106 protein-coding genes, 2 tRNA genes, 1 other RNA gene and 1 pseudogene (1 of these 110 running past the window's edge) are annotated in these 115,343 nt (G+C 58.2%); 44 read left to right on the top strand and 66 right to left on the bottom strand.

The genetic code is table 11. The features are described 5' to 3' along the window. Positions 1–2,031: the 3' portion of a TonB-dependent hemoglobin/transferrin/lactoferrin family receptor gene (locus tag Q8R10_RS12745; RefSeq protein ID WP_305654202.1), read on the top strand. It extends 171 nt beyond the left edge of the window; 2,031 of the gene's 2,202 nt are visible here — the last part of the coding sequence; the start codon falls outside the window, past its left edge; it ends in the stop codon at positions 2,029–2,031. 96 nt (positions 2,032–2,127) lie between these two features. Continuing rightward, positions 2,128–2,445 (top strand): Rieske (2Fe-2S) protein, encoded by a 318-nt coding sequence (locus tag Q8R10_RS12740; RefSeq protein WP_305654201.1) that lies wholly within the window; start codon positions 2,128–2,130, stop codon positions 2,443–2,445. Positions 2,446–2,487: 42 nt separating this feature from the next. Here the strand turns inward: Q8R10_RS12740 and sfsA are convergent, their stop codons facing one another. Both sfsA and Q8R10_RS12730 read right to left on the bottom strand, forming a co-directional pair. After that, positions 2,488–3,195, bottom strand: coding sequence for a DNA/RNA nuclease SfsA (gene sfsA, locus Q8R10_RS12735; RefSeq protein ID WP_305654200.1), 708 nt, complete (start codon positions 3,193–3,195; stop codon positions 2,488–2,490). Further along, positions 3,185–4,366 (bottom strand): pyridoxal phosphate-dependent aminotransferase, encoded by a 1,182-nt coding sequence (locus tag Q8R10_RS12730; protein WP_305654199.1) that lies wholly within the window; start codon positions 4,364–4,366, stop codon positions 3,185–3,187. Before Q8R10_RS12730 ends, sfsA begins: the two co-directional genes overlap by 11 nt. A 194-nt stretch (positions 4,367–4,560) precedes the next feature. On the opposite strand from Q8R10_RS12730, the gene dksA reads away from it, so the two are divergent. The 19 genes from dksA to Q8R10_RS12635 all read left to right on the top strand — a co-directional run bounded on the left by dksA (position 4,561) and on the right by Q8R10_RS12635 (position 28,164). After that, positions 4,561–5,043, top strand: a complete 483-nt coding sequence (dksA, locus tag Q8R10_RS12725; protein WP_305654198.1) for an RNA polymerase-binding protein DksA — start codon at positions 4,561–4,563, stop codon at positions 5,041–5,043. Positions 5,044–5,095: 52 nt separating this feature from the next. After that, positions 5,096–5,983, top strand: coding sequence for a tRNA glutamyl-Q(34) synthetase GluQRS (gene gluQRS, locus Q8R10_RS12720; RefSeq protein WP_305654197.1), 888 nt, complete (start codon positions 5,096–5,098; stop codon positions 5,981–5,983). A 325-nt stretch (positions 5,984–6,308) separates the two neighbouring features. Continuing rightward, positions 6,309–8,525 carry a sigma-54 dependent transcriptional regulator gene (locus Q8R10_RS12715; protein WP_305654196.1) on the top strand — a complete coding sequence of 739 codons (2,217 nt, stop codon included), beginning with the start codon at positions 6,309–6,311 and terminating at the stop codon, positions 8,523–8,525. Between the two features lie 34 nt (positions 8,526–8,559). After that, positions 8,560–9,780 (top strand): DUF917 domain-containing protein, encoded by a 1,221-nt coding sequence (locus Q8R10_RS12710; protein ID WP_305654195.1) that lies wholly within the window; start codon positions 8,560–8,562, stop codon positions 9,778–9,780. Next, the gene (locus Q8R10_RS12705; protein ID WP_305654194.1) at positions 9,777–10,502 is read left to right on the top strand and encodes an aspartate/glutamate racemase family protein; all 726 of its coding nucleotides are present in this window, start codon (positions 9,777–9,779) and stop codon (positions 10,500–10,502) included. Before Q8R10_RS12710 ends, Q8R10_RS12705 begins: the two co-directional genes overlap by 4 nt. Positions 10,503–10,991: 489 nt before the next feature. After that, the gene (locus Q8R10_RS12700) at positions 10,992–11,678 is read left to right on the top strand and encodes a hypothetical protein (RefSeq protein WP_305654193.1); all 687 of its coding nucleotides are present in this window, start codon (positions 10,992–10,994) and stop codon (positions 11,676–11,678) included. Between the two features lie 97 nt (positions 11,679–11,775). Further along, positions 11,776–12,213, top strand: a complete 438-nt coding sequence (locus Q8R10_RS12695; RefSeq protein WP_305654192.1) for a hypothetical protein — start codon at positions 11,776–11,778, stop codon at positions 12,211–12,213. Positions 12,214–12,453: 240 nt separating this feature from the next. Beyond that, positions 12,454–12,630, top strand: coding sequence for a hypothetical protein (locus Q8R10_RS12690; protein WP_305654191.1), 177 nt, complete (start codon positions 12,454–12,456; stop codon positions 12,628–12,630). Between the two features lie 56 nt (positions 12,631–12,686). After that, the gene (locus Q8R10_RS12685; RefSeq protein ID WP_305654190.1) at positions 12,687–15,665 is read left to right on the top strand and encodes a sensor histidine kinase; all 2,979 of its coding nucleotides are present in this window, start codon (positions 12,687–12,689) and stop codon (positions 15,663–15,665) included. Further along, the gene (locus tag Q8R10_RS12680) at positions 15,665–17,101 is read left to right on the top strand and encodes a sigma-54 dependent transcriptional regulator (RefSeq protein ID WP_305654189.1); all 1,437 of its coding nucleotides are present in this window, start codon (positions 15,665–15,667) and stop codon (positions 17,099–17,101) included. The genes Q8R10_RS12685 and Q8R10_RS12680 overlap by 1 nt, the downstream gene beginning before the upstream one ends. A 715-nt stretch (positions 17,102–17,816) precedes the next feature. Further along, on the top strand, positions 17,817–19,226 hold the full coding sequence (locus Q8R10_RS12675) for a polynucleotide adenylyltransferase PcnB (protein WP_305654188.1): 1,410 nt from the start codon (positions 17,817–17,819) through the stop codon (positions 19,224–19,226). After that, entirely contained in the window at positions 19,219–19,737 is a 519-nt protein-coding gene (folK, locus tag Q8R10_RS12670) for a 2-amino-4-hydroxy-6-hydroxymethyldihydropteridine diphosphokinase (protein ID WP_305654187.1), read from the top strand. Before Q8R10_RS12675 ends, folK begins: the two co-directional genes overlap by 8 nt. Before the next feature lie 103 nt (positions 19,738–19,840). Then, positions 19,841–20,641 carry a 3-methyl-2-oxobutanoate hydroxymethyltransferase gene (gene panB / locus Q8R10_RS12665; protein WP_305654186.1) on the top strand — a complete coding sequence of 267 codons (801 nt, stop codon included), beginning with the start codon at positions 19,841–19,843 and terminating at the stop codon, positions 20,639–20,641. Positions 20,642–20,656: 15 nt separating this feature from the next. Next, positions 20,657–21,517, top strand: a complete 861-nt coding sequence (gene panC / locus Q8R10_RS12660) for a pantoate--beta-alanine ligase (RefSeq protein WP_305654185.1) — start codon at positions 20,657–20,659, stop codon at positions 21,515–21,517. A gap of 172 nt (positions 21,518–21,689) precedes the next feature. Further along, positions 21,690–22,070 (top strand): aspartate 1-decarboxylase, encoded by a 381-nt coding sequence (panD, locus tag Q8R10_RS12655; RefSeq protein WP_305654184.1) that lies wholly within the window; start codon positions 21,690–21,692, stop codon positions 22,068–22,070. Between the two features lie 116 nt (positions 22,071–22,186). Next, positions 22,187–23,851: a glucose-6-phosphate isomerase gene (pgi, locus tag Q8R10_RS12650; protein ID WP_305654183.1), complete on the top strand. Its 1,665-nt coding sequence runs from the start codon at positions 22,187–22,189 to the stop codon at positions 23,849–23,851. A 166-nt stretch (positions 23,852–24,017) separates the two neighbouring features. Further along, the gene (acs, locus tag Q8R10_RS12645; RefSeq protein ID WP_305654182.1) at positions 24,018–25,955 is read left to right on the top strand and encodes an acetate--CoA ligase; all 1,938 of its coding nucleotides are present in this window, start codon (positions 24,018–24,020) and stop codon (positions 25,953–25,955) included. 11 nt (positions 25,956–25,966) lie between these two features. Then, positions 25,967–26,842 (top strand): oxygenase MpaB family protein, encoded by an 876-nt coding sequence (locus Q8R10_RS12640; protein WP_305654181.1) that lies wholly within the window; start codon positions 25,967–25,969, stop codon positions 26,840–26,842. 140 nt (positions 26,843–26,982) lie between these two features. Next, complete coding sequence (locus Q8R10_RS12635) at positions 26,983–28,164, top strand: acetyl-CoA C-acetyltransferase (protein ID WP_305654180.1); 1,182 nt, start codon at positions 26,983–26,985, stop codon at positions 28,162–28,164. A gap of 205 nt (positions 28,165–28,369) precedes the next feature. Here the strand turns inward: Q8R10_RS12635 and Q8R10_RS12630 are convergent, their stop codons facing one another. Next, on the bottom strand, positions 28,370–29,065 hold the full coding sequence (locus Q8R10_RS12630) for a hypothetical protein (protein ID WP_305654179.1): 696 nt from the start codon (positions 29,063–29,065) through the stop codon (positions 28,370–28,372). 248 nt (positions 29,066–29,313) lie between these two features. Between Q8R10_RS12630 and Q8R10_RS12625 the strand changes: the two genes are divergently transcribed. From Q8R10_RS12625 to Q8R10_RS12600, 6 genes are all read left to right on the top strand, one after another. After that, positions 29,314–29,643, top strand: a complete 330-nt coding sequence (locus Q8R10_RS12625) for a DHCW motif cupin fold protein (protein ID WP_305654178.1) — start codon at positions 29,314–29,316, stop codon at positions 29,641–29,643. 91 nt (positions 29,644–29,734) lie between these two features. Beyond that, positions 29,735–30,751 carry a class I SAM-dependent rRNA methyltransferase gene (locus Q8R10_RS12620; protein ID WP_305654177.1) on the top strand — a complete coding sequence of 339 codons (1,017 nt, stop codon included), beginning with the start codon at positions 29,735–29,737 and terminating at the stop codon, positions 30,749–30,751. Positions 30,752–30,821: 70 nt separating this feature from the next. Next, positions 30,822–33,698: a DUF748 domain-containing protein gene (locus Q8R10_RS12615; protein ID WP_305654176.1), complete on the top strand. Its 2,877-nt coding sequence runs from the start codon at positions 30,822–30,824 to the stop codon at positions 33,696–33,698. A gap of 121 nt (positions 33,699–33,819) precedes the next feature. Beyond that, complete coding sequence (locus Q8R10_RS12610) at positions 33,820–34,089, top strand: DUF2845 domain-containing protein (RefSeq protein ID WP_305654224.1); 270 nt, start codon at positions 33,820–33,822, stop codon at positions 34,087–34,089. A 31-nt stretch (positions 34,090–34,120) separates the two neighbouring features. Beyond that, positions 34,121–34,414 (top strand): DUF2845 domain-containing protein, encoded by a 294-nt coding sequence (locus Q8R10_RS12605; protein WP_305654175.1) that lies wholly within the window; start codon positions 34,121–34,123, stop codon positions 34,412–34,414. A gap of 30 nt (positions 34,415–34,444) precedes the next feature. Further along, complete coding sequence (locus tag Q8R10_RS12600) at positions 34,445–35,896, top strand: rhomboid family intramembrane serine protease (protein ID WP_305654174.1); 1,452 nt, start codon at positions 34,445–34,447, stop codon at positions 35,894–35,896. Positions 35,897–35,917: 21 nt separating this feature from the next. Here Q8R10_RS12600 and Q8R10_RS12595 read toward each other — a convergent pair whose 3' ends face one another. The 16 genes from Q8R10_RS12595 to rlmE form a co-directional block, all read right to left on the bottom strand. Next, positions 35,918–37,339: a hypothetical protein gene (locus tag Q8R10_RS12595; protein WP_305654173.1), complete on the bottom strand. Its 1,422-nt coding sequence runs from the start codon at positions 37,337–37,339 to the stop codon at positions 35,918–35,920. Between the two features lie 102 nt (positions 37,340–37,441). Then, positions 37,442–38,134: a 16S rRNA pseudouridine(516) synthase RsuA gene (gene rsuA / locus Q8R10_RS12590; RefSeq protein WP_305654172.1), complete on the bottom strand. Its 693-nt coding sequence runs from the start codon at positions 38,132–38,134 to the stop codon at positions 37,442–37,444. A gap of 264 nt (positions 38,135–38,398) precedes the next feature. Next, positions 38,399–40,513: a polyribonucleotide nucleotidyltransferase gene (gene pnp / locus Q8R10_RS12585; protein ID WP_305654171.1), complete on the bottom strand. Its 2,115-nt coding sequence runs from the start codon at positions 40,511–40,513 to the stop codon at positions 38,399–38,401. A 220-nt stretch (positions 40,514–40,733) separates the two neighbouring features. Next, entirely contained in the window at positions 40,734–41,003 is a 270-nt protein-coding gene (gene rpsO / locus Q8R10_RS12580; RefSeq protein WP_305654170.1) for a 30S ribosomal protein S15, read from the bottom strand. A 132-nt stretch (positions 41,004–41,135) separates the two neighbouring features. Beyond that, positions 41,136–42,053: a tRNA pseudouridine(55) synthase TruB gene (gene truB / locus Q8R10_RS12575; RefSeq protein ID WP_305654169.1), complete on the bottom strand. Its 918-nt coding sequence runs from the start codon at positions 42,051–42,053 to the stop codon at positions 41,136–41,138. Positions 42,054–42,058: 5 nt separating this feature from the next. Further along, on the bottom strand, positions 42,059–42,487 hold the full coding sequence (gene rbfA, locus Q8R10_RS12570; protein ID WP_305654168.1) for a 30S ribosome-binding factor RbfA: 429 nt from the start codon (positions 42,485–42,487) through the stop codon (positions 42,059–42,061). A 109-nt stretch (positions 42,488–42,596) separates the two neighbouring features. After that, complete coding sequence (gene infB, locus Q8R10_RS12565) at positions 42,597–45,092, bottom strand: translation initiation factor IF-2 (protein WP_305654167.1); 2,496 nt, start codon at positions 45,090–45,092, stop codon at positions 42,597–42,599. A gap of 26 nt (positions 45,093–45,118) precedes the next feature. Next, positions 45,119–46,600, bottom strand: a complete 1,482-nt coding sequence (gene nusA, locus Q8R10_RS12560; RefSeq protein ID WP_305654166.1) for a transcription termination factor NusA — start codon at positions 46,598–46,600, stop codon at positions 45,119–45,121. Between the two features lie 47 nt (positions 46,601–46,647). Continuing rightward, the gene (rimP, locus tag Q8R10_RS12555; protein WP_305654165.1) at positions 46,648–47,106 is read right to left on the bottom strand and encodes a ribosome maturation factor RimP; all 459 of its coding nucleotides are present in this window, start codon (positions 47,104–47,106) and stop codon (positions 46,648–46,650) included. Between the two features lie 297 nt (positions 47,107–47,403). After that, positions 47,404–47,489 (bottom strand) — tRNA-Leu (locus Q8R10_RS12550). A gap of 11 nt (positions 47,490–47,500) precedes the next feature. Next, on the bottom strand, positions 47,501–47,884 hold the full coding sequence (gene secG / locus Q8R10_RS12545) for a preprotein translocase subunit SecG (RefSeq protein ID WP_305654164.1): 384 nt from the start codon (positions 47,882–47,884) through the stop codon (positions 47,501–47,503). A 3-nt stretch (positions 47,885–47,887) separates the two neighbouring features. Further along, entirely contained in the window at positions 47,888–48,643 is a 756-nt protein-coding gene (tpiA, locus tag Q8R10_RS12540) for a triose-phosphate isomerase (protein WP_305654163.1), read from the bottom strand. Between the two features lie 64 nt (positions 48,644–48,707). Then, the gene (glmM, locus tag Q8R10_RS12535; RefSeq protein WP_305654162.1) at positions 48,708–50,045 is read right to left on the bottom strand and encodes a phosphoglucosamine mutase; all 1,338 of its coding nucleotides are present in this window, start codon (positions 50,043–50,045) and stop codon (positions 48,708–48,710) included. A gap of 15 nt (positions 50,046–50,060) precedes the next feature. Next, positions 50,061–50,912 carry a dihydropteroate synthase gene (gene folP, locus Q8R10_RS12530; RefSeq protein ID WP_305654161.1) on the bottom strand — a complete coding sequence of 284 codons (852 nt, stop codon included), beginning with the start codon at positions 50,910–50,912 and terminating at the stop codon, positions 50,061–50,063. A 9-nt stretch (positions 50,913–50,921) separates the two neighbouring features. Beyond that, positions 50,922–52,838 carry an ATP-dependent zinc metalloprotease FtsH gene (gene ftsH / locus Q8R10_RS12525; RefSeq protein WP_305654223.1) on the bottom strand — a complete coding sequence of 639 codons (1,917 nt, stop codon included), beginning with the start codon at positions 52,836–52,838 and terminating at the stop codon, positions 50,922–50,924. Positions 52,839–53,036: 198 nt separating this feature from the next. Next, complete coding sequence (rlmE, locus tag Q8R10_RS12520; RefSeq protein ID WP_305654160.1) at positions 53,037–53,672, bottom strand: 23S rRNA (uridine(2552)-2'-O)-methyltransferase RlmE; 636 nt, start codon at positions 53,670–53,672, stop codon at positions 53,037–53,039. A gap of 130 nt (positions 53,673–53,802) precedes the next feature. Between rlmE and yhbY the strand changes: the two genes are divergently transcribed. Next, entirely contained in the window at positions 53,803–54,111 is a 309-nt protein-coding gene (gene yhbY, locus Q8R10_RS12515; protein ID WP_305654159.1) for a ribosome assembly RNA-binding protein YhbY, read from the top strand. A 10-nt stretch (positions 54,112–54,121) separates the two neighbouring features. Here the strand turns inward: yhbY and Q8R10_RS12510 are convergent, their stop codons facing one another. The 8 genes from Q8R10_RS12510 to grpE form a co-directional block, all read right to left on the bottom strand. After that, complete coding sequence (locus tag Q8R10_RS12510; RefSeq protein WP_305654158.1) at positions 54,122–54,577, bottom strand: DUF4149 domain-containing protein; 456 nt, start codon at positions 54,575–54,577, stop codon at positions 54,122–54,124. Beyond that, complete coding sequence (gene greA, locus Q8R10_RS12505) at positions 54,555–55,031, bottom strand: transcription elongation factor GreA (RefSeq protein ID WP_305654157.1); 477 nt, start codon at positions 55,029–55,031, stop codon at positions 54,555–54,557. Before greA ends, Q8R10_RS12510 begins: the two co-directional genes overlap by 23 nt. Continuing rightward, positions 55,028–58,249 (bottom strand): carbamoyl-phosphate synthase large subunit, encoded by a 3,222-nt coding sequence (gene carB, locus Q8R10_RS12500; protein ID WP_305654156.1) that lies wholly within the window; start codon positions 58,247–58,249, stop codon positions 55,028–55,030. Before carB ends, greA begins: the two co-directional genes overlap by 4 nt. A gap of 164 nt (positions 58,250–58,413) precedes the next feature. After that, positions 58,414–59,562, bottom strand: coding sequence for a glutamine-hydrolyzing carbamoyl-phosphate synthase small subunit (gene carA, locus Q8R10_RS12495; RefSeq protein WP_305654155.1), 1,149 nt, complete (start codon positions 59,560–59,562; stop codon positions 58,414–58,416). Between the two features lie 183 nt (positions 59,563–59,745). Next, on the bottom strand, positions 59,746–60,546 hold the full coding sequence (gene dapB / locus Q8R10_RS12490; protein WP_305654154.1) for a 4-hydroxy-tetrahydrodipicolinate reductase: 801 nt from the start codon (positions 60,544–60,546) through the stop codon (positions 59,746–59,748). 301 nt (positions 60,547–60,847) lie between these two features. Further along, a complete protein-coding gene (dnaJ, locus tag Q8R10_RS12485) occupies positions 60,848–61,972 on the bottom strand; it encodes a molecular chaperone DnaJ (protein WP_305654153.1) in 1,125 nt (374 codons plus the stop codon). Between the two features lie 151 nt (positions 61,973–62,123). After that, positions 62,124–64,040 carry a molecular chaperone DnaK gene (dnaK, locus tag Q8R10_RS12480; RefSeq protein WP_305654152.1) on the bottom strand — a complete coding sequence of 639 codons (1,917 nt, stop codon included), beginning with the start codon at positions 64,038–64,040 and terminating at the stop codon, positions 62,124–62,126. Between the two features lie 121 nt (positions 64,041–64,161). Next, complete coding sequence (grpE, locus tag Q8R10_RS12475; RefSeq protein WP_305654151.1) at positions 64,162–64,731, bottom strand: nucleotide exchange factor GrpE; 570 nt, start codon at positions 64,729–64,731, stop codon at positions 64,162–64,164. Between the two features lie 165 nt (positions 64,732–64,896). On the opposite strand from grpE, the gene recN reads away from it, so the two are divergent. Continuing rightward, positions 64,897–66,570, top strand: coding sequence for a DNA repair protein RecN (recN, locus tag Q8R10_RS12470; protein WP_305654150.1), 1,674 nt, complete (start codon positions 64,897–64,899; stop codon positions 66,568–66,570). A gap of 65 nt (positions 66,571–66,635) precedes the next feature. Here the strand turns inward: recN and fur are convergent, their stop codons facing one another. Continuing rightward, entirely contained in the window at positions 66,636–67,040 is a 405-nt protein-coding gene (gene fur / locus Q8R10_RS12465) for a ferric iron uptake transcriptional regulator (protein ID WP_305654149.1), read from the bottom strand. A 97-nt stretch (positions 67,041–67,137) separates the two neighbouring features. On the opposite strand from fur, the gene Q8R10_RS12460 reads away from it, so the two are divergent. Continuing rightward, complete coding sequence (locus tag Q8R10_RS12460) at positions 67,138–67,662, top strand: outer membrane protein assembly factor BamE (RefSeq protein WP_305654148.1); 525 nt, start codon at positions 67,138–67,140, stop codon at positions 67,660–67,662. Positions 67,663–67,722: 60 nt separating this feature from the next. On the opposite strand, the gene Q8R10_RS12455 is transcribed toward Q8R10_RS12460, so the two are convergent. Both Q8R10_RS12455 and Q8R10_RS12450 read right to left on the bottom strand, forming a co-directional pair. Further along, positions 67,723–68,037 carry an RnfH family protein gene (locus Q8R10_RS12455; protein WP_305654147.1) on the bottom strand — a complete coding sequence of 105 codons (315 nt, stop codon included), beginning with the start codon at positions 68,035–68,037 and terminating at the stop codon, positions 67,723–67,725. Further along, positions 68,030–68,464 carry a type II toxin-antitoxin system RatA family toxin gene (locus tag Q8R10_RS12450; protein WP_305654146.1) on the bottom strand — a complete coding sequence of 145 codons (435 nt, stop codon included), beginning with the start codon at positions 68,462–68,464 and terminating at the stop codon, positions 68,030–68,032. Before Q8R10_RS12450 ends, Q8R10_RS12455 begins: the two co-directional genes overlap by 8 nt. Positions 68,465–68,689: 225 nt before the next feature. Between Q8R10_RS12450 and smpB the strand changes: the two genes are divergently transcribed. Then, a complete protein-coding gene (smpB, locus tag Q8R10_RS12445) occupies positions 68,690–69,172 on the top strand; it encodes an SsrA-binding protein SmpB (RefSeq protein ID WP_305654145.1) in 483 nt (160 codons plus the stop codon). Between the two features lie 40 nt (positions 69,173–69,212). Here the strand turns inward: smpB and Q8R10_RS12440 are convergent, their stop codons facing one another. Further along, positions 69,213–69,980, bottom strand: coding sequence for an FCD domain-containing protein (locus tag Q8R10_RS12440; RefSeq protein WP_305654222.1), 768 nt, complete (start codon positions 69,978–69,980; stop codon positions 69,213–69,215). 291 nt (positions 69,981–70,271) lie between these two features. Here Q8R10_RS12440 and Q8R10_RS12435 point away from each other — a divergent pair, with 291 nt between their 5' ends. The 6 genes from Q8R10_RS12435 to Q8R10_RS12410 all read left to right on the top strand — a co-directional run bounded on the left by Q8R10_RS12435 (position 70,272) and on the right by Q8R10_RS12410 (position 77,368). Then, positions 70,272–71,978, top strand: a complete 1,707-nt coding sequence (locus Q8R10_RS12435; protein ID WP_305654144.1) for a lactate permease LctP family transporter — start codon at positions 70,272–70,274, stop codon at positions 71,976–71,978. 203 nt (positions 71,979–72,181) lie between these two features. Further along, the gene (gene lldD / locus Q8R10_RS12430; RefSeq protein WP_305654143.1) at positions 72,182–73,327 is read left to right on the top strand and encodes an FMN-dependent L-lactate dehydrogenase LldD; all 1,146 of its coding nucleotides are present in this window, start codon (positions 72,182–72,184) and stop codon (positions 73,325–73,327) included. Positions 73,328–73,441: 114 nt separating this feature from the next. Next, positions 73,442–76,255: an FAD-binding and (Fe-S)-binding domain-containing protein gene (locus Q8R10_RS12425; RefSeq protein WP_305654142.1), complete on the top strand. Its 2,814-nt coding sequence runs from the start codon at positions 73,442–73,444 to the stop codon at positions 76,253–76,255. A gap of 72 nt (positions 76,256–76,327) precedes the next feature. Then, a complete protein-coding gene (locus Q8R10_RS12420; RefSeq protein WP_305654141.1) occupies positions 76,328–76,573 on the top strand; it encodes a hypothetical protein in 246 nt (81 codons plus the stop codon). 75 nt (positions 76,574–76,648) lie between these two features. Further along, positions 76,649–77,036: a transfer-messenger RNA gene (gene ssrA / locus Q8R10_RS12415) on the top strand. A 255-nt stretch (positions 77,037–77,291) separates the two neighbouring features. Continuing rightward, positions 77,292–77,368 (top strand) — tRNA-Met (locus Q8R10_RS12410). Between the two features lie 89 nt (positions 77,369–77,457). Here Q8R10_RS12410 and Q8R10_RS12405 read toward each other — a convergent pair. From Q8R10_RS12405 to Q8R10_RS12365, 9 genes are read right to left on the bottom strand one after another with little or no spacing between them, the layout of a single operon-like run. Beyond that, a complete protein-coding gene (locus Q8R10_RS12405; RefSeq protein WP_305654140.1) occupies positions 77,458–77,877 on the bottom strand; it encodes a type II toxin-antitoxin system VapC family toxin in 420 nt (139 codons plus the stop codon). Then, positions 77,874–78,119 (bottom strand): plasmid stabilization protein, encoded by a 246-nt coding sequence (locus tag Q8R10_RS12400; protein ID WP_305654139.1) that lies wholly within the window; start codon positions 78,117–78,119, stop codon positions 77,874–77,876. The genes Q8R10_RS12405 and Q8R10_RS12400 overlap by 4 nt, the downstream gene beginning before the upstream one ends. 48 nt (positions 78,120–78,167) lie before the next feature. After that, positions 78,168–79,157 carry a tyrosine-type recombinase/integrase gene (locus Q8R10_RS12395; protein ID WP_305654138.1) on the bottom strand — a complete coding sequence of 330 codons (990 nt, stop codon included), beginning with the start codon at positions 79,155–79,157 and terminating at the stop codon, positions 78,168–78,170. Further along, entirely contained in the window at positions 79,154–80,437 is a 1,284-nt protein-coding gene (locus tag Q8R10_RS12390; RefSeq protein ID WP_305654137.1) for a hypothetical protein, read from the bottom strand. Before Q8R10_RS12390 ends, Q8R10_RS12395 begins: the two co-directional genes overlap by 4 nt. Positions 80,438–80,495: 58 nt before the next feature. Next, positions 80,496–80,660: a hypothetical protein gene (locus tag Q8R10_RS12385; protein ID WP_305654136.1), complete on the bottom strand. Its 165-nt coding sequence runs from the start codon at positions 80,658–80,660 to the stop codon at positions 80,496–80,498. Between the two features lie 2 nt (positions 80,661–80,662). Continuing rightward, positions 80,663–81,826, bottom strand: a complete 1,164-nt coding sequence (locus Q8R10_RS12380; RefSeq protein WP_305654135.1) for a zonular occludens toxin domain-containing protein — start codon at positions 81,824–81,826, stop codon at positions 80,663–80,665. A gap of 10 nt (positions 81,827–81,836) precedes the next feature. Then, positions 81,837–82,145 (bottom strand): DUF2523 domain-containing protein, encoded by a 309-nt coding sequence (locus Q8R10_RS12375; protein WP_305654134.1) that lies wholly within the window; start codon positions 82,143–82,145, stop codon positions 81,837–81,839. Position 82,146: 1 nt separating this feature from the next. Beyond that, complete coding sequence (locus Q8R10_RS12370; protein WP_305654133.1) at positions 82,147–82,674, bottom strand: virulence factor TspB C-terminal domain-related protein; 528 nt, start codon at positions 82,672–82,674, stop codon at positions 82,147–82,149. Further along, complete coding sequence (locus Q8R10_RS12365; RefSeq protein WP_305654132.1) at positions 82,659–83,195, bottom strand: hypothetical protein; 537 nt, start codon at positions 83,193–83,195, stop codon at positions 82,659–82,661. The genes Q8R10_RS12370 and Q8R10_RS12365 overlap by 16 nt, the downstream gene beginning before the upstream one ends. Before the next feature lie 137 nt (positions 83,196–83,332). Here Q8R10_RS12365 and Q8R10_RS20870 point away from each other — a divergent pair. Then, positions 83,333–83,983: pseudogene (locus Q8R10_RS20870) on the top strand (protein kinase); the annotation flags it as partial. After that, positions 83,983–85,062 carry a serine/threonine-protein kinase gene (locus Q8R10_RS12360; RefSeq protein WP_305654131.1) on the top strand — a complete coding sequence of 360 codons (1,080 nt, stop codon included), beginning with the start codon at positions 83,983–83,985 and terminating at the stop codon, positions 85,060–85,062. The pseudogene Q8R10_RS20870 and the gene Q8R10_RS12360, both read left to right, overlap by 1 nt. Before the next feature lie 159 nt (positions 85,063–85,221). Here the strand turns inward: Q8R10_RS12360 and Q8R10_RS12355 are convergent, their stop codons facing one another. The 4 genes from Q8R10_RS12355 to Q8R10_RS12340 form a co-directional block, all read right to left on the bottom strand. Continuing rightward, complete coding sequence (locus Q8R10_RS12355; RefSeq protein WP_305654130.1) at positions 85,222–85,821, bottom strand: putative adenosine monophosphate-protein transferase Fic; 600 nt, start codon at positions 85,819–85,821, stop codon at positions 85,222–85,224. Next, entirely contained in the window at positions 85,821–85,991 is a 171-nt protein-coding gene (locus tag Q8R10_RS12350) for a YhfG family protein (protein ID WP_305654129.1), read from the bottom strand. The genes Q8R10_RS12355 and Q8R10_RS12350 overlap by 1 nt, the downstream gene beginning before the upstream one ends. Before the next feature lie 340 nt (positions 85,992–86,331). Continuing rightward, entirely contained in the window at positions 86,332–87,639 is a 1,308-nt protein-coding gene (locus Q8R10_RS12345) for a HipA domain-containing protein (protein ID WP_305654128.1), read from the bottom strand. Further along, positions 87,639–87,947, bottom strand: a complete 309-nt coding sequence (locus Q8R10_RS12340) for a helix-turn-helix domain-containing protein (RefSeq protein WP_305654127.1) — start codon at positions 87,945–87,947, stop codon at positions 87,639–87,641. The genes Q8R10_RS12345 and Q8R10_RS12340 overlap by 1 nt, the downstream gene beginning before the upstream one ends. Positions 87,948–88,200: 253 nt before the next feature. On the opposite strand from Q8R10_RS12340, the gene Q8R10_RS12335 reads away from it, so the two are divergent. Next, entirely contained in the window at positions 88,201–88,395 is a 195-nt protein-coding gene (locus Q8R10_RS12335; RefSeq protein WP_305654126.1) for a hypothetical protein, read from the top strand. Positions 88,396–88,444: 49 nt separating this feature from the next. On the opposite strand, the gene Q8R10_RS12330 is transcribed toward Q8R10_RS12335, so the two are convergent. The 8 genes from Q8R10_RS12330 to Q8R10_RS12295 all read right to left on the bottom strand — a co-directional run bounded on the left by Q8R10_RS12330 (position 88,445) and on the right by Q8R10_RS12295 (position 93,913). Then, on the bottom strand, positions 88,445–89,140 hold the full coding sequence (locus tag Q8R10_RS12330; protein WP_305654125.1) for a hypothetical protein: 696 nt from the start codon (positions 89,138–89,140) through the stop codon (positions 88,445–88,447). A 196-nt stretch (positions 89,141–89,336) separates the two neighbouring features. Next, positions 89,337–89,966, bottom strand: coding sequence for a hypothetical protein (locus Q8R10_RS12325; protein ID WP_305654124.1), 630 nt, complete (start codon positions 89,964–89,966; stop codon positions 89,337–89,339). Between the two features lie 115 nt (positions 89,967–90,081). Next, positions 90,082–90,918 (bottom strand): hypothetical protein, encoded by an 837-nt coding sequence (locus Q8R10_RS12320; RefSeq protein ID WP_305654123.1) that lies wholly within the window; start codon positions 90,916–90,918, stop codon positions 90,082–90,084. Positions 90,919–90,993: 75 nt separating this feature from the next. After that, positions 90,994–91,860 (bottom strand): restriction endonuclease, encoded by an 867-nt coding sequence (locus Q8R10_RS12315; protein WP_305654221.1) that lies wholly within the window; start codon positions 91,858–91,860, stop codon positions 90,994–90,996. A gap of 295 nt (positions 91,861–92,155) precedes the next feature. Continuing rightward, positions 92,156–92,404, bottom strand: coding sequence for a plasmid stabilization protein (locus Q8R10_RS12310; protein ID WP_305654122.1), 249 nt, complete (start codon positions 92,402–92,404; stop codon positions 92,156–92,158). Between the two features lie 19 nt (positions 92,405–92,423). After that, positions 92,424–92,729 (bottom strand): HigA family addiction module antitoxin, encoded by a 306-nt coding sequence (locus Q8R10_RS12305; protein ID WP_305654121.1) that lies wholly within the window; start codon positions 92,727–92,729, stop codon positions 92,424–92,426. Between the two features lie 12 nt (positions 92,730–92,741). Further along, positions 92,742–93,020, bottom strand: coding sequence for a type II toxin-antitoxin system RelE/ParE family toxin (locus Q8R10_RS12300; protein ID WP_305654120.1), 279 nt, complete (start codon positions 93,018–93,020; stop codon positions 92,742–92,744). A gap of 104 nt (positions 93,021–93,124) precedes the next feature. After that, positions 93,125–93,913 carry an ABC transporter substrate-binding protein gene (locus Q8R10_RS12295; protein ID WP_305654119.1) on the bottom strand — a complete coding sequence of 263 codons (789 nt, stop codon included), beginning with the start codon at positions 93,911–93,913 and terminating at the stop codon, positions 93,125–93,127. Between the two features lie 370 nt (positions 93,914–94,283). On the opposite strand from Q8R10_RS12295, the gene Q8R10_RS12290 reads away from it, so the two are divergent. Continuing rightward, the gene (locus Q8R10_RS12290; RefSeq protein ID WP_305654118.1) at positions 94,284–94,817 is read left to right on the top strand and encodes a DUF3087 domain-containing protein; all 534 of its coding nucleotides are present in this window, start codon (positions 94,284–94,286) and stop codon (positions 94,815–94,817) included. Positions 94,818–95,163: 346 nt separating this feature from the next. Here the strand turns inward: Q8R10_RS12290 and Q8R10_RS12285 are convergent, their stop codons facing one another. The 11 genes from Q8R10_RS12285 to Q8R10_RS12235 form a co-directional block, all read right to left on the bottom strand. Continuing rightward, positions 95,164–95,379 (bottom strand): hypothetical protein, encoded by a 216-nt coding sequence (locus Q8R10_RS12285; RefSeq protein WP_305654117.1) that lies wholly within the window; start codon positions 95,377–95,379, stop codon positions 95,164–95,166. A gap of 82 nt (positions 95,380–95,461) precedes the next feature. Continuing rightward, complete coding sequence (locus Q8R10_RS12280; protein ID WP_305654116.1) at positions 95,462–96,508, bottom strand: isocitrate/isopropylmalate dehydrogenase family protein; 1,047 nt, start codon at positions 96,506–96,508, stop codon at positions 95,462–95,464. Next, entirely contained in the window at positions 96,508–97,152 is a 645-nt protein-coding gene (can, locus tag Q8R10_RS12275) for a carbonate dehydratase (protein WP_305654115.1), read from the bottom strand. Before can ends, Q8R10_RS12280 begins: the two co-directional genes overlap by 1 nt. Before the next feature lie 115 nt (positions 97,153–97,267). Continuing rightward, a complete protein-coding gene (locus Q8R10_RS12270) occupies positions 97,268–98,092 on the bottom strand; it encodes an alpha/beta fold hydrolase (protein ID WP_305654114.1) in 825 nt (274 codons plus the stop codon). 163 nt (positions 98,093–98,255) lie between these two features. Then, entirely contained in the window at positions 98,256–98,708 is a 453-nt protein-coding gene (rimI, locus tag Q8R10_RS12265; RefSeq protein ID WP_305654113.1) for a ribosomal protein S18-alanine N-acetyltransferase, read from the bottom strand. Beyond that, positions 98,709–99,503 (bottom strand): energy transducer TonB, encoded by a 795-nt coding sequence (locus Q8R10_RS12260; protein ID WP_305654112.1) that lies wholly within the window; start codon positions 99,501–99,503, stop codon positions 98,709–98,711. Continuing rightward, positions 99,500–101,050 (bottom strand): 2-isopropylmalate synthase, encoded by a 1,551-nt coding sequence (locus tag Q8R10_RS12255; protein WP_305654111.1) that lies wholly within the window; start codon positions 101,048–101,050, stop codon positions 99,500–99,502. Before Q8R10_RS12255 ends, Q8R10_RS12260 begins: the two co-directional genes overlap by 4 nt. A 245-nt stretch (positions 101,051–101,295) precedes the next feature. Further along, positions 101,296–103,635 carry a DUF6160 family protein gene (locus Q8R10_RS12250; protein ID WP_305654110.1) on the bottom strand — a complete coding sequence of 780 codons (2,340 nt, stop codon included), beginning with the start codon at positions 103,633–103,635 and terminating at the stop codon, positions 101,296–101,298. 10 nt (positions 103,636–103,645) lie between these two features. Then, complete coding sequence (locus Q8R10_RS12245) at positions 103,646–104,251, bottom strand: DUF6160 family protein (protein ID WP_305654109.1); 606 nt, start codon at positions 104,249–104,251, stop codon at positions 103,646–103,648. After that, entirely contained in the window at positions 104,241–105,323 is a 1,083-nt protein-coding gene (locus Q8R10_RS12240) for a hypothetical protein (RefSeq protein WP_305654108.1), read from the bottom strand. The genes Q8R10_RS12245 and Q8R10_RS12240 overlap by 11 nt, the downstream gene beginning before the upstream one ends. A 2-nt stretch (positions 105,324–105,325) precedes the next feature. Continuing rightward, the gene (locus tag Q8R10_RS12235; RefSeq protein WP_305654107.1) at positions 105,326–106,372 is read right to left on the bottom strand and encodes a hypothetical protein; all 1,047 of its coding nucleotides are present in this window, start codon (positions 106,370–106,372) and stop codon (positions 105,326–105,328) included. A gap of 292 nt (positions 106,373–106,664) precedes the next feature. Between Q8R10_RS12235 and mksB the strand changes: the two genes are divergently transcribed. Genes mksB through mksF form a run of 3 tightly spaced genes read left to right on the top strand, consistent with a single transcriptional unit; the run spans position 106,665 to position 111,480 of the window. Beyond that, on the top strand, positions 106,665–107,933 hold the full coding sequence (gene mksB / locus Q8R10_RS12230) for an Mks condensin complex protein MksB (protein ID WP_305654106.1): 1,269 nt from the start codon (positions 106,665–106,667) through the stop codon (positions 107,931–107,933). Beyond that, positions 107,930–108,649 (top strand): Mks condensin complex protein MksE, encoded by a 720-nt coding sequence (gene mksE / locus Q8R10_RS12225; protein WP_305654105.1) that lies wholly within the window; start codon positions 107,930–107,932, stop codon positions 108,647–108,649. Before mksB ends, mksE begins: the two co-directional genes overlap by 4 nt. Next, on the top strand, positions 108,646–111,480 hold the full coding sequence (gene mksF / locus Q8R10_RS12220; RefSeq protein ID WP_305654104.1) for an Mks condensin complex protein MksF: 2,835 nt from the start codon (positions 108,646–108,648) through the stop codon (positions 111,478–111,480). Before mksE ends, mksF begins: the two co-directional genes overlap by 4 nt. A 75-nt stretch (positions 111,481–111,555) precedes the next feature. Here mksF and Q8R10_RS12215 read toward each other — a convergent pair whose 3' ends face one another. Genes Q8R10_RS12215 through Q8R10_RS12205 form a run of 3 tightly spaced genes read right to left on the bottom strand, consistent with a single transcriptional unit; the run spans position 111,556 to position 115,133 of the window. Next, positions 111,556–113,865 carry a PqiB family protein gene (locus Q8R10_RS12215; protein WP_305654103.1) on the bottom strand — a complete coding sequence of 770 codons (2,310 nt, stop codon included), beginning with the start codon at positions 113,863–113,865 and terminating at the stop codon, positions 111,556–111,558. After that, positions 113,858–114,481 (bottom strand): paraquat-inducible protein A, encoded by a 624-nt coding sequence (locus Q8R10_RS12210; RefSeq protein WP_305654102.1) that lies wholly within the window; start codon positions 114,479–114,481, stop codon positions 113,858–113,860. The genes Q8R10_RS12215 and Q8R10_RS12210 overlap by 8 nt, the downstream gene beginning before the upstream one ends. After that, positions 114,468–115,133 (bottom strand): paraquat-inducible protein A, encoded by a 666-nt coding sequence (locus tag Q8R10_RS12205; RefSeq protein WP_305654101.1) that lies wholly within the window; start codon positions 115,131–115,133, stop codon positions 114,468–114,470. The genes Q8R10_RS12210 and Q8R10_RS12205 overlap by 14 nt, the downstream gene beginning before the upstream one ends. Positions 115,134–115,343 lie beyond the last annotated feature (210 nt).

Raw genomic sequence — 115,343 nt, 5'->3', positions numbered from 1 at the left:
ACCGAGCGCGACATCGACCAGCAGAACGTCATGGATATCCAGCAGCTAGTGCGTTACGAGCCGGGCGTCTCGGTCGGCGGCACCGGCAGCCGCTTCGGCTTGTCCGGCTTCACCATCCGTGGCCTGGGTGGCAACCGGGTGCTGACCCAGGTGGACGGCGTGAGCATGCCCAACGCCTTCGCCTTCGGCCAGTTCCTCGGCGCCCAGCGCAATTACGTCGACCTCGATGCGATGAAGAGTGTGGAAATCATCCGTGGCCCGGCCTCCTCGCTGTACGGCAGCGATGCGATTGGCGGCGCGGTGAGCTTTCTGACCAAGGACGCCGCCGACTATCTGGAGGCCGGCGATGACCTGTACGCCCGCCTGAAAACCGGCTACGACGGCAGCGATGACACCTGGCTGAAGAGCACCACCCTTGCCGGCCGCCAGGGCGAATTTGATGGCCTGGTAAATGTCGGCCAACGCACGGGGCAGGCGCAGGACAGCCACGGCAATGTGGGCGGCATCGGCGTCAACCGCACCGAGGCCAACCCGCAGAACTACACGGCCAACAACTTGCTGGCCAAGGTCGGCTGGGACTACGCCGAAGGCCAGCGCCTGCAGCTCACCTACGACCACTATCAGGACCAGACCAACACCGACGTGCTCAGCGAATACAGCAAGACCGCGACCATTCGCACCTCGGACGCCAAGGACAACGTCGACCGCGACCGCTTCACCCTCGATCACCGCCTGCAGCTCGACAGCCCGCTGGCCGACCAGCTGAAATGGCAGCTCACCCATCAGGACAGCGAAACCCGCCAGCAGACCTATCAGGACCGCGTAGTGGCAAACAAAGCGCGCTACCGTACGCGCGACTCGCACTACAACGAGAAGCTCTGGGCCGGCAACCTGCAGCTGGACAAGCACATCGTCTCCGGCGAGGTTGAACAGCAACTGACCTACGGCATCGACATCAAGCGCCTGGAAAACTCCGACCTGCGCGAAGGCGGCGAAACCGTGCTGAGCAGCGGCGTCACCACGCCAGTCAAACCGACCAGCGACTTCCCCGACCCGACCACCTGGAACTACGCCGCCTTTGCCCAGAACAGTATCGAGCTGGGCAACTGGACCCTGCTGCCGGGCCTGCGCTATGACCACTATGAGATGACCCCGCACGTCACCCAGAATTACCTGAACAGCGCGGCGACCAACCCCAATCCGCCGACCTACAAGGACTCCGCCTGGTCACCCAAGTTTGGCGCCACCTACCAACTGAACGAGGCCATCAGCCTCTACGGCCAATACGCCGCGGGCTTTCGCGCACCCCAGGCGGTGGAAATCTTCGGCGAGTTCATCAACCCCGGCATGTACCGCACCCTGGCCAACCCGGACCTGAAGTCGGAAACCAGCAACAGCTTCGAAGTGGGCGTGCGCGGTCAAAGCGATTACGGCAGCCTCGGCGTGGCGCTGTTCTATAACCGCTACAAAGACTTTATCGAGCAAGAAACCCGCACTTCCAGCGACCCCGCCGCCTTCCCCTTCGGCGACTTCCAGTACGTCAATCTGAACAAGGTGACCATCCGTGGCGCGGAAACCAAAGGCGAGCTGTTCCTCAACCAGTTTGGCCTGCCCAACGGCAGCCACCTGACGGGTTCGGTGGCCTATGCCCATGGTAAAAACGAAGAAACCGGCCAGCCGATCAACAGCATCGACCCACTCAAGGGCGTGTTCGGCATCGGCTACAGCCAACCCAATGGCCAGTTTGGCAGCGAGCTGACCTGGACCCTGGTGGCCAACAAAGACCGCATCGACCGCAGCGCCACGCCCGACAAGTTCGCCACTCCGGGCTACGGTATTCTCGACCTCAGCGGCTGGTGGCAGATGACCGAGCAGGTCAAGGTCAACGCCGGCCTGTACAACCTCACCGACAAACACTACTGGCAATGGAACGGCAACGACCTCGGCACCCTGAGCGAAAACAGCCCAAGCCTCGATCGCTTCAGCCAACCCGGTCGCTACGCCGCCGCCAACCTGATCTGGGAAATCTAGCCCGCTAAGCAAGGCGAAATCAGCCGCGCGCTGCCATGCGGCGCTATCGCTCAGACCCTATGACCGGGATAATCCCCGGCTCATAGGGAGACACCGATGAAATTTCTCTGCGCCCCAGAGCAGCTGACCGAAGGTCAGAGCCGGGGCTTTTTACTGGGTGGCGTAAAGCTGTTTGCCGTGCGCCGTGAAGGTCAGGTGTATGCCTACCAAAACCGCTGCCCCCATCGCGGCGTGCCGCTGGAGTGGCAACCGGACCAGTTTCTCGACCACAGCAACAGCCTGATCCAGTGCGCCACCCACGGCGCGCTGTTTCTGATCGAGTCCGGTGAATGCGTGGCCGGGCCTTGCGCCGGGCAATCGCTAAAAGCCCTCGCTTGCCACGAGGATGCCGAGGGGATTTGGGTCGGGGTGTAACAGCTATGAGTGGCGGGCTACCGCTAACGCGGCGAGGCCGCCCTACAGTTGCACATCCAACCGGCGCACTAAGCGAATCTCCAACGGGCTGATCTCGACGCCATAAGCCAACACCTCCACCCCCGCCGCCACCGCCTCGCGCAAGCCCTGGGCGTAAGCCGGATCGATCTCTGCGGCCGGCCTCACCGCCTCGATACCCGAGAGGTTCACGCAATACAGCTGCACCGCGCGCACACCGTTGCGGGCCAACGTCGCCAGCTCGCGCAGGTGTTTGGCGCCGCGCTCCGTGCGCGCATCCGGGAAGGCCGCCACACTTGAGTCGGCAAAGCCTAAGGTGACGCTTTTCACCTCGACAAAGGCCGGGCCGCTTGGGTAGTCGAGGCGAAAATCGATCCGGCTGCGCTCCTCGCCATACGGCACTTCACGGCGCAGCCCAGTAAAGCCATTCAGCTCGGTAATCACCCCGACCCACAGCGCCTCCTCGACCAGGGCATTGGCCCGCCCGGTATTCACGCAGGCCAGGCGCCCTTGTGGGGTTTCGCTGAGTTCCCAGGTGCCGGGCAGCTTGCGCTTGGGATCATTGCTGCGACTGAACCAGACCGCCCCGCCCTCCTGCATGCAATTGAACATCGAACCGGTGTTCGGGCAATGGATGGTCAACAGCTCGCCGCTGGCGGTTTCGATGTCGGCGAGGAAGCGCTTGTAGCGCTTCAGCAGCCGCCCCTGCTCCAGGGTTGGCTCAAACTGCATGGGGCCGCCAGCTTTTCAGGCCACGGGCGATGCGCTCAACCGCTTGCTGCAAGCGCGGCAGGCTCTGGGTGTAAGCAAAACGCACATGCTGGCCGGCCTGATAACGGCCAAAGTCCAGCCCCGGAGTAAAGGCCACATGTTCGGTTTCCAGGAAGTGCTGGCAGAAAGCAAAGGCGTCGCCGCCGAAGGCGTTGATGTCGGCATATAGATAGAAGGCGCCCTCGGGCTCCACCGCAATGCCGAAACCCAGCTCGCGCAATGCCGGCAATAAAAAGTCGCGGCGGCGCTGAAACTCATGCCGGCGTTGTTCGAGAATCTCCAGGGTGGCCGGCTCGAAACAGGCCAGCGCCGCGTGCTGGGCGATGGTCGAGGCGCTGATATAAAGGTTCTGCGCCAGTTTTTCCAGTTCTGGCACCGCAGCCTCCGGCGCCACCAGCCAGCCGAGTCGCCAGCCAGTCATGCCGAAATATTTGGAGAAGCTGTTGAGTACGAAGGCGTCGTTATCCACCTCCAACACGCTGGCGGCGTCCACCCCATAGGTCAGGCCGTGATAAATCTCATCCACCACCAGATGACCACCGCGCTGATGCAGCGCCTGGGACAAGCCGGCCAGTTGTTCACGGCTGAGCAGCGTGCCGGTCGGATTGGCCGGCGAAGCCACCAGGGCGCCGACGCTGTCCTGATCCCAGTGCCGTGCCACCAGCTCGGGCGTCAGCTGATAACGCACCTCGGGACCGACCGGCACCAGCTGCGCCGCGCCTTCCACCAGGCGCAAAAAATGCCGATTGCACGGGTAGCCGGGATCGGCCAACAGCCAGTGCTTGCCCGGATCGACCAGCAAACTGGTGGCCAACAGCAAGGCGCCGGAGCCGCCTGGAGTGATCAAGATCCGTTGCGGGTCGATGTTTACGCCATAGCGCTGGGCATAGAAACCGCTGATGGCTTCACGCAGTTGCGGCAAACCACGGGCGGCGGTGTAACGGGTTTGCCCGTTCGCCAATGCCGCTTGACCGGCGGCAACGATAGGCGCCGCTGTAGTGAAGTCCGGCTCGCCGATCTCCAGATGGATCACATCATGACCGTCTGCCTGTAATTGATTGGCACGGGCCAGAAGTGCCATAACATGGAAAGGTTCGATGGCGCGGCTACGCGCACTGTAGAGCGGGGCCATGGGCCTTCCTTGCGCAAATAAAGGCGGCAATTCTACTCAACCATTGCCAACAACAGTAGCAAGCGCGACAACCGGGAGTGGCGTAGGCCCCAGTGTTCTGGTAAGTTCGCCCGCTTGCAGCCGCAGGGCCAGTTAAACTGGCAAAGGATAGCGTTACTGCGCAGTGGATTAGAGATAGTGAGAGGCGGTCTGCCATGCCCACCAAAGCACCAGTAAAAGCACCAACCAAAGCTAAAGCGAAAGCCCCGGCTAAAACCAGCAGTCCACTGAACCGTGGCTTCACCCCTTATAAAGAAGTTAAGGGCGACGAGTACATGAGCGCACCAATGCGCGCGCACTTCAGCGGCATTCTGCAAGCTTGGAAACTCGAGCTGATGCAGGAAGTTGATCGCACCGTGCACCACATGCAGGATGAAGCGGCTAACTTCGCCGACCCCTCCGACCGTGCCAGCCAGGAAGAAGAGTTCAGCCTGGAGCTGCGTGCCCGTGATCGCGAGCGCAAGCTGATCAAGAAAATCGACGAAACCCTGCAGCTGATCGAGAGCAACGACTACGGTTGGTGCGACTCGTGCGGCGTCGAAATCGGTATCCGCCGACTCGAAGCACGGCCGACTGCCACCCTTTGCATCGATTGCAAAACCCTGGCGGAAATCCGCGAAAAACAGATCGGTTCCTGATCCCAGTACGGGGCGCTTCGGCGCCCCGTGTTGTTTCTGGCAGCCACTATTTATGAGTAAGCCCCCTTATATAGGCCGCTTTGCGCCGACGCCCAGTGGCTATCTGCACTTCGGCTCGCTGGTGGCGGCGCTCGCCTCCTATTTGGATGCCCGCGCGGTCGGCGGCCGCTGGCTGCTGCGCATCGAAGACCTCGACCCGCCCCGCGAAGTGCCTGGCGCCCAGGCGGCGATTTTAACCACCCTGGAAAGCTACGGCTTTGAATGGGATGGCCCGGTCATGCGCCAAAGCGAGCGGCACGGCGCCTACGCCGAGGTGCTGCAACGCTGGCTCAACCAGGGCCTGGCCTATGCCTGCAGCTGTTCACGCAAGCAACTCGAACCCTATCTGGGCATTTACCCAGGCCTGTGCCGCAATGCCGGGCATCCTTGGGCGGACACGGCGATTCGCCTGCGCGTGCCCGAACTGAGCTATCAATTTACCGACCGCGTACAAGGCCCCTTTGCCCAGCACCTGGGCCGTGAGGTGGGCGATTTCGTCATCCGCCGCCGTGATGGCCTGTACGCCTATCAACTGGCGGTGGTGATTGACGACGCCGCGCAAGGCATCAACGCCATAGTCCGCGGCGCCGATCTGCTCGACTCCACCCCCCGCCAGCTCTACCTGCAAGAACTGCTCGGCGTGCCGGCACCCAGTTACCTGCATGTGCCGCTGATTACCCAGCCGGACGGCCACAAACTCGGCAAGTCTTACCGCGCACCGCCGCTGCCAATTGCGCAAGCGCGGCCCTTGCTATTGCGGGCGTTGCGCGCGCTCGGCCAAGCGGCACCGGAAGAGTTGCTGGAGCTCAGCCCCAGCGCAATCCTGCAGTGGGCGGCCCAGCACTGGCAGCCCGAGCTCATCCCGCGAGTGCTCAGCCGGCCCGAAGCGCAGCTGCTGTAAGCCCCGTCGCAAGCGCGCGGGATGCACTGTGGCAGACGTACTAAGCCGGCAAAAATCAGTAAAAAACCTTCCGTCCTTCGACGGCGCCGCCCATCTGCCTGATCTTTTGCTGTAAGACCGTTATGCGCCTTTCAATATCAGCAATCTGAGATAGAGTCAGAAGGCGATATTTTCCCGCATCAACGCCTATGCTCTGCAAGCGCTGGCATTGGCTACAAAGCTCGCACCGACCGACTTGTCTTAGTAATGGACTATCAAGACGATGCATACAGCTCATTCAGCGGATCTCAGCATTGTAAGAGAGCCAGTGCCGGTCGAGGCTCAGGTGATTGGCAATTCAAGTGCCTTTCAACATCTGCAACACCTTATCCAGCGCGTGGCCAAGACTGATCGCCCGGTTCTGATCAGCGGCCCGACGGGCTCAGGCAAAGAAGTAGCCGCGCAGATGGTGCATCGCCTGGGCTCCCAGGGCTTGCCCTTTATTGATTTGAACTGCGGGGCCATCCCAGAAAACTTGCTTGAGTCAGAGCTGTTCGGTTGCGCCAAGGGGGCATTTACCGGAGCGGCGAGCAATCGCCCCGGCCTGCTGCAGATGGTCGGGCGCGGCACCTTATTTCTCGATGAAATCGGCGAGCTTCCCCTGTCGCTGCAACCAAAATTACTGCGCGTGCTTGAAACCCGCGCATACCGGCCATTGGGTTCAAACGAAAATCAGCGGTTCGACGGACGCATCATCGCCGCCACCCACCGTGACCTAAAGCTGCTGGTGAGCCAGGAACGCTTCAGAGAAGATCTGTACTATCGACTCGCGGTCCTCGAGTTGCAATTACCCAGTCTTGAGCAGCGCCGGGAGGATATTCCCGATCTCATCGAATACTTCTGCCGCCACCAGCCCAGGCCCATCTCCTTCACCCCCGAAGCTCTGGCTCTGCTGTGTCGCCAAACGTGGCCAGGCAATGTGCGACAACTACGCAATCTTATTGATCGAATTGGCGTGCTTGCCGATACCTCACGAATAGATTTGCTGCGCTTGGAGCCTTTTCTTTCTCAAGAACAGCCTGCGCCGCAGAACCATGTCAGTCTGGCGGCGTCGCTGCTGCAACTGGACGGCGAGGACAAACTGGCCGCCACTGAGCAATTGTTGATTGATCATGCGCTGCTGGTTTGTACCGGCAATAAAAGTGCGGCAGCCCTCCTGTTGGGGGTGAATCGCAAGGTGATAGAGCGACGCTTGAAGCTGCGCGAAGACAAATACCTGGCGCTCGAACGACATCTGTCAAAAGGTCGTGCCCTGGTGGCCTGCGCCAACTTCCGTGAGGCGCTGCCGATACTGCAAAAAGGCCTGGCGCTGGCCGCTGAAGTCGGTGAGCGCAAAGACTTATGGCGCTTGCAGTTTGAACTCCATCGCTTGCTTGGCGTCAGCTTGCGCAGCATTGAGGGCTGGCTAAGCAGCGCCAGCAGTGCCAGTTATGAGGCGGCCCTGGACATCGGTCGTGACCGCTGTAACGCCGATGAATTGTCGACGATTCAGTTCGGCATCTGGACCGCTCAGCTAATGAGCCTGGACCTGGTCAAGGCGCGCGCCACGGCGCAGCAACTGCTACAGCGAGCGCAGGCCTCGGGACTCGCCAAGATGCAGACCGAGGCACATGTCGCCATGGCCAATACCCTGTTCTGGCTGGGCGACAAGGAGGAGACCCTAGCCTGCCTGTCCCGCGCCGGACTCTTAAGTGAGTTTCGCCCCGCCTGGCCGGAAGCCGAGGGCCTCGACCTGATTGGCTTGGCCTTCACCCTGGAAGGCTTGGCCGCCTTTGAATTGGGCTTTTTTCAGCGCGCCAGAAGCGCTATGGCGCAATTGATCCAGCGCGCTTCGGCCCGCCAATACAATGCTTTCAATCGCCTGGTGGCGCTGCAAGGGGCCGCCTGGCTCGCCTGCCTGTTCGAAGACTATGCGCAGCTGCGGCCCTTGGCCCTAGAGCTGGAAAGTCTGGCCGAAGAATACGAGTTCTCCTTCTATCAAGGCGTCGGCCAAGTGTTTCGCGGCTGCTATATGGGCGCTGAGGGTTTGTACGATGAGGCCGAAGAAGTCATCGTCGAGGGTTATGAAAAGCATGTATTGCGCAATGGCGGACGCTTGTTTCACTCATTCCAGGCCTGGAAACGCGGTGAAATTCTGTTACGCGCAGGCCGCCACCATGAATCCATCAGCCTGGTTTCCCAGGCCCTGGACGTGGCCCTCGACCATCAGGAGCGCGCTTATCTCAGCGAATTAATGCTGCTCAAGGCCAGTGGCTTGCTGCTTATAGGTGACCACGAAGGTGCTGAAAGCAGTCTGCAGAACGCGCTATCGACGGCGCTGGCGCTGGGCGCCGTGCCCGCCGCCATCAGCGCCGCGACCCAGCTGGCGCAACTATTGAGCCGCACTAAGCGCGGTGCGCAAGCCGTGGAGCTGCTTTCCCGGGCGGTGCGTGGCGTGGCGCCAGAAGCTTCACATGCGGGCCTGAATCGAGCATTGGATTTGCTCGATCAGCTGCGCGCTTAGTCGGAGAAACCTCGTCAACAAAGGGAGTTTTAGCATGGCTTATGAACTTGGACGCATTGATCTGGAACCGTTGTTGTTGGGCGGTTGTTTCTTCGGCAGCGGTGGCGGCGGCACGCTGCTCTCGGCACGTCATCTGGTTGCGCACTTTCGTCAGGGCGATTACTACCCCAGCGAACGCATTCGCATCGTGACTGTCGCCGAGGCGGTGAACGGTGAGAGTGTCATGTTGGCGTATATGGGCGCGCCTGAGGCCATTGCCGACTGCATGTATCCTGACGGTCCGGTTCGGGCCATCCAATTGGTGCAAGAGCGCTTGGCCCGCGAAGGGCGGGAGCTGGCTTATCTGGTGCCGCCGGAAAGTGGCGCGCTGGGCTTTGTGGTTGCCTGCCTGGTGGCCGCGCGGCTTGGTCTGGCCGTGATTGATGCTGACGGCGCCGGCCGGGCAGTGCCGTCACTGCCGATGCTGACATTCGCCGCTGCGCAGGTGACACCGCGACCGGCCTTTCTGGTCAGTCAGACCGGGCTCAGCGTGGAGCTGAACGTCACGCCGCAAGAAACCCCGGGAAAGGCGCCGGATTACGCAAACGATGCCGCCGTGATCATCGAGCAGATGATGCGCCCTATTGTTGCCGATCCTCAGTTTGGTGAGTTCGGCGGCCTGGCCATCTGGATCATGGCTCCGGGCTTGCTGGCTAAAGCCCTGCCCATCCAAGGCACCTTAGCGCGCGCCCTGACCCTGGGGCGAGCCTTGCAGCGCGGCCAAATCGCAACGGCCCAGGCCATGATCGCCTTTTTACAGCAGCAGTTTGGCTTGCAGGCTTATGCCATTTCGGGCACTGGTCACTTTGAGTCAGCCGAAGTAAGCACCGCCGGGGGCTTCGATATTGGCAAGGTGCATATCCGCGATGGCGAGACGCGCATCAGTGTGATCTACGAAAATGAATCCTTACTGGCCTGGGACAACCTGTCGCCACAACCCCTGAGCATGGCGCCAGACAGTATTGCCTACTTTGTCGAGGGTCCAGGCAACGCCGTGCTCTCCAACGGTGATGTGGTGCAAGCGGATGGCAGCATCAGCCCGGCACTGCAGCAACGCCGGGTCACCCTACTGGCCTGGCAGGCGGAACCTCAGTTGCGCGAGCCTGGCGGGCTGATTCTCTGGAGTTTCATGCAACTGTTGGAGGCGCTTGGCTATATGGGCCCCTACCGGGCGGTAGGGGCCCTCCAGGCTGAGCGCGCGGAGGTTGAATTATGAGTGCCCTGCGAATTTGTATTCTGGCTCCGGTCAACACCGACGCCTATAACCAGCAGCTGTTGGCTGCCGTGCAGCCGGTGATTCCTGCCGATGTGCTGGTTGAAGTGCGCAATATCCGCCAGGGCAACCCCTGCATCGAGAATCGACTCAATCTAACGGAGAATGCCCTGCCCGTCGTGCAGATGGCGCAGTCCATCGAGCGAGAGGGTTTCCAAGGTATCTGGCTCAGCGATTTCGATATGTGTGGCGTAGAAGCCGCCCGTGAAGTCATCGACATCCCCATTATCGGCGGTTTTCCAACCTCGGCCTTCAGCGCGCTAAGCCTGTGTCAGCGGTTTTCCATCATCACCATCATGCCCAGTACCTTGGCCATGCAGAGGGGGCATGTGGCCAATTACGGTTTGTCGGAGTCATTCGCCTCGATCTACTCGATCAATTGCCCGGTCGACCAGTTGTCGAACCTCGACATAGTGGTAGCCAAAACATTCGAAATGGCGCTGCAGGCAATCAAACAGGACGGTGCGCAATCGATTTTGTTGGGCTGTACCGGCTTCGTCGATGTGGCTGCACGGGTCGGCGAATTGCTTGAAGAGGCATTGGGCAGCTATGTGCCGGTGCTTGATCCTAACCAGTGCGGTTTCAGCTTTCTGCTGTCACTGGTGCGGATGAAATTACGGCCCAGCCGGCTCTGCTACAGCAAAGCAACGCTACCAGCCGCTTAAGCTGCGATAGGCACCCGCACTCCTCTGGGCTGCGGGTGCCTTAAGCCCTTGGCCGACTCTTTCGATTCGGCCTGCGTCAATCATCTCAGCCGCGACGTCACCCCATAGCAAGCGCTATGGGGTGACGTCGCGTGGCTCGCATTCCAACTTCTTGGGCCTAACAGCGGCCATCTCGGCACCCCAATTTAAAATCATTACCCAAGAGTTCCCGCTGCCTCACCAACAAACGCCAGCCAGCCTGAGCATTGGGCAAAACCATCCAGCCTATTTCTATTAAATGGCCGATTTCGGCCACTGGCGAACCTGAGAAAAAGCCTCTTGGTTGATATCTATGAAGTTTTCATTTGGCACAGCGATTGCTCTCTGTAAAGCGCAGAGCAATATCACTTGGAAGGGGACTGCTTATGCGATCGTGCTAAATCGTTGAGTACCTTGCTGCTTTGGATGCTGTGGCTGCACCACACTGGTTAAATTAATGGAGCAATACAGATGAGTACTTATTACGTCGACTTCAATAACAATACTGAGATGACCTGGACCATGGGTGTCTATCAAGTACTGCCCGATTCCATCGGCTTGGAAAGTGTCTCCTGGAAACAAACGACAGTTCCAACCCAGGGCTCAAGTGGCGTGGAGTGGGAGGTGGACTACAACGTCGCCATTGCCAATTACAAGCAGGTCGGCGGGGTTGGCGTATACAAGGCAAGCCAGACCCTGGTGACTGAGCTGGGCAGCGTCTGGGATTGCGTGTTCAAAGACAACGTTCAGCAATTGGTTCAGAGTTCCGGCTCGGCTCCGGCCGACTCGATCATCATCAACAACAAGTCTAACCAGCTGGGTAATCTGGGGATTGGCATGAGTGGACAAGGTGCCGTGTTCAAGAAAAACGTTGTCAGCGGCGCCTCCGCTCAGTTTCAGGTAACCCCGACCTATTATGCTGGCCTATTCAATGACTTGGTGCTCGGTGAAGTCATTTCCAGCAACGTGTCAGTCGGCCCGCAAAAAATTGTATTCCCGGACGGTCAAAACTGCGCCACCGTAACGGCCTCCATGAGTGGCGAAAGTATCAAAATGTCTGTGAGTTACTCGCAAGTCTCTCTGGTTTCTCGGCAAGTGCTGGATCGTTTGATGTCCATTCAACAAGAACGCACCGGGATTTTGTTAGAACATAACTAATCAACGACGAGCACGACTGGATCGGCAGGGCAAATTTATTTAACCCTGCCGATCCATCATATATAACCAACGATATTTTGATAACAGGAAATATGTCATGAATGCGCCTGTAAGTAGTAAAGCCATGATTCAAAGCGGCCCTCTGGATTTCGCTCAGGGAACCGCAGTTAGTGCCGCCGAAGTTAAAAAGTTCTGTCTTGCGGTTAATAATGACGCGCAAAAAGTGTCCTTGGGCATTGTTGCAGCCTTGAAAAAACAAGGGCTGCAAGCGCAGTCGAAAGAAACCAGTTCAGGGCGCTGGCAGGTGTTGGTTGGCGCAGTCAGTAGCGAGGCTGGCGAGTATCTGCATGCCGAGCCGAACATGGCGGCCAACATCACCATCACGGCCAATAGCGGCGATGTTCCAGCAACTATTACCGCCTTGAATGCATTCTTCAGCAACTGGCGAGCCGTGGTTGGGCTGATCGCAACGGGCGCGGCAATTGTGGCAGGCAACTGGCTCATGAGCGTTAATCGGCAACCTCCACAGGCTTGAATCTGGTTAGTGTTGTGGGGTGGTGCGTTGCCAAAGCATCGCCCCCTTATTTCACCGTGTATGGATGACCGCTACAGCTCTAGTGCATGACCCATGCGGTGGCGCAGATCTGCGCCGCACGGGCAGTAATACCCTCCGATCAACATCCGCGACGCCTCACCCACGCACCAAGCTTGCGCCTTATAGCTTGCCACGCCCGCCTTCCAGTACCATCGGCAGATTCCCGCGAAGAGCTGCCGCATGTATATCTATCGACTGGTCCTACTCCTAGTGGTGGGCATTTATCTCTTCTCCCCGGCCATCATGGATTGGTGGATCGACGCCAATGGTGATTGGTATCGCCCCTACCTGTTGTGGCTGATTCTGATTGTGGTGACTTTTATCCTGCAGAGCCAACGCGATGCCGATGAACTCTGACCTGCGCCGGCAAAATCCGCTGACCGCCCCTTACCTGTATTCGCAGAGCCAATCTGATGCTGACGAGCTTTAACCTCAGCCAGCTGATCCTGATCAGCGCCGGCTATCTATTAATCCTGTTTGGCGTGGCCTGGATCACCGAGCGCGGCTGGATCGCCCGCTGGGTGATTCGCCACCCCCTGACCTACACCCTGTCACTGGGGGTGTATGCCAGCGCCTGGGCCTTCTATGGCACCGTCGGCTTGGCCTACCAGTATGGCTATGGTTTTTTAGCGATTTACCTGGGGATCTCGGCGGCCTTTTTACTGGCACCGGTGCTGCTCTATCCGATTTTACGCATCACCCGCACCTATCAACTGGCCTCGCTGGCCGACCTGTTTGCCTTTCGCTTTCGCAGTACCTGGGCCGGCACCCTGACCACCATTTTCATGTTGATTGGGGTGTTGCCGCTGCTGGCGTTGCAGATTCAAGCGGTGACCGACTCCATCGGCATCCTCACCCACGAGCCAGTGCAAAACCGTGTGGCCTTGAGTTTCTGTGGGCTGATTATTCTGTTCACCATTTTGTTTGGTTCGCGCCACGTGGCGGCCCGTGGCAAACATCAAGGCCTAGTGATTGCGATTGCCTTCGAGTCACTGGTCAAGCTGGTCGCCATGGCCTGCATCGGCCTGTACGCGGTCTACGGGGTATTTGGCAGTTTCGGCGAGCTGAGCAACTGGCTGCAACAAAACCACGAAACCCTCGAGGCCCTACGCACCCCGCTGGACGAGGGCCCTTGGCGCACCCTGCTGCTAATGTTCTTCGCCTCCGCCATCGTCATGCCGCACATGTACCACATGGCTTTCAGCGAGAACCTCAACCCGCGGGCCATGGTCACCGCCAGTTGGGGTTTCCCGCTGTTTTTGCTGCTGTTCAGCCTGGCCGTGCCACCGATTCTCTGGGCCGGCCTCAAGCTCGGCACACCGACCAATCCGGAATATTTCACCCTCGGTTTAGGCATTGCCGTCAACAACGACCTGCTGACCTTAATTGCTTACATCGGTGGGCTCTCGGCGGCCAGCGGCTTGATTATTGTGATGACCCTGGCGCTCTCCGGCATGGTCCTCAACCACCTGGTGTTGCCGCTGTATCAGCCGCCGGCCGAGGGCGACATCTACCGCTGGCTGAAGTGGACGCGACGCGCGCTGATCGCCACCATCATCATGACCGCCTTCGGCTTTTACGCCTTACTCGGCGCCGAGCAAGACCTGTCCAATCTGGGCATCGCCTCCTTCGTCGCCACCCTGCAGTTTCTGCCCGGGGTGCTGGCGGTACTGTATTGGCCGACGGCTAACCGCCGTGGTTTTATCGCCGGATTACTGGCCGGCATTACCGTCTGGTTGGTCAGCACCTTGTTACCGCTGCTGTTTAACCTGCAAGAAATCCACCTGCCCGCACTGAATGTGATTTACGTGCTCAGCGACAGCAATTGGCATTTGGCTGCCATCGCCTCACTGGCGGCGAATATCCTCGCCCTCACCCTGGTGTCGCTGTTTACCGAAGCCAGCAGCGAAGAATGCAGCGCCGCCGAGGCCTGCGCCGTCGACAATGTGTCGCGCCCACAACGGCGCGAACTGTTGGTCCACTCGCCGCAGGATTTCGCCAACCAACTGGCCAAGCCGCTGGGGGCGATGGCCGCGCAAAAAGAAGTCGAACAAGCGCTGCGCGACCTGCAACTGCCCTTTGATGAACACCGCCCCTATGCCCTGCGGCGCTTGCGTGACCGCCTCGAGGCCAACCTTTCAGGGCTGATGGGCCCCGGCGTGGCGACCGAAATGGTCGAGACCTTTCTGCCCTATAAATCCGGCAATGAGAGCTACGTCAGCGAAGACATTCACTTTATTGAGAGCCGCCTAGAAGACTATCGCTCACGCCTCACCGGCCTGGCCGCCGAACTCGACACCCTGCGCCGCTATCACCGGCAAACCCTGCAAGAGCTGCCCATGGGCGTTTGCTCGCTGGCCAAGGATCAGGAAATTCTGATGTGGAACCTGGCTCTGGAAGACCTGACGCAAATCTCCGCCCAGCAGGTGATTGGCTCGCGCCTGAGTACCCTGGATGAACCCTGGAAAGGTCTGCTGGAGTGTTTCGTGCAGTTGCCGGTGGAGCACCTGCATAAACAACGGATCATGCTCGACGGTCAGGTGCGCTGGCTTAACCTGCGCAAAGCGGCGATCAGCGAGCCACTGGCGCCAGGCAATACCGGGCTGGTGATTTTGCTCGAAGACCTCACCGACACCCAGCTACTGGAAGACAAACTGGCCCACTCGGAACGCCTGGCCTCAATTGGACGCCTGGCGGCCGGGGTCGCCCACGAGATAGGCAACCCGATCACCGGGATTGCCTGCCTGGCGCAAAACCTGCGCTACGAGCGCGAAGATGACGCCGAGCTCGGCGAGATCAGCACGCAAATCTTGCAACAAACCAAACGGGTGTCGCGCATCGTCCAGTCGCTGATGAGTTTTGCCCACGCCGGCAATCACCAGCACAACGAGGAAGTGGTCTGCCTGGCGGACGTCGCCCAGGAAGCCATCAGCTTGCTGTCGCTCAATCGTGACAGCGTCGATGTGCAGTTTTTCAACCTCTGCGACCCGCAACACCTGGTCAGCGGCGACCCGCAACGCCTCGCGCAAGTGCTGATCAACCTGCTCTCCAATGCCCGCGACGCCTCCACGGCCGGCGGCGCTATTCGGGTCAAAACCGAGGCCTCGGCACAGACCGTCGAACTGCTGGTTGAAGATGAAGGCACGGGGATTCCCAAAGCCATTATCGACCGTCTGTTCGAACCGTTTTTCACCACCAAAGATCCAGGCCATGGCACCGGCCTCGGCCTTGCACTGGTCTATTCGATCGTGGAAGAGCATTATGGGCAGATCACCATTGACAGCCCAGCCGACTCCGAGCGCCAGCGAGGCACTCGCTTTCGGGTAACGCTGCCTAGGCATATAGATGCGCCATCCGCCGCCACCTCAGACCGTCGAGAGAGCTTTAATTGATGCCGCACATTCTCATCGTCGAAGACGAAACCATCATCCGCTCAGCGCTGCGTCGCCTGTTTGAGCGCAATCAATATCAGGTCAGCGAAGCCGGCTCGGTGCAAGAGGCGCAAGAGCGCTTCAGCATCGCCAGCTTTGATTTGATCGTTAGCGATCTGCGCTTGCCGGGCGCGCCTGGCACCGAAATGATCAAGCTGGCGCAAGGCGCGCCGGTGCTGATCATGACCAGCTATGCCAGCCTGCGCTCGGCCGTGGACTCAATGAAGATGGGCGCGATCGACTACATCGCCAAACCCTTCGACCACGACGAAATGCTGCAAACCGTGGCGCGTATTTTGCGTGATCGCCAAGACAGCAAAAGCACTCCGGCCGAACGCAGCGCCGCCAGCAGCAGTGGCCGCGCCAGCAGCGACAAAGCCGGCGCCAATGTCGACAGCGAGATCGGCATTATTGGCTCCTGCGCGCCGATGCAAGACCTTTACAACAAAATTCGCCGGGTCGCGCCAACCGACTCAACGGTGCTGATTCAAGGCGAATCCGGCACCGGCAAAGAACTGGTGGCCCGCGCGCTGCACAACCTGTCGCGGCGCGCCAAAGCGCCGATGATCTCGGTCAACTGCGCGGCCATTCCGGAATCCTTGATTGAATCGGAACTGTTCGGCCATGAGAAAGGCGCCTTTACCGGCGCCACCTCGGGCCGCGCGGGCCTCGTCGAAGCAGCCGATGGCGGCAGCCTGTTTCTCGATGAGATCGGTGAGTTGCCACTGGAAGCCCAGGCGCGCTTGTTGCGTGTGCTACAAGAGGGTGAGATTCGCCGGGTCGGCTCGGTGCAGTCGCAAAAGGTCGATGTGCGCTTGATCGCCGCCACCCACCGCGACCTGAAAACCCTGGCCAAAATCGGCCAGTTTCGCGAAGACCTGTATTACCGCCTGCACGTGATAGCCCTGAAGCTGCCGTCACTGCGCGAACGCGGCAGTGATGTCGGCGAAATCGCCGACGTCTTTCTCGCCCGCCAAAGCGCCAAAATGGGCCGCACCGACCTGCATTTCAGCTACGAGGCCGAGCAAGCCATCCGCCACTACACCTGGCCGGGCAACGTTCGCGAACTGGAAAATGCCATTGAGCGGGCGGTAATCCTGTGCGAAGGCACGGAAATCTCGGTAGAACTGCTCGGTATCGATATCGAGCTAGACGATCTGGAAGATGACGACTTTATCGGCATGCTGCCCCAGCAGGGTGCCAGTAGCACCACTAACGAGCCAACTGAAGACCTGTCGCTGGAGGATTACTTCCAGCATTTCGTGCTTGAGCATCAGGACCACATGACCGAAACCGAGCTCGCGCGCAAACTCGGTATCAGCCGTAAATGCCTGTGGGAACGCCGCCAACGCCTGGGGATTCCACGGCGCAAAGCCGGCGCAGTCAGCAATCCGTAACCGCCCGTCGACCGAAAGCGTGCGGCATAGTTCAAAACTCGCGTTACCCAATTCACACTCAGTAACAAAAGCCGGGGCCTAGAGTAACAAGGCCCCGGCTTTTTTATGCCTGAAGACCACCACCAAAAAACCTAACGCACTGATTTTAAACGATTTTTAAAAGCTGGCACGGGTTCTGCTATATCTCTAGTACAAGAACAATAAAAACCAGCAAAAACCATAATAAAAACAAGACGTATCGACTGCAGCACAACAAAAACAACAATGCGCAGGCGCAGCAAACTGATTCTTTTGGAACAACGCGTTGACGAAATAAGTACTTGCGGGGTTCGCCCCACAACCAGGCCGAGAACAATAAAACTGCCCAAGGCAGCGCCTGAACTGGTTGAACGTTAGATGTTTAATGACATCGGCGAGCATGGCAAGGTCAGCATCCAAAGTAATCCGTTTCTTTTCACTCCTGACTTAGGAGTATTTCCAGCGCGAAGAGCGCGAAAAACCGGGCAACCAACAAAAACAACAAGCCCGTCATAATAATAAAAACACAGCACGCATCTACTTGTGGGGGAGTCTCGGCTCCCCCAGTAGCTTTGCCCGCTAAGCACGCTTGCTACACCATCTCCCCCAGCCAATGCTAGAATCGGCGCCTATCCTGGGGCCATTGCTGATTTTGGCCGCTATCCTGTCAAAATCGCCCCGTCAAACAGTGACGCCCATGCTGAAGAAGTTCTTGCAAAAACTCCGCTCGCCCTTGCGCCGCAAGCCCCTTAAGCGCAGCAGCCCGATCGTGCTGAATAATAACCAGCATCCCTTGCGACGTGCCGACCTGAGCCGCTACGCGGTCAGTGTGGTCGACCGCCTGCAACAGGCCGGCTACCAGGCTTACCTCGTCGGCGGTTGCGTACGCGACCTGTTGCTCAATATAAATCCCAAAGATTTTGACGTTGCCACCAGCGCCACCCCAGAACAGGTGCGCGCCGAGTTCCGCAACGCTCGGGTAATTGGTCGCCGGTTCAAATTGGTGCATGTGCACTTTGGCCGCGAGATCATCGAAGTGGCGACCTTCCGCGCCAACCACGCAATCTGCGACGACGATGACGACCACGACAGCAACCAGTCTTCGCACCATGAAAGCGGTCGAATTCTGCGCGACAACGTTTACGGCACCCTGGAAGATGATGCCCAGCGCCGCGACTTCACCATCAACGCCCTTTATCTGGACGCCAGTTGCGAGCGCATTCTCGACTACGCCAACGGCGTGCACGACATTCAGAACCGCCTGGTGCGGCTGATTGGCGACCCGCAGCAGCGCTATAAAGAAGACCCTGTGCGGATGCTGCGCGCGGTGCGCTTTGCCGCCAAACTCGATTTCGACATCGAACCACACAGCGCCGCGCCCATTGCGCTGCTGGCGCCCCTGCTGCGGGAAATTCCCTCGGCCCGCTTGTTTGACGAAGTGCTTAAGTTGCTGCTGGCCGGTCAGGCCGAGCGCACCTTTGAGCTGCTGGTCGAGCATGAGTTGCTGGCCCCACTGTTCCCCGCCACGGCCCGCGCCCTCAAGCGTGACCCCGAGTACGCCGGCGAGCTGATTCGCCTGGCACTGGCCAGCACCGACGCACGCATCCAACAAGGCAAAACCGTAACTCCGGCGTTTCTGTTTGCCGCCCTGCTCTGGCCGGCGTTACCGGCACGGGTCAGCGAGTTGCAAAACGGCGGCATGCCACCGATCCCGGCCATGCACGAAGCCGCGCACCAGTTGATTGCCGAGCAGTGCCAACGCATCGCCATCCCCAAGCGCTTCAGCATTCCGATTCGCGAAATCTGGGACATGCAAGAACGTCTGCCGCGCCGCCAAGGCAAGCGCGCCGACTTGCTGCTGGAGAACCCCCGTTTCCGTGCCGGCTACGATTTCCTCCTGCTGCGCGAAGACGCCGGTGAACAGACCGGCGGCCTGGGCGACTGGTGGACCGACTACCAGGAAGTCAACGACAGCGAGCGGCGCAACATGATCCGCAACCTGGTCGCCAAGCCGGAAGACGGCGCGGCACCGGCACGAAAAAAACGCCGTGGCGGCAATCGCAAGCGCCGCGGGCCTGGCGCCGACGCACCTTCCGCGAATGACTGAAGCGGTTTATATCGGCCTGGGCAGTAACCTGGCCGAGCCACTTGAGCAACTGCGCGAGGCGCTGCTAGCCCTCGCCCAGCTGCCGCACACGCAAGTGCGCGCCGTCTCCTCGTTTTATGCCAGCGACCCGCTCGGCCCCGCCGATCAGCCCCGTTACGTCAACGCCGTGGCGTTGCTCGATTGCGCGCTAACGCCCCTCGAACTACTCGACGCCCTGCAACAGATTGAACTGAGCCAGGGCCGCGTGCGCAAAGCCGAACGCTGGGGGCCGCGCACCCTGGATCTGGACATTCTGCTGTTTGGCCAACGCCTGCTGGATCAGCCGCGCCTGCGCGTGCCCCATTACCATCTACAGGCGCGCGCCTTCGTGCTCTATCCGCTGGCCGAAATTGCCAGTCAATTGTGCCTGCCCGATGGCCGCCAACTGAGTGATTTGCTGGCCGCCTGCCCCTTCGTCGGCCTGGAGAAACTGGGCAATAGTGCCGCCCTGGATTTACCCCAAGTACGGTAACGCCAGTAACAACCCGGTAACACCTGCAATTGACTTCCCGGCGCGCCATCAGGACTATAGGCGTCCCGTTGCCCTGCGCCTGCAGCAGAAGAGGACGCTTTCCATGTCTGACGTTACCCTGAGCACCCTGCAAAGCCTCAAGCAGAGCGGTGAGAAAATCGCCATGTTGACCTGCTATGACGCCACCTTTGCCCATGCCGCCAGCCAGGCGGGCGTTGAAGTGCTGCTGGTGGGTGACTCACTCGGCATGGTCCTGCAGGGCCATGACAGCACCTTGCCGGTAACCGTTGCCGACATGGCCTACCATGTCGCTGCGGTTAAACGCGGCAATCAGGGCGCACTGATTCTGGTCGACCTGCCCTTTATGGCCTATGCCACCACCGAGCAATGCCTGCATAACTGCGCCACCTTAATGCAAGCCGGCGCGCACATGGTCAAGCTCGAAGGCGCCGGCTGGCTGGCCGACCCCATACGACTGCTGGCTGAGCGCGGCATTCCCGCCTGCGCGCACCTAGGGCTGACGCCGCAAGCGGTGAATATTCTCGGCGGTTACAAGGTGCAAGGCCGCCATGAGGCGCAAGCCCGGCAGATGCGCGCCGATGCTATCGCGCTGGAGCAAGCCGGCGCCTGCATGCTGTTGCTTGAATGCGTGCCCAGCAGCTTGGCGGAAGAAATCACCCAGGCGGTAAAAATCCCGGTAATCGGCATTGGCGCGGGCAGCGCCACCGACGGCCAGGTACTGGTACTGCACGACATGCTCGGTTTAGCCCTGAGCGGTCGCAGCCCCAAGTTTGTAAAAAACTTTATGGCTGGCCAAGACTCCATCGCCGCCGCTTTTAGCGCCTATGTGCAGGCCGTTAAAGCCGTTACCTTTCCTGCCGCCGAACACGGCTTCTCGGCATAAACACGGAATGCTTCCATGAACATAGTAAGAACGGTGCGCGAATTGCGCGCCGCAGTGGCCCACGCCCGCAGTGAAGGTAAGCGCATTGGCTTTGTACCGACCATGGGAAACCTCCATGAAGGTCACGCCGCACTGGTGGAGAAAGCCAGCCAGCGGGTTGACTTCGTGGTCGCCAGCATCTTCGTTAACCCGCTGCAGTTCGGCCCCAAGGAAGACCTGGCCAGCTACCCGCGCACCCTCGAGGCCGATAAGGAGCGCCTACTGCAAGCCGGCTGCAACCTGTTGTTTGCCCCCACCGTTGAAGAGATGTACCCCCACGGCATGGCAGGGCAAACCCGGGTCAGCGTGCCGGGCGTCTCCGACGGTCTGTGCGGCGCCAGTCGCCCTGGGCATTTTGAAGGTGTGGCGACGGTGGTCTGTAAGCTGTTCAATATGGTTCAGCCGGACCTGGCCATCTTCGGGCAAAAAGACTTCCAGCAACTGGCGGTGATTCGCACCCTGGTCAGCGACCTGAACATGCCCATTCAGATCATTGGCGAGCCCACCGTCCGTGCCGCCGATGGCTTGGCGCTGTCCTCACGCAATGGCTATCTCGATGAGCAGCAGCGCAGCATCGCGCCGGCCATCTATCGCACCCTGAGCGAGCTGGCGGCAGCCATTCAGGCCGGCGGCAACGACTTCCAGGCGCTGCTCAGCCAGGGGTTAGCCGCACTGCAAGAAGCCGGCTTGCGCCCCGACTATCTAGAAATCCGCGAGGCCAACAGCCTCAAGCCGGCGACCCCAAGCGATCAACATCTGGTGATTCTGGCAGCGGCCTTTATCGGCACTACCCGACTGATCGATAACCTGGCGTTTGAGCGCCCAGCAACGGCCTGATACCCGCGGCCCAGGCGCTTGCCCCACCGACAGCGTTCGGGCAAACTCGCCCGCCGCTGGTGGTGCCAAGCAGCCCAGTTAAGGCTCACCTTGGGCGAAGATCAGCCACTTTAAACGCAGTACCGCGCGCGTAGCCCGCAGTCGACATTCAACAGGTTCTGAGGAGATCACCATGCACGCCATCATGCTCAAGGCCAAACTGCACCGCGCCGAAGTCACCCACGCGGTACTCGATTACGAAGGTTCCTGCGCCATCGACGGCGACTGGCTGGATCTGTCGGGCATCCGCGAATACGAGCAGATTCAGATCTATAACGTCGACAACGGCGAACGTTTCACCACCTATGCGATTCGTGGCGAAGCCGGCTCGCGGATGATCTCGGTCAATGGCGCCGCCGCCCATAAAGCTAAAGTTGGCGACCGGGTAATCATCTGCGCCTACGCCCACTACAGCGAAGCCGATCTGGTTAATTTCCAGCCGCGCATGCTCTATATGGCGCCAGGCAATGAGCTCAGTCACACCACTAACGCAATCCCGGTACAAGTGGCTTAGGGCGCTAAGATTTCGCGCTATGTTCAACCCCTAAGCCGTTAGAATCAAAGCCCGGAACTCTCCGGGCTTTTTGACATTCAAAGACCGCACATCATTATTCAAGGAAGTCGGCAACCATGGCGTATTACCAAAACCCACTTGACGCCACCCTTCTGCCCGCTTGGCAGGCGCTCAGCCAACACCGCGAAACGATGCAGAATTTCAGCCTGCGCCAGGCGTTTGCCGAAAACCCGCAGCGCTTCAGTGATTTCTCGATGAGCAGCAGTAGCCTGTTTCTTGATTACTCGAAAAACCTGATCACCAGTGAAACCCGCAGCCTATTGGTTAATCTGGCCCGTGAGTGCGACCTGGAGCAAGCGATTCGCGCCCTGTTTGACGGCGAGCTGGTCAACAGCTCGGAAGGTCGCCCGGCGCTGCACACCGCCTTGCGCCGGCCGGTCGGTGATCGCCTGGAAGTAAACGGCGTTAACGTGATGCCTGAAGTGCACCGCGTACTCAATCAGATGACCGAACTGGTCAGCCGCATTCACAATGGCCTGTGGCGCGGTTACAGCGAAAAGCCGATCACCGACATCGTCAATATCGGCATTGGCGGCTCCTTCCTCGGCCCGCAACTGGTCTCGGAGGCGTTGCTGCCCTTTGCGCAAAAAGGCGTCACTTGCCACTACCTGGCCAATATCGACGGCAGTGAGTTCTTTGAACTGGCCGGCAAACTGCGGGCAGAAACCACGCTATTTATCGTCTCGTCAAAAACCTTCGGCACCCTCGAAACCCTGAAAAACGCCCAAGCTTCGCGCGCCTGGTACCTGGCCCAGGGCGGTTCGGAAGAGGCGCTGCACCGGCATTTTATTGCCGTGTCGAGCAACCGCGAAGCGGCGCTGGCGTTTGGTATTCGCGCCGAGAACATCTTCCCGATGTGGGACTGGGTTGGCGGGCGTTACTCGCTGTGGTCGGCGATCGGTTTGCCGATTGCCCTGGCGATTGGCATGTCCAATTTCAAAGAATTGCTGGCCGGCGCCTACAGCATGGATCAGCATTTCCAGAGCGCCCCACTGGAGCGCAACATGCCGGTGCTGCTGGCCATGTTGGGAGTTTGGTATGGCAACTTCTGGGGCGCGCAAAGCCACGCGATCCTGCCGTACGACCACTACCTGCGCAACATCACCAAGCACTTGCAGCAGCTGGACATGGAGTCCAATGGCAAAAGTGTACGGCATGACGGCAGCCCGGTAAGCACCGCTACCGGCCCGGTGATCTGGGGTGGCGTCGGTTGTAACGGTCAGCACGCCTATCACCAGTTACTGCACCAGGGCACCCAGCTGATTCCAGCCGACTTTATCGTACCGGTGGTCAGCTACAACCCGGTGGCCGACCACCACCAGTGGCTGTACGCCAACTGCTTGTCCCAGAGCCAAGCCCTGATGCTGGGTAAAACCCACGGTGAAGCCGAGGCCGAGTTGCGTGCCAAAGGTTTGCCGGAAGGCGAAGTGCAACGCCTGGCGCCGCACAAAGTGATCCCCGGCAACCGACCAAGTAACACCTTGGTGCTCGAACGCATCAGCCCACGCCGCCTCGGCGCCTTGGTGGCGCTGTACGAGCACAAGGTATTCGTGCAGAGCGTGATCTGGGGCATCAACGCCTTCGACCAATGGGGTGTGGAGCTGGGCAAGGAGATGGGCAAGAACGTCTATCAGCGCATGACCAGCTGGGAGCCGGAGCCAGCCGAAGACAGCTCAACCCAAGGGCTGATCGACTACTTCCGCGGCCGTCACCGCGGCTAATTTTCAAGTAAATCCCAAGCCGGCCTGAGGCCCACTTCACGCCGGCTTTTTACTGCCCGGCAACTACCCGACAACACTTGAACCCGGCAACGGCCTGGGTCACTCTTATCAATCGGTAGCGCGCCGCTGCAATCGCCCACGCGCAGACAATAATAAGGACCCGAGCATGTTCGAGATCACTGCCCACCCCGTTGCCGAGCATGTGCGCCAGCGCGCCCTGCTGAATAACGACGACTACCTGCGCCTGTATCAGCAATCCATCGAGCAGCCAGAGACCTTTTGGGCCGAGCAGGCCAAGGCCTTTCTGGACTGGAGCAAGCCCTGGGATCAGGTACTGGTCAGCGATATGCACAGCGGCCTGGCGCAGTGGTTCAAGGGCGGCCAACTGAACGTCAGCGTCAACTGCATCGACCGCCATCTGGCCGAGCGCGGCGAGCAGATCGCGATTATCTGGGAAGGCGACAACCCCAGCGAGTCGGCGCAAATCACCTACCGCGAGCTGCACGATAAAGTCTGCCGACTGGCCAATGTGCTAAAAAGCCGTGGCGTACAAAAAGGCGACCGTGTCTGCATCTACATGCCGATGATCCCCGAAGCGGCCTACGCCATGCTCGCCTGTTCGCGCATCGGTGCGGTGCACTCGGTGGTGTTCGGCGGCTTCTCCCCGGACGCCCTGCGCGACCGGATTCTGGATGCCGATTGCCGCACCGTGATTACCGCCGATGAAGGCGTGCGCGCCGGCAAATATGTGCCACTGAAAAACAACGTCGATAAGGCCCTGCTGAGTTGTCCGACAGTCTCCACAGTAGTGGTGGTCGAGCGTAGCCAGGGCGAAATCAACTGGGTCGAAGGCCGTGACCTCTGGTATCACCAGGCCCTAAAAGACGTCAGTGACGACTGCCCGGCCGAACCGATGGACGCCGAAGACCCGCTGTTTATCCTCTACACCTCAGGCTCCACCGGCAAACCCAAGGGCGTGCTGCACACCACCGGCGGCTATCTGCTGCAGGCGGCCATGAGCCACAAGTACGTGTTCGACTACCACGCCGGCGACATCTACTGGTGCACCGCCGATGTCGGCTGGGTCACCGGCCACAGCTACATCGTCTACGGTCCGCTGGCCAACGGCGCCACTACCCTGATCTTCGAGGGCGTGCCGAATTACCCGGACAGCTCGCGCTTCTGGCAGGTGATCGACAAGCACCAGGTGAATATTTTCTACACGGCGCCGACGGCCCTGCGCGCCTTGATGCGCGAGGGCGACGGCCCGGTGCAAAAGACCTCGCGGTCGAGCCTGCGCTTGCTCGGCAGCGTCGGCGAGCCGATCAACCCGGAAGCCTGGGAATGGTATTACCACGTGGTCGGCGAAACCCGCTGCCCGATAGTTGATACCTGGTGGCAGACCGAAACCGGCGGCATCATGATCTGCCCGCTGCCCGGCGCCACCCTGCTCAAACCAGGCTCGGCGACCCGGCCGTTCTTCGGCGTGCAACCGGCCCTGCTGGACGAAAAAGGCCTGGAGATTGAGGGTGCCGGCAGCGGCGTGTTGGCGATCAAAGCCAGCTGGCCTGGGCAGATCCGCAGCATCTATGGCGATCACCAGCGGATGATCGACACCTACTTCAAACCCTTCCCCGGCTACTACTTCACCGGCGACGGCGCCCGTCGCGACGAGGACGGTTACTACTGGATCACCGGCCGGGTGGATGACGTGATCAACGTCTCCGGCCACCGCATCGGCACCGCTGAAGTGGAAAGCGCCCTGGTGCTGCACGACGCCGTCGCCGAAGCCGCAGTGGTCGGCTACCCCCACGACATCAAGGGCCAGGGCATCTACGCCTTCGTCACCCTGATGAATGGCATCGAGCCAAACCAAGCCCTACAGCAAGAGTTAGTCGCCTTAGTGGCCAAGGAAATCGGCAGCTTCGCCAAGCCGGAGCTGATGCAATGGGCGCCGGGCCTGCCGAAAACCCGCTCGGGCAAGATCATGCGCCGCATCCTGCGCAAGATCGCCTGCAATGAGCTCGACACCTTGGGCGACACCTCGACCCTGGCCGACCCGAGCGTGGTCGACGGCCTGATCGACCAACGCCTGAACCGCTGAATTTGAAGCCTATGGAAGCCCTGCGCCGGCGTATCGAAAGGCGGGTATTCAGCCTCAGCGGCCTGACTCTGGGGCAGGTCGACTATGAAAACCCCAAGGGCGATCCGGGACTGTTCGGCCCCGACTCCATGCCCTGGGAAGTGCACCGCGACTTCACCAGCATGCTGGTCGGTGGCATCGCCTCTCTGTTGCTGCAGATGCTCCATCCGCTGGCTCTGGCCGGCGTCTGGGACCACTCCAACTTCCGCCAGGACATGCTCGGCCGTCTGCGCCGCACCGGCCAGTTTATCGCCGGCACCAGCTTCGCCCCCACCGCCTCGGCCGACGAACTGCTTGCACGGGTGCGCAGCATCCATCTACAGGTCAGCGGCACCGCGCCGGATGGCCGCACCTACGCCGCCAGCGACCCGGAGCTGCTGACCTGGGTGCATGTGGCGGAAGTTTCCTGCTTTCTGGCCGGCTACCTGCGTTACTTCAACCCACAGTTACCGGCGGCCGAGCAGGACCGCTACTACGCCGAAATAGCCATAGTCGCCGAGCGCCTCGGCGCCCGCGACGTGCCCAAATCCCGCGCGGCAGTGGCCGATTACCTCACGGCCATGCGCCCGCAGTTGGTCTGCGATGAACGGACCCGGGAGATCTGCCGAGTACTGCTCAATGCACCGGCACCGAGCCGCGCCGCCGCCCCAGTGTCGCGACTGTTTATGCAGGCCGGCATCGACCTGTTACCCGACTGGACGCGCCAGCAGCTCGGCCTGCAGCAAGCCGCCTGGCAGCGCCCGCTGATCCGCGCCGGCGTGCACAGCCTGGCGTTCCTGCTGCGCTGGGCGGTGCGCAACGGCGCCATCCACCGTGCCCGCCGGCGCATGGGCTTGCCGTCACGTTAAGCGCTGCCGCCGTAGCGAGCGAGCCGCACTTACGTCAGAGCCTAGCTAGGCGCAATTGGCCGGCGACCGCTCGGTGTGCGACCATTACGGCCATTCGGGTCAGTCACTGACCGCACTCAGCCGCCATGAGGAACTGCACCATGCAAGAAGTCGTTATCGTCGCCGCCACCCGCACCGCCGTCGGCAGCTTTCAAGGTTCACTGGCGAATATTTCGGCCGTCGATCTGGGCGCGGCGGTGATCCGCCAGTTGTTGGCGCAGACCGGCCTGGATGGCGCACTGGTGGATGAAGTGATTTTCGGCCAGGTGCTCACCGCCGGCGCCGGCCAGAACCCGGCCCGGCAGACCGCGATCAAAGCCGGCCTGCCCCATGCCGTGCCGGCCCTGACCCTGAACAAGGTCTGCGGCTCGGGCCTCAAAGCCCTGCACCTGGGCGCCCAGGCCATTCGTTGCGGCGACGCCGAAGTGATCATCGCCGGCGGCCAAGAGAACATGAGCCTGTCCAACTACGTGATGCCAGGCGCGCGCACCGGCCTGCGCATGGGTCACGCCAAAGTCATCGATACCATGATCTGCGATGGCCTGTGGGATGCCTTCAACGACTACCACATGGGCATCACCGCCGAGAACCTGGTGGACAAATACGGCATCAGCCGAGCAGCCCAGGACGCCTTCGCGGCTGCCTCGCAGCAAAAAGCCGTAGCGGCCATCGAAGCCGGCCGCTTCGTTGACGAAATCACCCCAATCCTGGTGCCTTCACGCAAAGGTGAGCCGGTGGCCTTCGCCATCGACGAACAACCGCGCGCCGGCACCACTGCCGAGTCCCTGGGCAAACTAAAGCCGGCGTTCAAGAAAGACGGTTCGGTCACCGCCGGCAACGCCTCCAGCCTGAATGACGGCGCCGCCGCCGTGCTGCTGATGAGCGCCGCCAAGGCCGAGGCCCTCGGCCTGCCGGTATTGGCGCGGATCAAAGCCTACGCCAACGCCGGGGTTGATCCAGCCATCATGGGCATCGGCCCGGTGTCCGCCACCCAACGCTGCCTGGCCAAAGCCGGCTGGCAGGTGAGCGATCTGGACCTGATCGAAGCCAACGAAGCCTTCGCCGCCCAGTCTCTGGCCGTCGGCCAAGAGCTGCAGTGGGACACCAGCAAGGTCAACGTCAACGGCGGCGCCATTGCTCTGGGCCACCCAATCGGTGCATCGGGCTGCCGCATCTTGGTCAGCCTGCTGCACGAGATGCTCAAGCGCGACGCCAAGAAAGGCCTGGCCACCCTGTGCATCGGCGGCGGTCAGGGCGTAGCCCTGGCGCTTGAGCGCGATTAACCCCTTGCTACGCGTTACGCTTTTGTAGCCTTTGTAGGGTGGGTTAGCGGCGCAAGACCAGATCCATACAACAGCACAAAGCTTGGCGCGCCGCGTAACCCACCATCGGCGCAACGCGGAATATCGCTTGGTGGGTTACGCGGCGCGCCACAATCACCGTTGGCTCAACGGCCGCTGTAATGCGCCGCTAACCCACCCTACGGCCCTAGGGCTCTTGCAGATACTCGGCGAAGAAGCGGTCGAGTTCGCCGTGGTACTTATCGAGGCTGTACAAGGTATCGGCGGCCAGCAGGTCGAGCAGAATCAGGCCATTGACGCTCGAGTCCCGTTCGGCGGCGGTGCGTAGACGCTGAGCCATGCCCAGATTGACCTGACGCAGATTGCGGTAGACCTCACGTAACCCGGCCAAGTCCCAGTCCGCCGCCAGGCCGTGCTGAGTGCGCAGAAACTGGCCCAACAGGTAACTGCCCATCACCCGGAACAAGGTTTCGTCGCTACCGCTGAAAGGTTGGTGAAACCAGGCCATGGCCTTAAGCAGACGCGTATGCGGACAACCGCTGGCCGCCCCTACGGCCCCCAGCAACGAACCTGCCGCTCGCTGCAAAGTGGTGTGCTGGTGGATTTCCCGGTCACGCCAGCGCACCCGCACATCCACCGACTCGAAGGAGGAGCGCGTGGCCAGCATGTTCACCGGTTGCTGCAAGGCCGCCGCAAAAGGGCAAAGTTGCACCTCGTTGACCGACAGCGGGCAATGCGGGCATTGCTGGAAATCCAGGCGCGTCCAGGCGGCCGCCTCAGGCAAGCCGGCGTCGTCCTCCAGGGCCACGCCATGCTCGACCGACTGCCCATCGGCGAAAGTGAAGCGGTAGGTGATGAGTGTGTCAGTCTGATCAGGCGGCATGGTCTAACCTCATGCGTTCACGGGAAGCTGCATGCAGTGGTACTTGGCCATAGACAGCACAATAATGGCGTCTTGATTCTGGCAGCCCTGGGTGATTTGACTAAGGTTTTTCGGGGATCAGATCTTATATCTTGCATGCAGCAAAATAACTACGCCATGGCAGATGTAAGACCTGACCCCGACACTTGCCGCTCGATGCTCTGCTGCGACTAACTAAGCCTTACAGCAAACAACTCACGGAGACAGCAATGGAGATCAGCGGCATTCCTTTCGGCACCACCGACTGGTCCAGCATCACGCCCAGTGAACACCCTGGCGAAACCGGCACGGCTTACTGGCGCACCTGTCAGTTTGGCAGCGTGCGGGTGCGCATGGTCGAGTACAGCGCAGGCTACCTGGCCGACCATTGGTGCTCGAAAGGCCATATCCTGCTATGCCTCGAAGGTGAACTGCACACCGAGCTGCAAGACGGTCGGCACTTTATCCTCACGCCTGGCATGAGCTATCAGGTGGCCGACCAGGCCGAAGCGCATCGTTCCTCAACCCCGAGCGGCGCCAAACTGTTTGTGGTTGATTGACCGCTCAGCAACACGGCAACGACGCCGGCCATGGGTCGGCGTTTTTAGTGGTGAACTGATAAACTGCCGGCCCCATTTCGAGGCGCTGCGCATGTCCACTCTGAATCAGGCGCTGCGCGCCGCCCTGCTCAATCGCCAAGCCTTGTTGAGTGAGCTGCACAGCCAGGGAAGCGACTGTTACCGGCTGTTCCACGGCAGCCAGGAAGGCGCCGGCGGTCTGTGCATCGACAGGTACGGCCCGCAATTGCTGGTGCAAAGCTTCCATGCGCAATTGCCCCGCGAGGCCTTGCTGGAGCTGCATGAAATCGTCTGCGCCACACTGGATCAGCCACTGCTGTTGGTCTACAACGACCGCAGCCAGGGCAATTCGCGCATCGATCGCAGCGATCCGATCTACTCGGCCGAACCGGCGGCATTGGCAGACCTGATCGGCCACGAATGGGGCCTGAATTATCGGGTGCGCGGCCGGCATGTCGGCCAGGACCCGCTGCTGTTTCTCGACCTGCGCAATGCCCGTGGCTGGGTCAAGCAGCACAGCCAGGGCAAATCGGTACTCAACCTGTTCGCCTATACCTGCGGTGTCGGCCTGGCTGCCGCAGCTGGTGGCGCCAGCGCGGTGTGCAACCTCGACTTTGCCGAGAGCAACCTGGCGGTGGGTAAAGAAAACGCCCTGCTCAACCCGCAACTGCCGGCGATGGAGTTTTTGCAGGCCGACTACTTTGCCGCCATCCGCCAACTGGCTGGCCTACCGATACTGCCGCGCCGGCGGCAAACGTTGCCGAACTACCCACGCCTGCAACCGCGCCAATTCGACCTGGTGTTTCTCGACCCGCCGGCCTGGGCCAAGAGCGCTTTCGGCACCGTCGACTTGCTGCGCGACTACCAAAGCCTGCTGAAACCGGCGCTGCTGACCACCGCCGAGGGTGGCGTGCTGATCTGCTGTAACAACCTGGCCAAGGTGGCGCTGACCGACTGGCGCGAGCAGGTGCTGCGCTGCGCGGAAAAACTCGGCCGCCCGGTGCGCGACTGCCAGGTGCTCACCCCAGCGGCGGACTTCCCCTCGCAAGACGGCCAGCCACCACTGAAAACCCTGATCCTGCAGCTCTGACAGGGGTCAAATTCGCGGTGCGCATGCCATACTCCCAAGCATCTTTAGCTGCCATAGATGATGCCACGCCATGCCCAAGGGACTGAAACGCACCGCTGCCGCCGCACTCATTGGCGTAATCTTGTACAGCCTGCTGGGGTTTTTAATCATCCCCGGCATTGCCCTGCGGCTGATCAACCAACAGTTGGCCAGTTTCAGCAACGTGCCGGCCAAGCTTGAGCGCCTGCAGCTCAACCCCTTTAGCCTTGAGCTAACACTGTGGGGCCTGCACCTGGGGGAGGCCCCAGCCGAGCAGCTGGGGTTTGCCAAGTTACAGGCCGACCTGCAATGGGACAGCTTCTGGAGCGGCGCGCTGCACCTGGCCGATGTTCGCCTGGAGCAAGCCAAGGTCGAACTGCTGTTCGCTAAAGATGGCCGCCTCAATCTAAGCCAATTATTCAAGCTGCCCGCCAGCCCCGAGCCCCAGGAAGTCGAGGCGCCGAGCGAACCCTTCCCGCTGCGCATCGAGCGAGTGGCCCTGGCCGGCGGCCAGCTGCACTTTCAAGACTTACGTACCAGCGAGCCGATTGAATTCGTCTACGACGCCTTGGATTTGAGCCTGAACAACCTCAGCACCCTGGCCGGCGATAGCGCCGAAATGAGCTTGGTTGCCACCGGCCCCCACGGTGGGCGGATTGACTGGCAAGGGCAAGTGGCGCTCAACCCGATCAGCTCCAACGGTCGACTCAAGCTCAGCGATGGTCAACTCAAAAGCATCTGGCCCCGTGTGCGCGACGTGCTGCCACTGGCCCTGCAAGAGGGCGTGATTAATTTTGCCAGCGATTATCGACTGAGCCTGGCCGGCGGTACCCAGTTACAACTGAGCAACCTCGACATCCGCCTGGCACCCCTGGCCATCAACCGCCCAGGCGGCCAGCCACTGCTTAAACTGGCCAGCCTGCACATCAGCGAAACCAGCCTAGATCTGGCCAAGCAGCAAGTGCTGATCGGCAAAATTCGCAGCCAAGGCTTGAAAACCTGGGCGGCCCGGGAAGCCGATGGCCAGCTTGACTGGCAAAAGCTGTTTGCCGAAAAAACCGCGCCAACCACACCCGCCAGCCCGGCCCCAGCCGGTAAGCCCTGGCAGGTGCTGCTCAGCGATATGCAGTTGCGCGACTATCAAATTCACCTGGCCGATCGTGGGGCAACGCCTGAGGTTAAGCTCGAGCTCGGCCCACTGAACCTGGACCTGAATAATTTCGACAGCCTCAACCAATCACCTTTTACCCTGAGCCTGGATACCGGCGTGGGTAAGCACGGCAAATTCAAAGCCGCCGGCCAGGTGGCGCTCAGCCCAGTCAGCGCCAAGCTCAAGCTCGACACAGAAAATATCGACCTGCGTATCGCCCAAGCCTACCTCGCGCCCTTTGTGCGCATCGAACTGCGCAGCGGCATGCTCGACAGCGCCCTGGCCGTTGACCTGCAGAGCACCGAACCGCTGGCCTTCAGCATCGACGGTGGCGTGCAGGTCAAACAGCTGCACACCCTCGACACCGTCAAACGCCGCGACTTTATCAAGTGGCAGCAGCTTGACCTGCAGGGTTTCAGTTACCGCCATGGCGAGAGCCTGAGCATCAACAAAATCAACTTCAACCAGCCCTACGCGCGCTTTACCATCAATGAAGACCGCAGCACCAACCTGACTGATTTGCTCATCCCACAACCGGCCAGCAAGGCCGCACCGGCGGCCGCGCAGAGCAAACCGCTGGTCATTGTCCTGGGCGAAATCAGCCTGAAAAATGGTTCGGCCAACTTTGCCGACCTCAGCCTGAAACCCGACTTTGCCACCGCCATTCAGCAGCTGGAAGGCCACATCGGCCGCATCGACAGCAGCCAACCCAAGCCGGCTGCGGTGTCGATCAAGGGCAAGGTCGACCGTTATGCGCCGGTGAGCATCGTCGGCAACCTCAACCCCTTCAATCCGCTGGCCAGCCTGGACATGGCGGTGAGCTTCAAACAGGTCGAGCTGACCACCCTCACGCCCTATTCGGGCAAATTCGCCGGTTACCGCATCCTCAAGGGTCGGCTGAACCTCGACCTGCTCTACAAGATCAACCAGGGCAAACTCAACGCCGAAAACAAACTGGTGCTCGAGCAACTTGAGCTTGGCGAGCAAGTCGACAGCCCGGACGCCGTCGACCTGCCGGTGCGGCTGGCGATTGCCTTGCTGAAAGACAGCGACGGCAAAATCGAGATCGAACTGCCGGTCAGTGGCGACCTCAATAATCCCCAGTTCAGTGTGATGCCGATCATCTGGCAAACCCTGCGCAATCTGGTGGTACGCGCCGCGTCAGCGCCGTTCAAATTTATTGCCGGGCTGGTCAGCGGCGCCGATGAGGTCAATCTCGACCGCGTGCAATTCAGCCCAGGCGCCACCGAGTTAGACCCACAAGCCCAGGGCGTGCTCAACACCCTGGCTGCCGCCCTCAAACAACGGCCGGTGCTGCGCTTGGAAGTGCAAGGCGTCAGCGCCCAGGCGGCGGATGGCCCACTGCTGGCCGAGCAACGCCTGCAGCGCGAATACCAAAACAGCTACTACAAAGCGCTGCAACGTGACGGCGATACCGTTCCTGCCGATGCCAGCGCGCTGGAAGTACCCGAGGATGAAAAAGCCGACTTGCTCGAAGGCATCTACCGCGTTCAGCTCAAACAAAAAATCCCGGCCGATTGGGACAAGCTCGACAGCGAGCAGCGCACCAACAAGCTGCATGAAGCGGTCATCAACCACTGGGCCGGCAACCAAGGCTTGCTGCGCAAATTGGGCCAGGCGCGGGCGGCCAGTATCAAACAGTACCTGGTTGACCGCGGCAGCCTGGAAGACCAACGCATCTACCTGCTGGATGTCAGCGTGGCTCCGGCCGAGGCTGATGGCCGGGTCGCCAGCGTCCTGCAACTGGGCAGCCAATAAACGCCGGCAGCGGCCCGGCGCTGACAGACGTCGGGCGCCGGTGTAGGCTGAAATAAGCCAATCATTTGGAGCTTGTGTGAAAAACTTGCCGCTACTTACCGGCCTGCTGCTGAGCGGCCTAATGCTGGCTCCGCTGGCTCAGGCGACCTCAACCCTGCGCTGCCAAAGCAGCTTGATCAGCCTGCAGGATCGCACCAGCGAAGTGCTGGCCAAATGTGGCGAACCTGCGACCAAGGAGTTTCTCGGTTATCGCGAGGTGGTCGACTACTATGGCGGCGTCAGCCAGGTGGGCATCGACGAGTGGAGCTACGGCCCGCGCAACGGCATGTATTACTACCTGCGTTTCGAAGCCAATCGGCTGGTTAGAATCCAAAGCAAACGCGGTCAATAAACTCACTCCCGCCCATCGTGGAACAGCTCAAATGAAACGCGCCCTATACCTGCTTGCACTGCCGCTGCTGGTCATGAGTTACGACGCCAACGCCACCTTTCGCTGCGGACAAAAACTGGTCAATGAGGGTGATCGCAGCAGCGAAGTGCTGCGCAAGTGCGGGCAGCCCGCCAGCCGCGACCTGCTCGGCTACACCGACACCATCAATGGCAACCTTGGCCTGCAAATCGAGGAATGGTCCTACGGCCCCAACAATGGCATGTATTACTACCTGACTTTCGAAGGCGGTCGCTTGCGCCAAATTGAAAGCAAACGCGGCCAGTAACAGCTCGATACGCCAACACGGACGTTCCTCATGATCATTCTGCCCGCCGAACACCCGCTGGATTTTAAGCGTCCGCCCGTCATCACCCTGCTGCTGATTGTGCTCAATTGCCTGATCTACTTCGGTTATCAGGGCGGCGACAGCGCGCGTGAAGAGCGGGCGGTGAAAACCTACCTCGACGCCGGCCTGCTCAGCCGCGAGAAGGCCAGTTTTATTGCCGCCTTCAGCCAAGAGCACAAGCTCAATGCCGAGCAACAAAAAGGCTTCAGTGAACTGCGCAGTAAAGACCTGGCCGGCATGCTGCTCACCGATCTGGAGTTCGAAAACCAACTGCACCAGAGCCCGGCCTACCTGGCCGACCCGCAGTGGCAGGCCGCTCGCCAGCCGGCCGAAGCGGCCCGCGACCAACTCAGCAATTATCGCTTTGGCTTTGTCCCGGCCAAATTCACCGTGCAAGGCTTGTTCGGCGCGATGTTCTTGCATGGCAGCGTCGATCACCTGCTGGGCAATATGCTGTTTTTGTTTATCTTCGGCTTCGCCCTGGAAATCGCCCTGGGCCGCTGGATGTTTCTCGGTCTTTACCTCGTTAGCGGGCTGGCCTCCCATCTGTTCTGGTGGCTGTTCGAACCCTCATGGTTAACCGGCATAGGCGCATCCGGTGCGGTGTCCGGGCTGATGGGCATGTACCTGGGCGTATACGGGCTGCGCAAGATCAACTTCTTCTACTGGCTGGGGCCGCTGTTTGGTTACTTTCGCGCACCGGCGCTGTGGATCTTGCCGCTGTGGATGGGCAAGGAATTGCTCGGCATGCTGGCCAACGATCACGTCAATCGCTACGCCCACCTGGGCGGCTTGGCCGCGGGTTTTTTGTTGGTATGGTTGCCCAAGCAGTTTGGCCAACTGAAAGTGGATGAGAGCTTCCTGCTCAAAGTCGACCCGGATGCCCAGTACAAACGTGAAGTGGCGGCGCTGGCCGAGCTGATCAGCCGCTTCGCCCTCGACCAGGCCGCCAGCCGTGGCCTGGATTTACTCGGCCGCTACCCAGGCCGTCTGGCCCTGCTGGAACAACTCTACCCGGTGGCCAAGAGCCGCCAGGACAAGGCCCTGCTCGGCGCGCTGCTCAAGCAACTGTTTGCCCTGCCCACCGCCAGCGGTCAGTTGCCGCTGCTACAAAAACTGGCCCTCGACATGGGCGATCCACAGCAACGCCTGCTTGAGCATCCGGCCATCCAACTGCACCTGCTGCAACAGTTGCTCAAGGCCGGCGATGAGCGCCATGCGCTGTACCCCTGGCGCAAACTGGCCTGTCGCGTGCAACCACCGGCGGCCATGCTCGGCCTCAGCCTGCACTTAGGCAAGCTGCTCGGCCAGCGCCAAGACCGTCACAGCGTGGCCGAGGTTTCGGCCTTTATGCGCCAACACTTCCCGGATGCCGAGCAAACCCAGCTGCTGGGCCAGCATCAGCAAAACCGCGTCAGTTAAGCCCTGCTGCCCGCCAAGCGATCAGCCGACTTTGACCTGGGCCAACTTGGCGATAATGGCCTGCAGACTGGCCACCTCCCCCAACAAAGGCGAGCTCGGATAACGGGCGCGGATAAAGCCCAGCAGCTGTTGCGCCGGCTCCAGTTGCCCCAGCCCTTCGGCAAAACCCCGGGCCGCCAACAGATAGGCGCGCGGGATATGCGGGTAGTCCGGGAAGCGCTGGTGCAGATTACGCAGCAGACTCAGGGCTTCGCGGTTTTTATGTCGGGCCAGCAAGGCGCCGGCCAGTTGCTCGCAGAGCAAGGCATCGGCGGGCAGAAAATCCGCCTGCAGTTGCCGCACATTCAGCAATGCCGTGACCGCCAGTGCCGGATTAAGCCGGACCACCAGCGGCAGGTAATGCTGCAGATGGCGCAGGCAGCGGTCGCGGTCATTCAGCCCGAAGAGCAGCTGATGAAAACGCTCATTGAGTTTGAGGTCGTTCGGGCTGCGTTCCAGAGCCTGGGTGAGGATTTCCAAGGCCTGGGCGCTCTGCCCCTCCTTCAGGCGAATCTCTGCCTCGGCCAAGGCTTTACGGCGTTGATACTCGGCCACCGGAAAGTGATTTTGCTGGGTTTCATCGGCAATCACATAACCCAGGGCGCCCTGATACTGGAACACCACATAGCCCATCATGGCGCACATGACCACGGCAAAGTAGGCGAACAGCGCCGCCGCAATCGGCATCAGCACCACCCGTGGCAAGCCGCTGGAGAGCATGTAAGTCACGTAGCTGGGCGATTGCCAGAGGATAAACAGAAAGGCCCAGAGAATCAGATAACGCCAGCCCATGGCTTTGATCACCTGGCCGACCAGCTCTGGACTGAGCGCCGCCGCCAGCTCTTTCTCCAGCGCCAGGCGGATGATGCTGGCCGGCAGCACCAGCATGATCAACAGGTTGACCACCCAGTACAGCGCCTCACTGTCAAAATCGGCGGCTAACCACAGTACTGCTGCGGCGATGACAAACACCGCCAGCTGCCGGAAGAACAGGGCGAAGCCTTCGCCGACAAAAGCGCTCCGCAGACTCGGCGCCTCCTGCTGCGCCTGACTGCTGGCTTCGATCACGCTGTGCAGGTACTTGGTGGCGACGCTGAGCAGCACCAGCCAGAGGATTTTCGAGCTGGGCATAAACAGACTGGCCAGCGCCAACAAAGCGGCGAACGCCAAAGGCCCAGCCTGAAAGGCATACAGAAAGAATTTGGGAATTCGCAACCAAAAAGGTTGCGCACTATTGGCCGCGCCGAGAAAACTTAGCTTGCTGCGACACAGCGGGCAAAGGGCCACCGCATCCTGGTCATCGGCATTCAGCGGCAGGCAACAATCGCCGTAATCGCGCGGACAACTGGCGCAGTGCCAGGTGGCCGGTTGCGCCAGGTGATAGTGACAGTGGGTCTTGTCCATCCAGTACTTCCTTGTTTACTACGGTAATAGCGGCATTGTTCGGGCAAAAAAAGCCTCGCAGGGAGCGGCGTCTCTTGTTGGCCCTTATCAGCTTTTTAGAGGTTACTGAATGCTTTGGATTTCTGCTTCGGTCAACGGACGATACTCACCCACGGCCAGTGAGTCATCCAAGGTGATAGCGCCAATGCGCTCGCGGTGTAGCGCCACAACCCGATTGTCGAGTGCGGCAAACATTCTTTTTACTTGATGGTATTTGCCCTCGCTAATGGTCAGCCGCACTTCGTTGCTGGATAGACGCTCCAGTGTGGCGGGCTTGGTCAGCTGTTTTTCACTGTTGAGCAATAGACCTGCCTGTAACTTTTGTTCTGCATCGCTGATTAGAGCGTTGGCCAGTGTGGCGCGATAGGTTTTTTGGCATTCATGGCGCGGCGAGGTTACGCGATGGTTCCACGGACCATCGTCGGTAATCAATACCAGCCCCGTGGTGTCGATATCGAGGCGTCCGGCAATATGCAGTATTTTTTTGTTCGGCTCGTCGAGTAAATCGAGCACCGTGGGGTGGTCGTTATCGATGGTGGCGCAGATGTAACCGAGCGGTTTGTGCAGCATAAAATAACGCGGGCCGACTGGGCGCAGAGCTGCACCGTCAAGCTGGACAATATCGGTCGGGCTTATCTGTAAGCTGGCGTCTTTAATTTGCTCGCCATTGACCATCACACGCTTACTTCTTAAAGCTATCTTCACCAAAGCCCGCGAAAGGTCGGTCGTGTCGGCAATATATTTATCGAGGCGCATGGATTAACAGTTCTCGGTGTTGTCTGTGTGCGGCAGGGCCTGCAGCCATGAAAAAGGCTATGCCTGCGTTAGTGGTTGAAAGCGCTTTGGCTTCGTAGGGTGTGGTTAGCCGCAGGCGTAACCCACCATTTTTTGCAATGATTAGCCGTATCCGTTGGTGCGTTACGCAGCGATGCGGCTAACACACCCTACACAAGCGAAGCCAACCACTAACGAGTACATGAAAAAGGGCCCCGCAGGGCCCTTTTTCAGTCGCTAGCGCTATTAGGCGCTGGCAGTTTCCGCAGCTTCGGCAGCAGCCACGTCTTTGATCGACAGCTTGATGCGGCCACGGTTGTCGACGTCGAGGACCAGAACCTTAACTTCCTGGCCTTCTTTCAACACGTCGGTAACCTTCTCAATGCGCTGATCGCTGAGCATCGAGATGTGCACCAGACCGTCTTTACCCGGCAGGATGTTAACGAAGGCGCCGAAGTCGACGATCCGCTCAACCTTACCGATGTAGATCTTGCCGATTTCAGCTTCCGCGGTGATGCCCAGTACGCGCTGACGCGCGGCCTCGGCAGCTTCCTTGGTTTCGCCGAAGATCTTGATGGTGCCATCGTCTTCGATATCGATCGAAGCTTTGGTCTCTTCACAGATGGCACGAATGGTCGCGCCGCCTTTGCCGATCACATCGCGGATCTTGTCGGTGTCGATCTTCATCGCGATCATGGTTGGGGCGTTAGCCGACAACTCGGTGCGCGAGGTAGCCAGGATCTGGTTCATCTGACCGAGGATATTCAGGCGCGCTTCCAGGGCTTGGCCCAGAGCGATTTCCATGATTTCTTCGGTGATGCCGTTGATCTTGATGTCCATCTGCAGCGCGGTAACACCTTTGGCGGTACCGGCTACCTTGAAGTCCATGTCGCCGAGGTGATCTTCGTCGCCGAGGATGTCGGTGAGGATGGCGAACTTCTCGCCTTCTTTAACCAGACCCATGGCGATACCGGCAACCGGAGCCTTCAGCGGAACGCCAGCGTCCATCAAGGCCAGGGATGCACCGCACACCGAAGCCATGGAGCTGGAACCGTTCGACTCGGTAATTTCCGACACCACGCGAATGGTGTACGGAAATACGTCAGCAGCTGGCAGCATGGCCGCGATGCTGCGACGGGCCAAACGGCCGTGACCGATTTCGCGGCGACCCACGCCACCCATGCGACCACATTCGCCTACCGAGTACGGCGGGAAGTTGTAGTGCAGCATGAACGGGTCTTTGCGCTCGCCTTCCAGGGTGTCGAGCAACTGCGCGTCACGGGCAGTACCCAGAGTGGCAACCACCAGCGCCTGAGTTTCGCCACGGGTGAACAGAGCCGAACCGTGGGTCTTGGCCAGAACGCCGACTTCGATGGCCAACGGACGTACGGTGCGGGTGTCGCGGCCGTCGATGCGTGGCTTGCCGTTAACGATGTTCTCGCGCACGGTGCGGTATTCGATTTCGCCGAACACATCTTTAACTTCGCCAGCCGAGGCTTGGCCTTCGGCGCCGGAGAACTTGGCCACTACCTGGTTACGCAGCTCGCCGAGACGGGCATAACGCTCGTGCTTAACGATGATGGCGTAAGCCTGGGAGATCGCCGCGCCGAACTCGGCGCGGATTGCGTCGATCAGTACGTCGTTCTTGGCTGGAGCAGTCCAGTCCCAAGTCGGCTTGCCAGCTTCGGCGGCCAATTCGGTAACGGCTTTGATCACTACCTGGAATTCGTCGTGGGCGAACAACACCGCGCCCAACATCTGGTCTTCGGTCAGCTCTTTGGCTTCCGATTCAACCATCAACACGGCGTCTTTAGTGCCGGCTACGACCATGTCCAGGCTCGAAGCCTTGAGTTGCTCGTAAGTTGGGTTAAGCAGGTAGCCGGTGCTTTCGTGGAAAGCCACGCGAGCGGCGCCAAACGGAGCCTCGAACGGGATACCGGAAATGGCCAGGGCGGCCGAGGTGCCGATCATGGCGGCTACGTCTGGATCGGTCTTTTTGCTGGTCGACATTACGGTGCAGATAACCTGCACTTCGTTCATGAAGCCTTCTGGGAACAGCGGGCGGATCGGACGGTCGATCAGGCGCGAGGTCAGCGTCTCTTTCTCGGACGGACGGGCTTCACGCTTGAAGAAACCGCCGGGGATCTTGCCGGCTGCGTAGGTTTTTTCTTGGTAGTGCACGGAGAGCGGGAAGAAGCCCTTGCTTGGATCGGCGTGCTTGGCGCCAACCACTGTTACCAATACGGCAACGTCGTCATCGACAGTGACCAGCACGGCGCCGGAGGCTTGACGGGCAACGCGGCCAGTCTCGAGGGTGATGGTCGATTGACCATATTGAAACTTCTTAATTACCGGGTTCACGGTGTGGTTACCTTCTCTTTTTTGCCTTGGGGAAATCTGCTTGTTGCAAAACTAGCCATTACAAAATCCGGTGCTGCAAAATTTGTGGGCAACTGCGGGAATCGGACCCGAGCGCTACCCAGATAAAACTTGAGGCTGGTGGCCTGCCGTAGATTGCCGGCTTGCCCCTAAGGACCAGCACGACAACCAGCGACAGACCACCAACCTCAACAACGTCGTATTAGCGACGCAGACCCAAGCGAGCAATCAGGCTGGTGTAACGGGTAACGTCTTTGCCCTTCAGGTAATCCAGCAACTTACGACGCTGGTTAACCATACGGATCAGACCACGACGCGAGTGGTGATCTTTACCGTTGATTTTGAAGTGACCTTGCAGCTTGTTGATGTTGGCGGTCAGCAGTGCAACTTGCACTTCTGGCGAACCAGTATCACCAACAGCTTGCTGGTATTCAGTTACGATTTGGGCTTTATCTTCAACGCTAAGTGCCATGATGGGCTCCTTTAGGTAACAGGCCAGGGACTACTCCCCGTATTTTTTAAATGAGATGTGACCGCGCCTATTAACAGCCACCCTCGTGCTAAAGCTGCCACAAATCTTACGATTTACAACAGCCCGCTTCGGTCACTGCGACCGAATCAATCGACGCGGCGCAATCCGCCCGTCTTCGCTCACTTCACCGATACCGATAAAGCGACCGTTGTGATCTTGTACCCGGACCATACCGAACTGCGGCGCTTCTGGGGCGCGTACCGGCTGGCCATTGAGCCAGTAAAAACTGCTGTGCTCGGAAAACTGCACTATTGGCCAATGCTGCAAACCGCTGTCGGAGGGTAACAGAAAGCGGTCAACGGCCTCATTACCACCCTCGGCATGCACCTGCTCAAGCTCTTCCAGCGTGACCGTTTGCGCCAAGGCAAAAGGACCGGCTTGAGTGCGACGCAGTTGCGCCACATAAGCCCCGCAGCCCAATTGCTCGCCAATGTCCTCGACCAAGGTGCGGATATACGTGCCCTTGGTGCAACTCACCGACAAGCGCGCCTGGGCCTGCTCGAAGTCGAGCAATTGCAGGCCATTGATAGTAACAGAACGCGCTTCGCGCTCCACCACCACCCCGGCGCGGGCCAGTTTGTAGAGTGGCTGACCATCGCGCTTCAGGGCCGAGTACATCGGCGGAATCTGGCTGATGGGGCCACGAAAGGCCGGCAACACTGCTTCTATATCGGCGCGACTACAGGTCACCTCACGCTGCAACAGCACCTCACCCTCGGCATCGCCGGTGGCGGTGGTTTGCCCCAACTGCATGAGCGTCTCGTAGCCTTTGTCGGCGTCCAGCAGGTACTGGGAAAACTTGGTCGCCTCACCGAAACACAGCGGCAACACGCCGGTGGCCAACGGATCGAGACTGCCGGTATGCCCGGCTTTTTCCGCATTGAGCAGCCAGCGAACCTTCTGCAACGCCGCATTTGAGGTAAAGCCGAGGGGTTTATCCAACAGGATAATCCCGCTGACATCGCGGCGAATACGCTTAACCTGAGCCACGCCCCTCACTCCTTATCCGCCTCGCCAGCCTCGTCAACCTTGCTATCTGCTTCGGCGGCTGCGGCAGGGTGCTGGCTGTCTTCGGCCACGGCACGCTCGATCAGCGCCGACAAATGGGCGCCGCGCGACACGCTTGAGTCAAAGTGAAAGTGCAACTGCGGCACATTGCGCAATTGCATGGAGCGGCCCAACTGCATGCGCAGAAAGCCGGAGGCGTCGTTCAGCACCTTGAGGTTCTGGGCGATATCTTCAGCGCTGTCCTGGCCCATCACGGTGATAAAAATCTTCGCGTGACTGACATCACGACTCACTTCGACGGCGGTGATGGTCACCAGGCCGACGCGCGGGTCTTTAATTTCGCGGCGGATCAACTGTGCCAGCTCGCGCTGCATCTGATCGCCAATACGTTGGGTGCGGCTATATTCTTTTGCCATGGTTTATTACCTGTCACTCACCACCCGGATAAAACCCGAGCGGTCTGAAAGCGCCAAACGCCCGGCCAGACGAGAGCCTGACCGGGCGTTGCGTGGTACAGCTCGCGGCTTAGAGGCTGCGGGCCACTTGGACCTTCTCGAACACTTCGATCTTGTCGCCAGCTTTAACGTCGTTGTAGCTCTTAACGCCAATACCGCATTCCATGCCGGCACGCACTTCGGACATGTCGTCCTTGAAGCGACGCAGAGATTCCAACTCGCCTTCGAAGATAACCACGTCTTCACGCAGTACACGAATCGGACGGTTACGGTGCACAACACCTTCCAACACCATACAGCCGGCAATAGCGCCGAACTTAGGTGAACGGAACACATCGCGAACTTCAGCAATACCGAGGATGTTCTCGCGAACATCGCTGCCAAGCATGCCGGTAAGGGCCTTTTTGACGTCATCGATAATGTCGTAGATCACGTTGTAATAACGCATATCCAGACCTTCCTGCTCGACAATCTTGCGCGCACCGGCATCGGCACGCACGTTGAAGCCGAAGATCACCGCGCTCGAAGCCAGTGCCAGGTTAGCGTCGCTCTCGGTGATACCACCGACACCGCCACCAATTACCCGAACCTGAACTTCGTCATTGCCCAGGCCGCCCAAGGCGCCTTGCAATGCTTCGAGGGAACCACGCACGTCAGATTTGAGGACGATGTTAAGCGTCTTCTTCTCGGCCTGGCCCATGTTCTCGAAGATGTTCTCCAGCTTGCCGGCATGCGCACGAGCCAGTTTGACTTCGCGGAACTTGCCTTGACGGAACAAGGCGATTTCGCGGGCCTTCTTCTCGTCAGCCAGCACGATCATCTCGTCGCCCGCTTCCGGGGTGCCATCCAGGCCGAGAATCTCAACCGGAATCGCCGGACCAGCCTCTTTGATCGGCTTGCCGTTCTCATCGAGCATGGCGCGGATACGACCGAAGTTCGAGCCGACCAGAATCATGTCGCCTTGACGCAGCGTACCGTCTTGTACCAATACGGTAGCCACCGGGCCACGGCCCTTGTCCAGGCGTGATTCAACCACAACGCCACGGCCAGGAGCCGTTGGAGTGGCTTTCAATTCCAGTACTTCAGCTTGCAACAGCACGGCTTCGAGCAGCTCGTCGACGCCAGTACCGACTTTCGCCGAGACCGAAACGAACGGCGTGTCGCCACCCCATTCTTCCGAGGTAACCCCGTGAACCGACAGTTCAGCGCGGATGCGATCGAGATCGGCGCCCGGCTTGTCGATTTTATTCACGGCAACCACCAGCGGTACGCCGGCAGCCTTGGCATGCTGAACGGCTTCGATGGTCTGCGGCATCACGCCGTCGTCCGCCGCAACCACCAGAATCACAATGTCGGTAGCCTTGGCACCACGGGCACGCATCGAGGTAAACGCGGCGTGACCCGGGGTATCGAGGAAAGTCACCATGCCACGGTCAGTTTCAACGTGGTAAGCACCGATGTGCTGGGTGATACCACCGGCTTCACCGGCAGCCACCTTGGCGCGACGGATATAGTCGAGCAGCGAGGTCTTACCATGGTCAACGTGACCCATAACCGTTACCACTGGGGCGCGGGTACTGGTAACACCGTCAAACTTGATCGACTCAGCCAACTGCTCTTCGAGCGCGTTGTCGCTCACCAGGGTCACTTTGTGGCCGAGTTCTTCAGCGATCAGCTGCGCAGTTTCCTGATCAAGGATTTGGTTGATGGTCACCGGAGTGCCCATCTTGAACATGAACTTGATCACTTCCGCGGCTTTAACCGACATCTGCTGCGACAAGTCGCCAACAGTGATGGTTTCACCGATCGAAACTTCGCGGATTACCGGGCCGGTTGGGCTCTGGAAACCGTGCTGGTTACGCTTCTTCAGCTTGGTCTTGCCGCGACCACCACGACGGAAGCTGTCGCTTTCTTCGTCGGTAGTACGGGGCGCAACGCGAGGGGCCGGAGCCTTCTCTTTTTCTTTAACCGATGGACGATGGGCCGTAGTTTTACGGTCGCCACGGCGGTCGGCATCTTCGTTACGCGGCTTATCAGGGCGGCGCAACTCGTCTTTCTTGCGTTCTTCAACCGGCGCAGCAGCCACTACCGGCGCAGGTGCAGCGGCGGCAACAGGTGCAGCAGCCACTGGCGCAGCAGCAGATGCATCGCCTTGCGCAGCCGACTGAGCGGCAGCGCTAGCGAGGCGACGAGCCTCGTTATCGGCCTGACGCTTAGCATTTTCAGCCGCGAGCTTGTCTTCCATATCGCGCTTTTTCTCGGCGGCAATTTCTTCCGCGCTGCGCTCAACGAAGACTTTCTTCTTACGAACTTCAACGCTAATGGTTTTGCTACCAGCAACCCGCAGGGTGCTAGTAGTTTTGCGCTGCAAAGTAATCTTGCGCGGCTGTTCAACCTTAGCGCCGTGACTGCTTTTGAGGTGGGCTAACAGCGCCTGCTTCTCATTGTCGGTCACAACTTGTTCGGCGGTAGTGTGCGGCAAACCTGCCTCACGCATCTGCAGCAGCAGGCGCTCCACCGGTGTGTCGACCACTTGGGCCAGTTCTTTCACCGTGACTTGCGTCATGCATCTCTCTCCTCAGGCCGCGGGTATTACTCAAACCAATGGGCGCGGGCGGCCATGATCAGCTTGCCGGCACGATCTGAGTCGATGCCGTCGATGTCGAGCAGGTCGTCAATCGACTGCTCGGCCAGGTCTTCGCGGGTAATCACACCACGCACTGCCAGTTCGCACGCCAAGTCGTGATCCATACCCTCAAGTGAGAGCAGGTCATCGGCCGGATGGGCGTCAGCCAGTTTTTCTTCAGTAGCAATAGCGCGCGTCAGCAACCGGTCTTTGGCACGAGCACGCAGCTCATTAACGATTTCTTCGTCAAAGCCATCAATGCTGAGCATTTCTTCGATCGGCACATAGGCGATGTCTTCAAGACTGGTGAAACCTTCTTCAACCAGAACCTGAGCCAACTCCTCGTCAACTTCCAACTCGTCGATCAGACGCTGCAGGATGTCGCCGCTTTCAGCTTGTTGCTTGCCTTGCAGGTCTTCCTCGGTCATCACGTTCAGGGTCCAGCCAGTCAATTGACTAGCAAGACGCACGTTTTGACCGCCACGACCAATGGCTTGCGCCAAGTTGTCGGCACCAACGGCGATATCCATCGAGTGGGTATCTTCGTCAACCACGATGGCCACCACTTCAGCCGGCGACATGGCGTTGATCACGAACTGCGCAGGATTGTCATCCCACAACACGATGTCCACTCGCTCACCGGCCAATTCGCCGGAAACCGCCTGCACACGCGAACCGCGCATACCGATGCAAGCACCTTGCGGATCAATCCGCTTGTCCTTGGAACGCACGGCAATTTTGGCCCGTGAGCCAGGATCGCGTGCGGCTTCCATGACTTCGATCAGCTCTTCAGCGATCTCCGGCACTTCAATGCGAAACAGTTCAATCAGCATCTGCGGCGCGGTGCGCGAGAGAATCAATTGCGGACCACGGTTTTCGCTGCGGATTTCTTTCAGCAATGCCCGCAGACGCGCGCCAACCCGAAAGTTTTCCCGCGCGATGATGTCTTCGCGAGCCAACAGCGCCTCGGCGTTGTTACCCAGGTCAACGATGACGTTATCGCGAGTCACTTTTTTAACGGTGCCGGAGATGATCTCGCCAACCCGATCCCGGTAAGCGTCAACCACCTGAGCGCGCTCAGCCTCGCGCACTTTCTGCACTATGACTTGCTTGGCCGCTTGCGCTGCGATCCGACCGAACTCAATCGACTCGATCTTCTCTTCAATCAGGTCGCCAATTTTAGCGTCAGGCTTTTGCTCCTGCGCCTCATCCAGCGTCAACTCAGAGGCCAAATTAATCAGCATCTGGTCTTCAACAACTGTCCAGCAACGATAAGTATCGTAGTTACCGGTGTGGCGATTAATCTCCACCCGCAACTCAACCTCAACGTCAAAACGTTTTTTGGTCGCCGTGGCCAGTGCCAACTCCAGCGCTTCAAAAATTACGCCTGGCGGTACACCCTTTTCGTTAGATACCGACTCAACAACCAGCAGAATTTCTTTGCTCATCGTACGCCTCGCCTTTCGCAATCCATTGGATCCGCGGGATCCGCGTCTCAATCAAACCGGGGAATTATATTGGCCTTATCGATCAAATCGATCGGCAACAAGAACTCGTGGTCATCAACCAGCACCACCACGTCTTGCTCCTCCACCCCACGGAGAAGGCCCTGAAAGTTGCGTCGCCCGTCAAAGGGTGAGCGCAATTTGATCTTCACTTGCTCACCGGCATGCAGCGCAAACTGCTCAATGGTAAACAGCGGCCGATCCATACCTGGCGAGGAAACCTCTAGGGTATATTCAGCTGCAATCGGGTCCTCAACATCGAGAACACCGCTAATTTGGCGGCTGACCGCTTCGCAGTCTTCCACCAAAATGCCATTGGCATGATCGACATACACTCGCAACAGCGAGTGTCGACCTTGCGACAGGAACTCGATACCCCAGCATTGGTAGCCCAGGGATTCGACCACTGGAGCCAGCAAGGCCTGCAACTCTTCTAGCTTGCTCGACACATGAACTCCTCGCGCATGCCGTACAAATAAAAAATGGGCGAAGCGCCCATTCATTTACGCCGCCTGAAACTCTGACGACAAGAATCATCCATCTAGCAAAAAGCCCCTAAAAAGGGGCTCCACACTACTGCGCAGGAGCGTCAAACAAATTGAAAACCAGTGAACAACAAGCTCAACCAGCTTCCAACTAGCGCAACCCTGCTTTAAAGCTGGGCCGAAGTATACGACTGAACCCATATCTGGGTCAATCCAAGCTTCAGCAACAAGAAGGCCCGCAATCTGCGGGCCTTCTTGATTTGGTACCGAGGAGGGGACTCGAACCCCTACAGCCAAAGGCCACTACCACCTCAAGGTAGCGTGTCTACCAATTCCACCACCACGGCAAAAACCTGTATTACTTTTGCTCTACCGCTTTTGGCACATCAACCGGATCGGCTGCTGGCTTCTGCGCGTCAAGCACCGGCACATCATCAGTAGCCGGTTTTTCTTGCGGCACTTCCATCACTGCCGGAGCCGGCAGACCAACATCACCCGCAGTAATAGATTTTTCTTTAGCAAAAAAACCTAAACCCAAGCTAGTTACGAAAAAAGCGGCCGCTAGTATAGCAGTAACTCGACTAAGAAAGGTAGCAGAACCTTGACTACCGAATACGGTACCCGAAGCCCCAGCACCAAACGAGGCGCCAGCATCCGCACCCTTACCATGCTGCAGCAACACCAAAGCAATAACGCCAAGCGCGCCCAACAAGTGAATTACAACTACGACTGTTTCCAGCATTTCTCAGTTTCCTGCGGCGCGACAGATCGCCCCGAACTCATCTGCATTCAGGGAGGCACCACCAATCAGCCCCCCATCGATATCCGGCATGCCGAACAACTCAACCGCATTTACCGCTTTCACACTACCGCCATAGAGAATTCGCACCCCGCCGGCAATTTCGGCATTTTCCGCCGCCAACTGTCCGCGTATTGCCGCATGCACCTCTTGCGCTTGCTGCGCAGAAGCCGTCAACCCCGTACCAATAGCCCAAACAGGCTCGTACGCGATCACCGCATTAGCAAAAGCACCAACCCCCAACTCTTCAAGCACGCCACTCAACTGACGAGCGACCACTTCAAGCGTCTGACCAGCCTCGCGCTGCGCCAATGTCTCACCAAGGCAAAGCACCGGCAGCAAACCACAAGCCTGAGCCGCGGCAAACTTTCGTACCACCACTTCATCGCTATCACCCAGCAACAGGCGACGCTCAGAGTGGCCAACCAAAACCAAGCTACAACCGGCGTCTAGCAACTGACTAGCAGCCACTTCACCGGTTAATGCACCCGGCATTGACTCAACCGCACAATTTTGCGCACCGACAGCGATCACACCACCCTCAAGGCCGGCGACCACTTGCCCCACATGTAGGCAGGTCGGAAATACTGCAACATCAACATCACCCGGCAAAACCTGATGACGCAGACCTTCGATCAGCTCAGCGACGCTGGCGCGGGTACCGTGCATTTTCCAGTTACCAGCAACCAAGGGGCGACGCATGCTCAAGCTCATCGATCAAATTGGCCGCAGATGGTACCCAACAGCCGGCAAACTGGCAAGCGAATCAGGCACATACCTGCGTGACAACACTCGCCAACAGTTCGGCATAGGCACGTACCTGCGCGCCATCCTCGCCCTCAACCATCACCCGCAGTAATGGCTCAGTACCGGATTTACGCAACAGCACCCGCCCACGCCCCGCCATTCGCTCAGTCACATCGGCGCAAGCGGCCTTTACCTGCGGATGTTCAAGCGGATCGATACCGCCCGCAAAGCGCACATTAATTAACACCTGCGGACATTTCTGCACGCTACCACGCGCCTCGGCCAGACTGAGACCCGCACGTTTGAGCGCCATCAACACCTGCAGCGCGGCAATAATGGCGTCCCCGGTGGTGGTGTGCTGGAAGCAGACGATATGACCAGAATTCTCGCCACCCAGCTGCCAGTTGCGCTCCTGCAACTCAGCTATCACGTACCTATCACCGACCCCGGCCCGCACAAAGGGAATTTCAAGCTCAGCCAAGGCCAACTCAAGGCCCAGGTTACTCATTAGGGTGCCGACCACGCCGCCCTGCAGGCGACCACGCTCCTGCAAGTCGCGAGCGATGATAAACAGCAGCTCATCACCATCAACAATGGCGCCCATATGGTCGACCATCAACACCCGATCAGCATCACCATCGAAGGCAATACCCAAGTCAGCCCGCTCTGCTACTACCGCAGCTTGCAAAGCCTGCAAATGAGTGGAACCGCATTGATCATTGATATTTAGGCCATTAGGCTGCGCCGACAATACCGACACCTGCGCGCCCAACTCACGAAATACACTAGGCGCCACCTTATAGGCCGCACCGTTAGCGCAGTCGAGCACCAGCTTGAGACCGGCAAAGTCGGTACTGCTAGGCACGCTGCTTTTACAAAATTCGATATAGCGACCGGCCGCGTCGTTAATTCGCGAAACCTTACCCAGCTGCGCCGACTCAACCACCTCCATAGGCGCATCGAGTAATTGCTCAATCAGCAACTCGATCTCATCCGGCAGCTTAGTGCCCGCACCGGAGAAAAATTTAATGCCATTGTCGTAGTGCGGATTGTGCGAGGCACTGATCACAATGCCCGCCTGCGCATGAAAGGTGCGCGTCAAATAGGCAATCGCCGGCGTTGGCATCGGCCCCAACAACATCACATCGGCGCCAGCAGCCGACAACCCAGCCTCCAGCGCCGACTCAAACATATAGCCAGAGATCCGCGTATCTTTGCCGACCAGCACCTTGCAAATACCATGCTGACGAAACGCCATACCAGCGGCCCAACCGAGCTTAAGCATAAAATCCGGAGTGATCGGATAAACACCAACCCGGCCACGAATGCCATCGGTACCAAAATACTTCCTACTCATCTGCTTTTGCCCTTCTTATTCCGCCGCTTCAACCGCAGCAAGCATGCGTACTAAATCAACCGTTTCAAGCACATCATGCACTCGCAAAATTTTCGCGCCCTTGGCCAGCGCCAGGGCCGCCAAAGCCAAACCACCGGCCAGACGCTGATCAACATCACGCCCTAAAGTCTGGCCAATCATGCTTTTGCGCGACACCCCAACGAGCAACGGCAAACCGAACTCATGCAGCCTCTCAAGATGCTTGAATAGGCTCAAGTTGTGTTGCAAATCTTTCGCAAACCCAAAACCCGGATCAAGCACCAGCCGCCCTGCAGGGATGCCAGCAGCCGCACAGGCCGCCAGGCGCTCAACAAAGAAACCGTGAACCTCGCCAAGCAAATCCTGGTACAGCGGGTTTTGCTGCATGTTGCCCGGCTCGCCCTGCATATGCATCAAGCACACCGGCAAACCCGTGGCCGCCGCCGCCGCCAGCGCGCCCTCGCGGCGTAACGCACGCACATCATTTATTAAGCCGGCACCCAAGCGCGCAGCCTCGAACATGACCGCAGGTGTCGAAGTGTCTACGGAAATGATCACATCCAACTCTGCGGCGATCGCCTCAACAATCGGCGCCACACGCTGTAACTCCTGCTCAGCAGACACCGGCAGCGCACCAGGACGCGTCGACTCACCACCAATATCGATCAGACTGGCGCCAGCCGCCAGCATGGCTTCAGCATGCCGCAAAGCGGCATCGCGCAAATGAAAGCGCCCGCCATCGGAGAAAGAATCTGGGGTGACATTGAGAATACCCATCACCTGCGGACGGGTTAAATCAAGAACCCGATTGCCGCAAGGCAATCGGGTTGGGCACTGCAACGCGGTCATGGAAAAACCTTAATGCTCGCCAGCCGGGCCACCGATAGGCGTATCGGTTCGCTCAGCCACCTCGACAACAACTGGCGTACCCGACGAGGTGCCCGAACCATCCGACCAGTCTTTTGGCTCACGCACAACTCGCCCGGTCATGATGTCTTCGATTTGCTCGGCATCGATGGTTTCATACTTCATCAAGGCTTCAGCCATGACATTCAGCTTGTCGCGGTTATCGGCCAAAATTTGCTTGGCGGTTGCATAGCAATGGTCGATAAGACTGCGGATTTCCGAGTCGATCAGCTTGGCGGTATCCGCCGACACACTGCTTTGCTGGCTGCCCATGCTACGCCCAAGGAACACCTCGCCATCTTCCTCGGCATACATCAACGGCCCGAGCTTTTCCGACAAGCCCCACTTGGTCACCATGTTCCGCGCCAGCTGCGTGGCACGCATGATGTCGTTGGAGGCACCAGTGGTGACGCCATCAAAACCCAGGGTCATTTCTTCGGCAATTCGCCCACCAAACAACGAACAAATCTGACTGGTCAGCGCTCGCTTGGACAGACTGTAACGATCTTCCTCAGGCAGGAACATGGTCACGCCCAGCGCCCGGCCACGCGGAATGATCGAGACTTTATAAACCGGATCATGCTCAGGGACGATGCGCCCAACGATGGCGTGCCCGGCCTCATGATAGGCAGTATTGAGCTTTTCTTTTTCCGACATCACCATCGACTTGCGCTCGGCGCCCATCATGATTTTGTCTTTAGCCAACTCAAACTCTTTCATCTCAACGGTGCGCTTACCGGCGCGCGCAGCAAACAGTGCAGCCTCGTTGACCAGGTTGGCCAAATCGGCACCAGAGAAACCCGGGGTACCGCGAGCAATCACTTCAGGCTTCACATCTTCGCCAATCGGCACCTTGCGTACGTGCACCTGCAAAATTTGCTCACGACCGCGAATATCCGGCAGACCAACCACCACCTGCCGGTCGAAACGACCTGGGCGCAGCAGTGCCGGATCGAGCACGTCTGGGCGGTTTGTGGCGGCAATCACGATAATGCCGTCATTCATTTCAAAGCCGTCCATCTCCACCAGTAACTGGTTGAGGGTCTGCTCACGCTCGTCGTGACCGCCGCCCATGCCAGCACCACGATGGCGACCAACCGCATCGATCTCGTCGATAAAAATAATGCAGGGGGCGTGTTTCTTCGCCTGCTCGAACATGTCGCGCACACGACTAGCGCCCACGCCGACAAACATCTCGACAAAATCCGAACCGGAAATGGTGAAGAACGGCACTTTGGCTTCGCCAGCCACGGCTTTGGCCAGCAGGGTTTTACCAGTACCAGGCGAGCCAACCATCAGCACACCACGGGGAATACGACCACCCAAGCGCTGGAACTTGCCCGGATCACGCAAAAACTCAACCAGCTCACCGACTTCTTCTTTGGCCTCATCGCAACCGGCGACGTCAGCAAAAGTGGTCTTGACCTGATCTTCCGAGAGCAAGCGCGCCTTGCTCTTGCCGAAACTCATCGGCCCGCCTTTACCACCTGCGCCGCCTTGCATCTGGCGCATCAGGAACATAAATACGGCAATCATCACCAGAATCGGGAAGCTCGCCACCAGCAACTGCATCCAAATGCTTTGCTGTTCAGGCTGCTCGCCAACGATGGCGACATTGTTATCCATCAGGTCTTTAATGAGGCCGTTATCGGCAATCGCCGGGCGGACAATTTCAAAGGAGCCGCCATCAGTACTCTTGGCTTTGATCAGGTAGCCGTTGACGGTCACCTCTTTAACCTTGCCTTCCTGAACTTGCTGAATGAAGTCGGAATAATTGAGCTTATGACTCTCCGGCTGGCCGGAGAAATTGCTCATTACCGTCACCAGGACAGCAGCGATAATCACCCAAAGGATCAGGTTTTTTGCCATATCGTTCAATTAACTACCCTCTGTAGCAGGCCGCGCGCTGGGACCGTGCTTCGCATGACGGCTGGTTGATTTACCGGCCTAACTTACTACACAACCCCCACCACTGGCAGGCGCCGTCTGTAACCCTTTATGAATCCGTCGCCTCAGCCGCACTGACCAGCAACCATATTGGCTAATCAGTCACAGGCCAAAGTGCGCTTACTCCGCACTTGCGCCACCGCGAAATCCGCGTGCCAGCAGGTACTGCTCACGCGAGCGATCCCTCGAGGAAAGCGGCTTGCGCATCTGCACTTTCTCGAACATTTGCCGCACCTGCTTGTGGTACTGATCAAAGCCTTCACCTTGGAAAATCTTGATCAGAAAATCACCACCGGGGCGTAACACTTGCCCAGCCAGATCCAGCGCCAACTCGCACAGATACATTGCGCGCGCCTGATCGGCCATCCTTACTCCACTCATATTGGGGGCCATATCAGAAATCACAAGGTCAACCGGCTGATTGCCGACGGCCGCCAGGATCTGCGCCAGCACCGCCTCTTCGGTAAAGTCGCCCTGAATAAAGGTCACATCCTCGATGCTGTCCATCTCCAGAATGTCCGAGGCAATCAAGCGGCCCTTATCGCCCAGCACCCGACTGGTGACTTGCGACCAGCCGCCAGGGGCCGCGCCCAGATCGATAACGACATTACCGGGGCGCAAAATCCGATCCTTCTCCTGGATCTCCAGCAGCTTGTAGCTGGCACGCGAACGGTAGCCGTCCTTTTGCGCCATCTTCACGAAGGGGTCGTTGAAATGCTCTCTAAGCCAGTTCTGGCTAGTCTTGGAACGGGCCACTTGGCACCTCAAAAATAACGAATCGTGAATAGCTTGCTGCATTAGCGTTCTATGAATAAGCGGGCGGGCCACGAGTGGCTCGGGTAAACTGAACGCCGCTTTTTACCAGATCAGACGCAGGAATCAGATTATGCCGCTCACCCAGGAGCAGAAGAAACAGTACAAATCCATCGGCCACCATTTAAAGCCGGTAGTCACTATTGCCGACAATGGCTTGACCGAAGGTGTCACCGCCGAGTTGGAGCGTGCGCTCAGCGACCACGAACTGATTAAAATCCAGTTGCGTATCACCGTGCGCGAAGACCGTTTGGCAGTGATTGCCGAGCTGTGCAAAACGGCCAAAAGTGAATTGGTACAGGTCATCGGCAAAATGGCGCTGATCTATCGCAAGAACCCGCAAGCCAACAAGCAACTGTCCAACGTTAGCCGGCACGTCTAATCCTCGGCCTTCAGTGGCGCGCTCGACGCGCCCTGATTGCCGCGCTTGACGGCACCGCCTGCAACACCAGCAATAAGCCGCAAAATGCCAACAGCAGGTAACTGAACTGCAGCCACCACGCCGCCAGCGGCAACCACTGCAGCAGCGCGAAATACACCCCCGCCAACACCAGCACCGCCATTAGCAGCTGCCCACGAAAATCTCGCCAGCCACTCGCAACGCCCTCGGCCTGCACCAACACCAACAGCTGCAACGCAGCGCCGACCAGCGCAAAGCCGACCAGCACAGGCTTAAGTCGAGCACTGAGATCGTCGACCAGCAGGCCCGCCAAGCCGATTTCACGCAAGCCTGGCAACACCACAAAATGCAGTAGCCACAAACCGCCAACCCAAAACGTCTGGGCCAGCTGCCAAGTAACGGCGCCGGCCCGATACGGCTCGCGCCTAAAGATGGCGGACTTCGACAATTTCGTACTCGACCACACCACTCGGCGTTCTGACCACCACCACATCGCCCTCTTCCTTGGCGATCAAGGCGCGAGCAATAGGTGAGCCGACTGAGATCTTGCCGGACTTAATGTCCGCTTCGTCTTCGCCGACGATCTGGTAGGTCACCCGATCATCAGTTTCGACGTTAGCGATTTCCACCGTGGTGCCGAAAATCACCTTGCCGGTGCGCGGGATCGCCGCCACATCAATCACCTGAGCATTTTGCAGACGGCCTTCGATATCGCGAATCCGCGCCTCGACCATGCCTTGCTGCTCGCGAGCAGCGTGATACTCGGCGTTCTCTTTCAAGTCCCCCAGCTCACGGGCGGTGCCGATGTCCTGGCTGAGTTTGGGCCGCACAACCTTGGTCAGGTGCTGCAGTTCGTCTTCCAAGGCGCGAGCGCCCTGGAGTGTCATTGGGTATTTAGTCATGCCTTGAGTCCTGCATGCAGATCCTGCAAGCGGCGCACGGTCTTCTCTGGACCAAACTTCAACGCCTCACAGATTGCCTCGCCCGCCGCCAAGGTGGTGGTGCAGCAAATCCGGTGTTGCAGAGCATTACGACGAATGGAATAGGAGTCAGCAATCGACTGACGCCCTTCGGTGGTGTTGATGATCAGGGTGACTTCGTCATTTTTGATCATGTCGACAACGTGCGGACGACCTTCGGTAACCTTGTTGACGCGGCGCACCGGCAAACCGACCGCCTCGATCATCTTGGCGGTGCCCGAGGTGGCAACCACCTCAAAGCCCAGTTCAATCAGGCTGCGCGCCAACTCGGCCACCAACGGCTTGTCGTCATCGCGCACGCTGATAAAGGCGCAACCGCTGTTGGGCAGGATCTCACTGGCGCCCAATTGGGCCTTGGCAAAGGCCTCACCGAAGGTGTCGCCAACGCCCATCACTTCACCGGTCGACTTCATTTCTGGGCCGAGGATCGGGTCAACGCCGGGGAACTTGGCGAACGGGAATACCGCTTCCTTGACGCTGTAGAAGTTCGGAATGATTTCTTTGGTGAAACCCACTTCAGCCAGGGTCTTGCCGGCCATTACTCGTGCGGCGATCATCGCCAGCGAGATGCCGATGCACTTGGACACGAACGGTACGGTACGCGAAGCGCGCGGATTAACTTCGATAACGAAGATATCCTCGCCCTGCACCGCCATCTGCACGTTCATCAAACCGACCACGCCGAGTTCGATGGCCATTTTCTTGACCTGATCGCGGATCTCATCCTGGATATGCGCGGGCAGCGAGTACGGCGGCAAGGAGCACGCCGAGTCGCCGGAGTGCACACCGGCCTGCTCGATGTGCTGCATGATCGCGCCGATCACCACTTGCTCACCATCGCAGACCGCATCGATATCCACTTCAATCGCGCAATTCAGGAAGTGATCGAGCAGCACCGGGCTGTCGTTGGAAACCTTCACCGCTTCGCGCATATAGCGACGCAGCTCTTCTTCTTCGTAGACGATTTCCATCGCCCGCCCGCCCAACACATAGGACGGCCGCACCACCAAGGGATAACCGATAGTCTTGGATGCCGCCAGCGCTTCGTCTTCGCTGCGCGCAGTGAGGTTGGCGGGCTGGCGCAGATTCAAGCGCTGGACCATCTGCTGGAAACGCTCGCGGTCTTCGGCGCGGTCGATTGCATCCGGCGAGGTGCCGATAATCGGCACGCCAGCCTCTTCCAGGGCGCGGGCGAGCTTCAGCGGAGTCTGGCCGCCGTACTGCACGATGACGCCTTTCGGTTGCTCGATACGGACGATTTCCAGCACGTCTTCCAGGGTTACCGGCTCAAAATACAAACGGTCCGAGGTGTCGTAGTCGGTGGACACAGTTTCTGGGTTGCAGTTGACCATGATGGTTTCATAACCATCGGCCCGCAGCGCCAAGGCGGCGTGCACACAGCAGTAGTCGAACTCGATACCCTGGCCGATACGGTTCGGACCACCGCCCAGGATCATGATCTTGTCACGGCCGGTCGGCTTGGCTTCGCACTCTTCCTCGTAGGTCGAGTAAAGATAGGCGGTGTCGGTGGCGAACTCGGCGGCGCAGGTGTCGACGCGCTTGTACACCGGCAACACCTTCAGCTTGTGCCGATGGTTGCGCAGGTTCTTCTCGGTCACACCGAGCAGCTTGGCCAGGCGCGCATCGGAGAAACCTTTGCGTTTGAGCTTGAGCATCAGCCCATGATCAATCGAGGCCAGACCCAAGGTCTGTACATGGGCCTCGTCTTTGATCAGGTCTTCGATCTGCACCAGGAACCAATGGTCGATCTTGGTCAGGGCGTAGATATCGTCGCAGCTCATGCCGGCGCGGAAGGCGTCGGCCACATACCAGATGCGCTCGGCGCCTGGCACGGTCAATTCGCGGCGCAGAATGCTGGCGGCTTCCGGGTTGCTCGGATCGACCATAGGGTCGAAGCCGTTAACCCCGACTTCCAGGCCGCGCAGGGCTTTTTGCATCGATTCCTGGAAGGTCCGGCCGATGGCCATGACCTCGCCCACCGACTTCATCTGAGTGGTCAGACGGGCATCGGCCTTGGGGAATTTCTCGAAGGCAAAGCGCGGCAGTTTGGTCACTACATAGTCGATGGACGGCTCAAACGAAGCAGGGGTGCGGCCGCCAGTGATGTCGTTCTGCAACTCGTCGAGGGTGTAACCGACGGCCAATTTGGCGGCAATTTTCGCAATCGGGAAGCCGGTGGCTTTCGAGGCCAGCGCCGAGGAACGAGATACCCGCGGGTTCATCTCGATCACTACCATACGGCCGGTGTCCGGACAGATACCGAACTGCACGTTGGAGCCGCCGGTTTCCACGCCGATCTCGCGCAATACCGCCAGGGAGGCGTTACGCAGGATCTGGTATTCCTTGTCGGTCAGGGTTTGCGCCGGAGCTACGGTGATTGAGTCGCCGGTGTGCACGCCCATCGGGTCGAAGTTTTCGATGGTGCAGACGATGATGCAGTTGTCGTTCTTATCGCGAACAACCTCCATCTCGTACTCTTTCCAGCCGATCAGGGATTCGTCGATCAGCAATTCGCTGGTTGGCGACAAGTCGATACCGCGAGCACAAATCTCCTCAAATTCCTCTCGGTTATAGGCGATGCCACCACCGGTGCCGCCCATGGTGAAAGACGGCCGAATGATGCACGGAAAGCCGACTTTTTCGAGGACCACGTAGGCCTCGTCCATGCTGTGGGCAATGCCGGAAACCGGGCACGCCAGGCCGATGTCTTTCATCGCCTTGTCGAAACGCGAGCGGTTTTCCGCCTTGTCGATGGTGTCGGCGTTAGCGCCGATCATCTCAACGCCAAACTTCTTCAGAACACCGTGCATTTCCAGATCGAGGGCGCAGTTCAGCGCCGTCTGGCCGCCCATGGTTGGCAGCAAGGCGTCCGGGCGCTCTTTTTCGATGATCTTGGCCACAGTCGACCATTTGATCGGCTCGATGTAGGTGGCGTCCGCCATGTCCGGATCGGTCATGATGGTGGCTGGGTTGGAGTTCACCAGAATGACCCGATAACCCTCTTCGCGCAGCGCCTTACAGGCCTGGGCGCCAGAGTAGTCAAATTCGCAGGCTTGGCCGATCACAATGGGGCCGGCGCCGAGAATCAGGATGCTTTTAATGTCTGTACGTTTTGGCATGGTCTTCTCTCGAATCCTTTGGTCAGCTGGCTCACTGGGTTAACCGCCGCGCGGTGGTGTTGCGGCAAGCGGGGGTTAAAGCCTGGCGCGCTGCATGTACGTTTGGGTCTTGCTGCTGCGGGCGCCTTGCCTAGACGCCCGCAACACAATGCTGCTGTAACTGCCTAGCGCTGCTTGGCCATCGACTCGATAAAGCGATCAAACAATGGCGCTACATCGGTCGGGCCTGGGCTGGCTTCCGGGTGCCCTTGAAAGCTGAAGGCGACCTTATCGGTGCGCTCAACGCCTTGCAGGGTGCCGTCAAACAGCGACTTGTGGGTCGCCCGCAAATTAGCCGGCAAGCTCACCTCATCCACAGCAAAACCGTGGTTCTGACTGGTGATCATCACCACGCCGGTTTTCAGGTCTTGCACCGGGTGGTTGGCACCATGGTGGCCGTTAACCATTTTCACGGTCTTGGCACCACAGGCCAGAGCCAGCAGTTGATGGCCAAGACAGATGCCGAATAGCGGAATTTCGGTTTGCAGCAGTTCTTGAATCGCCTTGATCGCGTAGTCGCACGGCTCAGGATCGCCTGGGCCGTTGGACAACAGCACGCCATCCGGCTTGAGCGCCAGAACCTCGGCCGCCGGGGTTTGCGCCGGCACCACGGTCAGGCGGCAACCGCGCTCAACCAGCATGCGCAAGATGTTCTGCTTAACGCCAAAGTCATACACCACCACATGGTAGGGCAGTTGACTGGCGGCGATTTCCGCATGTTCGTTGCTGGCCAGATCCCAGACACTGGAACGCCACTCGTAGCGTTCAGTGGCGCAAACCACCTTGGCCAGGTCCATACCCTTGATACCGGGGAAGCTGCGCGCCAATTCGAGCGCCCGCTCTTCGGTGGCATCGGCGCCGACCAAGATACAGCCGTTCTGAGCGCCTTTCTCACGCAAGATGCGGGTCAGGCGGCGGGTATCGATACCGGCAATGGCCACGACACCATGCTCTTTCAGGTACTCAGGCAGCGTCTGGGTGTGGCGCCAGTTGCTGGCCACCAGCGGCAGATCACGAATCACCAAACCTGCCGACCAGACGCGCGTGGACTCGGCATCCCCCGGATTAGTGCCGGTATTGCCGATGTGCGGATAGGTCAGGGTAACGATTTGCTGGGCGTAGGAAGGATCGGTGAGGATTTCCTGATAACCGGTCATGGCAGTGTTAAAAACCACCTCACCAACGGTCTGACCGTCGGCTCCAATGGCATCACCGCGAAAAATGCTGCCATCAGCAAGGGCTAAAATGGCAGGTTTAAGGGCTGACTTAGTCAAGAAGACCTCCGGTAAAGCAAAGCTTGAAGCAAACGCAAATTGTAAAAAAGCGGGATGACGTGTTGACCGTCACCCCGCTTTTTTATCTGATTCATTTTGCGCAACTTTTAGTGGACACACTAAAGCTGTAGCTTATAGAAAAACGCCTTTTTGGTCTACCGCTATCAACGCCTGCCGGCCAGATTAGCGCAGATCCAGCACATCCTGCATGTCGTAGAGCCCGGCTACGCGCCCCTCGAGCCACAATGCTGCGCGCACTGCACCCTTGGCGAAAGTCATCCGACTGGAGGCTTTATGGGTGATTTCTACGCGCTCGCCATCACTGGCAAACAAGACCGTGTGATCACCGACCACATCGCCTGCGCGCACGGTGGCAAAGCCAATGGTCTGCCGCTCGCGAGCGCCGGTTTGACCTTCGCGACCATACACGGCCACTTCAGCTAAATCGCGACCCAAGGCCTGCGCCACCACCTCGCCCATGCGTAGCGCCGTACCCGAAGGTGCGTCGACCTTGTGCCGGTGATGGGCTTCGATGATCTCGATATCAACCTCATCACCCAGCACTCTTGCGGCGGTATCCAGCAGCTTCAGGCAAAGATTAACGCCGACGCTGAAGTTGGCAGCAAAGACGATTGGAATCTCTTTACCAGCCTCGGCCAGCAGCTGCTTTTCTTCCAGGCTAAAACCGGTAGTACCGATAACCATGGCCTTGCCAGCCTGCCGACAGAGCGCCAAGTTACGCAAGGTCACCGAGGGATGAGTGAAGTCGATCAGCACATCGAACTGCTCCAGCACCGCCGCCAAATCGGCCGACAGCGGCACACCCAACTTACCCAGCGCCGCCAACTCACCGGCATCGGCGCCAATCAAGCTGCTATCCGGGCGATCAACCGCTGCGGTCAAACGCGCATCCGTCTGGCCGACGGCCTCGATCAGGGTCTTGCCCATGCGCCCGGCGGCGCCCACTACGGCTATACGTCGCATATATCCAGCTCCCAACTGTTCAGCCAAAGCCGCAAACCGCACAGCGGCGACTTACTGCTGATTATTTAAAACCTTTTTAGATCGTCGCGAGCGCAGGTCAGGCAAGGCGCAACACAGTAACAGCCGAAGGCTGGCCCGCAGGGTGAGCGAAGCGAATCAAACAGGCGAGGACAGCACCGTAAATGAGCAGTACTCGTTTCACTCACCCTCCGGGCCGCGCTAAAGCACGTTAGCGCCAAGGCGCTTTCCGAGCCTGTTTTCAACGAAGCATCACCAAGCGCAGCAGATATTAAAAAGGCTTTTACACGTCGCCGAAGAAACGCTTCACCCCTTCAAACCAGCCATTGGCTTTCGGCGAGTGCGCCGTATCACCGAGCAACGATCCGCGAAACTCTTCGAGCAATTCGCGCTGACGCTTATTCAGCTGCACCGGCGTTTCGACCGTTACCTTGCACATCAAATCGCCAGCACCACCGCCGCGCACCGGCGCCACACCTTTGCCGCGTAAACGAAACATCTTGCCGGTCTGAGTGCCATCGGGAATTTTCAACTTAACCCGACCGTCCAGCGTCGGCACTTCCAGTTCACCACCGAGAGCTGCATCGGCAAAGCTGATCGGTACTTCGCAGTACAGGTGCTTGCCGTCACGCTGGAAGATCGCGTGTTCACGCACATTCACCACCACATACAGATCGCCAGTCGGACCGCCCAGACTGCCTGCCTCACCTTCACCGGTCAGACGAATACGATCACCGGTATCAACTCCAGCCGGGACTTTCACCGACAGGGTTTTGTGCTCTTCAACGCGACCCTGACCATGGCAACTGGTACATGGATCGGCAATCATCTTGCCATTGCCATGACAACGCGGGCAGGTTTGCTGCACCGAGAAGAAGCCCTGCTGCATGCGCACCTGACCGATACCGCCACAGGTGGTGCAGGTGATCGGGCTGGTGCCTTTTTTCGCCCCAGAACCATCGCACGGCTTGCAGCTGACCAGGGTTGGCACGCGAATGGTCACGGTAGTGCCACGCACCGCCTCTTCCAGATCCAGCTCCAGGGTGTAGCGCAAATCGCTGCCACGCTGGGCGCCGCCACGGGAACCGCCGCGAGCGCCACCGAAGAAATCACTGAACACATCGCCGAAAATATCGGAGAAGTTGCCATTACCGCCACCACCGCCGCCGCCACCCATCTGCGGGTCAACACCGGCATGGCCGTACTGATCGTAAGCCGCGCGCTTGCTGGCATCGGAGAGAATTTCGTAGGCGGCATTGGCCTCCTTGAATTTCTCTTCGGCCGACTTATCGTCCGGATTGCGATCCGGGTGGTGCTTCATGGCTAGCCGCCGGTAAGCTTTTTTCAGCTCTGCCTCGCTAGCGCCACGTTCAACACCGAGTGTTTCGTAATAATCACGCTTGGCCATAACCTTCCTGCTCTCTCAAATCAGCTACCGCAAATCAACTGCTGCAAATCGCCACCACCAGACACGCCAACGCGGGAGCAAGCTCCCGCGCGGCGTATTCTGCCCATTACGACCGCAGTCGCAACAGGCTAGAGCGAAAGTTAGCGGATGCTTATTTGTGCTCTTTAACCTCTTCAAACTCAGCATCGACCACATCATCCGCGCCCGCTGCGGCCTCAGCACCCGGAGCTGCCGCGTCGGCTGCCTGGGGTTGCTCGGCGTACATTTTTTGCGCCAGCGGCGTGGTGGCTTCCGACAGAGCGTTCATCTTGGCCTCAATGGCTTCTTTGTCGTCGCCTTTGATCGCCACTTCGAGCTCGGCAGAAGCCTTCTCGATTGCGACTTTCTCGTCAGCAGTCACTTTGTCAGCGGCTTCAACCAGCATCTTGCGCGTGGCGTGAACCAATTGGTCGCCCTGATTACGCGCCGCTGCCAGCTCTTCGAACTTGCGATCTTCTTCGGCGTTAGTCTCGGCATCGCGCACCATCTGGGCAATTTCTTCCTCAGACAGACCCGAGTTAGCCTTGATGATCACCGACTGCTGCTTGCCAGTGGCTTTGTCTTTGGCCGATACGTGCAGGATGCCGTTGGCATCGATATCGAAAGTCACTTCGATCTGCGGCACGCCACGTGGCGCCGGCGGAATCTCGGCCAGGTCAAACTTGCCCAGCGACTTGTTGCTGGCGGCTTGCTTACGCTCGCCCTGCAGCACGTGAATGGTCACGGCGCCCTGGTTGTCATCGGCGGTGGAGAACACTTGCGACTTCTTGGTCGGAATAGTGGTGTTCTTCTCAATCAGCGCAGTCATCACGCCACCCATGGTTTCGATACCTAGGGTCAGCGGGCTAACGTCGAGCAACAACACGTCCTTAACATCACCAGACAATACCGCGGCTTGAATAGCTGCGCCCATGGCCACAGCTTCATCCGGGTTAACGTCTTTACGGGCTTCTTTACCGAAGAACTCGGTCACCAGCTTCTGCACCAACGGCATACGGGTCTGGCCACCGACCAGAATCACGTCGTCGATCTTGCCAATGTCGATACCGGAGTCCTTCAAAGCGATACGGCAAGGCTCGATGGTGCGTTGAACCAGATCCTCGACCAGCGCTTCGAGCTTGGCGCGGGAGATTTTCACGTTCAAGTGCTTAGGGCCGGTGGCGTCTGCGGTGATGTACGGCAGGTTCACGTCGGTCTGTAGGCTCGAAGACAGCTCGATTTTGGCTTTTTCAGCGGCTTCTTTCAGGCGCTGCATGGCCAACGGATCACCCTTAAGGTTCATGCCGCTGTCTTTCTTGAATTCGTCAACCAGATAGTCGATCAGGCGTATATCGAAGTCTTCACCGCCCAAGAAGGTGTCACCGTTAGTGGCCAACACTTCGAACTGATGCTCGCCATCGACTTCGGCGATTTCGATCACGGAAACGTCGAACGTACCGCCACCCAAGTCATAAACGATCACGGTATGATCGCCCTTGGCCTTGTCCATGCCGTACGCCAGAGCGGCTGCGGTTGGTTCGTTGATGATCCGCTTAACATCCAGACCGGCGATCCGACCGGCGTCTTTGGTCGCCTGACGCTGACTGTCGTTGAAATACGCAGGAACTGTGATCACCGCCTCGGTTACTGACTCGCCAAGATAGTCTTCGGCGGTCTTCTTCATTTTTTTCAGAATTTCAGCCGAGATTTGTGGCGGCGACATTTTCTGGCCGTTCACTTCAACCCAAGCATCGCCGTTGTCTGCCTTGGCAATCTTGTAAGGCACCATCTTAATGTCTTTCTGAACCACTTCCTCTTCGAAGCGACGACCGATCAAACGCTTCACCGCGTACAGGGTGTTGTGCGGATTGGTCACCGCCTGGCGCTTAGCCGACTGACCGACCAAGATCTCGCCATCCGCCGCGTAGGCAATGATCGACGGCGTGGTACGGGTGCCTTCGGCGTTCTCGATAACTTTAACGACACCGTTTTCCATGACCGAAACGCAGGAGTTAGTAGTCCCAAGGTCGATACCGATAATTCTGCCCATCTTCACTCTCCAAAATTCTGTAGTAATTTTTTTTGACTGTTTCGTGGCCGCCCAGCTGCCACAAAAGCGCCTTGGTATACATTCAGGCCTTAGCCAATAGATGGGGCCTGAGGACTAAATTTCAAGCCTGCTCGTCGATGGACGGCGGCGCCTCACTCGGCGCCTTACTGACCACTACCATCGCCGGACGCAACAGACGACCATTGAGCAAATAGCCCTTCTGGAACACCTTGAGCACGCTGTTGGGCTCTGCATGGGTGCTTTCCTGCATGGCCATGGCCTGGTGATGCTCGGCGTTAAACGGCGCGCCGTGGGGATCCAGCGTTTCCAACTGATAGCGCTTGAGAGTGTCCTGGAACAACTTCAGGGTCAGCTCCAGACCTTCACGGACAGGCTTGATCGCTTCATCGTCCGGGTTCGACAGCTCAAGGCCACGTTCAAGACTATCAACCACCGGCAGCAAGTCGCTGGCAAACCGCTCCAAGGCAAACTTGTGGGCTTTTTCAACATCCTGCTCGGCGCGGCGGCGCACGTTTTGCAAATCAGCCGCAACCCGCAAAGCCTGATCGTGGGCACTCGCCAACTGCTCTTCAAGCGCCTGCACGCGAACCACTAGATCGTCGCTCGATCCGCCATCAGCCGTCGAATTCGCTTCGAAGGCTTGCGCATCAAGGTTCTGTTCGTCAGCCATGCGTCTCTCCTCTCATATAACAATGCCGTAACAATGCCGAGCCTCAACCCGCATTTCAGCCCTAAATATGGGGACAAATTCTTCAGCTTCAAGGGCCAACAAGGATTGTCAGCAGCAAACAAAACACTGTATAAATAACCAGACAAAGCCTTGGGAGCTGCCGCCATGCTGGTGCATCTTGCTGTACACAACTACGCCATAGTCGAGCACCTCGACCTCGAACTGCACGCCGGCATGTCGGTGATTACCGGCGAAACCGGCGCCGGTAAATCGATCATGCTCGACGCCCTCGGCCTCGCCCTGGGGGATCGCGCCGACAGCGGCGTGGTGCGCCCCGGCGCCGATAAGGCCGATATTCTGGCCAGCTTTGATCTCACTAACATTGCCGACGCCCGCGCTTGGTTGGCCGAACGCGACCTCGATCACGACGGCCCCTGCATCCTACGGCGGGTGATCACCGCCGAGGGCCGCTCGCGCAGCTACATCAATGGCTCGCCCTGCCCACAGGGCGACCTCAAGGCCCTCGGCGAGTTGCTGATTGATATTCACAACCAGCACGAACACCAGTCCCTACTCAAACCCGACACCCATCGCCGCCTGCTGGACGAATACGCCGGCAGCCAGGAACTGGCCCGCCAGGTGCAACTGGCGGCGCAGCGCTGGCGACAAACCCGCAGCGAACTGGAGCGCCTATCCAGCGCCAGCGACGAGCAACGCGCTCGCCATCAACTGCTCAGCTACCAGCTTGAAGAGCTGGACAACCTCGCCCTCGGCGACAGCGAATTGAACCAACTGGAGCAGGACTACAAAGCCCTGACCAATGCCGAAAGCCTGCTCAGCGCCTGCCGACTGGTACTTGAACACTGCAGCGAACACGACAGCGGCAATGTGCTCTCGACCCTGACCTCCAGCCTGCAGCGCCTCGCGCCTTTTAACAGCAGCGCCGGCGCTATTGGCGAGGCCGTCAACCTGCTGGCCAGCGCACAGATTCAGGTCGAAGAGGCGGTCGGCGAGCTCAACCGCTTTCTCGATCACTTCGACGCCGACCCGGCCCGCCAGCAACTGCTGGAAGAACGCCTCGACATCATCTACACCCTGGCGCGCAAACACCGGATTCAACCGAGCGAACTGAGCGCACTGCAGCAGCAATTGTTTGATGAACTCGAAGGCCTGAATGCCGACGATCAAGCCACCGAACGCTTGGCCGAGGAGCTGGCCGCTTACGCCCGCCACTACCAGGAAAAAGCCAGCGAGCTAAGCCAACTACGACAGAACGCTGCCAGCTCTCTGGCCGCCGCCGTGGAAGCCGAAATCCAGCGCCTAGGCATGCCCGGCGGGCGCTTCAATATTGAGTTACGCAGTACCAGCGGTGCCGAGCCGCACCCCCAGGGTCTTGAGCAGGTGGAATTACTGGTCAGCGCCAACCCTGGCCTGCCGCTCAAAGCGCTGGCCAAAGTCGCCTCCGGCGGCGAACTGTCACGTATCAGCCTGGCGATTCAGGTGATCACCGCCCAAACCTCGCGGGTGCCCACCCTGGTCTTCGATGAAGTGGACGTCGGCATCGGCGGCCCCACCGCCGAGGTGGTCGGGCAACTGCTGCGCCGCCTCGGCGAACGCGGCCAGGTGCTCACCGTCACCCACCTACCCCAGGTCGCCGCCCAAGGCCATCACCATCTGTTTGTGCACAAGGCCCGCGACAGCGATGCCACCCACACCGCCGTCGCGCACTTGGCTTGCGAACAGCGCGTGGAAGAAATCGCCCGCATGCTCGGCGGCGTCGACCTCACCAAGGAGTCACTGGCACACGCGAGAAAAATGGTCAGTACCGCGCAAAGCTGAATTTCAGCAACGCCAGAATGCACAAAGGCGACCCATGGGTCGCCTTTGCTGCTTTACCGCGACGCTTACTTTTTCTTGCGTACGTAGAGCACCAGGTTGTGATCGACCAACTCAAAACCGTGCTCACTGACGATCTCTTTTTGGCGCTTTTCAATCTCAGCGTCAATGAATTCGATCACCTCACCGCTCTCAACACAGACCATATGGTCGTGATGCCCACCGTCAGCCAATTCGAATACTGCGTGACCACCATCGAAGTTGTGGCGCACCACTAACCCGGCAGACTCAAACTGGGTCAGAACGCGATAAACCGTGGCCAAGCCAACGTCTTCACCGGACTCCATCAGCGCCTTGTAAACCTCTTCCGCACTCATATGTCGGCGCTCGGCCGAGTCGAGCATCTGCAGAATTTTGACCCGTGGCAGGGTCACTTTCAGACCAACTTTGCGTAGCTCGCTATTTTCAACCATGGTCAGCTTTCTCACGGAAGCGGCTTCGCAGCTTCCTTTAATGCAGGTATGATCGGGGTTTCGTTTGCCCAGCCAAGATAGTGGAAGTCGCCCACCGATGCAAAACACCAAGCTCCTGCTGACCAGCCTGACCCTTGCAGGGTTGTTCGCACTCGCCGGCTGTTCGTTCCCCGGTGTTTATAAACTCGACATTCAACAAGGTAACGTCGTTACGCAGGACATGATAGACCAGTTGAAGCCTGGAATGACCAGACGACAAGTGCGGTTTATTATGGGCAACGCCTTGATCAGCGACACCTTCCACCCCAACCGCCTGGATTACCTCTACACCTTGCAGCCCGGTGGCGGTCAGCGCCAGCAAGAACACGCCAGCATTCTATTCAATGACAATGACCAGCTGATCGGCCTAGCTGGTGACTTCATGCCCGGCGTCAGCCGCGATGAAGCCATTCTTGGTCAGGAAGCCGGCAGCACCCCGAGCAGCCAACCTAAGCAGCCGACCGAAACCAAAGAAGCGCCACCGGCACCCGGCTCATTGCTGGAGAAGATCCAAGGCGAAGTCGACAACGTCGAGACCACCCCTATGCCTAGCCCTGAACCCCTGGAAAGCGCACCGCAGTGAGCCTCGCAACACTAAAAAGCCCGGAGATCCGGGCTTTTTTATGCGCGCAACAACCCCCCGCTAACCGCCCAAGGCTTTGGCTTTCGCGGCCTTTTCGGCACGCTGCTTACGCACCTCTTTGGGGTCGGCCAACAGCGGCCGATAAATCTCGACGCGCTCCCCGCCAAGCAACACCCGCTCCTGCGGCTGACTCAGCGCCTTGCCAAAAATCCCCAGCGGGCAGCCGGATAAATCCAACCCGGGAAAATACGCATCCATGCCCGACGCCAGCGCAGCCTGTCGCGCAGTGGTGCCACAGGGCACCTGCAGACGCAGGAGTTTTTGCCGATCCGCCAGGGCGTAAGCCACTTCAATACCGATACTCGGCTTATCCATAGAGCTGTTTTACCCGCTGACAGAACGCGTCGACCAGAGTGTTGGAGGCCTGATTAAACAAGGGCCCCAGGGTTGCCCGCACCAAAGGCCCGGCATAGTCAAAAGACAGATCCAGACTGATTTTGCAGGCCTTGTCGCCCAGCGCCTTAAACTCCCAGACCCCGTGCAGCTGACTAAAAGGCCCCTCCTCAAGATTCATCTCAATGCGCTGGCCGCCAAGCAGCTGATTGCGCGTGACAAAGCGCTGGCTCAAGCCGCCCTTGGCAACCACCAGCCGCGCAAGCATCTGCACCTCACTGACCTCTAACACCTCAGTCGCCGAGCACCAAGGCAAAAACTCCGGATAGCGGGCAACGTCGTTAACGAGGTCATACAGGGTCTGCGCCGGATAGGGCAACAAAGCGGAGCGCAGAATACGAGTGGTCATGCCGGTCTCACTTACACAATGAGGTAACAAATACGCCGACGAGGGCAACAAAGCCCTCGCCAACAAAATAAAAACGCCAACCTGGCGCCCAGTGCAACAACGCCACAGCCATGCAGATCTAGCAACGACATTATGGCGCGCGCATTGTCCGGGTTTCCGCCCACCCTCTCAAGCAGCCACCTTCGCCGTAGCCGTGCCGGTCACGACTGCTTATAATGCGCCGCTATGGCCAAGCAAAAGAAACAGTCTCAGGGCAGCATTGCCCAAAATAAGAAAGCCCGTCACGACTACTTCATCGAACATAAATTCGAAGCAGGTTTGGTGTTGTCAGGCTGGGAAGTCAAAAGCCTGCGCGCCGGTAAAGCCCAACTGGTCGACAGTTATGTGCTGCTAAAAAATGGCGAGGCCTGGTTGATCGGCTGCCATATCGCGCCACTGACCGCCGCCTGCACCCACGTGATTGCCGACCCGCTGCGCACCCGCAAGTTACTGCTGAACAAGCGCGAACTGGAAAAACTGATCAACGCTGTGCAGCAAAAAGGCTACGCCTGCGTCGCCCTGGCGATCTACTGGAAAGCCCACCTGATCAAGTGCGAAATCGGCCTTGGTAAAGGTAAAAAAGAGTACGACAAGCGCAACACCGAGAAAGAACGTGACTCCGATCGCGAACTGCATCGGGCCGTGCGCAACAAGGGCAAGGAAGACTGATACGGCCGCGCACCCAGCGCAGCCGCTCTACTTCAAGCTGCTACAAGCCCTGCCGCCGCTGCGCCCGCGCGGTGCGCTGGGCCTCCTGGCCGACTTCCGCCAACACCTCCTGCACATAGTCGATATGCCGGTTCGACACCTGCCGCGCCAACTCCGCCTGCCCACTCATAATCGCCGCGTATAGTTCGCCGTGCTGCTGCATCAGCATCTCGCGGGTTTCGCTGCGCTGGGCGTACATGCCACCAATATTGGTCAGCACATTGCGCTTGAGCAGATCAAACAGCGCACGGATGGTGTGCAGCAGCACGGCGTTATGACTGGCCTCGGCAATCGCCAGATGAAAGCGTGCATCCGCCGCGCCCTCCTGCGCCCTGGTGACCTTATCGACCGCGGCATAGCACTGCTGTAACTCCTCGAAGGCTTCGCGCAAGCGCTCACGGTCCAGCTCGGTGGCACGCTGCGCGGCATAGAAGGCGCAACTGCCTTCCAGGGTATGGCGAAACTCCAGCAGGTCGCGCTGCGCTTCGGGGCTGCTTTCCAGCAAATGCAGCAAGGGATCGCTAAAGGTCGCGCCCAACCCCTCGGCCACGTAATTGCCACCACCCTGACGACTGACCAGCAAGCCTTTGGCGACCAATTTCTGAATCGCCTCACGCAGCGACGGCCGCGACACGCCGAAGCGCTCCGCCAATACCCGCTCCGCTGGCAAGCGCTCACCGGTCTGCAGCGAGCCCTCAAGAATCAGCGCTTCGAGCTGACTGACGATGTCATCCGACAAACGGCGCGGCTGCACCTGACCAAAGCCCATAAATCCTCCTAGCTGCATGGCACCGCGTTTAGCTCGCGCTTACGCGGTGTTTCTCATCAATGCCGCCCAGCCTAACCAGCCGGCAAAAGCCTCACAAGGACGGCGCGTCACGCCCACCTTAGACCAAAGTCGTAGTGCGACAAATTGACAGACAACAGCCGTCCTTTTACTCTGGCCCAGTAGTTTTGTAAATTGGTATTACCAATTTATTCCGGTAAGCGTCACAAGGCCTGCCAATCGCCTTAGCGTTTACACCCAGGCACTCCAACAACAATTAGGGGCCACCCCATCATGCAAACCTGGCAACAGTTCTACACCCCACTCGGCAGCCTCGGCAGCCTCGGCAGCCTCGGCTGGTCGGCGATGGCGGCATTGATTCCGATCGTATTCTTCTTCCTGGCCTTGGCCGTGTTCCGCATGAAGGGCCACGTCGCCGGCAGCATCACCCTGGCACTGTCGATTACCGTGGCGATCTTCGCGTTCCAGATGCCCGCCGACATGGCCTTTGCTGCCGCCGGCTATGGCTTTGCCTACGGCTTGTGGCCGATTGCCTGGATCATCGTTGCGGCGGTATTTCTCTACAAACTCACGGTCAAGAGCGGCCAGTTCGAGGTGATCCGCAGCTCGGTATTGTCGATCACCGACGACCAGCGCCTGCAGGTGCTGCTGATCGGTTTCGCCTTTGGCGCCTTCCTCGAAGGTGCGGCCGGTTTCGGCGCTCCGGTGGCGATCACCGCCGCCTTGCTGGTGGGCCTGGGCTTCAACCCGCTGTACGCCGCCGGTCTGTGCCTGATTGCCAACACCGCGCCGGTGGCCTTCGGCGCCCTGGGTATTCCAATCACGGTGGCGGGCCAGGTAACCGGCATCGACCCGTTCAAGATCGGCGCCATGGCCGGTCGTCAGCTGCCTTTCCTGGCGGTGCTGGTGCCCTTCTGGCTGGTAGCGATGATGGATGGCTGGCGCGGCATCAAAGAAACCTGGCCGGCGGCGCTGGTAGCTGGTGTCAGTTTCTCCATCACCCAATACCTCACCTCCAACTTTATCGGCCCGGAGCTGCCGGACATCACCTCGGCGCTGGTCAGCCTGGTCTCGCTGACGCTGTTCCTTCAGGTCTGGCAACCGGCGCGCGCCGCCAAGGCCGCAGTGGCCGGCGTTAGCTCTGCAGTAGTGGCATTCGGCGGCGGCTTCGGCGGCACTCGTAGCACCACACCGACGCCATACAGCTTCGGGCAGATCCTCAAGGCCTGGTCACCCTTCCTGATCCTCACCGTACTGGTGACCATCTGGACCCTGAAACCCTTCAAGGCCATGTTCGCCGTCGGCGGCGTACTGGAAAACTGGGTGCTGTACTTCGCCATCCCGCATCTGGACCAACTGGTGATCAAGGTCGCGCCGATAGTCGCCAACCCAACCGCCATTGCCGCCGTCTACAAATTCGACCCGGTGTCAGCCACCGGCACGGCGATTTTCTTCGCGGCGCTGATCTCGATGCTGGTATTGCGGGTCAACTTGAAAACAGGTCTGACCTCTCTGCGTGACACCCTGGTCGAGTTGAAACTGCCGATTCTGTCAATCGGCATGGTGCTGGCTTTCGCCTTCGTCACCAACTACTCCGGCATGTCTTCGACCCTGGCGCTGGTACTGGCCGGCACCGGCGTGGCTTTCCCGTTCTTCTCGCCCTTCCTCGGCTGGCTCGGGGTGTTTCTGACCGGCTCGGACACCTCGTCCAACGCCTTGTTCAGCTCGCTGCAAGCCACCACCGCACACCAGATCGGGGTAGACCCGACCTTGCTGGTGGCCGCTAACACCAGCGGCGGGGTGACCGGCAAGATGATCTCGCCACAATCGATCGCCGTCGCTTGCGCCGCCACCGGACTGGTCGGCAGGGAATCTGATCTGTTCCGCTTCACCCTCAAACACAGCCTGATCTTCGCCGCCTTTGTCGGCCTGATCACCCTGCTGCAGGCCTATGTGTTCACCGGAATGCTGGTGCATTAAGAACCTGCCTACGATCTCTTGATCGTCGGCCATGCTGCGTTGAAATTGGGCTCGGGCTGCTCATTTACAGCTCGTAAACTCCGCGCCCTCACCCAATTTCGCCTTGCCTGGCTCTAGCTCAAAAGATCGTAAACAGGCTCTAAGAGCCCCCCTCTGTCGACTGCGGCAGAGGGCAATAACAAGTTTTCCCTGGTGAGAACCCCATGATCATTTCTGCCTCCACCGACTACCGCGCCGCCGCCCAACGCAAGTTGCCGCCGTTCCTGTTCCACTACATCGACGGCGGCGCCAACGCCGAACACACGCTACGCCGTAACGTCAGCGATCTAGCCGACATCGCCCTGCGCCAGCGGGTGCTGCGCGACATGTCGCAACTGAGCCTGGAAACCCAACTGCTGGGCGAAACCCTGGCCATGCCGGTGGCCCTCGCCCCGGTCGGTCTGACCGGCATGTACGCGCGCCGTGGCGAAGTGCAGGCCGCCAAAGCCGCCGCCGCCAAAGGCATCCCCTTTACCCTGTCCACCGTTTCGGTGTGCCCGATCGAAGAAGTGGCGCCGGTCATCAGCCGCCCGATGTGGTTCCAGCTCTATGTGCTGAAAGATCGCGGCTTTATGAAAAACGCCCTGGAGCGCGCCAAAGCTGCCGGCGTCACCACCCTGGTGTTCACCGTCGACATGCCGGTGCCCGGCGCCCGTTACCGCGACGCGCATTCGGGCATGAGCGGGCCGAACGCGCCGCTGCGCCGTATGCTGCAGGCCGTGATGCACCCAAGCTGGGCCGTGGATGTGGGCCTGCTGGGCCGCCCCCACGACCTGGGCAATATCTCCGCCTACCGTGGCGACCCCACGGGTCTGGCCGACTATATCGGCTGGCTGGGCAACAACTTCGACCCGTCGATCTCCTGGCAAGACCTGCAATGGATTCGTGATTTCTGGGACGGCCCCATGATCATCAAGGGCATCCTCGACCCCGAAGACGCCAAGGACGCGGTGCGCTTCGGCGCCGACGGCATAGTCGTCTCCAACCACGGCGGGCGCCAACTCGACGGCGTGCTGTCCAGCGCCCGCGCCCTGCCGGCCATCGCCGATGCGGTGAAAGGCGAGCTGGCGATCCTCGCCGACTCAGGGGTTCGTACCGGCCTGGACGTGGTGCGCATGCTCGCCCTCGGCGCCGACAGCGTGATGCTCGGCCGCGCCTATATCTATGCCCTGGCCGCCGCCGGTGGCGCCGGAGTAAGCAACCTGCTGGAGCTGATCGAGAAAGAGATGCGCGTGGCCATGGTGCTGACCGGTGCCAAATCGATCCGCGACATCAGCGCCGGCTCGCTGGTACGCGAACTGGGCCGCTGAGCGCAGCACGGCACCTGTAGGAGCGGCTTCAGCCGCGATGCTTTCAAGGCAAACGGCATCGCGGATAAATCTGCGGCCACAAAAAGCCACGCCTAACAATAATCCGGAGCACCCATGAGCCTGCCCGTCGCCTTTCTTGCCGCCGTCGAACACCTGATCCCCCATAACCGGCGCTTCGACGACCCGCTGTCGACCCTGGCCTTCGGCACCGATGCCAGCTTCTACCGGCTGACTCCAAAGCTGGTGCTGCGGGTCGAGAGCGAAGCCGAAGTGATAGCGTTGCTGCAACTGGCCAGCACTCATCGGGTGCCGGTGACCTTCCGCGCCGCCGGCACCAGCCTGTCGGGCCAGGCCATCAGCGACTCGGTATTGATAGTGCTGGGCGATCACTGGAACGGTCGCGAAGTACGCGGTCAGGGCACGCAGATTCGTCTGCAACCGGGGGTGATTGGTGCTCAGGCCAATGCCGCACTGGCCCCCTTCCAACGCAAGATTGGCCCCGACCCGGCCTCGATCAACGCCTGCAAAATCGGCGGCATAGTCGCCAACAACGCCAGCGGCATGTGCTGCGGCACGGCGCAAAACAGCTACCACACCCTGGCCGGAATCCGTCTGATTCTGGCCGACGGCAGCCTGCTGGACAGCGAAGACCCGCTCAGCGTGGCGCGTTTCCAGGCCAGCCACGGTTCACTGCTTGAACAGCTGGCCGAACTGGGCCGCCAGACTCGCAGCAACCCCGAACTGGCGGCCAAGATCCGCCATAAATACCGGCTAAAAAACACCACCGGTCTGTCACTGAATGCCCTGATCGATTACCAGCAGCCGCTGGATATCCTCAGCCACCTGATGGTCGGATCCGAAGGCACCCTCGGTTTTATCAGCTCGGTCACCTACCACACGGTGCCGGACTACCCGCACAAAGCCAGCGCACTGATGGTGTTTCCCGACGTGCACAGCTGCTGCCTGGCCGTCACCGTACTGAAGAGCCAGCCGGTGTCGGCGGTGGAATTACTCGACCGCCGCAGCCTGCGCTCGGTGGAAAACAAGGCCGGCATGCCGCTCTGGGTCAAGCAGCTCTCCGCTGGCGCCTGCGCCTTGCTGATCGAATCCCGCGCGGCCAGCCAAGCGTTGCTGCACGAGCAGCTGGCGCAGATCATGGCCTCCATCGCTCATTTTCCGCTGGAGAAACAGGTCGATTTCAGCTCGGACCCGCAGGTCTACGAGCAGCTGTGGAAGATCCGCAAGGACACCTTCCCGGCAGTCGGCGCCGTGCGGCAGACCGGCACCACGGTAATCATCGAAGACGTGACCTTCCCGGTCGAACAACTGGCCGCCGGGGTCAATCGCCTGCTGGCACTGTTCGATATACACGGCTACGACGAGGCGATCATTTTCGGCCACGCCCTGGAAGGCAACCTGCACTTCGTCTTCACCCAGGCCTTCGACACGCCGGAGCAAGTGGCACGCTACTCGGCCTTTATGGACGAGGTGACGCAACTGGTCGCGGTCGAGTTTGGCGGTTCACTGAAGGCCGAGCACGGCACCGGGCGCAATATGGCGCCCTTCGTCGAACTGGAATGGGGCAGCGATGCCTATCAGTTGATGTGGACGATCAAGCGCCTGCTCGACCCGCTGGGCATTCTCAATCCCGACGTGGTGCTGTCGAGCGACCCGCAGATTCATTTGAAACACCTGAAACCCTTGCCGGCCGCCGACGAAATCATCGACAAGTGTATCGAGTGCGGCTTCTGCGAGCCGGTTTGTCCATCCAAAGACCTGACCCTCAGCCCGCGCCAGCGCATCGTGATCTGGCGCGACATCCAAGCCAAACAACGCGCTGGTATAGACACCCGCGAGCTGGAGCAAGCCTATCAATACCAGGGCCTGGACACCTGCGCCGCCACCGGCCTATGTGCCCAGCGCTGCCCGGTGGGTATCAACACCGGCGACCTGGTGCGCAAACTGCGCAGCCGTGACGCTCAGCACACTGGCACCGCCAACTGGCTGGCCGAACACTTTGCCGGCACGGTCAAAGGTGCGCGCCTGACCCTGATGGCCGCCAACGGCGCGCGCAAATTGCTCGGCGCGCCGCTACTGGCCAAGACTTCGACGGCGCTGCGCAGCCTCTCCGGCAACCGTCTGCCACTGTGGACCGCCGCCATGCCACAAGCCGCGCAGCCGATCCGGCTCACGCCTGCGCTCAGCGACCAACGCCCGCGAGTGGTTTATCTGGCCGCCTGCGTATCCCGCGCCATGGGCCCGGCATTCGGCGATGCCGAGCAAATGCCGCTGTTCGACAAGACCCGCGCCCTGCTGGAGAAAGGCGGCTTTCAGGTGGTGCTGCCAGACAACCTGGACAACCTCTGCTGCGGTCAGCCATTCGCCTCCAAAGGCTATGCCGAACAAGCCGACAACAAACGTCAGGAGCTGATCGCGGCGCTGCTGCACGCCAGCCGCGGCGGCCTCGACCCGATCTACTGCGACACCAGCCCCTGCACCCTGCGCCTGCTGCAAGACGGCCTCGACCCACGGCTAACACTGCACGACCCGGTGAAATTTATTCGCACGCACCTGCTGGATCGGCTGACGTTCAGCCCGCAAGAGCAACCCGTCGCCGTCCACGTCACCTGCAGCACCCAGCATCTGGGCGAAGCTCAAGGCCTGATCGATATCGTTCGTCGCTGCACCCAACAACTGGTCATCCCCGAGGGCATCCACTGCTGCGGCTTTGCCGGCGACAAAGGCTTCACCACCCCAGAGCTAAATGCCCACGCCTTGCGCAGCCTGAAAGACGCCGTACAGATGTGTGATGAGGGCATTTCCACCAGCCGCACCTGCGAAATAGGCCTGTCGCAGCATGCCGGCATCGACTACCACAACCTGGTGTATCTGCTGGACCGCGTCACTCAAGCCAAAAGCCCGGCCTAGCCCGACGCGACCGACGGGCATCAAACGCGGCGCGAGCTTTCTATACTCAAAGCCCGCCCATGGAGAATGCTTATGCGCCGCCTCAGCCTATTTATCTGCAGCCTGCTGCTCAGCACCCCACTCTGGGCCATGCACTGCCCGGCAGACATGGCCAAGATCGACGAAATCCTCAAGACCGACCCGCCACGCGATCTGACCCTACTCACCGAAGTGCGCAAGCTGCGCGCCGAAGGCGAAGCGCTGCACAAGGCCGGCAAGCATGCCGATTCGGTCAAAGTGCTAGGCCAAGCGCTCGATCTACTGGAGGCCGGCAGCTGATCCAGCACGCTCGAGTGTCGACGCTCAGGAACCTTTGCCGTACACTGCGAGTCAGAGTTGTGTCACCACAACTTTGGGGCCGATTAGGATTCGACGCCGGTCGCGAAACTTTAGGGGCATGCCGAGTAGGTAACAGGACTCGTAAATCCACTGTTGCAAAAATCCATAATTGCCAATGACGACAATTACGGTGCGCAACTAGCTGCGTAAGCAGCCAAGTGCCACTTCTGGTAGCTTCGGCTCCAGCAATCATCAGGGGATGTCTGTAAACCCAAAATGATTGTCATATAGAACAGAATCGCCGTGCAGTACGTTGTGGACGAAGCGGCTAAAACTTACACAACTCGCCCAAAGCACCCTGCCCGTCGGGCGGCCAAGGGTTAACTCAGTAGACACGGCTAAGCATGTAGAACCGACAGCGGAGTACTGGCGGACGGGGGTTCAAATCCCCCCGGCTCCACCAAATGCACCACCCTAAACCCCTGATTTTCCTAGTGAATTTCAGGGGTTTTGGCTTTCTAGGGTAGTAGGTGTCGAAGAAGTGTCGCACGCTGCTGCAAAGGCCAAATAGTGCCAAGAACAGAATCCTTCCGGATTGGATAGATACCTTTCCGGTCCAATCAAAGCAAAATTCGCACGACAGGGTAAGTATTTGATCAAAAAGTGAAACTGAGGTTTGACAGATAAAACTCAGATACGGATAATGCGCGCCACAAATAGCAACGTAGCTCAGTTGGTTAGAGCACGGCATTCATAATGCTGGGGTCGGTGGTTCAAGTCCACTCGTTGCTACCATACAAAACAAAGGCTTACCTTCGGGTAGGCCTTTGTCGTTTCTGGGGTATGGACTACAAACAGACTACATCCCGACTACTGACAAATTCTCAACCCTTCCAAGGGTTGATGATCAAGATCCCAAACCGATCAAAGTCCCGAACATTACGCGTAGCAAGCTGCGCACCGTGGACACGGCAAATAGCCGCAATTTGCGCATCCGCCATACCAGCAGCCCGACCCGATGCCTCACTCTCGGAAACAAGCTCGGCGTAAAACTCAGCAGCCTCTAAGTCAAAGGGCAACACATTGCCCGCGAAATCCTCTTCAAACATAGCGACCGCTAAAGCGTGCAAGGTTTGCTTGCGCTTTCCATCGCTCATGCGCGCAATGCCGTAGAGGATCTCAGCCACAGTAATCGACGTAACCATCAGGCCATTAGCCGCCTGAGCATCAACCCACGCCAAGACCTGCTGATTTGGCTCAGAGCGCATTAGCTCTGAAAGAACATTCGTATCAAGAACGATCATTCATCAAAGTCCGCAGCTCGTGGTTTGTCCTTACGCGCTGGAATTTCAAGATCCGCGCCACCTACCTGCGCAAAACGGGCATGAATACGGCTACCAATCCCACCACGCGAGTCTGATTTCTCGATGGCGCGACGAATAATCAGTCGTGCCTCTTCCTCCATTGAATGACCATGGCTAGCGGCCTCAATGCGCAGGCGTGCCTTAAGGTTGTCGTCGAGATTACGAATAGTAATGCTAGCCATGATGCCTCCAAGTGCAATCAATGAGATCACTGATAGCATAACATTGACTTAGGAAATGACATACCCACTCTGGACCAGCGGAGAAAGCCGCAAAGCCGACTCCAAGTGATCCGGCGACATATGCGCATAGCGCATGGTCATCGTGATGGAGGCATGCCCGAGGATGCGTTGCAGGCCGAGGATGTCACCACCGCCCATCATGTAATGACTGGCAAAGGTGTGCCGCAGGATGTGGGTTAGTTGACCTGGGGTACTGATCTTGGATCGCTCATAAGCGCCACGGAATGCCGCTCGACACGACATAAATAATCGACCATTTCCGGGCATGCCCAGCTTTAGCGCCAACGCTTCCACCCCGGGAGGAATGGGCACCGAACGCGACTGGCGATTTTTGGTGCGATGAAAGTGGGCTTTGCCGCTATACATCGCTTTACGCTCAAGCGATTCCGCCTCATCCCAACGACAACCCGTGGCGAGGCACATCAGCGCAACCGGGTAGGTGTGCGTATTGGACGACTTGCGGCACTGCCCCAGCAATTCATGGATCTGTGGCAAGGTCAGAAATGACAGCTCGGTCTGGTCGGTTTTGATTTGGCGGATATTGGCCAGCGGATTAACGCCATGCCATGCGCCCAACCGAATCAACTCAGAGAAGACAGCGGACAAATAGCGCTGCTCATGGTTGATGGTTTGCGCGGATACCGTTTTTAACCGTGACTGCCGGTAACGTGCCCAAGCCAACGAATCGAACTCAGACGCATACGGATTACCCATGCGCTCAACCAGAGCCAAGGTGCGCGACAGCCTGTATTTGTTGTCTTTAAGCGTGCAGCCGTGCAGTTCCTGCCAGACGTTCACCAGATCCGCCAAGCGATCATCCAGCGGCCTGCCGGTATTGTTCAAGCTGGCGAAGAAATCGGATTCATAGCGCTGTGCAGCCGATTTAGTCAGAAAACCATATTTACGGATACGCCGACCGCTACGACCATCCTCGTAGAAATCCGCTGTCCACGTTTTGCCATCTTTACGAGTGGTCATACCGCCCTGCCCCACCTGATCGACCGTTCTGTCAGCAGGTCGCGGATGTGCTCATAAATCTGATTTTCAGTCTTGCCCTTGGCTTCGTAGTGATCGCGGATCACTGGCCAGCAATCCCATTCCTTGAGGCTGGCGAACGCCTTTTTTGCGCCGACACGCTCCCGTGCTAACAGGCTCACGAAGTTTCCCACGAACAGCTCAACATTCTTACCCGAGAAGCCTTTGGCGGTTTTGTAATGACGCTTGTAAGCCGTGTGGTCAACCAATGACACCACCGGCACAGAGACACGCACATCCTGCCGCATCAGCGTCCAGAACGCGTCATACAGACCTGTACAAGCCTGATAACGGAACGACGCAAGACCGTATTGAAAAAGGCCGTCTAGGTGTGGCGCAAGGTGCTGGTAATTGGTGGTGCCAATCACTGCGCCGGTGTGCGCATCGCAGGAGCCGTCTGCAAACTGCTGCACGATGGAGTGATGAAAGCGCAGCTCCACACGCCAGACCGTTTCGTCTGGGTTGTAGTTGAGCGGGCAAGCAGCATCAAACGGGTTATCCAGCGTGCGCCAGACCGATTCCCAGTAGTCGAGTTTGTCAGCCGATTTGGCCTGCAGGGATTTGTTGTAAATGGCCAGTTGCATGCCAGAGGCAGAGCCGAACAAAAACGATTGAGCGCAGCCGTAAGTCACCGACTCCCCGGCGTGATGGATCTCCTTAATGCCCGAAATATCCCGACGTGAACGCGCACGACACTGCATTTCACTGGTCAAATCGGCAGGGGGTGTCCAACCCTGAAAGTCTAATGCCAGATGCGCCGCGCACTGACTGACTTCAACATGCTCAAGCGCTTCATGGGCGAAGCGATCCATCCATTCTTGCAGCACTTCAGGCGAGCACGATTGAATGGCGTGAGGACTGACCTCGATTTTCATGTGTGAACCCACCACGTCCACTTTGACGTTGAAGTTTTTCAGCAGCAACACAAAGCCAAGGTCGGCGTTTTGCAGCTTGTACTGATAACCCGAGTCACGGCCAATACGTCCAGCGTGCCATGTGTGCCCGGCAAAACTGACCATGCCACCCTGCTCCACCAGACAGAGCAATTCAGGGCGCGGTAAGCCTTTGTAATGTTGGCGCACCGTGTCGACACGACAGCCAAGCAGGCGAACGCCTGTCAGGTCAGTCAACGCTGTTGTCTTGGGGTTTAGGAACAAACGACCGAACGGCGATTCCTCAGCTGTTAGCAAATCGAGACGAATTTGATCAGTTGCTTTGTTCACTGTGTTTCTCCGATTACTCAGGTCTAGTGAGGTTCTTAAAAGCTATCTATCTGACGTGCTACAGGGACGTCACCGGGCGGGCTTCGCAGGCGCTCGCGGGCTCGCGCACTTGCGAAGGACCCGCACCAAAGCCGCCCCATTGATCGAGCCACCAGCAATCAGTGATGAACATCCCCAGCAGAAAGCCCAACGCGAACGCTGCGCAGAACAGGTTTTTAATCATGGTTATTGGCTCGCGGTGCGGGATGAGTCGGGAATGATCGTGAGGCGCATTTGCGGCGGTTCTGGTGGCGCTTCAGGGGCTGCCGCAATGGGCGCGCGCTCGGTGCTTGTGCCGTCGAGGCTTAGCGAGGTGCGGTCGGCAATCGCAGCATCGAAACTGCCGTACTCAACCGAGTTCTGGCAGAAGGCAAAGGTGGTTTTGTGCCAGGTGCCTTGCTGGGTGAAGCACTCGCAGATGTAAGATTTTTCGCCGGCCGCGACCACCCGGTAACGCTTAGCGTTGCGGTCGATGTAGCTGGGGTCGCTGGAAATCATGCACGACAGGCGCGGGTAGGTTTTCGGCTTGGTCAGGCTGTCGTAAATCGGCGCGGAGCTGGGTAGGTCAGGAATGCGCGGCTTTCTGATTTCAACGTATTCGGCCGCGGTGAGTGTTTTGCTTTTAGTGCCGCCCTCAGCGGGAGGAACGACGCTGGGCAGCATGCCGGCCGCACCACCCGCAGCACCGGCCACAACGCCTTCTGCTGCCTTGGCCGCATCCTTGCCGTTGAAGCTGTCGAAGGCGCGGTAGAGCATGAAGGCGATGAACAGAATCAGCACCGGGATAATCAGCAGCTTGCCGGGCGGGCGAAATTTGAAGTGGTGCTCTACCGCCGAGTCATAGACCCCGAAGAATTTTGAGTCGAGCTTTACGAAGCTGTGCGAGGCATCTTTCAGCGCGGTTTGTTTTTCAACATCGATGTATTTTTCAGCTTCGTAACGCGAGAGCTTTTTGCCGCCGAAGATACGCAGCACATAGATGTGTTTGTTGCAGAGCTTGCGAATGTGGGCATCGAGAAAAGAGGCGTGCTGAGTAACCAGATGCACCTCAAGACCATCGTGCCGCATGGTCTCAAACTCTGAGCAGTAATCCGGCACGGCCTTGCGCGGATCACGCACACCAAAAAAACGCTGGGCCTCATCGATCAGGACGATGGAGTTATCCGGCAGCTCAAACCATTTATGCGGATCGTCGAATTGATACCACTGGGCCTTGAGTTTTTCCGGCTTGAGGCCGTTGACGTTGTGGTAGTAGACCGGCCGACCCTCGGCCTTGGCTTTGGCATCCAGCTCTTTGATGGCGTTGAGGGTTTTGCCGTGGCCTTGCAGGCCGGTGCGAAAGGCGAGCATCAGTCAGCCCCTACGCCCGGAACACGGTTTGATATTTCTTGCGACCGTCGGCCACCTTGTCGATGCCGGCCAAGATCAGCCGCATGCCGACCGCGCTCAACAGGATGTTTACCGCCACATCGACTTTCATCAGGCCGAGGATGTGTTGCACCAACGGCGGCGCGGTAATGAAGTTGGCCAAGATGTAATCCTTGGCCTCGCTGACGACAAAATTAACGCCGTAATAGGTCACAGCACCGATGGACAGATAACGCATGCCGGTGGTGACCAGCCGGCCAACAATGTCGAATAGCATCAGGGCGAAATAGGCGTAATACATTTTATGAATTCCCGAACGATTGGCCGATGTACATAGCGGCCGTCAGGCTGGCCATGGCCACCACCAGCCATGACATGGAGGTCGCAAAGTTGCAGAACAGATCATTTTTGAAGGCGTATTGGCGGCCGAAGACCGTAAAACTTTGCGCCGGCGGGCAAGTGCTCGGGAGAAAGCGGGTGTGGCCGGAAAAGAGCGATTCGAGGTGAACTTCGCTTTCTTCTAGGTCGCCATCGGGATCTTGCAGCGCTTCGCCGATGGTGGTTTTGCCTGCGCCGTTGTAGTCGCTGTTACGCACGCCATTACACATCTGGATTTTTTCCAGCTCGGCCGTGACACAGGCGATTGAGTCGCCCGAGCAGACGAACACATCGCCACAGGCCAAACCGCCAGCAGAGCCGGGGGTCGGTTGTGAGCCTGTGCCCGGCCCGGTGCCTGTGCCGGGAGTCGTGCCGTCACCGGGATCAGTACCACCACCCGGACAGCCCGCCCCCGATGGATTGGCAACACAGGGATCTACGGGGGCGTGCAACCGGGGCCGCTCGGGTTGGCAACGCACGGATCGACTGGCGGGGTACAACCGGGGCCGGCAGGGTTATCAATGCAGGGATCAGGTGGCGGATCAGCAACGCAACTGCTGCCGGAAAGCACCGTTCCGGGCGGGCATTTGCTGGTATCGGGTTTGGGGGCAGTGTCGGCCGTTGAACAGGTTTCGCCGGTTTTTTTGACGTTGTAATCACAGTGCATAAACGTCGGCACTTGGTCATTGATGGCGTAGCAGCTATCAACCGAAACCTTAGCGACCTTGCAACCAGCCGTGCACACCGGAAACGGCGGGACGGTGGCCGTGGCGGGATTTACGTTGTTTGGAAAGGAGGTATCACGCGGCCCCAGCGGCCAAGTGATCGATGCAGGCTCATCCGCTTGGCAGGTGTATTGATTAATTAAGGCCGGCACGTTGCCGGTCATATTGAAGCCGCCAGAACCCGTAGTGCCGTTTGAGTTAATGGTGTAGGTGAAAACACAGCCGTTATAGGTACTGGCATGAGACACGCCAGTGATGGTGATGCCGGTGGTGTTGATTAGATCGGGAATAACTGAGGTGCAAACCTCAATGGCGGTCTCAAAAAAAACATCAGGCTTTGACCTTAAATAATAACCATCAGTAGCCGCAGCTAGACCCAGAAGGGGTCATAAAAATATATGACTTTGGACTAGCAAGAAAAACAGGATTCAATGCCGAAACAGTTGGCTTCATTGGAACTCACGGCTTTGCGGCGCCAGAGCTATACACTGACAATCCGAGTTTCACAACAGCCATAGACGTATATTCATTCGGAGCAACAGCATTATTCCTTGCTTCTGGAACACTACCAAACGAATTAATATACTCAAACGGCCGCCCAGTTGCCCCGCATCACTTTAATCTAACACCAATATCGCTGGACGCTGAAGTTATAGAAATCCTAAATCTATGCTTGCAACACAACCCTGCAAACCGCCCGAGCATTACGGCCCTGCGCGACACACTTGCAAAACACATACTTATTAACCAGCATCAGGCCTTAGTAGTGCATCGCGGCACAGCCACTTATTTAAACACCAAAAACAGAGGCATTGCACTAGAACTAATAGGCATAGGAAAAATAGTAATTGAATACAACGGAACAGATTTCATAGCCACGAATATAGTTAGTGAAGTCTACATAAATAACAGATTAGTCTCAACAAATGCCGAACTTCCCGGCAGCTGTGTTGTTGCGCTTGGCTCCCCCCAACGACGCGCAAACGATCGCGAATTCATTATATTCGACATATCGAATCCGGAGATACTCCTTTAATGACACAGCATGCAGCCGGAAATATAATAGGTAATCGATACACAATTCATGGCCAAATTGGCGAAGGGGGCATGCAATATGTTTACAAAGCGCACGATCAATTACTGGACAGATTTGTTGCTTTAAAAACCCCGAAAAACAGCTCAGCCACCAAACGTTTTAAACGTAGCGCAATAGTAGCCGCAAAAGTAAACCATCATAACGTAGCCAAAACACTTGATTATGTTAGAGAGGGCGACAATAGATATTTAATTGAAGAACTAATTGAAGGAAAAGATCTACAAGAAGCACTACTTGTAAAATCAAAATTCTTAGACCCATACCTTGCAGCCAGAGTATTCAATCAACTAGCTAAAGGGTTAGCTGCCGCGCACCATGCAGGAGTAATACACAGAGATCTAAAACCTTCAAATGTAATGGTAAGTGGCGAATACTCTCTTACCTCACTAAAGATAACTGATTTTGGCATTGCCAAAATGGCTGGGGAAGAGCTCACTGATGCAGCTATGGGCGGCCCCTCAACGATATCGATGTCACAAACTGCAGTTGGTGCTTTACCTTATATGGCACCAGAAGCGATAGAAACGCCTCATGAAGTTGGACCACCCGCCGATGTATGGTCCATTGGCGCAATGTATTATCAATTAATCACTGGACTTTTACCTTTCGGAAACGGACTTAAAGCAGTTCAAAAAATACTAAATGTAGACATTGAACCTGCACCAAACTTCCTGCTCCGCAATCCACAATTCAGCCCTCTTGCCAAAGAATTACTTTCTATCGCACTCTCCTGTTTAAAAAAATCCCCGAATGAAAGACCAACAGCGGATGAACTAGTAAGCAAATGCTGTCAGTTATGCTACGCAGTAGCACCTAGACACGAAGGCACTATAAACAATTTCCTACATAACTCCTGGGGATTTATTTCACAAGAGGATGGCAACGTTTTCTTTCACAAAGAAAGTGTCTACGGCCCAAATTCTATTAAAAAAGGTGCATCAGTAAATTTTTCAAAGTATGACGGAGGCGGTGCATTTCGCGCACACCCGGTGCTTATTTATGACGATGAGAAAGAGTAACTACATCTGCCCATTTTTCTGGATGATTATTTTTTAGTGAGGACTGGGCACCGCTGAAAACCTCATTCTGCGGGCTTCTCCGGTACAGCGAGGACACATTAGGGCTATTCATAATCACATGCTTGGCCCTCATCGAAAACGCCCTGGGTCATAGGGCGTCTAGGCTGTGATCTGGCTGCCAATACATCTATCAAAAATGCCGATCAGGGCCGTGTAATCGCAAACCACCGCACCAATGTTGGCTTGAATCCACTCGCCTTCGCCGACCACCCACCAGTCAATTTCATAGCCAGCGTTGACGATGATGTGCTCGAACAAGATGCGCTGAGCCCGACCATTGCCCTCACGAAAGGGATGAATAACGTTGAGGTCGCCAAAAAGCTCAGCCACAGCGACAACCAAGGTCGAGCGCTCAAGCCCTTCAAGCCAGTTGGCTTTTGATAGCGCCAAAAACAGCTTGTTGGCCTCAGGCTCAATACGATTGACGTTGCAGAAGCGGGTATCCGCTTTGGAAATATCGACAGTACGAATCTCGCCAGCCCAATCGTATACATCCCTGAACAAATACCGATGGATTTGCTGCAGATACGCAAGGTTGTAGGGCGGGAGTTCAAAATCGATTTCGCTAGCGGCAATCTGCGTTAGATCATGCTCAGCCTGACCGAGCAGATCATCATCCATAAGCCCAAGGCGATTGATCAGAACGCTTGTACTAGGATAACAATAGGAGTCTTGCCCAACTCCGTATTTGTCCAACACTAGGCCTGTTTGCAGCCGTATGCGCTCAACACGGCATCGCGAGTTGGCAGCGGTTTTTGCGCATCAGCGAGTGAGCTATTGAAACCTTCAAGCCGAAGGCTAGCCGCATAATTAGACCGACGAGTTTTTGCGCAATAAGCCTTCTTGGCTTGCAACGTTAGGGTAGTCATAGGGGGCGGTCTCCAGTGTTTTTGCTTGTCTAGTATAGCTTAAACGGGCTTGATACCCCTTGCAGAATCCGCCACGCATGCGTCGAAACGAGGTGACTACATCAGGCCTTTTTTCTGTAAAGCTCTGTTTTAGCGAGGTTAGATCAACACTAAAAGCCCCTTTTTATGGGACTCTCAGGCTCAACAGGGGCGGACTAGAGCGATTCATAATGCTGGGGTCGGTGGTTCAAGTCCACTCGTTGCTACCATACAAAACAAAGGCTTACCTTCGGGTAGGCCTTTGTCGTTTCTGGGTTGCGCATAGAATGTGCCTAAGCTGCGCCCAGTGCAGGTAACCAGGCTATTCATCAGCAAGCTGACGGGACATCTCGGCGATCACGATACTGACGATTGCCCGCAGCAGCCTCAACTCCCCGCCCAAGGTCGCCCGAATGCCGGCATTGCTTTGCGCGAGCAGCTGATTCTCCCTCTCGGTTTCGGCCAAAAGCTTCTGCGCATGATCCTGAACGGCGGCAACCAGCTTCTTAATCGCGTTTCTGGCGGTCGCCGACTTGATTCCCAGCGCCTCACCGGCGGCGAGTAACACCGGCAAGTTAATCTGTTGCAGCCGCCGCACACCCAGGATCGGCCAAGCCATCTCCGCCTGCTGAGGCCAACTATCTTGACCAAAAGCCCGCGTGCCGTAGACCGCAGTGCATAACAAGTCATAGAACGGCGCCAACATCACCGCCTTGCCCGTCAGCATAAAACTGAGGTTCTTCAGATGAGCATCCTCATTGCCAACCAACACATTGAACACCAGCCATTGAAACAGCGCCAAGCGCACCTTGGCTGCAGGCGTGCACAGGGCGTTTATGTCTCGCAGGCGGTCAATACTACCCTCGATGTATTTGTAACTCCGATCAAGGCCCAGCAACTGACAGGCATCTATGCAGTGCAAGCGCTCCCAACCCTGTACGCCAATGCGGCGATCAAATCGTTCAATTAGATAGACCGGCTCAGGCACATAGCGCCGATGCACTGCAGGCACATTCAAGCCAACCTTTGCTGCCAGCGTCATGACAAACCACTCATTAATAACCGAGTGCGCCCAAGCCTCGCCGGGGTGATCAGGCTTGAGGATATGCGTTGACGGAGCACTGCCTGTTGGTTCGAACAATTGGCCCTGGTCATAGACAATCGCCACCTTGTGCTGAGCGCCGGCCAGCGACATACGCTTAGCGGAGCGTTCCGCCAGCGGGATCTGCGGCATTTCCCGAATGCGCCGCGATAGCTCCTCATAGGGCAACAATTGCAGGCCACCCTCCGCTGGCACCTGATCGGCAGGCAGCAGCGTGATTGAGCCGGCCGATTCCGCCCCGAAGTGCGACAACAGACCAAAAGCGTCCGCCTCAGACACCCGAGCGGCATTGGCAATCAGCCTGCGCTGCCCCTCCTCCGGCAGCAGGTTGTCGAAATACCACTGCACCGGACGAACAGAGGCACCGTCAATATGCGCCTCGGCCTGCAGCGGCAAACCAGGGCACAGCGGATAGGCGTCAGGGCTACTCAGCCATGCCTGGCTATAGCCGAACGTCCATAAACCGTTCTGCTCCTGCAGCGCACCGATTCGGGCGTGGTTGATCCACACGTATAATTCGCGAGCCATTACTCAGCCTCACGCGGGGCAGCGCTCTTGCTGCTGTGCGTCGATCTGTTGCGGATGTGCTGCAGGTGGTTCTGCGTCAGCACCGAAAATTCTTCCGGCACCTCAACGGTCACGATAAGACCTAACTCCTTCATTACCTGGAAGAGCTTGCCCCACTGCACCGTCTCACCGCCGCGCTCCACCTTGCCGAGGAAATTCTCGCTGACACCGATGCTACCGGCCGCATCATCCTGGCGAAGCCCCATGGCTTTACGGCTTGCACGGATCACAGTGCCGAGCTTTGCCGGAGAATCGATTTCGAACTTCATCTGTAAATCCTTCTGATCATGAGGAATGTGTGCGGAGTCGAACCACCTGACACAAAATCCTTTAGCTCTTGAGGAATACCACCCGCGACAAGGCAGGGATAGATAAATCCTCACTATCATGAGGATTGTAGCAACCATGGCTCAACTCACAAGAAAAACCACATGATCGTGCGGATTTAATCACGACCGGCATCACTGCGAGGAGGCGACAACCCCATACGCAGAAGCCTTCGGGGAGACCGTAAACAGAACCATGATGGAGCTTATGGCCGGCGGAAAAGGCCCGCTGGCCGAAGGCGCCCGCAGCAATCTGCAAATGCAGGATCAGCGCGAACGCGAAGCCAACCGAGGCACACGCAAAAGCATGAAAGAGTGCATCAAGCCGGGAAACGTCATCGACGATGACGTAAAGGAATGTACCGAAGGGCTGCGCGATAAAACTTGGTAGCGTTTGCGCGACTACCAAGAATCAAGGGGAAAACAAATCAGTCCATTTTTCAGGCTTCTGCATACATTAGCGAATCTTCAGCAATGGGAATCAGACTGAACTTCTGAGTTTCCTGCTCTCTCTGAACGCGGAAAACCTGGCCTTCTCCACCGGGGCCCAGCGCCCAAAAGTAACGAGGCCAAGAAACTCTGATGCCCTGAACCTTGCGATAAGCATTGCGCTCCTTGGGGTCTGAAGGCTCCTCCGCATGAGGAGCCAAGGCACAGTGCAAATGCATGTAATGCAAAAGCTGAGCTATTTCTTTGCTGTGCTTCTTAACCTCACAACAGATCAGCTCGACATCGGACGACGCGCCATAACACACCAAATCAAACTCCCAAGTTTTGGATTGGGCGCCCAGATTGGCGGCGGGCCAACCAAATTGCTGGCTGAGTCTAGCGAGGGCGCCGATCGTGATGACCGGCTCCAGCCACAAGGTGATAGGCCGTGGACTCTGGGCTTTGGCACCCTGCCAAAATATCTGCTCCTTCGCCTTGCTGCGAGGCGCCAGGAAAAACCCATCCGACTGAGAAACCAGCCGCGCATCAACCGCCTGCATAAACCAGTGCGCATCAAACTCAGTTAGCTTATGGATGGACTCATCCCTAAAGCCTGCGGACGTATAGTTGCGGTGTGGCGCGTCGCAGAATGAAGGCAACCATTCGCCATGCAAACGACGCGTAAATCCCGCAAGTAATTCAGGCATAAAATATATCAACCGTAGAGTCAAACGTTGGCTTGAAGTGCGACGACCAGCAAGCGCCAGCGAAAAGAGGCGCCAACTTTATTCGTTAATAAGTCAGCGAAGTGGGCAGACTTATTTAATTGGGCACCCAGTTACCTTTCAGAAAATAAATCTATCCCCTTTTTCACTCCACCATTACCACCCCCAAAAGAAAAACTCAATACACACTAGCGCTGAGACCTACCTCAACTAGAACAGCGCAGAACTCCTCATTAGTTTTTAAATATTGCACTGAGGGATAATCCAGATATTTTGCACTCATCATAATTAAAGACAACAATGAAAAATCCGTAAAATTTATAAGCGTTAAATAATGCGAATTCCGATCTTCTAGATCAAAGCCATTGGAACCGCTAAGCTTTTCTGAAATTATCCGCACCATATTGCAAAACATTCTCGCATGTCCATAAATTCGATCAGCCGGATCGTAATCCTCTATGAGCGCAGCAATAATACTATTATCGTTACAATCCGCCTTCAACCGTTGAACTTCCAGCTCAAGTCTAATTACCGCCTCTGCACCATACAGTATCACACGCTCATCAACATCAACATCAACATCAGCCGAAACACTAACCCTAAATGACTCAAATGCAGCCCTTTGAGAATCAATCATATTAAACAGCTGAATTTCAAATGAGCGTAATTTTTCAGTTTTTCTAGTTATTTTTATTTCGTCTCTCAGGTCCGCATTGGCCTCATTCTGCAACGCAAGCGACTTTATGAGCAAGACAAGAGATATGAAGGTTAAGAGCGGATTTAGCAGCCCGCCGACATAGTCACCCAACTGCCCCCATACCTCCGGACTATCAGAAACCTTGTATCCTAGCTCGTAATAAAAATGAAAGGCGTACGACAAAAAAACGAACGCAATGAGTACCACTGCACTCCATACATACCTATTAGTCATCATGAAACCCTTTTACGACATACTTTATAATTTTCTCATCAGGAAGCCTGATGGGGGAGGCGATAATCTCGACATACCTCCATCTCTCGATATTTATTCCGTTATTATAATCGAGATTTTCTGAGAATTTCTTTTTCGTGGCAAACACAACATCCCTATATAGAGTTGAAAAACCAAATGCAACTGTCTCATCCCCTCCTTCCAACTGCAGCCGCCCATTGCCAGTATTAGTATTAAACCTCCTAATAGCAGCAACGATACTTAGCTTTTCATCAGTTCTTTTTGCCTTTATAGCTAGCCCTGTGGCTCTATCGAATTTGGCAAGCGGCACTCTTTCCGTAAGGCTTTTCCTGTAGTTAATAACAACATCATGATCAAATTTAGTGGATATCTCATGAATATCCACCATAGCAGACATTCTTAATTGCTTAATCAAAAGCTCAACAGAATTTTCGATTTTTAAAATCACTCGCTGAGCCTTTTCTGACAACTCATCAGTCTCTAAATACAAGGCTTCTTTCATAAAGTAGGACATCAACTCCGAAAAAGCTGAGGCTCCAATTTTTCTGTATTCTTTTTTTAGCTCATCATCTGATATATCAAGGCTAAAAATATGACCATAAGAACCTTTAAAACTTCTCTTCAACGTCGTCCTTACATCACTTTTATAAGTTTTCCTCTGCGGAACCTTCCCAGTCACCAATGTCTCAGCGATAATTCGAGTAGCATCAGACACGCCTTGCAGCGTATCCAACCCAGCCTTCATATCCACTTCATATACCGGCGTATTAATTACAACTTCAAAATTTACTGTCATAATTTCACCCATTTAAAATACGCTAGAAAAAACAATGCTTTAACGACCAAAGTTTGAAGAGCTTTATTTATGCTCTACCGGCAACAGTCAGATTTGAACAACGCCACGACATTTTGGATATTGCGAACACCCCCAAAACTCATTCCCAACATTCGCCCCACGCTTTGCTGTGCGCTTTTGCATTCCCGAATGACACACAGGGCAGCTAGGCACAGACAGCTGCTGTAGCGGCACTGGATTTATTTGAGTCTGGGTTCTAACGGGTGGCGTGCTTTGCGTACCGCGAGATGCAGTTATCCAGCGATTGAGTTCGGCACCCTCAACAAGACGAATATTGCGACCGCTAGCAAAGGCTTTAGCCTCCGCAGTAAAGGCCCCCGAGGTCACGACAAAGCCACCGACAGCCCCTTCGGCCGCAATCACACCAAAGAACTCACGAATGACCGTGACGCCGACTTTAAGTGAGCGCCACTGTTTGCATTGCACGAGGTATTTTTCGCGATCTTTGTGCAGGATCAGGTCAATGCCGCCATCCGGGCCATTGCCGCCGGTTTCAGTAACGGTAAAACCCTGACGACGAAATGCTTCGCCCGTTAGCTGCTCAAATTGCTGCCAGCTAATCCCCTCAATGGTTTTACCGGGCTTGGTTGCGCTGGCGACATCGACGATTAATGTGCGCCGTTTTGCACCGGCAAGCACAGAGCCGATTGCACCAAGTACAAACGCGGCGGGAAGCACAAACTGAAGAACCATCGCGAAGCTGCGAAAAGCACTGCCGACCATTAACTGGCTAATTTGCTTAGGATCAGCAGTAACAACCGGAGGCGGGCTGGTCGCGTAGGAATGCAGCCAGAACCAAGTTGCGAAAGCGATCAGCAGGCTCAGCCACCAAGGCAGGCGGCTGGCTATATGGATCAAATCATCAAAAGCCGATGTTTTACGACGCCTAGCCATCCCTGCTGCTTCCCTGTGCCGTTCGTCGGCAAAAAAATAGCCGACGGCGCAAGTTACAGTGAGCAATAGGTCACGTAAAGACCGTAGTGACTACATGGACAGCTTTTTCAGGAAAGGAGAGTGTTAGCGAGGCTTATACATGACTGAAAGGCTCACTCTAGGGCTTTCACTGGCCCTGCGAGGTTCGCCTCAGGCGACGCATAATGCTGGGGTCGGTGGTTCAAGTCCACTCGTTGCGACCCTACCAAACAAAGGCTTACCTTCGGCTAGGCCTTTGTCGTTTCTGGAGTAGTGATTACCGAGTGACTGCCCGACTACCGGCGAGATCCGTAGAGCGAAGCGCCTGCGGATCAAGCTCAACACCGCCCACCCGCGCAAAGCGAGTGTGGATACAACTACCAAGCCCGCATGGCTCAGACCGAGTCAACGCACGACAGATGATCACTCGCGCCTCCTCCTCAATTGAACGACCATGACTAGCCGCCTGAGTTCGTAGACGCTCTTTAAGGCTTTTATCGAGCTTGCGGATAGTGATACTTGCCATAACTCCTCCACGGATTTAATCAGCCGCAAGCCGCCAGCGGTTGAATCTCGTGCTCGATCTCTTCGCCACTGCTAGCCAGCGTGATGGCGAGGGAATATTCCATTTGCAGGTTCATCCAAAATTGCGCCGAGGTGTCGAAGTAGCGCGCAAGGCGGATAGCCACATCAGCCGTAACCCCCCGCCGCTCACGGACAATATCGTTGATGGTCGGTGCCGACACATTCAGGGCACGGGCAAGCGCAGCCGGAGTAATCCCCAGCGGCTCTAAGAACTCTTCGCGCAGCACTTCGCCCGGATGGATTGGGCGCATACCGTTAGTCATCATGGTGCAGCCTCCTTAGTGGTAATCGACAATTTCAACATCAGTGGGGCCGGCTTGCGTCCATACAAAGCAGATCCGCCATTGATCGTTAATCCTGATGCTGCACTGGCCGACTCGGCTGCCCTGCAATTGTTCCAGCCGGTTGCCCGGTGGTGATCGCAAGTCGCGTAGCTCGACAGCAGCGTGCAGCATCAACAGCTTTCTTGTAGCCACCCTTAAAACGCCATTCCAGCGCCGGGAATCGCCAGCCTCAAACAGAGACCTTGTTTCATCACATTTAAAGCTGATGATCACTTTTTAATCCTTAACGTTAAGCGTTAACGCTGCTTAATCATAACCTAGACAGCGATGCCGTCAACCGGCATCCGTATCTACCAGGAGAAGGCGGCACCGATGCGCTAGCGAAAATAACCCGTGATGATTGCTTCAACTTCCCCGCTGTTTTTCATCTCAGTTAAGACGGCGTCCATTTTATTGATGAAATCAAACTTGTACGGCGGGCTGGCCTTGGCGCTGTAGCCGATAAAGGTATCTTCATTGGACAACACTGCGGCCTCGTGCAACTCCAGGTTGAAGCCGCTTTCGGTACTGCGCAGTTGCTTTGCCGAGTAAAGCGCGGCGCCTCGATCACTGACGTAACAGTCGATCCGGCCCAGGGCGAGTTTCTTTAGGTTTGAGTCGTTGTCCTTGGCTTCTTCGAGTTTGACGATACCGCGCTGCGCGGCTTGCATCAGGCGATCCGACAATAGAAAGCCATTGTTGATGCCCATCACCAGCCCGGCAAAGTCTGCGGGGAACTGTTGAGGATTGCTCCGCATCACCTTGTCGGTGCAAAACACCACCACCGTCTCGCGGTACAGCGGCACTGAGTACTGCTGGATATAGCCCCGCTCCTTCTTGAGGCCCGGCGGAAACAGGCCAAAGCCCGAGCCCCGCTCGACGTATAGCAAGCCGCGCTTCCAGGGGGCTGGCAGCAAGTCGATCACATACTCGGGTTTCATCCGCTCGGCAGCTTTGGTCAAGATATCCACGTAGATGCCTTTGAACTCGCCGTTCTCGACAAAGCTGTAAGGTCGATAGCTTTCATCGCCGTATAAAACCACGCGCTCTGCCGCTTGCGCGGTGGGCGCGGCGCAACTACCGAGGCAAAACCAACCAGCCCAGAGCCGATGACGAGTCGAGTTCATAGCGTTTCTCAGCGAGAGCAAACCTCTCGCGCAGGATAAATAGCTCAACCATCTCTCAGGGCGGCAAACGCCAGCAGCGCGCTGTCGCCAGTACTGCACGGTGAACCTAGCATGCCCGCACCGAGGCAAAGCTGAAAGCCTAAGCGCCGCCGCCCAATGATCAGGCGCCAGCTGCACCTGGCCCATGCACATCATGATCGCTACATGCCCAAGACTGCGTTGCGCTGCGTCTCGCCACCGAGCAGCGCCGCACGGCAAAGCCAGGACTGCCCCTTGGCGCAGGTGAAGTTAAGCCTGTCTGCGCGGATTGCTCCGGGTGATAATACGCCGCACGCCTGCTACCTACTTAACCACGGAGTCCTGCGCTGTGATGTTCGAGATCAAGCCGTTGAATCCTGAAACCTACCGCCAGCAAACCCGCCGCAGCACGCTGATCATCGCCCTGAGCTTCGCGCTGCTGGCCATGCTGCTGTCGACCCTTGCGGTGCTGCTGTTCGGCGAACCGGGTGGCGATAATTTTCGCTTAAATCTGGCCGGGGTTATTGTCGCGCTGCTGCTGAGCGTGGCGCTGGTGCGGTTTAAATTCTGGTCGCAGCCTTGGATGGCCAGCGCCGTCTACGGCTGGCAACTCAAGCGCAGCCTGATGAGCATTACCAACGTGATGCACCACGTCAGCGCCGGCGTGCTGGCCCGCGACCCGGCGGCCATGCAGCTGCTGCGTTTTTATCATCTGGGGCTGACGCAGATGCACCAGCTGGACGGCAACTCCAGCGCCCTCAATCAGGTCGTGCGCGAAAGCGAGCAACACAAGGAGTGCATGACGGCGCTGGCAATGAATACCGAGCAGTACCGGCTGAACCCCGATTGGCTGGCGGCGGTGAAGAAGGCCGGCGCGGCGAAGTAAAGCTTTAGCGAGCGCCGCTACCGGTGGCGCCAAGGGTTAAAAGCTATGTCCCAGTTATTGGTTGCAAAGCACAAGTCCCGTAATTTCTAGTTTGTGACCCGGATAAATGCAGGAAAGAGAACGGTTGTGACCCTGCCGGATTGCAGGTGCCACGCTTGTTTCGCGGATAAATCCGTTCCTACACAAACCCGGCACCTGCAACAACTTCATCGACTGCCCCCCTCCTGTAGGAGCGGATTTATCCGCGATTGGTCGGTGCAGATCGCACAAGTACCAAGGCTAATCCCCTCTCGAGAAAGATTTTCGGCCTTCAACGCGTAACGGGTACAGAGCCTTAGCTAAAGGCTTACTGACTCAAGCGCTCCAGCTCACGCCTGACCATTTGCGCAAAGGGCGCCGGGCTCAGCGCGTAAAGCTCGCTGGCAACCCAGGCCAGCCAACGCCCACCCAATCGCTGCTTGGCGGCCAGCAAACGCTGCGCTTCGGCCTCGGCGCGGGCTTGGTGTTGCTGATGGAATGCCGCACGGGATGGTTTGGCGGGCGGATTTGTAAGCTCGGTCACAGGAATTCTCGCGGTAACGTCATAAGGAATGCTACCTAAGCACTGGCAACGCCAAACGCGTGCATAGCCCGATTGGCAGAGATTAAAGCCGGGTCAGTATGCCCTGGCCGATAACGCGAGTGGTCTCGCAGCCGAAGTCTATCCGCCCCTCTTGTTCGAGAAAGTCGCTCACGGCCTGTTCGATGCGTTCGGCCAACAGCGGTTGCTGCCAGTGGTAGCGCAGCAGCAAGACCACGCTGAGGATGGCGGCCAATGGATTGGCGCGCCCGCTGCCGGCGATGTCTGGCGCGCTGCCGTGCACCGGTTCGGCCAGGGCCAAGCCCGAGCCCCAATTCAGCGAGGGCGCCAAGCCGAGGCCGCCACTCCAGTGGCAGGCCAAATCGGAAAGGATGTCGCCGAACAGGTTGCTGGTGACTATCAGGTCGAACGCCTGCGGGCTTTGCACCAGTTGCAAGGCGGCCACGTCGACCAGGCGCTCATCAAGCACGGCGGCGTAACCGGCGGCCTCCAGCACTGCGCGGCAACTGTCGCGAAACAACCCGCAGGTGAGGGGCAGCACATTGGCTTTGTGGACTAGGGTGATTCGGCGGCTGTTACGCGCGGCGGCGATCTGCACCGCGCAGGCGGCCAGGCGTTCGCAGGCTTGGCGACTGATGACCCGCTCGGCGATGGCCACACCGTCGCTTTCCCAGTGCTCGCGGCCGCTGTAGAGGCCTTCGCTGTTCTCGCGCAGGATCAGCATATCGACCCCGGCCTGCGGCGATACACACGGCCAACTGCGCACCGGGCGCAGATTGACGTTAAGCCCCAGGCTCTGCCGCAAGGTCAGAATGGCGCTGCGATATCCCGCTACCGAGCGGCTGGGTGAAGACACCGCACCGAACAGGCCGGCGCCGCAGGCACCCATGCTCGCCAGTGTGGCCGCCGGTACCGCGCAGCCGTGGCGCTGAAAACAATCCCAACCGGCCTCGGCTTCAGTCACTTGCAGCGCTGGTAGTAGCTTGGCCAGCACCTCGACGGCGACCGGCACTACTTCAGGGCCGATGCCGTCGCCGGCGATTACGCAGAGTCTCGGCGGCGCGGCGGACGGCTCAGCATGCCCGGCGGCCGCCCCCGTAGCCGGCGGCATCAGCTCAAACCGAGCGGACGCAGGCGGTAGTGCGGCGGCAGTTGCTCGAGACCACTGACGCTGACGTTGAGGTTTTTCCAGCGGCCATCTTTGATGCCGTAGATGCAGCCATGCACCGACAGTGGCTGTCCGCGATGCCAAGCGTTCTGCACGATGGTGGTGTGGCTGACGTTGGCGACCTGATGAATCACGTTCAACTCGCAGAGGCGGTCGACCCGCTCCTCTTCATCGGTGAATTGCGCCAAGTGCTCGCGCTGCTCGTAATAGAGGTCACGAATGGTCCGCAGCCAGCCGTCGATCAATCCGAACTGGGTGTCCTGCATGGCCGCCCGTACACCACCGCAACCGTAGTGGCCGGTGACCAGAATGTGCTTAACCTTGAGCACGTCTACCGCGTACTGGATCACCGACAGGCAGTTGAGGTCGGTGTGTAGCACCACGTTGGCGACGTTGCGGTGGACGAACAAATCGCCCGGCAACAAGCCGACAATTTCATTGGCTGGCACCCGCGCATCGGAGCAACCGATCCACAAATATTCCGGCACTTGCTGCTGCGCGAGCTTTTCGAAAAAAGTCGGATCTTCTTCTTTAATCGCCTCGGCCCAGCGCTCGTTATTCTCGAACAGGTGTTGTAAATCGTTCATCGCACATGCTCCCTAGAACTCGCTGCGCACCATACGGACAGTGCAAGGGCTTTGACAAGGTCGACTTGGCCGAGGTCACAGCCGAGCCCGGACAGCCGCCGTTGCGCGGCCACGATCAGTTACGACAACTGGCCGCCAGCTGCTGGCACAGCGGCTGCGCGGCATCCAGCAGGCAACTGTAGTGCGAGCGCCCGGCCAGCCAATGCAATTGGATTTGCGGGCCAAACTGAGCAAGCAGCGCCTGGGCCATGCTGACCGGCGCCCAGTTGTCTTGATCGCCGTGCCATAGCTGCACTGGCCCCTGCACCTGCGCCAAACTCGTGGCCCAAGGTTCGACATAACACTGCACATCGCGCACATAGGCGCCGGCACCGCGCGCGAAACACTGACGCTGAACCTCCATCAGCTGTTCACGCAGCGGCGTTTGCGTCAGCAGCTGGGCATCCACTCCGCGTGCGCCCTGAAACAAGCTGCGCAACAGCAGGCCGGTAAAATGCCGGGCCAGCCAGCCTTGATAAACCGACAGCAGCTTAAACAGCCGAGGGTAGTTTTGCGCCAAGGCGAAGGTGTAGCGCCCCGCCCCCATGCCTTGCCAAGAATCCGGCCACTCCAAGGGCGCGGCGGCCGACACCAGCCAAATACCGGCGGCAGGCTTGGGCAGCTGTGCGGCCACGCGCAAGGCCAGACTGGCGCCAATCGAAAAACCCAACAGGTGCACGGGCTGCTCGCCGGCCAGGCGCACCACAGCGGCCGCTAGCTCGGCCAGATAGGCTTCGCCCTGCAAGCTCGGGGCGAGGCTGTCGCGCTCAAGTGCCACGATGCGTAAACCATTGGCCTGCGCCGCAGCCGCCAGCCAAGCGGCCTCGGCGGGAGCGCCTGGGATGCCGTGAAAATAAAACACTGGCCGCCCATCAGGATCGCCATAAGTTTGATAGTGCATCCGTGGCACTCCAAGTTAAGTAAGGCGCTGTACCCGTTAAGTGTTGAACGCAAAGCGTAGGGTGGGCTTTAGCCCACCAAGCCCTTTACCAAGCAACGGTGGGCTAAAGCCCACCCTACAAAATCAATCTTAAGTAAGCCTAATGCGCCGGGTAAAAAACCTTTTAATCAAACAAGGTGCAGGCCATCACCAGCGCGTCTTCATTGCCACCGACGGCCGGGTAGTAATCGCGGCGGCGGCCGATTTCGTTGAAGCCGTAGCGCTCGTACAGGCGGTAGGCGGTCTGATTGCTGGCGCGCACTTCCAGAAAGCACTCGCCGGCCTTGAGTTCCAGCGAGCGCTGCATCAAGCGCTCCAACAACAAATAGCCAAAACCCTGGCCCTGGCTTTGCGGTTTGATGGTGAGGTTGAGCAAATGGGCTTCATCGATGATCAGGTTGATCACACCGTGGCCAACCTGCTGGGTGCCGTCAAACATCAACCAGCATTCATAGGAGTTGAGGCTGTCGGTAAAGATGCCCCGTGTCCAAGGGTGGCTGTAGGCGGCAAACTCGATTTCCAGCACTGCATCCAGATCATTCAGGGTCATGCGGCGAAAGCTAATAGCATCAGTCATTCAATGGTTTTCCACGGCAGCAGTGTGCCAGCGCGGCATTAGCCGGCGCATGCTCTGCCAGAGTTCGGCTTTACGTTGCGGTTCATCCATCAGCAGCTCCAGCCCAGGCAAAGCCCAGGCCGCGCCCAGCCCGTCAATTTGTAGCTCACGGTTATAGGCCGCCTCATCCGCCTCGCCGGCATAACGCACGGCGGGCAAACCCAGCAGCCACAAACAGGCGCAACGCTCTTGCTGCTCGAGCTGTGCGGCGACATAACTTTGCACATATTCCAGCGCCGCGTGCGGGCCTTGATCCAGGCTGCCGCGCGCCAGCAGCGGCCAGCGCACCGGCTCACCTATTACTTGCGGCGCGTCCGGCAGGCCGGCGGCACGCAGTAAATCCTTCAGCAGCAAGTAGGCCGGATCGCGCCGAGTAAAGGCCTCGCCGGTGGGCAACTCGACCAGCAGCGCGCAGCTGCCGGCGCGCAGTAGTTGCAGACTAAAACGCGGTGGCGGCAGGGCTTTGGGCGCAGGTTCTGCCGCTTCGCTTGGCGCCGGCTCGGCCACGCTGGCTGCTCGTGGCGTGGCTTGTGGCCGTGGCACTTCGACCCGTGGCCGCGGCGCCTCAATCGGCGCCGCCGCTGCGGGAGTCGACTGTGCTACGGGGCGCGTCTGTGGCTCGGGCGCCAGCTCGACCGGCGCCGGCGGCAACCACTCGGGCCGGGCCGGCGCGGCAAAGGGCAAGACCTGCCGTGGCAGCCAGCTGACCACCTGCATGGCGCTGAGATAGGCGCGCCGACGAAGTTCGTCGATCAAAGCTCCGCTACCTGCGGGTGCGCCTTGGCAGCACTGGCCTGCATCAGATTGAGCGCATTGATATAGGCCTTGGCCGAGGCGACTAAGATGTCGGTATCGGCACCGTTGCCATTAACGATGCGCCCGCCCTTCTCCAGCCGCACCGTCACCTCACCTTGCGAGTCGGTGCCCTGGGTGATGGCATTCACCGAGTAGAGCTGCAAGATGGCCTGCGACTCGGCGATGGACTCGATGGCCTTGAAGGTCGCGTCCACCGGACCCGAGCCGGTCGCTTCGGCGTTTTGCTCGCCGCCGTCAACACTGAGCACCACCTTGGCCTGGGGCACTTCGCCGGTTTTCGACGCCACTTCCAGGCACACCAGTTTGAAGTGCTCTGGTGCCTCGATGGCGAGGGTATCGGACACCAGCGCTTGCAAGTCTTCGTCGAAGATCTCGTGCTTCTTGTCGGCCAGGTCTTTGAAGCGCGCAAAGGCGGCGTTCAATTCGCTCTCACCGGCCAGCACTATGCCCAGTTCATCCAGCTTGGAACGAAAGGCGGCGCGCCCCGAGTGCTTGCCCATGACCATTTTGTTGGCATTCCAACCGACCGATTCGGCGGACATGATTTCGTAGGTTTCGCGATGCTTGAGCACGCCGTCCTGATGGATGCCCGACTCATGGGCGAAGGCATTGATGCCGACTATGGCCTTGTTCGGCTGCACCGGGAAACCGGTGATCCCGGAGACCATCCGCGAAGTACTGAGAATATGCGGGGTGTCGATATTGGTATAAACCCCCAACAGGTCTTGGCGGGTTTTGATCGCCATCACCACCTCTTCCAGCGCGGCGTTGCCGGCACGCTCACCCAAGCCATTGATGGTGCATTCCACCTGGCGCGCACCGGCGACCACCGCCGCCAGTGAGTTGGCCACCGCCAAGCCGAGATCGTTATGGCAATGCACTGAGAACACCGCTTTGTCGGCATTCGGGATGCGAGTGAGCAACTGCCGGAAGGTTTCGGCGAACTGGTGCGGAATGGCGTAACCGACCGTATCGGGGATGTTGATGGTGCGCGCGCCCGCATCGATGGCGGCTTCAATGATGCGGCAGAGAAAGTCGAGCTCCGAGCGACCGGCATCCTCGCAAGAGAACTCCACATCGCCGCACAGGTTGCGCGCGTGCTTGACCGCATGCACCGCCTGCTCGATCACCTGCTCGGGCTGCATGCGCAACTTGTACTGCATATGGATCGGGCTGGTGGCGATAAAGGTGTGAATCCGCCCGGCATTGGCGCCCTTGAGGGCCTCGGCGGCGCGCTCGATATCGCCATCCAGGGCGCGCGACAAGCTGCAGACCACGCTGTCTTTGATGGTGTCAGCGATCACTTTGACCGCCTCAAAATCACCCTGGCTGGCAATCGCAAAACCGGCTTCGATCACGTCCACGCGCATCCGCTCAAGAGCCTTGGCGATGCGCAGTTTTTCTTCCTTGGTCATCGAGGCGCCGGGGCTCTGCTCGCCATCGCGCAAGGTGGTGTCGAAAATAATGACGCGATCATTGCTGCTCATAACCAACTCCTGACGGGCCCGCCGCCGCGGCAATCAACCTACAAACCGAGGGCTGCGCGCCGGATACAGAGCACGCACCAAATAGAGGGGTTAATTGTGGCTTGAATCGCGACAGGCGCAAAGGCCCGCGAAGGTGCAGAGCTGCGCTACGGCGAGGAAACAGCGAAATATCGGCGTTTAGCGGCCCCGCACGGGTGAATCCAAGCTCAACAGCGCTTGGATTCACCCACACCGGCGGATAAGCGCTAGTTGATCGGTGTGGCGGTCAGGTTGGCGCGAATATCGGCGTTCTGCGCCTTGATGCCGTACATCGCAGTGACCGCGCCGCCAGTTGGATGGACGTTCTGCAGGCGCTCGACGTTAATTTCCTTGAAGTGAATGCGCCCATTCACCGCAAAGCCCAGCGGGTCTGGAGTTACATAAGTGCCCGCATTGGCGCCGGTCTTGAGCTTCACTCGGGTTGGCGCAACGTCCAGGTTGAGGTCGGCATTCACGCCGTAGGTGTTGGCGTCCGGATTGCTCGGGTTACCATCAGAGGTATAAAAATTATCCAGCACCAGCTGGCTGCCCGTGCCGTTAATGGCTTTGCCGTTGGCATCCGTGCTGCGATCAGTTTCAACGATCAGCTGATTGCGCTTCTCGTTGCTCGACACCTGGTTATTGGCCACTGTGCTGGTGTCTTTGACAAACACGTTCTTCAACTTGACCGTCACCCCTTCATTGCCGCGATCTTCCCAGCGGCCACCGGCAGCGCTACAGACACTCGAGCTGGCGCCACTGGCACCGACGCAAAGCGCACCGGCACCACCCGAGCTGAGCGTCAAGGTTGAGCCTTGCTCGTAACGCTTGAGCACTATGCGGCCCAGGCTGACACCGGCAGTGCGATCACCCCAGCGCACATCGGAGACATCCAGCTTCGACCAATAGGTGCCTTTGCGCAGCTCGATGCCGTTATTGCTGACATCCAGCGAGCCGTCGCGAAAATGCATGTCGTAACTGGTGCCCGACAACCACAGGCCTTTGCCATTTTCGTCCACCGTCAGCGCCGCGTTGCCCTCGGTCACCAAGAAGTCAGCGTTATAGCGCAGCCCGTCGCCGACACTGCCGCCCGGCCGAATGGTCAGCTGACCATTGAGGGTGAAGTCGTACGCCGGGAAGACCTCCATCAGCACCAGCAGCTCGGTGCCTCCCTGCAGTGGCGAGGCTGCACTGCCGACCCGCAAGCCGTCGAAGCTGTAGCTGCCTTTGACGTTATTCAGGCCAAAGCGCAGGCCATCGAAGTGACCGTTGTAGTTGCCTTTACTCATGTCGCTCTGGCTGCCGGCGTAACAGCTGGTGCTAACGCCTGCGGCGCAACTCTTGGTCAAGTCGAAACTGAACTGCCCCGTGCCGTTGGTGCGCAAACCACTGAAGTAAATGCTGCTGCCGTTATCGGTCAGCGATACCGAGCTGTTGGCCAGGTTCCAACTCAGATCGGTAGTGACGCCCTTGAGACCTGAGTTTGGATCGCCACCGGCACGTAATTTGAGCCAGTTTTGCTTGGCGCCCTGGTCGATAAAATTTAAATCAAACGCCAGGCTGCCGAGTTTTTGATTGGTCGGATTACCAATAATCAAGCCGCCCAGCGTGGCGTTAATCTTGAGGTCTTGAAAAGCCACCTTGGCGTAGCTACCGACGCCATCCTGCTCCAAATCGATGCTCAAACCCGAGGTACTGCTGAGCGTGCCGGCGAAGTTCTCGGCGCGCAGCACACCCTCATCCTGATACTGAAACAGGCTGTTAGCGATGCTGATATTCGGCGTGATGCGCAAGCCTTCGCCACTGGCGCCACCGCTGCCGATACTGATGCTGCCGCCCAGGCGCAGGTCCATATTGAGCTTGCCGAAGCTGCGACTGGCATTGGCATCGCGCGTGTCTGGCGCACCGGGCGTCGCCAGCACCCCAGGCACTGGGTCACCGTGGGCAAGGTCCAGGCCGATGCCGGCAATGTTGGCCACCAGGCGCGAAGTGCCTAGATCCAACTTAACTGCGTTAGCGCTGCCGCCGCCCACAATGTCGATGTAAGCATTATTCAAATAGGTGTCAAAGGAGGCACCCTTAACGATCAAGTCGAAGCCATTGTCGCGGTAGTAGAAGGTCACATCGGTGAGCGACAGCTTGCTGTCACCGACCGCAAAACCACTGACGCCGCTGGCTCCACCGCCTTTTAATTTCAGGCTGGCGCCCAAGGTATAGAAGGCCCGAAAGCTGCCGAAGCTTTTGCCACTGCCGGCCATTTCGATGTTCTCGACACTGAATACCGAGGGGCTGGCACTGTGCTCAATCTGTAGCTGATCACCGACTACGTCGATGCTGGTGGTGGAAACCGAGGCGCCGCTTTGTGGCCGGCTGCTGACTCCTTTGACACTCAGGGTCTGACCATCCTGGCTGTAATTGACGCTGGCCGCCGACCAACCACCACCAGTGGTTTCCATGCTGATGCCGTTTTGGCCAGACACTCCCGCCAACGACACGTCATCCAACACCTGCATCGCTTGCGCCAAGGGGCTCAGAACCAGGGGCAACCACAGCCAGTAACTACGCATCAGCCAGCCCTCAATTGGTTGGAAACACCAGAACATTGCCCTGCATGCGGATGGTGCCGTCGATCTTGGCCGAGAACAGATTGGTCTGCTGGAAGGTAGCGTCGCGGCTTGCCGCTCCAACGGCATTGTTGCGCCACTCGCCCTTGCTCGCGACCGCGACCGCGAAACTGGCCTGCTTAAACTTGACCTCATTAGGCAGCCCGAACTCCAGCACATCCTGATTAAAACCGACGCCATCTCCGGCAAAACCACTGTTAATCACCCGCGTGCGCAGGGTCAGCCCCTCGAAGCTGAAGATACCTTTGATGTTATCCAGCACATACCAACCACCATTTTGCTCGGAGCGAATCGCCACCCGCAGGCCGCAGCTTTCCGGCGTGCTCGAACCCTTGGTGGCGCAACTGCGCTCACCCACAGTCCAGCTCGCGGCATTGGTGGTGGCAGGCGTACTCCAGAGCGGCCCACCATCCTTGTTAATACTGAACTCACCGGACAAATACACCCCGCCCTGACCGCTCACATCACTCAGCGAGGCGTCCGCCAGTGGCTGCAGTTCGGCCTGGGCAGAGCCTGCCAACAGGGCCAAAAAACCCAACACAAGACGCTTACAGATCATGGCTGGTGGCCTTTAAGTAGTTGAAGCTGAGGCCGCGAATTTCATTGCTGCCAAAGTCGTAACCGCCCGTTGGGGCCTGACCGGCACCCGGACGAGTACCGCCAAAGTTGAGGCTATCCACCACGATATTGGTGCGCGGGGCATTGGCGTAAAAATCCTCGGCGCGGGTCTTGCCGACGCCACTGCGGGTATCAACCGCACCCGCCCCAGGACTCAGTGGGTTCACCCCAGCAGCCAGAACCGGGTTAGACAGTTCAAGCACAAACTGGCCATTACTGATGACATCCAGCAGCAAGGGTTGGGTTTTGCCATAGCCCAGCGAAACGTTGGCGTAGGCATTGGTCAGGTAAATACTGCGCGCCGCCTGTTCGGCGGCCGAGGTGCAATTAGTAGTACCGGCAGCGCAGGACATGATGTCGATAGTTTTGGCAAAGATATTCAGCCGCGCTTCACCAACCAACTGAGCCCGCGCACCATCCCCCCACATGCGCAGGTAGGAACCATCCATCGCCAGCTCGGTGATATCCACATTGATAATGTCGGTGCGCCCACCCGGCACCACGTTAAAATCGAACCGCACGCCCATATCGACTTTTTCTGCGGCGCGACTCGAACAGTTGCTGCCTGCCGCAGCAAAACCTGAAATACAGGCATTGCCACCCGTGGCCAAGCGCTCGGGAAAGGCAAACTCAAGTACCGCCAAATTGCTCGGAGTGGTCTGCACGAACTGGCCGTCATCACGCAAACTGCGCAACTCTTCGCCTTTGGCCAAATTGAGCGTGAAGGGGTGATTGAGGCGTCCAATGGTGACCGGATTGAGAATCGCACCTTTATTACTGCCGGTCGCGCCGAGATAAAACTCTTTGACCGAGATCGGCACGTTCTGGCCACTGGCATTGGTGATGTCGTTGATGGTGATGGTGGCTTGGCTGGCATCCATCAGCACTTGCTCCAGCACTATGCCGATACCGGCACCTTGCACCGCAGACAGTTCGCCGTCTTCCATGGCCACCATCTCGGCCTGCACGCTGGCGATACCGAGCAACCCTAATAACGGCAATAATTTACCCATAACTAGCACCCCCGATCCGGCGTACCCAGGCAGGTATCAACCCGCGGAATGCCACCAAAGGCCTGATCAAAGTCGATAGTGATAGGCGCCACCAAATTGCCGTTGGCATCTTTGAACTTGGGAATATTCAGATAAGCGCCGGCCAGGGCGGTCTTGTAGGTGTTGCTGTCTAGATCTTTCCACGCTACCGCCTGGGTTTGCATGGAGATAAAGAAGCCTTTAGCCGCCCCCTCGATAGTCGCGGTGCCTGGGTTATCCACAATGGCCGAATTGCCAACCGGCAAGGACTGGAAATTGGTCAAAGGAAAGCAGGTATTAACCCCCGAAACGGCGCAGTTCTGCGAGGTAAACAGGCCCAAAAGTGCATTGGTCAAACCACCCAAACAGCCGCTGGTGCAATTGAGTTTGCTGCCATTTGGCATGCCTGACATAGTGGCTCGCACAGGATCTAGATTACCCGAACCATTCACCAACTCGGCATCGGCCTCCATGAGGCTGGAGGGATACACCCCGGCCAGCCCCAACAAAGCATCGGTATACCAGGGCGCTGCGTCATAAATCGGTTGTGCCGTGCCCTTAATGTGAACCGGCACGCTCCCCGTCAGGTTCTTGATATCCCCCGACAAGGTGCCCTTGGACTCGGCAAAGCCAACCCGCAGCCCGACAATTTTATTGCCCGAATAGGCCATTTCGATAAAGGGGTCATTAATCATGAATGGATTAATTGTCCCAGTTGCATCATTCACGCTACCCAAGGCAAAGTTATTGATCAATATGTCAGCGGAATTTGCCGCCTCGCCCGCACGCGGGTAAAGCCCAAGCTGCAGCTTGTTCATATTCATCTGGGTTTCGACCTTCAAGCCCAGATTGATCCGGGTGTAATCGATCCCAGCATTGCTCTCGGCATTTAGGTTAAGAAAGCCCTGGCCGGACACCGCCGCCAACTCGCCATCATTCATCGGTTCCATGCGCGCTTGCGCCGCGCCGGCCAGCACGCCGGCAGCCAGCAGGGTCAAAGCGCGAAAACATAACCGCGAAGATGCACGCATAAGAAATTCCTTAAAGGATCGCGAGCCGGAAAGTGACGACTCCTCGCATGTAGCCACTATAGGGACCGCCGCGCCAGAAACGCCCAACCCATAGTCGAGAAAACCAAGGCTCCCGGCCTTCGCCTCACAAACAATTGCGCGCAGGCGTTACCCATCACCCCAGCGGCGTAACACCTGTGTCACCCAGCCCGCCAAGGCGACAAAGCCCGGCCGGCAACTGCTGAATTTAGCGGCCCATACAGTACAATCAGCGCCTTTGTGTGTTTCAGCCCTCTGCGAGACCGTTTTAGCGATGATCGACCCCAAGCGCGTGTTACGTGCCCTTGCCGAACACTGGAGCCTGCTTGAACCGCTGTGTGAGCGCTTCGATCAGGGCACGCTGAGCCTCAGCGATTTGCGCAAGCAGCTTGGCAATCAGCTGGTCGAGGGCTCAGCGACCGATATCACCGCCCTGCTCGACCAGTGGATTCGCCTGGACATCTTGGTGCCGGTGGCCAAGAGCCCGAATCGCTTCGAGCTGAATGCGCAGATCCATGACTTTCTCGCCTACCTGCGCCGCGAGCACCGCCTCGGCCTGTGCCTGGAGATCGAGGCCTATCTGCGCCATCTCGAGCGGCTGGCCAGTTACATCCAGGACGCCTTCGAAAACCGCGACAGTCATGACCTAGCCCGCCAGCTGCGCCTGCTCGATATGCGCGTGCGGGATGTTTTAAAGAAACTCACCAATGACGAACAGGCGCTGGTCGGCGTCGCCGAGCGGGCCAAGACCAGTGACCGGCAAATCCCGCTGCGTCAGCGTTATGCCGAGGTGCTGGCGACCTGGGACGAATACGTCGAACCGATGATCCAACTGGTGGCCGCCGACGGCGCCTTCGAGCAAGGCGTGCAGCGGGTCGAGCAGGTGCTCCTGCGCCTGCTCAGCGAGCAACAACGCCTCGGCCAGTTGGTGGATGACGACCTGCTGCTGCGCACCCATGCGCGCATCCTCGAGATGCAGACCAGCGCCCAGCTGACCTTGCGCCGCGCCCGCGTGTTGCTGTTGCCGCTGCGCGAAGAGGCGCGCCGGCACAACGCCGTGACCCGTGGCGCGGCCCTGGCGCTGGCCGCCATCCGCCGCAAGGGGCTGGACGCCGTGCCGCAAGCCTCGCTGCCGTTGTTTACTCGGCCACAAAGCGCCTTCCTCGGCACTGCCTCGCAGGTTGAGGCCTATGTCTACGCGCTGGCCCGTTTCGAGCCAAAACCGGCGCAGTTCCCCAAATCCAGCGGCCCGCGCGGCGGCAAACCCACACAAGCCCCGCACACCGCCCGCGAGATGCTCGAGCGCTGCGCCAATGCCCTGCCGATGCCCGACCTGATGCTCTGGTTGCTGGAGCAAGAACCTGAGGGCGCCACCGATGAGCTGCTCTATTGGTTCTCGCGGCTATCCCGCGACAGCCGCTTCCAGCGTGAACGCCTGAGCCGGCGCGACTACCTGACCAGCGAACATCAAGTCAGCCTGAGCTCTTACGCCCTGTCCAAAAGCCACAGCACGCCTACACCTGCAGGAATAATTACCCGATGAATCTTGACCTTTCTGAGCTGAGCCTGCTGGCGCCGATCTTTCGCGAGCTGTTCAAGGGCTACCATGTCAGCCGCCGCGATGCCGAGCTGTACAGTCAACTGTCGAACCTGCAAGACGCTTACCGCGCACTGTTCAAAGCCCTGGGTTTCGAGCTGGTATGCGACCCTCGCGGCTTCTATTACTTCGTCCCCGAGCAAATCGGCGCCCAGGTCAACAAGACCGCGCAACGCCTGGCGCTGTTCACCTTTATCATCGTCGAGCACCTGGCCGACCAAGGCCGCGATCCGCTGGCGGTGCTCGACGGTGGCAGCCTCGGCAGGGATGAGTTACCGCCGCTGCTGGAGAAATACCGCGAGCTGTTTCTGCAAGCCGAAGTGCAAACCCAAGACGAGCTGGAAGAGAAAGTCATGCGGCGTATGACCCAGCTCGGTTTTGCCAGTGAAGACAACGGCGTCTACCGCTTTCTGCCGCCGATGCACCGCTTCCTCGATGTCTGCCTGTCGGTACAACAAGACCGCGACCTAGCCGCCAGCCTGCACAGCGCCCTGCCGCTCGCAAGTATCGAGCTGCCCAGTCCGCACTTGCTGGATGACGACAGCGGCGAGGAGATTATCGAGATCGACACTCTCGATGAAACTGGCACCGACACCGCAGCAGAAACGGAACAGCAAGCCATGGCCCGCGCCATCGCCGAAGAGCAGGAGCTTGACGCATGACTCAGCAACGCTACGGCATCCGCCGCTTCGCCCTCCTGAATACCGCCGGTTACAGCCTCGGCCTATTCCCGCTGGAACACCCGCTGTCGGTGTATGGCGCCAACAACCTGGGCAAGAGCGCGGCGATCAACGCGCTGCAGTTCCCGATTTTGGCGCGCATGTCGGACATGAGTTTTGGCAAGTACAGCCTGGAACAGTCGCGCAAGTTCTACTTCGCCAGCGATACCAGCTACATCCTGGTGGAAGTGGCACTGCCCCACGGCCCCCACGTGATCGGAGTGGCCGGGCGCGGGCCGGGCGGCGGTTTTGGTCACCAGTTTTTCGTCTATGCCGGCGAGCTGGACCTGGCCCACTACCAGAAAAACGGCACCTGCCTGCGCCAGCGTGAACTGTTCGCCAACCTTGAGCGCGAGCAGATCAAGGCCTACGAAGTGAAGCCCGACGAACTGCGGCGCCTGCTGGTCGGCGGTCACACCTCGATCCCACTGGACCTGACGCTGATTCCGTTGCGCTCCACCAATGAGCAAAGCCTGAAAACCTTCCGTGCCTTGTTTATCAACCTGCTGCACATGCGCGAAATCACCGCGGCCAAACTCAAGCAATTGTTCATTGATGCCTTCGAGCACAGCCTGCGCTCGGGCAGCGTCGACTACATTGCCGCCTGCGAAGAGGCCTTCCGCGATGTGCGGCGCATGGAGCAGGACTACCAGGCCCTGGTCGCCGCCGGCCCGTTAATCCAGGCCTTGACTGCCGGCGTGGCGCAGCGCGAACTGCTGCGCGGCAAGCTACATCGACTCTCGCCATTACTGGATAACCTGCTCGGCGCCTGGCAAGACTACAGCGGTGCGCGCCGCGAAGAATTGATCATCCAGCATGAGCATTACCGCGCCCAGCAGGACGGCCTGCAACATGAACAACGCGCCGGCACCAATGAGCTGATGCGTCTGGAACGCGAGATCAGCGAGCTGCAACGCTGGCTGGGCGAATTGGCGGTGCTTAATAATCGCTTTGCCCTACTCAGCGACGCCCACCCGCTTGAGCAGCAATTGCTGGCCGTCAAAGATGCTCACGACGAGCTGGCCGGCGCCCTGGCGCAATCACGCCAATTCAGCAGCGAGGACCTCGACCAGCGCTTGCACGAGCTGGAGAAGCGCCTTAAATCGGTAAAACAACAGCTCGAACATGCCGACAACAACAGCTACGCCCGGCTGCGCGAAGAGTTTACCCAGCAAGACGTAGAGCGCCTGATGCGGCTGTTCAATGGTGCGTTGTTCAGCCTGCCGCTGGGCGAAAAAGGCATTCAGCTGGATGACGGCGACGCCTGGGTACAATCCCTCAGCCAGGTGCTGGATGGCTTTAAAGGCGAGCAGTTTGTCGCCCCCGGCCTGTCGATCGACCTCTCGCACATCGAGCCACCAGCGCTGCAAGCCTTGGCCGACCGAGCCGCGCTGCGCGATCAAAAACAGCGCCTGGACAAAGAACTCAAACAGCTCAAGATCCAACAAGCGGTGGCCGCCGACCGCACCACCAGCAAGGTGCAAGCCGAGCAGTTTTATCAGGACGTATTACAGGCGCAGAAGAATCTCGAAGACTATCGTCGCAGCCAGACCCTGAGCGTCGAGGAGGCAGACAAACTCGAACAACTGGCACTGCTGGAGGCGGCCCAGGATCAGCTCAAGCGCAGCAGCGATGCCTTCACCGAGCGCGTGCAACAACTGTCGGCCAAACTGCAACTGGTCGGCCGACAACTCGCCGACCTCGAAGCCAAGGAACGCACCCTGGAAGACGCGCTGCGTCGTCGCCAGTTGCTGCCCACCAATCTGCCCTTCGGCGCGCCCTTTCTCGACCCGGTCGACGATTCCCTCGACAACCTGCTGCCGCTGCTGAACGACTATCAGGACAGCTGGCAAGGCCTGCAACGCATAGACGGCCAAATCGAAGCGCTGTACGCCCAGGTACGCTTAAAAGGCGTGGCCAAATTCGACAACGAAGACGATGTCGAACGGCGCCTGCAACTGCTGATCAACGCCTACGCCCATTGCCAGGACGAAGCCATTACCCTGGCCAAGGCCCGCCGTGCTGCGGTCACTGACATCGCCCGCACCCTGCGCAATATCCGCAGCGACTACGACAATCTCGAACACCAACTGGCGCTGTTCAACCGCGAGATCAACAAGCGTCAGGTCTCCAACCTGGCAAGCTTTCGCATCGTATTGGCGCCGAACAAGGACGCCCTCAAGCATATCGACCAGATCATCCACAGCGCCGGTCAGTACGAAGAAGGAGAAACCCTCTCGGTGTTCGATCTGACCCAATCGGTCGAACAGGACTCGCGCAACGAAGAGGCCAAGGAATATCTGGCCCGTCTAGTAGCCGCCAATCACAACCAACTAGGGCTTAAAGATTTGTTCGAGCTAGCCTTCGAGATTACTAAGGTCGGCGGCGCGCCTGTGGTGCACACCGACATCGACGGCGCGGCCTCCAACGGCACCACCATGACCATCAAGGCACTGACCAACATGTACCTGTTGCTGCACCTGATGGACCGCGAACGCGCCGGACAGATTCGCCTGCCTTACTACCTCGACGAGGCGGCAGACATCGACGAGCGCAATCAACAAGCGCTGCTGGAAACCAGCCTGCAACTGGGCTTCGTGCCGATCCTGGCCAGCGTTAAACCGCAGGTCTCCGCCCATGTGGCGATTGACTTGGAGGCTGGCAGCGGACCGCAGGGAATCTATCTGGATGAAGCGGACTGGAAATATATCCGCCAGCGCGAGCAAGCCAGCAGCGCGCCTAGCGCAACTGCGGCGGACGCCACTCCGGCCTGAGAGTGCAGCGGACCGATTATTCAACCGCCATAAACAACTAAGGCCGCATTCGCGGCCTTAGTTGTTTAAGTGGCGCTACTTACCCAGCGCAATCTTCGGTGACCACTGCAGCCACTCATCCTTAGGCTCGGCGTTAAGCATAAAGGTTTGCCCAGGGCGCGCAGGATTTCCCATCAGCGGAACATCCGGGGTGGCGAAGGAAATGCCGCCTTCAAGCATCGACTCCAGCGAATCGGTGCGCAGCTTTACCCCTTTGAACAAACCTGCATCGACGCTGACCCCACTGGTATTCCAAAACTTCGTACCGCTGTGCACTAAGGCGGCATAACGCGGGTCAATCAATACATGCAACAAGACCAAATCGGAAGTGGGTCCAAGCTCGTAATCCAATACTTTACCCACCGGAATTTCACGATAACTGATCAACACGCCGGGCTTGATCGAGCCGCGGGTCGGCGTGCTCAACACCAGCTTCAAGCCCTGCTGCGAAGGGCTACTGGCTGTGGTGGGGGCTTGCGATTGCGCGATAAAGCTTGTTTGCGCGGCGGCTCCAACCGGAGCGGGCTGCACATCCAGGTACTGGCCAGTTACCAAGGTGTCCAGATTAGCCAAACGGACCAAACTCACCTCGGGCTTGACCACCCAGAACTGACTGCCCTTGCGTGCAATGCGATCAGCAGCTTTAAATATGCGCGCATGCAAGATGACCGACTTGAGATCATCGGTCAGTTCAACCTCATCAACTTTGCCGACATCAATGCCTTTAAAGCGAATTGGCGTACCCACATTCAAGCCATCACCGCTGCCGACCTGAATAGTTACTTCAACACCTTTTTCCAAGGCCTTATCACGATCCGCAAATAGATTGAATTGCGGTAAACGACCCTTAGGTGAAGCTGCTTTAGCATCTGGTGTTTCAAAGGTTATGCCGCCAACCAGTAAGCTCTGCAACGACTCACTCTTAACTTCGATACCTGACAAACCGCCCGTTAAGGTGACACCGCTGGCATTCCAAAAGCGCGTGGAACTGTTTATCAGCCCGGAAAACTCAGGGTCAATATGCACGCCCAGCAGCACTTGTTTACTATCGGCCGAGAGCCGATAACTTTGCACTGCGCCAACTTTCATTTGTCGAAACAATACCGGACTGCCCACCGACAGCGAGGCAAGTTTGCTACTGATTAAAACCAAGTGCAGGCCTGGCGCGTTTAAGTCCATGGCGGGAGGCTTGGCCAATGCAATGAACTCACGCTTGCTGCGAGCGATTTTTGCACCTGGACGGATGGCAATGTAATTGCCCTTAACCAGCGCCTCGATACCGGAGATACCGCCGAGCGAGATCGATGGCTTAACCAGCCAAAATTCAGCCCCCTCGGTCATATAATCTTCAGCCAGCGGATCCATTAATAATTCGGTGTTAGCACTAACCAGATCATCACTAACCTTAAGCTTTTTTAACAATCCAACTTGCACACCATTAAACATAACCGGCGTGCTACCGGCGCTTAACCCGTCATAGCTTGGAAAATTAACCACCACTTTGAAACCGGACTGCGCCTCCTCGAAGTCGTTATACAAGCGAAACGGCAGACTCGGATCGGTCGGCGGGCTGTCCCCACGATTCTCGGGTGTGGCAAAAGAAATCCCGCCGGCGACGATACTAGCCAACGATTCAGTGCGCACTTTAATACCGCTAAGCGAGGCATCGACAGTCACCCCACTCGAATTCCAAAAGCGCGTATGTTTACGAACTAACGCAGCATATTCCGGCTCGATAAAAACTTTAATATTTACGTTTTTACTATCCTCGGCCAGCGCATAACTGCGAACCCGACCGACTTGAATCTGCTTATAAAAAACTGGACTATCGCGATTAAGCGAGCCAAGGCGCTCCGACTTAAGCGTAATGTGCAAACCTGGAGTACTTTCGGCTAGGGGGGGTACATCATTGAGCGCAACAAATTCACGCGTCGGCTCACCATCACCTGGGCTTGCGGTTATGTAATTTCCAGAAACCAAAGTTTCCAAACCGGTGATACCTGCCAGACTGACACTGGGTTTTACCAACCAAAAACGTGTATGCGTACGCAGATACGGCTCAACACGCTTGTCCACTTCAAGCGTGGCTATCACGCCCTTGTCTTTGCCATCCATAGCAAAGTCCATGGAGATGACCTTGCCGATAGTCATGCCCTTATATGAAAATTCAGTTTTACCCACCTGAATGCCATCAGCAGTAGAAAACGCTATTTTTATTTCGATACCCGCCTTTTGATACGCCTGCCAACCAAGCCAAGCGCCGATCAATAAGGCCACCAACGGCAGCACCCAAATTGCCGACCAGTTAGACGCAGGGCGAGTCTTAGCCATAGGTATATCACTCATGATCGCTGTCGGACTCCGTGTTATCCCAAATTAATCGAGGGTCAAATGTTACAGCGGCCAGCATAGTCAACACCACCACACTGCAAAATGCCACGGCACCAAACCCAGCCTCAATGCTGGCAAGACTGCCAAAATTAACCAATGTCACTAAAATTGTAATAACGAAAATATCCAGCATTGACCAGCGGCCGATCCACTCAATAAAACGATACATCCAACCGCGCTGGCGCGCCGACAAGGGTTGATGTCGCTCCACTGAATAGAGCAACAAAGTTAGACCTACCAATTTAAAAGTCGGCACCAAGATACTGGCCACGAAAACTATCAGAGCAATGGGCACCATATCGTAATGGATAAGTTCAATAACCCCCGACATGATGGTGTCCGGCTGCCCTTTACCCAGCGAGTACACCGTCATAATCGGTAAAAAGTTAGCCGGGATATACATCAGCGCAGCAGTCACCAGTAATGCCCAAGTTCGCCGCAGGCTGTCGGTGCGTCTGGCGTGCACACGCGCACCACAGCGCGTACAGTCCTGGCCAACGCTATCCGGTATTTGCCGATTTAACTGATGGCACTCCACGCAGATCAAGATCCCCGCATCAATGGCCCGCATGCGAGTCCTTCCCAGACAGGGCTTCCCAAATTTGATGCGGCTCCATAGTCACCTCCAACCACACCTGCACTAATAACAAAGCGACAAAGCACGCCAATCCAAAATCTAGGGTCGGCGAAGCAATATCAATAAGTTTAACAATGGAAACTAAAATCCCCATCAAATAAACCTCAAGCATGCCCCACTCCCGCAGATGGTGATACATGCGATATAACAACAACCCACAACCACGACCAACATTCAGGCAGATACTTAACAGCACCAGAAACTGGATTAATAGCTTAATCAGCGGAATAACCATACTGCAAAGAAATACCACCAGCGCAATGCTTTTAAGCAGACCGCCAGCATCATACAAACTCAGCACGCCGCTCCAGATTGTATCTTCGGAGCTTTGCCCAAGAACATTGATCTGCATAATTGGTAAGAAATTTGCCGGCACATACAGCAACAAGGCGGCAAGAACTAGCGCAAGACTGCGACGGATAACCTTATGATTATGGCTATACAGCACAAAGCCACAGCGCGGACATTCAGCCCGATCACCCGCGGCCAGCTGCGGCTTACGTAACAGCATGTCGCATTCATGGCAGCCCACCAACTCCTCGAGCGGCAGATCCGCTACTTGCTGTAGTCCCACTGAATCAGCCATCAGATAACACTCAAAAAAGCCGTAAGGTGTGGGCGCACATTCTGCCTGCGGAAAATGAAATTTAGTAATTTTTCTGCGCGCAAAGACAAACCCCCGACCATCTTACGATGATCAGGGGTTTGGTGTTTAAGCTTGACGATGACCTACTCTCACATGGGGAAACCCCACACTACCATCGGCGATGAATCGTTTCACTACTGAGTTCGGGAT

The organism is Pseudomonas sp. (assembly GCF_030698175.1).
Lineage (GTDB): Bacteria > Pseudomonadota > Gammaproteobacteria > Pseudomonadales > Pseudomonadaceae > Aquipseudomonas.
This window is presented reverse-complemented; position numbering and strand designations above follow the sequence as displayed.

What these genes read in the sequence shown, in the direction of transcription:
- greA (WP_305654157.1), bottom strand. Translation starts at nt 55,031, where the DNA reads ATGACTAAATACCCAATGACACTCCAGGGCGCTCGCGCCTTGGAAGAC.
- Q8R10_RS12270 (WP_305654114.1), bottom strand. Translation starts at nt 98,092, where the DNA reads ATGCACTATCAAACTTATGGCGATCCTGATGGGCGGCCAGTGTTTTAT.
- Q8R10_RS12250 (WP_305654110.1), bottom strand. Translation starts at nt 103,635, where the DNA reads ATGCGTAGTTACTGGCTGTGGTTGCCCCTGGTTCTGAGCCCCTTGGCG.
- Q8R10_RS12400 (WP_305654139.1), bottom strand. Translation starts at nt 78,119, where the DNA reads ATGGCTAGCATTACTATTCGTAATCTCGACGACAACCTTAAGGCACGC.
- Q8R10_RS12625 (WP_305654178.1), top strand. Translation starts at nt 29,314, where the DNA reads ATGGAGATCAGCGGCATTCCTTTCGGCACCACCGACTGGTCCAGCATC.
- Q8R10_RS12210 (WP_305654102.1), bottom strand. Translation starts at nt 114,481, where the DNA reads ATGCGGGCCATTGATGCGGGGATCTTGATCTGCGTGGAGTGCCATCAG.
- Q8R10_RS12335 (WP_305654126.1), top strand. Translation starts at nt 88,201, where the DNA reads ATGATGGAGCTTATGGCCGGCGGAAAAGGCCCGCTGGCCGAAGGCGCC.
- fur (WP_305654149.1), bottom strand. Translation starts at nt 67,040, where the DNA reads ATGGTTGAAAATAGCGAGCTACGCAAAGTTGGTCTGAAAGTGACCCTG.
- Q8R10_RS12380 (WP_305654135.1), bottom strand. Translation starts at nt 81,826, where the DNA reads ATGCTCGCCTTTCGCACCGGCCTGCAAGGCCACGGCAAAACCCTCAAC.
- dksA (WP_305654198.1), top strand. Translation starts at nt 4,561, where the DNA reads ATGCCCACCAAAGCACCAGTAAAAGCACCAACCAAAGCTAAAGCGAAA.
- Q8R10_RS12385 (WP_305654136.1), bottom strand. Translation starts at nt 80,660, where the DNA reads ATGATTAAAAACCTGTTCTGCGCAGCGTTCGCGTTGGGCTTTCTGCTG.
- Q8R10_RS12360 (WP_305654131.1), top strand. Translation starts at nt 83,983, where the DNA reads ATGACACAGCATGCAGCCGGAAATATAATAGGTAATCGATACACAATT.
- tpiA (WP_305654163.1), bottom strand. Translation starts at nt 48,643, where the DNA reads ATGCGTCGCCCCTTGGTTGCTGGTAACTGGAAAATGCACGGTACCCGC.
- Q8R10_RS12305 (WP_305654121.1), bottom strand. Translation starts at nt 92,729, where the DNA reads ATGATGACTAACGGTATGCGCCCAATCCATCCGGGCGAAGTGCTGCGC.
- mksB (WP_305654106.1), top strand. Translation starts at nt 106,665, where the DNA reads ATGATCGACCCCAAGCGCGTGTTACGTGCCCTTGCCGAACACTGGAGC.
- Q8R10_RS12420 (WP_305654141.1), top strand. Translation starts at nt 76,328, where the DNA reads ATGCGCCGCCTCAGCCTATTTATCTGCAGCCTGCTGCTCAGCACCCCA.
- glmM (WP_305654162.1), bottom strand. Translation starts at nt 50,045, where the DNA reads ATGAGTAGGAAGTATTTTGGTACCGATGGCATTCGTGGCCGGGTTGGT.
- Q8R10_RS12215 (WP_305654103.1), bottom strand. Translation starts at nt 113,865, where the DNA reads ATGAGTGATATACCTATGGCTAAGACTCGCCCTGCGTCTAACTGGTCG.
- Q8R10_RS12695 (WP_305654192.1), top strand. Translation starts at nt 11,776, where the DNA reads ATGAATGCGCCTGTAAGTAGTAAAGCCATGATTCAAAGCGGCCCTCTG.
- Q8R10_RS12460 (WP_305654148.1), top strand. Translation starts at nt 67,138, where the DNA reads ATGCAAAACACCAAGCTCCTGCTGACCAGCCTGACCCTTGCAGGGTTG.
- Q8R10_RS12455 (WP_305654147.1), bottom strand. Translation starts at nt 68,037, where the DNA reads ATGGATAAGCCGAGTATCGGTATTGAAGTGGCTTACGCCCTGGCGGAT.
- Q8R10_RS12635 (WP_305654180.1), top strand. Translation starts at nt 26,983, where the DNA reads ATGCAAGAAGTCGTTATCGTCGCCGCCACCCGCACCGCCGTCGGCAGC.
- Q8R10_RS12330 (WP_305654125.1), bottom strand. Translation starts at nt 89,140, where the DNA reads ATGCCTGAATTACTTGCGGGATTTACGCGTCGTTTGCATGGCGAATGG.
- nusA (WP_305654166.1), bottom strand. Translation starts at nt 46,600, where the DNA reads ATGAGCAAAGAAATTCTGCTGGTTGTTGAGTCGGTATCTAACGAAAAG.
- Q8R10_RS12610 (WP_305654224.1), top strand. Translation starts at nt 33,820, where the DNA reads ATGCTGGCTCCGCTGGCTCAGGCGACCTCAACCCTGCGCTGCCAAAGC.
- Q8R10_RS12605 (WP_305654175.1), top strand. Translation starts at nt 34,121, where the DNA reads ATGAAACGCGCCCTATACCTGCTTGCACTGCCGCTGCTGGTCATGAGT.
- Q8R10_RS12435 (WP_305654144.1), top strand. Translation starts at nt 70,272, where the DNA reads ATGCAAACCTGGCAACAGTTCTACACCCCACTCGGCAGCCTCGGCAGC.
- rbfA (WP_305654168.1), bottom strand. Translation starts at nt 42,487, where the DNA reads ATGGCAAAAGAATATAGCCGCACCCAACGTATTGGCGATCAGATGCAG.
- rimI (WP_305654113.1), bottom strand. Translation starts at nt 98,708, where the DNA reads ATGACTGATGCTATTAGCTTTCGCCGCATGACCCTGAATGATCTGGAT.
- Q8R10_RS12280 (WP_305654116.1), bottom strand. Translation starts at nt 96,508, where the DNA reads ATGCCGCCGGCTACGGGGGCGGCCGCCGGGCATGCTGAGCCGTCCGCC.
- smpB (WP_305654145.1), top strand. Translation starts at nt 68,690, where the DNA reads ATGGCCAAGCAAAAGAAACAGTCTCAGGGCAGCATTGCCCAAAATAAG.
- mksE (WP_305654105.1), top strand. Translation starts at nt 107,930, where the DNA reads ATGAATCTTGACCTTTCTGAGCTGAGCCTGCTGGCGCCGATCTTTCGC.
- Q8R10_RS12320 (WP_305654123.1), bottom strand. Translation starts at nt 90,918, where the DNA reads ATGGGTGAAATTATGACAGTAAATTTTGAAGTTGTAATTAATACGCCG.
- rpsO (WP_305654170.1), bottom strand. Translation starts at nt 41,003, where the DNA reads ATGGCACTTAGCGTTGAAGATAAAGCCCAAATCGTAACTGAATACCAG.
- infB (WP_305654167.1), bottom strand. Translation starts at nt 45,092, where the DNA reads ATGACGCAAGTCACGGTGAAAGAACTGGCCCAAGTGGTCGACACACCG.
- Q8R10_RS12345 (WP_305654128.1), bottom strand. Translation starts at nt 87,639, where the DNA reads ATGGCTCGCGAATTATACGTGTGGATCAACCACGCCCGAATCGGTGCG.
- pgi (WP_305654183.1), top strand. Translation starts at nt 22,187, where the DNA reads ATGGCGTATTACCAAAACCCACTTGACGCCACCCTTCTGCCCGCTTGG.
- Q8R10_RS12310 (WP_305654122.1), bottom strand. Translation starts at nt 92,404, where the DNA reads ATGGCAAGTATCACTATCCGCAAGCTCGATAAAAGCCTTAAAGAGCGT.
- Q8R10_RS12205 (WP_305654101.1), bottom strand. Translation starts at nt 115,133, where the DNA reads ATGGCTGATTCAGTGGGACTACAGCAAGTAGCGGATCTGCCGCTCGAG.
- Q8R10_RS12740 (WP_305654201.1), top strand. Translation starts at nt 2,128, where the DNA reads ATGAAATTTCTCTGCGCCCCAGAGCAGCTGACCGAAGGTCAGAGCCGG.
- Q8R10_RS12240 (WP_305654108.1), bottom strand. Translation starts at nt 105,323, where the DNA reads ATGGGTAAATTATTGCCGTTATTAGGGTTGCTCGGTATCGCCAGCGTG.
- Q8R10_RS12685 (WP_305654190.1), top strand. Translation starts at nt 12,687, where the DNA reads ATGCTGACGAGCTTTAACCTCAGCCAGCTGATCCTGATCAGCGCCGGC.
- lldD (WP_305654143.1), top strand. Translation starts at nt 72,182, where the DNA reads ATGATCATTTCTGCCTCCACCGACTACCGCGCCGCCGCCCAACGCAAG.
- yhbY (WP_305654159.1), top strand. Translation starts at nt 53,803, where the DNA reads ATGCCGCTCACCCAGGAGCAGAAGAAACAGTACAAATCCATCGGCCAC.
- Q8R10_RS12640 (WP_305654181.1), top strand. Translation starts at nt 25,967, where the DNA reads ATGGAAGCCCTGCGCCGGCGTATCGAAAGGCGGGTATTCAGCCTCAGC.
- Q8R10_RS12290 (WP_305654118.1), top strand. Translation starts at nt 94,284, where the DNA reads ATGTTCGAGATCAAGCCGTTGAATCCTGAAACCTACCGCCAGCAAACC.
- dnaK (WP_305654152.1), bottom strand. Translation starts at nt 64,040, where the DNA reads ATGGGCAGAATTATCGGTATCGACCTTGGGACTACTAACTCCTGCGTT.
- rsuA (WP_305654172.1), bottom strand. Translation starts at nt 38,134, where the DNA reads ATGCGCCTCGATAAATATATTGCCGACACGACCGACCTTTCGCGGGCT.
- Q8R10_RS12450 (WP_305654146.1), bottom strand. Translation starts at nt 68,464, where the DNA reads ATGACCACTCGTATTCTGCGCTCCGCTTTGTTGCCCTATCCGGCGCAG.
- Q8R10_RS12620 (WP_305654177.1), top strand. Translation starts at nt 29,735, where the DNA reads ATGTCCACTCTGAATCAGGCGCTGCGCGCCGCCCTGCTCAATCGCCAA.
- panD (WP_305654184.1), top strand. Translation starts at nt 21,690, where the DNA reads ATGCACGCCATCATGCTCAAGGCCAAACTGCACCGCGCCGAAGTCACC.
- Q8R10_RS12630 (WP_305654179.1), bottom strand. Translation starts at nt 29,065, where the DNA reads ATGCCGCCTGATCAGACTGACACACTCATCACCTACCGCTTCACTTTC.
- Q8R10_RS12615 (WP_305654176.1), top strand. Translation starts at nt 30,822, where the DNA reads ATGCCCAAGGGACTGAAACGCACCGCTGCCGCCGCACTCATTGGCGTA.
- ftsH (WP_305654223.1), bottom strand. Translation starts at nt 52,838, where the DNA reads ATGGCAAAAAACCTGATCCTTTGGGTGATTATCGCTGCTGTCCTGGTG.
- grpE (WP_305654151.1), bottom strand. Translation starts at nt 64,731, where the DNA reads ATGGCTGACGAACAGAACCTTGATGCGCAAGCCTTCGAAGCGAATTCG.
- mksF (WP_305654104.1), top strand. Translation starts at nt 108,646, where the DNA reads ATGACTCAGCAACGCTACGGCATCCGCCGCTTCGCCCTCCTGAATACC.
- Q8R10_RS12295 (WP_305654119.1), bottom strand. Translation starts at nt 93,913, where the DNA reads ATGAACTCGACTCGTCATCGGCTCTGGGCTGGTTGGTTTTGCCTCGGT.
- Q8R10_RS12255 (WP_305654111.1), bottom strand. Translation starts at nt 101,050, where the DNA reads ATGAGCAGCAATGATCGCGTCATTATTTTCGACACCACCTTGCGCGAT.
- dapB (WP_305654154.1), bottom strand. Translation starts at nt 60,546, where the DNA reads ATGCGACGTATAGCCGTAGTGGGCGCCGCCGGGCGCATGGGCAAGACC.
- Q8R10_RS12315 (WP_305654221.1), bottom strand. Translation starts at nt 91,860, where the DNA reads ATGGCTAGGCGTCGTAAAACATCGGCTTTTGATGATTTGATCCATATA.
- Q8R10_RS12675 (WP_305654188.1), top strand. Translation starts at nt 17,817, where the DNA reads ATGCTGAAGAAGTTCTTGCAAAAACTCCGCTCGCCCTTGCGCCGCAAG.
- sfsA (WP_305654200.1), bottom strand. Translation starts at nt 3,195, where the DNA reads ATGCAGTTTGAGCCAACCCTGGAGCAGGGGCGGCTGCTGAAGCGCTAC.
- folP (WP_305654161.1), bottom strand. Translation starts at nt 50,912, where the DNA reads ATGACCGCGTTGCAGTGCCCAACCCGATTGCCTTGCGGCAATCGGGTT.
- dnaJ (WP_305654153.1), bottom strand. Translation starts at nt 61,972, where the DNA reads ATGGCCAAGCGTGATTATTACGAAACACTCGGTGTTGAACGTGGCGCT.
- Q8R10_RS12425 (WP_305654142.1), top strand. Translation starts at nt 73,442, where the DNA reads ATGAGCCTGCCCGTCGCCTTTCTTGCCGCCGTCGAACACCTGATCCCC.
- Q8R10_RS12730 (WP_305654199.1), bottom strand. Translation starts at nt 4,366, where the DNA reads ATGGCCCCGCTCTACAGTGCGCGTAGCCGCGCCATCGAACCTTTCCAT.
- secG (WP_305654164.1), bottom strand. Translation starts at nt 47,884, where the DNA reads ATGCTGGAAACAGTCGTAGTTGTAATTCACTTGTTGGGCGCGCTTGGC.
- Q8R10_RS12690 (WP_305654191.1), top strand. Translation starts at nt 12,454, where the DNA reads ATGTATATCTATCGACTGGTCCTACTCCTAGTGGTGGGCATTTATCTC.
- Q8R10_RS12600 (WP_305654174.1), top strand. Translation starts at nt 34,445, where the DNA reads ATGATCATTCTGCCCGCCGAACACCCGCTGGATTTTAAGCGTCCGCCC.
- folK (WP_305654187.1), top strand. Translation starts at nt 19,219, where the DNA reads ATGACTGAAGCGGTTTATATCGGCCTGGGCAGTAACCTGGCCGAGCCA.
- can (WP_305654115.1), bottom strand. Translation starts at nt 97,152, where the DNA reads ATGAACGATTTACAACACCTGTTCGAGAATAACGAGCGCTGGGCCGAG.
- Q8R10_RS12705 (WP_305654194.1), top strand. Translation starts at nt 9,777, where the DNA reads ATGAGTGCCCTGCGAATTTGTATTCTGGCTCCGGTCAACACCGACGCC.
- Q8R10_RS12350 (WP_305654129.1), bottom strand. Translation starts at nt 85,991, where the DNA reads ATGACTACCCTAACGTTGCAAGCCAAGAAGGCTTATTGCGCAAAAACT.
- Q8R10_RS12235 (WP_305654107.1), bottom strand. Translation starts at nt 106,372, where the DNA reads ATGCGTGCATCTTCGCGGTTATGTTTTCGCGCTTTGACCCTGCTGGCT.
- Q8R10_RS12440 (WP_305654222.1), bottom strand. Translation starts at nt 69,980, where the DNA reads ATGGGCTTTGGTCAGGTGCAGCCGCGCCGTTTGTCGGATGACATCGTC.
- gluQRS (WP_305654197.1), top strand. Translation starts at nt 5,096, where the DNA reads ATGAGTAAGCCCCCTTATATAGGCCGCTTTGCGCCGACGCCCAGTGGC.
- carB (WP_305654156.1), bottom strand. Translation starts at nt 58,249, where the DNA reads ATGCCAAAACGTACAGACATTAAAAGCATCCTGATTCTCGGCGCCGGC.
- Q8R10_RS12680 (WP_305654189.1), top strand. Translation starts at nt 15,665, where the DNA reads ATGCCGCACATTCTCATCGTCGAAGACGAAACCATCATCCGCTCAGCG.
- acs (WP_305654182.1), top strand. Translation starts at nt 24,018, where the DNA reads ATGTTCGAGATCACTGCCCACCCCGTTGCCGAGCATGTGCGCCAGCGC.
- recN (WP_305654150.1), top strand. Translation starts at nt 64,897, where the DNA reads ATGCTGGTGCATCTTGCTGTACACAACTACGCCATAGTCGAGCACCTC.
- Q8R10_RS12710 (WP_305654195.1), top strand. Translation starts at nt 8,560, where the DNA reads ATGGCTTATGAACTTGGACGCATTGATCTGGAACCGTTGTTGTTGGGC.
- Q8R10_RS12340 (WP_305654127.1), bottom strand. Translation starts at nt 87,947, where the DNA reads ATGAAGTTCGAAATCGATTCTCCGGCAAAGCTCGGCACTGTGATCCGT.
- Q8R10_RS12700 (WP_305654193.1), top strand. Translation starts at nt 10,992, where the DNA reads ATGAGTACTTATTACGTCGACTTCAATAACAATACTGAGATGACCTGG.
- panB (WP_305654186.1), top strand. Translation starts at nt 19,841, where the DNA reads ATGTCTGACGTTACCCTGAGCACCCTGCAAAGCCTCAAGCAGAGCGGT.
- Q8R10_RS12245 (WP_305654109.1), bottom strand. Translation starts at nt 104,251, where the DNA reads ATGATCTGTAAGCGTCTTGTGTTGGGTTTTTTGGCCCTGTTGGCAGGC.
- Q8R10_RS12395 (WP_305654138.1), bottom strand. Translation starts at nt 79,157, where the DNA reads ATGACCACTCGTAAAGATGGCAAAACGTGGACAGCGGATTTCTACGAG.
- Q8R10_RS12405 (WP_305654140.1), bottom strand. Translation starts at nt 77,877, where the DNA reads ATGATCGTTCTTGATACGAATGTTCTTTCAGAGCTAATGCGCTCTGAG.
- Q8R10_RS12595 (WP_305654173.1), bottom strand. Translation starts at nt 37,339, where the DNA reads ATGGACAAGACCCACTGTCACTATCACCTGGCGCAACCGGCCACCTGG.
- panC (WP_305654185.1), top strand. Translation starts at nt 20,657, where the DNA reads ATGAACATAGTAAGAACGGTGCGCGAATTGCGCGCCGCAGTGGCCCAC.
- Q8R10_RS12375 (WP_305654134.1), bottom strand. Translation starts at nt 82,145, where the DNA reads ATGTATTACGCCTATTTCGCCCTGATGCTATTCGACATTGTTGGCCGG.